The 110,516-nt window shown below is 63.7% G+C and carries 115 protein-coding genes and 2 pseudogenes (2 of these 117 running past the window's edge); 55 read left to right on the top strand and 62 right to left on the bottom strand.

The features are described from left to right. On the bottom strand, positions 1–32 hold the start of the coding sequence (locus EJ068_RS06165) for a cupin domain-containing protein (RefSeq protein ID WP_127251101.1). Its footprint begins 313 nt before the window's first position; only the first 32 of its 345 coding nucleotides appear in the window; its start codon is at positions 30–32; its stop codon lies beyond the left edge, outside the window. A 312-nt stretch (positions 33–344) separates the two neighbouring features. On the opposite strand from EJ068_RS06165, the gene petA reads away from it, so the two are divergent. The 4 genes from petA (at position 345) to EJ068_RS06145 (ending at position 3,745) form a co-directional block, all read left to right on the top strand. Continuing rightward, positions 345–905 (top strand): ubiquinol-cytochrome c reductase iron-sulfur subunit, encoded by a 561-nt coding sequence (petA, locus tag EJ068_RS06160; RefSeq protein ID WP_042647595.1) that lies wholly within the window; start codon positions 345–347, stop codon positions 903–905. Between the two features lie 16 nt (positions 906–921). Next, positions 922–2,223, top strand: coding sequence for a cytochrome b N-terminal domain-containing protein (locus tag EJ068_RS06155; protein WP_127386255.1), 1,302 nt, complete (start codon positions 922–924; stop codon positions 2,221–2,223). Positions 2,224–2,244: 21 nt separating this feature from the next. Continuing rightward, positions 2,245–3,102 (top strand): cytochrome c1, encoded by an 858-nt coding sequence (locus EJ068_RS06150; RefSeq protein ID WP_127251087.1) that lies wholly within the window; start codon positions 2,245–2,247, stop codon positions 3,100–3,102. 97 nt (positions 3,103–3,199) lie between these two features. Next, positions 3,200–3,745 carry an adenine phosphoribosyltransferase gene (locus EJ068_RS06145; RefSeq protein ID WP_127251086.1) on the top strand — a complete coding sequence of 182 codons (546 nt, stop codon included), beginning with the start codon at positions 3,200–3,202 and terminating at the stop codon, positions 3,743–3,745. Positions 3,746–3,907: 162 nt separating this feature from the next. Here the strand turns inward: EJ068_RS06145 and EJ068_RS06140 are convergent, their stop codons facing one another. From EJ068_RS06140 to EJ068_RS06110, 7 genes and pseudogenes are all read right to left on the bottom strand, one after another. Further along, positions 3,908–4,378: a MaoC family dehydratase gene (locus EJ068_RS06140; RefSeq protein ID WP_127251085.1), complete on the bottom strand. Its 471-nt coding sequence runs from the start codon at positions 4,376–4,378 to the stop codon at positions 3,908–3,910. After that, entirely contained in the window at positions 4,375–4,845 is a 471-nt protein-coding gene (locus EJ068_RS06135) for a MaoC family dehydratase (protein WP_126081652.1), read from the bottom strand. The genes EJ068_RS06140 and EJ068_RS06135 overlap by 4 nt, the downstream gene beginning before the upstream one ends. A 113-nt stretch (positions 4,846–4,958) precedes the next feature. Continuing rightward, a complete protein-coding gene (corA, locus tag EJ068_RS06130; RefSeq protein WP_126081653.1) occupies positions 4,959–5,933 on the bottom strand; it encodes a magnesium/cobalt transporter CorA in 975 nt (324 codons plus the stop codon). A 19-nt stretch (positions 5,934–5,952) separates the two neighbouring features. Next, positions 5,953–7,056 carry a redox-regulated ATPase YchF gene (gene ychF / locus EJ068_RS06125; RefSeq protein ID WP_126081654.1) on the bottom strand — a complete coding sequence of 368 codons (1,104 nt, stop codon included), beginning with the start codon at positions 7,054–7,056 and terminating at the stop codon, positions 5,953–5,955. A gap of 93 nt (positions 7,057–7,149) precedes the next feature. Then, a complete protein-coding gene (gene pth, locus EJ068_RS06120; protein ID WP_127251083.1) occupies positions 7,150–7,872 on the bottom strand; it encodes an aminoacyl-tRNA hydrolase in 723 nt (240 codons plus the stop codon). A 25-nt stretch (positions 7,873–7,897) separates the two neighbouring features. Beyond that, the gene (locus EJ068_RS06115) at positions 7,898–8,542 is read right to left on the bottom strand and encodes a 50S ribosomal protein L25/general stress protein Ctc (RefSeq protein WP_127251082.1); all 645 of its coding nucleotides are present in this window, start codon (positions 8,540–8,542) and stop codon (positions 7,898–7,900) included. A gap of 376 nt (positions 8,543–8,918) precedes the next feature. Next, positions 8,919–9,832: pseudogene (locus tag EJ068_RS06110) on the bottom strand (alpha/beta hydrolase). Between the two features lie 204 nt (positions 9,833–10,036). Here EJ068_RS06110 and EJ068_RS06105 point away from each other — a divergent pair. Further along, entirely contained in the window at positions 10,037–10,681 is a 645-nt protein-coding gene (locus EJ068_RS06105) for a glutathione S-transferase family protein (protein WP_126081657.1), read from the top strand. A gap of 25 nt (positions 10,682–10,706) precedes the next feature. Here EJ068_RS06105 and EJ068_RS06100 read toward each other — a convergent pair whose 3' ends face one another. After that, a complete protein-coding gene (locus tag EJ068_RS06100; protein ID WP_126081658.1) occupies positions 10,707–11,147 on the bottom strand; it encodes a MarR family transcriptional regulator in 441 nt (146 codons plus the stop codon). Between the two features lie 148 nt (positions 11,148–11,295). Here EJ068_RS06100 and EJ068_RS06095 point away from each other — a divergent pair, with 148 nt between their 5' ends. Continuing rightward, positions 11,296–12,153: an alpha/beta hydrolase gene (locus tag EJ068_RS06095; protein WP_126081659.1), complete on the top strand. Its 858-nt coding sequence runs from the start codon at positions 11,296–11,298 to the stop codon at positions 12,151–12,153. Between the two features lie 78 nt (positions 12,154–12,231). Here the strand turns inward: EJ068_RS06095 and EJ068_RS06090 are convergent, their stop codons facing one another. Then, positions 12,232–13,461: an MFS transporter gene (locus EJ068_RS06090; protein ID WP_189342590.1), complete on the bottom strand. Its 1,230-nt coding sequence runs from the start codon at positions 13,459–13,461 to the stop codon at positions 12,232–12,234. Between the two features lie 132 nt (positions 13,462–13,593). On the opposite strand from EJ068_RS06090, the gene EJ068_RS06085 reads away from it, so the two are divergent. Next, a complete protein-coding gene (locus EJ068_RS06085) occupies positions 13,594–14,463 on the top strand; it encodes a helix-turn-helix transcriptional regulator (RefSeq protein WP_128298067.1) in 870 nt (289 codons plus the stop codon). A 115-nt stretch (positions 14,464–14,578) separates the two neighbouring features. Further along, complete coding sequence (locus EJ068_RS06080; RefSeq protein WP_127251746.1) at positions 14,579–15,142, top strand: dihydrofolate reductase family protein; 564 nt, start codon at positions 14,579–14,581, stop codon at positions 15,140–15,142. 97 nt (positions 15,143–15,239) lie between these two features. Here EJ068_RS06080 and EJ068_RS06075 read toward each other — a convergent pair whose 3' ends face one another. From EJ068_RS06075 to EJ068_RS06045, 7 genes are all read right to left on the bottom strand, one after another. Then, positions 15,240–16,175, bottom strand: coding sequence for a ribose-phosphate pyrophosphokinase (locus EJ068_RS06075; RefSeq protein WP_126081663.1), 936 nt, complete (start codon positions 16,173–16,175; stop codon positions 15,240–15,242). Positions 16,176–16,365: 190 nt separating this feature from the next. Continuing rightward, positions 16,366–16,983, bottom strand: a complete 618-nt coding sequence (locus EJ068_RS06070) for a hypothetical protein (protein ID WP_127251745.1) — start codon at positions 16,981–16,983, stop codon at positions 16,366–16,368. 55 nt (positions 16,984–17,038) lie between these two features. After that, a complete protein-coding gene (locus EJ068_RS06065) occupies positions 17,039–18,190 on the bottom strand; it encodes a Xaa-Pro peptidase family protein (RefSeq protein ID WP_042647462.1) in 1,152 nt (383 codons plus the stop codon). After that, positions 18,190–18,978 (bottom strand): peptidoglycan editing factor PgeF, encoded by a 789-nt coding sequence (gene pgeF / locus EJ068_RS06060; protein ID WP_127251744.1) that lies wholly within the window; start codon positions 18,976–18,978, stop codon positions 18,190–18,192. Before pgeF ends, EJ068_RS06065 begins: the two co-directional genes overlap by 1 nt. Before the next feature lie 86 nt (positions 18,979–19,064). After that, complete coding sequence (locus EJ068_RS06055; protein WP_127251743.1) at positions 19,065–20,132, bottom strand: class I SAM-dependent methyltransferase; 1,068 nt, start codon at positions 20,130–20,132, stop codon at positions 19,065–19,067. Then, a complete protein-coding gene (lgt, locus tag EJ068_RS06050) occupies positions 20,129–20,983 on the bottom strand; it encodes a prolipoprotein diacylglyceryl transferase (protein WP_127251742.1) in 855 nt (284 codons plus the stop codon). The genes EJ068_RS06055 and lgt overlap by 4 nt, the downstream gene beginning before the upstream one ends. Before the next feature lie 102 nt (positions 20,984–21,085). Next, on the bottom strand, positions 21,086–21,268 hold the full coding sequence (locus EJ068_RS06045; protein ID WP_127251741.1) for a hypothetical protein: 183 nt from the start codon (positions 21,266–21,268) through the stop codon (positions 21,086–21,088). A 148-nt stretch (positions 21,269–21,416) separates the two neighbouring features. On the opposite strand from EJ068_RS06045, the gene EJ068_RS06040 reads away from it, so the two are divergent. From EJ068_RS06040 to EJ068_RS06030, 3 genes are all read left to right on the top strand, one after another. Further along, positions 21,417–21,719, top strand: a complete 303-nt coding sequence (locus EJ068_RS06040; RefSeq protein ID WP_127251740.1) for an accessory factor UbiK family protein — start codon at positions 21,417–21,419, stop codon at positions 21,717–21,719. A gap of 313 nt (positions 21,720–22,032) precedes the next feature. Then, complete coding sequence (locus EJ068_RS06035; RefSeq protein ID WP_040989643.1) at positions 22,033–22,533, top strand: YbjN domain-containing protein; 501 nt, start codon at positions 22,033–22,035, stop codon at positions 22,531–22,533. Between the two features lie 18 nt (positions 22,534–22,551). After that, entirely contained in the window at positions 22,552–22,911 is a 360-nt protein-coding gene (locus EJ068_RS06030; RefSeq protein ID WP_127251739.1) for a tRNA-binding protein, read from the top strand. Here the strand turns inward: EJ068_RS06030 and EJ068_RS06025 are convergent. The 4 genes from EJ068_RS06025 to EJ068_RS06010 form a co-directional block, all read right to left on the bottom strand. Further along, entirely contained in the window at positions 22,903–23,967 is a 1,065-nt protein-coding gene (locus tag EJ068_RS06025; RefSeq protein WP_127386217.1) for a glycosyltransferase family 1 protein, read from the bottom strand. The two genes, EJ068_RS06030 and EJ068_RS06025, sit on opposite strands and share 9 nt — an antisense overlap. Positions 23,968–24,237: 270 nt before the next feature. Continuing rightward, the gene (locus EJ068_RS06020) at positions 24,238–25,653 is read right to left on the bottom strand and encodes an ATP-binding protein (RefSeq protein ID WP_127251737.1); all 1,416 of its coding nucleotides are present in this window, start codon (positions 25,651–25,653) and stop codon (positions 24,238–24,240) included. Positions 25,654–25,704: 51 nt separating this feature from the next. After that, positions 25,705–26,424 (bottom strand): response regulator transcription factor, encoded by a 720-nt coding sequence (locus EJ068_RS06015; RefSeq protein WP_126081672.1) that lies wholly within the window; start codon positions 26,422–26,424, stop codon positions 25,705–25,707. After that, positions 26,411–26,938, bottom strand: a complete 528-nt coding sequence (locus EJ068_RS06010; RefSeq protein ID WP_042647466.1) for a MarR family transcriptional regulator — start codon at positions 26,936–26,938, stop codon at positions 26,411–26,413. The genes EJ068_RS06015 and EJ068_RS06010 overlap by 14 nt, the downstream gene beginning before the upstream one ends. Positions 26,939–27,213: 275 nt before the next feature. Here EJ068_RS06010 and EJ068_RS06005 point away from each other — a divergent pair, with 275 nt between their 5' ends. The 3 genes from EJ068_RS06005 (at position 27,214) to EJ068_RS05995 (ending at position 29,376) form a co-directional block, all read left to right on the top strand. Beyond that, positions 27,214–28,107 (top strand): branched-chain amino acid aminotransferase, encoded by an 894-nt coding sequence (locus tag EJ068_RS06005; RefSeq protein ID WP_127251736.1) that lies wholly within the window; start codon positions 27,214–27,216, stop codon positions 28,105–28,107. Between the two features lie 145 nt (positions 28,108–28,252). Further along, on the top strand, positions 28,253–28,570 hold the full coding sequence (locus EJ068_RS06000; RefSeq protein ID WP_127251735.1) for a hypothetical protein: 318 nt from the start codon (positions 28,253–28,255) through the stop codon (positions 28,568–28,570). A 164-nt stretch (positions 28,571–28,734) separates the two neighbouring features. Next, positions 28,735–29,376, top strand: a complete 642-nt coding sequence (locus EJ068_RS05995) for an MBL fold metallo-hydrolase (RefSeq protein WP_127251734.1) — start codon at positions 28,735–28,737, stop codon at positions 29,374–29,376. 78 nt (positions 29,377–29,454) lie between these two features. On the opposite strand, the gene EJ068_RS05990 is transcribed toward EJ068_RS05995, so the two are convergent. The 3 genes from EJ068_RS05990 to EJ068_RS05980 form a co-directional block, all read right to left on the bottom strand. Beyond that, the gene (locus EJ068_RS05990) at positions 29,455–29,868 is read right to left on the bottom strand and encodes a BA14K family protein (protein ID WP_127251733.1); all 414 of its coding nucleotides are present in this window, start codon (positions 29,866–29,868) and stop codon (positions 29,455–29,457) included. Positions 29,869–30,084: 216 nt separating this feature from the next. Further along, complete coding sequence (locus EJ068_RS05985; RefSeq protein ID WP_006202521.1) at positions 30,085–30,297, bottom strand: cold-shock protein; 213 nt, start codon at positions 30,295–30,297, stop codon at positions 30,085–30,087. Between the two features lie 237 nt (positions 30,298–30,534). After that, positions 30,535–30,747 (bottom strand): cold-shock protein, encoded by a 213-nt coding sequence (locus EJ068_RS05980; protein WP_006202520.1) that lies wholly within the window; start codon positions 30,745–30,747, stop codon positions 30,535–30,537. A 452-nt stretch (positions 30,748–31,199) separates the two neighbouring features. Here EJ068_RS05980 and EJ068_RS05975 point away from each other — a divergent pair, with 452 nt between their 5' ends. Both EJ068_RS05975 and EJ068_RS05970 read left to right on the top strand, forming a co-directional pair. Continuing rightward, complete coding sequence (locus EJ068_RS05975; protein WP_126081677.1) at positions 31,200–31,589, top strand: Kazal-type serine protease inhibitor domain-containing protein; 390 nt, start codon at positions 31,200–31,202, stop codon at positions 31,587–31,589. A gap of 198 nt (positions 31,590–31,787) precedes the next feature. After that, the gene (locus tag EJ068_RS05970; RefSeq protein ID WP_126081678.1) at positions 31,788–33,428 is read left to right on the top strand and encodes a tetratricopeptide repeat-containing sulfotransferase family protein; all 1,641 of its coding nucleotides are present in this window, start codon (positions 31,788–31,790) and stop codon (positions 33,426–33,428) included. Between the two features lie 269 nt (positions 33,429–33,697). Here EJ068_RS05970 and EJ068_RS05965 read toward each other — a convergent pair whose 3' ends face one another. The 7 genes from EJ068_RS05965 to EJ068_RS05930 form a co-directional block, all read right to left on the bottom strand. Further along, entirely contained in the window at positions 33,698–34,051 is a 354-nt protein-coding gene (locus EJ068_RS05965) for a DUF1428 family protein (protein ID WP_042640215.1), read from the bottom strand. A gap of 196 nt (positions 34,052–34,247) precedes the next feature. Next, positions 34,248–34,664: a glyoxalase/bleomycin resistance/extradiol dioxygenase family protein gene (locus tag EJ068_RS05960; protein ID WP_126081680.1), complete on the bottom strand. Its 417-nt coding sequence runs from the start codon at positions 34,662–34,664 to the stop codon at positions 34,248–34,250. Between the two features lie 147 nt (positions 34,665–34,811). Beyond that, on the bottom strand, positions 34,812–34,994 hold the full coding sequence (locus tag EJ068_RS05955) for a hypothetical protein (protein ID WP_042645761.1): 183 nt from the start codon (positions 34,992–34,994) through the stop codon (positions 34,812–34,814). Between the two features lie 93 nt (positions 34,995–35,087). Then, the gene (locus tag EJ068_RS05950) at positions 35,088–35,477 is read right to left on the bottom strand and encodes a nuclear transport factor 2 family protein (RefSeq protein WP_126081681.1); all 390 of its coding nucleotides are present in this window, start codon (positions 35,475–35,477) and stop codon (positions 35,088–35,090) included. 102 nt (positions 35,478–35,579) lie between these two features. Then, a complete protein-coding gene (locus tag EJ068_RS05945) occupies positions 35,580–37,106 on the bottom strand; it encodes an ABC-F family ATP-binding cassette domain-containing protein (protein ID WP_127251732.1) in 1,527 nt (508 codons plus the stop codon). Positions 37,107–37,610: 504 nt separating this feature from the next. Continuing rightward, positions 37,611–40,745, bottom strand: coding sequence for an excinuclease ABC subunit UvrB (gene uvrB / locus EJ068_RS05935; RefSeq protein WP_127253732.1), 3,135 nt, complete (start codon positions 40,743–40,745; stop codon positions 37,611–37,613). Between the two features lie 321 nt (positions 40,746–41,066). Further along, entirely contained in the window at positions 41,067–42,323 is a 1,257-nt protein-coding gene (locus EJ068_RS05930; RefSeq protein ID WP_127386100.1) for a hypothetical protein, read from the bottom strand. A 148-nt stretch (positions 42,324–42,471) separates the two neighbouring features. Between EJ068_RS05930 and EJ068_RS05925 the strand changes: the two genes are divergently transcribed. Together EJ068_RS05925 and EJ068_RS05920 are read left to right on the top strand one after the other, a co-directional pair. Further along, positions 42,472–43,515: a CapA family protein gene (locus EJ068_RS05925; RefSeq protein ID WP_127253717.1), complete on the top strand. Its 1,044-nt coding sequence runs from the start codon at positions 42,472–42,474 to the stop codon at positions 43,513–43,515. An 81-nt stretch (positions 43,516–43,596) separates the two neighbouring features. After that, positions 43,597–44,568 (top strand): DUF3137 domain-containing protein, encoded by a 972-nt coding sequence (locus EJ068_RS05920; protein WP_127253716.1) that lies wholly within the window; start codon positions 43,597–43,599, stop codon positions 44,566–44,568. Between the two features lie 2 nt (positions 44,569–44,570). Here the strand turns inward: EJ068_RS05920 and EJ068_RS05915 are convergent, their stop codons facing one another. Beyond that, the gene (locus EJ068_RS05915) at positions 44,571–45,065 is read right to left on the bottom strand and encodes a DUF2314 domain-containing protein (protein ID WP_127253715.1); all 495 of its coding nucleotides are present in this window, start codon (positions 45,063–45,065) and stop codon (positions 44,571–44,573) included. 142 nt (positions 45,066–45,207) lie between these two features. On the opposite strand from EJ068_RS05915, the gene EJ068_RS05910 reads away from it, so the two are divergent. Beyond that, on the top strand, positions 45,208–45,834 hold the full coding sequence (locus EJ068_RS05910; protein WP_127253714.1) for a hypothetical protein: 627 nt from the start codon (positions 45,208–45,210) through the stop codon (positions 45,832–45,834). Between the two features lie 59 nt (positions 45,835–45,893). On the opposite strand, the gene EJ068_RS05905 is transcribed toward EJ068_RS05910, so the two are convergent. After that, positions 45,894–46,409: a hypothetical protein gene (locus EJ068_RS05905; protein WP_129554498.1), complete on the bottom strand. Its 516-nt coding sequence runs from the start codon at positions 46,407–46,409 to the stop codon at positions 45,894–45,896. An 807-nt stretch (positions 46,410–47,216) separates the two neighbouring features. Here EJ068_RS05905 and EJ068_RS05900 point away from each other — a divergent pair. Then, complete coding sequence (locus tag EJ068_RS05900) at positions 47,217–48,155, top strand: diacylglycerol kinase family protein (protein WP_127386101.1); 939 nt, start codon at positions 47,217–47,219, stop codon at positions 48,153–48,155. Positions 48,156–48,227: 72 nt separating this feature from the next. On the opposite strand, the gene EJ068_RS05895 is transcribed toward EJ068_RS05900, so the two are convergent. Genes EJ068_RS05895 through EJ068_RS05885 form a run of 3 tightly spaced genes read right to left on the bottom strand, consistent with a single transcriptional unit; the run spans position 48,228 to position 51,966 of the window. Next, positions 48,228–49,145: an NAD(P)-dependent oxidoreductase gene (locus tag EJ068_RS05895; protein ID WP_127253548.1), complete on the bottom strand. Its 918-nt coding sequence runs from the start codon at positions 49,143–49,145 to the stop codon at positions 48,228–48,230. Further along, on the bottom strand, positions 49,142–50,353 hold the full coding sequence (locus tag EJ068_RS05890; RefSeq protein ID WP_128315059.1) for a mandelate racemase/muconate lactonizing enzyme family protein: 1,212 nt from the start codon (positions 50,351–50,353) through the stop codon (positions 49,142–49,144). The genes EJ068_RS05895 and EJ068_RS05890 overlap by 4 nt, the downstream gene beginning before the upstream one ends. Beyond that, complete coding sequence (locus tag EJ068_RS05885; protein ID WP_127253550.1) at positions 50,350–51,966, bottom strand: GMC family oxidoreductase N-terminal domain-containing protein; 1,617 nt, start codon at positions 51,964–51,966, stop codon at positions 50,350–50,352. Before EJ068_RS05885 ends, EJ068_RS05890 begins: the two co-directional genes overlap by 4 nt. 188 nt (positions 51,967–52,154) lie before the next feature. Here EJ068_RS05885 and EJ068_RS05880 point away from each other — a divergent pair, with 188 nt between their 5' ends. Then, complete coding sequence (locus EJ068_RS05880) at positions 52,155–52,550, top strand: acyl-CoA thioesterase (RefSeq protein ID WP_042646168.1); 396 nt, start codon at positions 52,155–52,157, stop codon at positions 52,548–52,550. A 117-nt stretch (positions 52,551–52,667) separates the two neighbouring features. Beyond that, positions 52,668–52,871 carry a hypothetical protein gene (locus EJ068_RS05875; RefSeq protein WP_126081691.1) on the top strand — a complete coding sequence of 68 codons (204 nt, stop codon included), beginning with the start codon at positions 52,668–52,670 and terminating at the stop codon, positions 52,869–52,871. 170 nt (positions 52,872–53,041) lie between these two features. Here the strand turns inward: EJ068_RS05875 and EJ068_RS05870 are convergent, their stop codons facing one another. After that, positions 53,042–53,410 carry a helix-turn-helix domain-containing protein gene (locus EJ068_RS05870; protein WP_040989613.1) on the bottom strand — a complete coding sequence of 123 codons (369 nt, stop codon included), beginning with the start codon at positions 53,408–53,410 and terminating at the stop codon, positions 53,042–53,044. Between the two features lie 90 nt (positions 53,411–53,500). Here EJ068_RS05870 and EJ068_RS05865 point away from each other — a divergent pair, with 90 nt between their 5' ends. The 4 genes from EJ068_RS05865 to EJ068_RS05850 all read left to right on the top strand — a co-directional run bounded on the left by EJ068_RS05865 (position 53,501) and on the right by EJ068_RS05850 (position 57,497). Continuing rightward, positions 53,501–54,106: an NADPH-dependent FMN reductase gene (locus tag EJ068_RS05865; protein ID WP_040989612.1), complete on the top strand. Its 606-nt coding sequence runs from the start codon at positions 53,501–53,503 to the stop codon at positions 54,104–54,106. Positions 54,107–54,293: 187 nt separating this feature from the next. After that, on the top strand, positions 54,294–54,836 hold the full coding sequence (locus tag EJ068_RS05860) for a helix-turn-helix domain-containing protein (protein ID WP_127251538.1): 543 nt from the start codon (positions 54,294–54,296) through the stop codon (positions 54,834–54,836). After that, positions 54,833–55,927, top strand: a complete 1,095-nt coding sequence (locus tag EJ068_RS05855) for an HlyD family secretion protein (RefSeq protein ID WP_127251537.1) — start codon at positions 54,833–54,835, stop codon at positions 55,925–55,927. Before EJ068_RS05860 ends, EJ068_RS05855 begins: the two co-directional genes overlap by 4 nt. Positions 55,928–55,934: 7 nt before the next feature. After that, the gene (locus EJ068_RS05850) at positions 55,935–57,497 is read left to right on the top strand and encodes a DHA2 family efflux MFS transporter permease subunit (RefSeq protein WP_127251536.1); all 1,563 of its coding nucleotides are present in this window, start codon (positions 55,935–55,937) and stop codon (positions 57,495–57,497) included. Between the two features lie 27 nt (positions 57,498–57,524). Here EJ068_RS05850 and EJ068_RS05845 read toward each other — a convergent pair whose 3' ends face one another. The 3 genes from EJ068_RS05845 to EJ068_RS33620 all read right to left on the bottom strand — a co-directional run bounded on the left by EJ068_RS05845 (position 57,525) and on the right by EJ068_RS33620 (position 62,402). Next, positions 57,525–57,749 (bottom strand): hypothetical protein, encoded by a 225-nt coding sequence (locus EJ068_RS05845; RefSeq protein ID WP_126081695.1) that lies wholly within the window; start codon positions 57,747–57,749, stop codon positions 57,525–57,527. A gap of 103 nt (positions 57,750–57,852) precedes the next feature. Next, on the bottom strand, positions 57,853–60,078 hold the full coding sequence (locus EJ068_RS05840; protein WP_129554497.1) for an autotransporter outer membrane beta-barrel domain-containing protein: 2,226 nt from the start codon (positions 60,076–60,078) through the stop codon (positions 57,853–57,855). Next, positions 60,075–62,402, bottom strand: coding sequence for an autotransporter-associated beta strand repeat-containing protein (locus EJ068_RS33620; RefSeq protein WP_128298266.1), 2,328 nt, complete (start codon positions 62,400–62,402; stop codon positions 60,075–60,077). The genes EJ068_RS05840 and EJ068_RS33620 overlap by 4 nt, the downstream gene beginning before the upstream one ends. Positions 62,403–63,031: 629 nt before the next feature. On the opposite strand from EJ068_RS33620, the gene EJ068_RS05830 reads away from it, so the two are divergent. Beyond that, positions 63,032–63,247, top strand: coding sequence for a hypothetical protein (locus EJ068_RS05830; RefSeq protein WP_245463347.1), 216 nt, complete (start codon positions 63,032–63,034; stop codon positions 63,245–63,247). A 212-nt stretch (positions 63,248–63,459) separates the two neighbouring features. Further along, positions 63,460–63,651 carry a hypothetical protein gene (locus EJ068_RS05825; RefSeq protein WP_127251533.1) on the top strand — a complete coding sequence of 64 codons (192 nt, stop codon included), beginning with the start codon at positions 63,460–63,462 and terminating at the stop codon, positions 63,649–63,651. Positions 63,652–63,860: 209 nt separating this feature from the next. Here EJ068_RS05825 and EJ068_RS05820 read toward each other — a convergent pair whose 3' ends face one another. The 3 genes from EJ068_RS05820 to EJ068_RS05810 all read right to left on the bottom strand — a co-directional run bounded on the left by EJ068_RS05820 (position 63,861) and on the right by EJ068_RS05810 (position 66,389). Continuing rightward, positions 63,861–64,040 carry a hypothetical protein gene (locus EJ068_RS05820; RefSeq protein ID WP_129554496.1) on the bottom strand — a complete coding sequence of 60 codons (180 nt, stop codon included), beginning with the start codon at positions 64,038–64,040 and terminating at the stop codon, positions 63,861–63,863. Positions 64,041–64,088: 48 nt separating this feature from the next. Continuing rightward, a complete protein-coding gene (locus EJ068_RS05815; protein WP_126081699.1) occupies positions 64,089–65,399 on the bottom strand; it encodes a hemolysin family protein in 1,311 nt (436 codons plus the stop codon). Between the two features lie 75 nt (positions 65,400–65,474). Next, complete coding sequence (locus tag EJ068_RS05810) at positions 65,475–66,389, bottom strand: LysR family transcriptional regulator (protein WP_127251532.1); 915 nt, start codon at positions 66,387–66,389, stop codon at positions 65,475–65,477. Positions 66,390–66,510: 121 nt separating this feature from the next. On the opposite strand from EJ068_RS05810, the gene EJ068_RS05805 reads away from it, so the two are divergent. Beyond that, positions 66,511–67,533, top strand: coding sequence for an NAD(P)-dependent alcohol dehydrogenase (locus EJ068_RS05805; protein ID WP_127251531.1), 1,023 nt, complete (start codon positions 66,511–66,513; stop codon positions 67,531–67,533). A gap of 15 nt (positions 67,534–67,548) precedes the next feature. Here the strand turns inward: EJ068_RS05805 and EJ068_RS05800 are convergent, their stop codons facing one another. The 4 genes from EJ068_RS05800 to EJ068_RS05785 form a co-directional block, all read right to left on the bottom strand. Continuing rightward, positions 67,549–68,256: an LssY C-terminal domain-containing protein gene (locus tag EJ068_RS05800; protein WP_127251530.1), complete on the bottom strand. Its 708-nt coding sequence runs from the start codon at positions 68,254–68,256 to the stop codon at positions 67,549–67,551. A gap of 68 nt (positions 68,257–68,324) precedes the next feature. Continuing rightward, positions 68,325–69,152 (bottom strand): extensin family protein, encoded by an 828-nt coding sequence (locus tag EJ068_RS05795; RefSeq protein WP_127251529.1) that lies wholly within the window; start codon positions 69,150–69,152, stop codon positions 68,325–68,327. A 137-nt stretch (positions 69,153–69,289) separates the two neighbouring features. Next, positions 69,290–70,300, bottom strand: coding sequence for an extensin family protein (locus EJ068_RS05790; protein ID WP_245463439.1), 1,011 nt, complete (start codon positions 70,298–70,300; stop codon positions 69,290–69,292). A gap of 114 nt (positions 70,301–70,414) precedes the next feature. Continuing rightward, a complete protein-coding gene (locus EJ068_RS05785; RefSeq protein WP_112126832.1) occupies positions 70,415–70,840 on the bottom strand; it encodes a DUF3775 domain-containing protein in 426 nt (141 codons plus the stop codon). 177 nt (positions 70,841–71,017) lie between these two features. Here EJ068_RS05785 and EJ068_RS05780 point away from each other — a divergent pair, with 177 nt between their 5' ends. After that, positions 71,018–71,551: a tetratricopeptide repeat protein gene (locus tag EJ068_RS05780; protein ID WP_126081704.1), complete on the top strand. Its 534-nt coding sequence runs from the start codon at positions 71,018–71,020 to the stop codon at positions 71,549–71,551. A 263-nt stretch (positions 71,552–71,814) separates the two neighbouring features. Further along, positions 71,815–72,288 carry a transcription elongation factor GreA gene (greA, locus tag EJ068_RS05775; RefSeq protein WP_027168132.1) on the top strand — a complete coding sequence of 158 codons (474 nt, stop codon included), beginning with the start codon at positions 71,815–71,817 and terminating at the stop codon, positions 72,286–72,288. 251 nt (positions 72,289–72,539) lie between these two features. Here the strand turns inward: greA and waaC are convergent, their stop codons facing one another. The 3 genes from waaC to rfaD are packed head-to-tail and all read right to left on the bottom strand — an operon-like array spanning position 72,540 to position 75,438. Beyond that, complete coding sequence (gene waaC, locus EJ068_RS05770; protein WP_127251527.1) at positions 72,540–73,514, bottom strand: lipopolysaccharide heptosyltransferase I; 975 nt, start codon at positions 73,512–73,514, stop codon at positions 72,540–72,542. Then, the gene (waaF, locus tag EJ068_RS05765; protein ID WP_127251526.1) at positions 73,511–74,518 is read right to left on the bottom strand and encodes a lipopolysaccharide heptosyltransferase II; all 1,008 of its coding nucleotides are present in this window, start codon (positions 74,516–74,518) and stop codon (positions 73,511–73,513) included. The genes waaC and waaF overlap by 4 nt, the downstream gene beginning before the upstream one ends. Next, positions 74,491–75,438, bottom strand: a complete 948-nt coding sequence (rfaD, locus tag EJ068_RS05760) for an ADP-glyceromanno-heptose 6-epimerase (protein WP_127251525.1) — start codon at positions 75,436–75,438, stop codon at positions 74,491–74,493. Before rfaD ends, waaF begins: the two co-directional genes overlap by 28 nt. A 144-nt stretch (positions 75,439–75,582) precedes the next feature. Between rfaD and EJ068_RS05755 the strand changes: the two genes are divergently transcribed. From EJ068_RS05755 to EJ068_RS05730, 5 genes and pseudogenes are all read left to right on the top strand, one after another. Continuing rightward, a complete protein-coding gene (locus EJ068_RS05755; protein WP_127251524.1) occupies positions 75,583–75,819 on the top strand; it encodes a type II toxin-antitoxin system Phd/YefM family antitoxin in 237 nt (78 codons plus the stop codon). Positions 75,820–76,176: 357 nt separating this feature from the next. Continuing rightward, positions 76,177–76,808: pseudogene (locus EJ068_RS05745) on the top strand (LysE family translocator). 151 nt (positions 76,809–76,959) lie between these two features. Beyond that, a complete protein-coding gene (rfaE1, locus tag EJ068_RS05740; protein WP_127251522.1) occupies positions 76,960–78,444 on the top strand; it encodes a D-glycero-beta-D-manno-heptose-7-phosphate kinase in 1,485 nt (494 codons plus the stop codon). 7 nt (positions 78,445–78,451) lie between these two features. Further along, positions 78,452–79,024, top strand: a complete 573-nt coding sequence (locus tag EJ068_RS05735; RefSeq protein ID WP_042646200.1) for an SIS domain-containing protein — start codon at positions 78,452–78,454, stop codon at positions 79,022–79,024. Continuing rightward, entirely contained in the window at positions 79,017–79,667 is a 651-nt protein-coding gene (locus EJ068_RS05730) for an HAD-IIIA family hydrolase (protein WP_127251521.1), read from the top strand. The genes EJ068_RS05735 and EJ068_RS05730 overlap by 8 nt, the downstream gene beginning before the upstream one ends. Here the strand turns inward: EJ068_RS05730 and EJ068_RS05725 are convergent. Next, positions 79,664–80,146: an Lrp/AsnC family transcriptional regulator gene (locus tag EJ068_RS05725; RefSeq protein WP_127251520.1), complete on the bottom strand. Its 483-nt coding sequence runs from the start codon at positions 80,144–80,146 to the stop codon at positions 79,664–79,666. The genes EJ068_RS05730 and EJ068_RS05725 overlap by 4 nt on opposite strands. A gap of 233 nt (positions 80,147–80,379) precedes the next feature. On the opposite strand from EJ068_RS05725, the gene trxB reads away from it, so the two are divergent. Both trxB and EJ068_RS05715 read left to right on the top strand, forming a co-directional pair. Further along, the gene (gene trxB / locus EJ068_RS05720; protein WP_126059818.1) at positions 80,380–81,354 is read left to right on the top strand and encodes a thioredoxin-disulfide reductase; all 975 of its coding nucleotides are present in this window, start codon (positions 80,380–80,382) and stop codon (positions 81,352–81,354) included. 72 nt (positions 81,355–81,426) lie between these two features. After that, positions 81,427–82,323 (top strand): LysR family transcriptional regulator, encoded by an 897-nt coding sequence (locus EJ068_RS05715; RefSeq protein ID WP_042646207.1) that lies wholly within the window; start codon positions 81,427–81,429, stop codon positions 82,321–82,323. 15 nt (positions 82,324–82,338) lie between these two features. On the opposite strand, the gene EJ068_RS05710 is transcribed toward EJ068_RS05715, so the two are convergent. From EJ068_RS05710 to EJ068_RS05700, 3 genes are all read right to left on the bottom strand, one after another. Continuing rightward, on the bottom strand, positions 82,339–82,839 hold the full coding sequence (locus EJ068_RS05710) for an isoprenylcysteine carboxylmethyltransferase family protein (protein WP_127251264.1): 501 nt from the start codon (positions 82,837–82,839) through the stop codon (positions 82,339–82,341). Between the two features lie 709 nt (positions 82,840–83,548). After that, on the bottom strand, positions 83,549–85,597 hold the full coding sequence (locus EJ068_RS05705; RefSeq protein ID WP_127251263.1) for an elongation factor G: 2,049 nt from the start codon (positions 85,595–85,597) through the stop codon (positions 83,549–83,551). A 203-nt stretch (positions 85,598–85,800) separates the two neighbouring features. After that, on the bottom strand, positions 85,801–87,330 hold the full coding sequence (locus EJ068_RS05700) for an EAL domain-containing protein (protein ID WP_129554495.1): 1,530 nt from the start codon (positions 87,328–87,330) through the stop codon (positions 85,801–85,803). A gap of 307 nt (positions 87,331–87,637) precedes the next feature. Here EJ068_RS05700 and EJ068_RS05695 point away from each other — a divergent pair, with 307 nt between their 5' ends. Next, positions 87,638–88,033 carry a cupin domain-containing protein gene (locus tag EJ068_RS05695; protein ID WP_127251261.1) on the top strand — a complete coding sequence of 132 codons (396 nt, stop codon included), beginning with the start codon at positions 87,638–87,640 and terminating at the stop codon, positions 88,031–88,033. Positions 88,034–88,096: 63 nt separating this feature from the next. On the opposite strand, the gene EJ068_RS05690 is transcribed toward EJ068_RS05695, so the two are convergent. Next, a complete protein-coding gene (locus EJ068_RS05690; protein WP_127251260.1) occupies positions 88,097–89,299 on the bottom strand; it encodes a pyridoxal phosphate-dependent aminotransferase in 1,203 nt (400 codons plus the stop codon). Between the two features lie 218 nt (positions 89,300–89,517). Between EJ068_RS05690 and EJ068_RS05685 the strand changes: the two genes are divergently transcribed. The 4 genes from EJ068_RS05685 (at position 89,518) to EJ068_RS32520 (ending at position 92,269) form a co-directional block, all read left to right on the top strand. Further along, positions 89,518–90,408 (top strand): EAL domain-containing protein, encoded by an 891-nt coding sequence (locus tag EJ068_RS05685; protein WP_127251259.1) that lies wholly within the window; start codon positions 89,518–89,520, stop codon positions 90,406–90,408. Then, positions 90,405–91,265: an EAL domain-containing protein gene (locus EJ068_RS05680; protein ID WP_127251258.1), complete on the top strand. Its 861-nt coding sequence runs from the start codon at positions 90,405–90,407 to the stop codon at positions 91,263–91,265. Before EJ068_RS05685 ends, EJ068_RS05680 begins: the two co-directional genes overlap by 4 nt. Before the next feature lie 142 nt (positions 91,266–91,407). Continuing rightward, positions 91,408–92,019 carry a glutathione S-transferase family protein gene (locus tag EJ068_RS05675; RefSeq protein WP_126081720.1) on the top strand — a complete coding sequence of 204 codons (612 nt, stop codon included), beginning with the start codon at positions 91,408–91,410 and terminating at the stop codon, positions 92,017–92,019. Between the two features lie 73 nt (positions 92,020–92,092). Next, entirely contained in the window at positions 92,093–92,269 is a 177-nt protein-coding gene (locus EJ068_RS32520) for a hypothetical protein (RefSeq protein WP_189342122.1), read from the top strand. A 198-nt stretch (positions 92,270–92,467) separates the two neighbouring features. On the opposite strand, the gene EJ068_RS05670 is transcribed toward EJ068_RS32520, so the two are convergent. Then, on the bottom strand, positions 92,468–92,680 hold the full coding sequence (locus tag EJ068_RS05670; RefSeq protein ID WP_027168154.1) for a cold-shock protein: 213 nt from the start codon (positions 92,678–92,680) through the stop codon (positions 92,468–92,470). Between the two features lie 279 nt (positions 92,681–92,959). Between EJ068_RS05670 and EJ068_RS05665 the strand changes: the two genes are divergently transcribed. Next, positions 92,960–93,289, top strand: coding sequence for a hypothetical protein (locus EJ068_RS05665; RefSeq protein WP_126081721.1), 330 nt, complete (start codon positions 92,960–92,962; stop codon positions 93,287–93,289). Positions 93,290–93,317: 28 nt separating this feature from the next. On the opposite strand, the gene EJ068_RS05660 is transcribed toward EJ068_RS05665, so the two are convergent. Next, the gene (locus EJ068_RS05660) at positions 93,318–93,887 is read right to left on the bottom strand and encodes a methylated-DNA--[protein]-cysteine S-methyltransferase (RefSeq protein ID WP_128298328.1); all 570 of its coding nucleotides are present in this window, start codon (positions 93,885–93,887) and stop codon (positions 93,318–93,320) included. Positions 93,888–94,051: 164 nt separating this feature from the next. Here EJ068_RS05660 and EJ068_RS05655 point away from each other — a divergent pair, with 164 nt between their 5' ends. The 10 genes from EJ068_RS05655 to EJ068_RS33615 all read left to right on the top strand — a co-directional run bounded on the left by EJ068_RS05655 (position 94,052) and on the right by EJ068_RS33615 (position 103,264). Beyond that, entirely contained in the window at positions 94,052–95,086 is a 1,035-nt protein-coding gene (locus EJ068_RS05655; RefSeq protein WP_127251257.1) for a lytic transglycosylase domain-containing protein, read from the top strand. A 34-nt stretch (positions 95,087–95,120) separates the two neighbouring features. Beyond that, positions 95,121–95,618, top strand: coding sequence for an N-acetyltransferase (locus tag EJ068_RS05650; RefSeq protein ID WP_127251268.1), 498 nt, complete (start codon positions 95,121–95,123; stop codon positions 95,616–95,618). A 374-nt stretch (positions 95,619–95,992) separates the two neighbouring features. After that, complete coding sequence (locus EJ068_RS05645; protein ID WP_127251256.1) at positions 95,993–97,255, top strand: ABC transporter substrate-binding protein; 1,263 nt, start codon at positions 95,993–95,995, stop codon at positions 97,253–97,255. 65 nt (positions 97,256–97,320) lie between these two features. Beyond that, complete coding sequence (locus EJ068_RS05640; protein WP_127251267.1) at positions 97,321–98,193, top strand: sugar ABC transporter permease; 873 nt, start codon at positions 97,321–97,323, stop codon at positions 98,191–98,193. 7 nt (positions 98,194–98,200) lie between these two features. After that, positions 98,201–99,019 carry a carbohydrate ABC transporter permease gene (locus EJ068_RS05635; RefSeq protein WP_189342156.1) on the top strand — a complete coding sequence of 273 codons (819 nt, stop codon included), beginning with the start codon at positions 98,201–98,203 and terminating at the stop codon, positions 99,017–99,019. A 107-nt stretch (positions 99,020–99,126) separates the two neighbouring features. Continuing rightward, entirely contained in the window at positions 99,127–99,882 is a 756-nt protein-coding gene (locus tag EJ068_RS05630; RefSeq protein WP_127251266.1) for a DUF899 family protein, read from the top strand. A gap of 100 nt (positions 99,883–99,982) precedes the next feature. Next, entirely contained in the window at positions 99,983–100,543 is a 561-nt protein-coding gene (locus tag EJ068_RS05625; protein ID WP_127251254.1) for a DUF4142 domain-containing protein, read from the top strand. Between the two features lie 408 nt (positions 100,544–100,951). Continuing rightward, positions 100,952–101,344, top strand: coding sequence for a RidA family protein (locus tag EJ068_RS05620; RefSeq protein WP_127251253.1), 393 nt, complete (start codon positions 100,952–100,954; stop codon positions 101,342–101,344). 134 nt (positions 101,345–101,478) lie between these two features. Beyond that, positions 101,479–102,603: a DUF262 domain-containing protein gene (locus EJ068_RS05615; RefSeq protein ID WP_128315396.1), complete on the top strand. Its 1,125-nt coding sequence runs from the start codon at positions 101,479–101,481 to the stop codon at positions 102,601–102,603. A 235-nt stretch (positions 102,604–102,838) separates the two neighbouring features. Next, a complete protein-coding gene (locus EJ068_RS33615; RefSeq protein ID WP_348527551.1) occupies positions 102,839–103,264 on the top strand; it encodes an MAE_28990/MAE_18760 family HEPN-like nuclease in 426 nt (141 codons plus the stop codon). A gap of 17 nt (positions 103,265–103,281) precedes the next feature. Here EJ068_RS33615 and carB read toward each other — a convergent pair whose 3' ends face one another. The 4 genes from carB to EJ068_RS05590 form a co-directional block, all read right to left on the bottom strand. After that, positions 103,282–106,785 (bottom strand): carbamoyl-phosphate synthase large subunit, encoded by a 3,504-nt coding sequence (carB, locus tag EJ068_RS05605; RefSeq protein WP_127251250.1) that lies wholly within the window; start codon positions 106,783–106,785, stop codon positions 103,282–103,284. Between the two features lie 158 nt (positions 106,786–106,943). Beyond that, on the bottom strand, positions 106,944–107,744 hold the full coding sequence (locus tag EJ068_RS05600; RefSeq protein ID WP_127251249.1) for an SH3 domain-containing protein: 801 nt from the start codon (positions 107,742–107,744) through the stop codon (positions 106,944–106,946). A 79-nt stretch (positions 107,745–107,823) separates the two neighbouring features. Continuing rightward, positions 107,824–108,582, bottom strand: a complete 759-nt coding sequence (locus tag EJ068_RS05595; protein ID WP_127251248.1) for a metallophosphoesterase family protein — start codon at positions 108,580–108,582, stop codon at positions 107,824–107,826. Between the two features lie 5 nt (positions 108,583–108,587). Beyond that, the gene (locus tag EJ068_RS05590; RefSeq protein ID WP_126081735.1) at positions 108,588–108,944 is read right to left on the bottom strand and encodes a helix-turn-helix transcriptional regulator; all 357 of its coding nucleotides are present in this window, start codon (positions 108,942–108,944) and stop codon (positions 108,588–108,590) included. A 192-nt stretch (positions 108,945–109,136) separates the two neighbouring features. Between EJ068_RS05590 and EJ068_RS05585 the strand changes: the two genes are divergently transcribed. After that, a complete protein-coding gene (locus tag EJ068_RS05585) occupies positions 109,137–110,315 on the top strand; it encodes an MFS transporter (RefSeq protein ID WP_126081736.1) in 1,179 nt (392 codons plus the stop codon). Positions 110,316–110,347: 32 nt separating this feature from the next. On the opposite strand, the gene EJ068_RS05580 is transcribed toward EJ068_RS05585, so the two are convergent. Continuing rightward, on the bottom strand, positions 110,348–110,516 hold the end of the coding sequence (locus EJ068_RS05580; protein WP_128315462.1) for a MarR family winged helix-turn-helix transcriptional regulator. The gene runs 296 nt beyond the window's last position; the window shows 169 of its 465 coding nt (coding positions 297–465); its start codon lies beyond the right edge, outside the window; it ends in the stop codon at positions 110,348–110,350.

Genomic DNA, 110,516 nt, shown 5'->3' with positions numbered 1-110,516 from the left:
GCCCAGCTGTCGCGTTCAATGACATGCGCCATGGCGACAGAATAGACCGGGCCAGGAGCTGATGTCGAGGCGAACACCGCCCCGATTTCATCCCAGATTTCCCGCTGTTTGAAGCCGTCCGGCGGCCTGGCGGGAACGTGCCGGTCACGGCTGCCGCGCATCCCCGCGACAATCTGCCCTTGTGGCCTCACCCCGCTGGACAAAAACGGGCCGCACGCATAAACCGAAAATCCAAATGCCGGAGGAATTCGCTAGCCTGTTCGCCATGCGCTGTCGGGCAGGTGCGATTGAGCGGGGACAAGGCTCGGCCTCCGGTTAGGAAGAGGCGAAAGGATCAGGCACCCGTGAGCGCAACCGACATCCACGATCCCAACCGTCGCGATTTTCTCTACGTAGCCACCGGCATGGCCGCCGTTGTCGGCGCGGGAGCCGTCGCGTGGCCGTTCATCGACCAGATGCGCCCGGACGCCTCGACACTGGCTCTCGCTTCGGTCGAGGTCGACGTCTCCTCGCTGCAGCCTGGCAGCTCGCTGATCGTCAAATGGCGCGGCAAGCCGGTGGTGGTGCGCAACCGCACCGAAAAGGAAATGAAGGACGGCGAGGCCGTCAACCTCGCCGATCTCAAGGACCCGATCGCGCGCAACGCCAACCTGCCGTCCGACGCGCCGGCGACCGACGCCAACCGCACCACGCCCGGCAAGGAAGCCTGGATGGTGATGGTGCAGGTCTGCACCCATCTCGGCTGCATTCCGCTCGGCCAGGAAGGCGATTTCGGCGGCTGGTTCTGCCCGTGCCATGGTTCGCAATACGACACCGCCGGCCGCATCCGCAAAGGCCCGGCGCCGGAGAACATGGCGATCCCGGTATTCAAGTTCATTTCCGATACCAAGATCCTTATCGGTTGAGGCAGGGGATATTTCGATGAGCGAGGGACACTCGACCTATACGCCCAAGACCGGTATCGAGCGCTGGTTCGATGCGCGCATGCCGCTGCCGCGGCTGATCTATGACAGCTTCGTCGCCTATCCGGTGCCGCGCAACCTCAACTACATGTGGACGTTCGGCGGCATCCTGTCGATCATGCTGGTCTCGCAGATCCTGACCGGCATCGTGCTGGCGATGCACTACACGTCCGACACCAATCTCGCCTTCGATTCGGTCGAGAAGATCATGCGCGACGTGAATTCGGGGTGGCTCCTGCGCTATCTCCATTCCAACGGCGCCTCGTTCTTCTTCGTCGCCGTCTACATCCACATCTTCCGCGGCCTGTTCTACGGCTCCTACAAGGCGCCGCGCGAGCTGCTGTGGATTCTCGGCTGCATCATCTACCTTCTGATGATGGCCACCGGCTTCATGGGCTATGTGCTGCCCTGGGGGCAGATGAGCTTCTGGGGCGCCACCGTCATCACCGGCTTCTTCAGCGCCATTCCGCTGGTCGGCAACTGGATCCAGCAGTTGCTGCTCGGCGGCTTCGCGGTCGACGATCCGACGCTGAACCGCTTCTTCGCGCTGCATTACCTGTTGCCGTTCATGATCGCCGGCGTCGTCGTGCTGCATATCTGGGCGCTGCATGTCGTTGGCCAGTCGAACCCGACCGGCATCGAGGTCAAGTCGAAGACCGACACCGTCGCCTTCACGCCCTACGCGACCATCAAGGACGCGTTCGGCATGATCGTGTTCCTGTTCTTCTTCGCCTATTTCGTCTTCTACCTGCCGAATTTTCTCGGCCACCCGGACAACTACACGGTCGCCAATCCGCTGAAGACGCCGGCCCATATCGTTCCGGAATGGTACTTCCTGCCGTTCTACGCGATCCTGCGCGCCATCACCTTCAACATCGGCCCGATCAACTCCAAGCTCGGCGGCGTGCTGTGCATGTTCGGCGCCATCGCCATGCTGTTCCTGGTTCCATGGCTCGACACCTCCAAGGTGCGCTCGGCGGTCTACCGTCCGTGGTACAAGCTGTTCTTCTGGCTGTTCGTCGCCGACGCCATCCTGCTTGGATGGCTGGGCTCGCAGCCGGCGGAAGGCGCTTACGTGTTCATGGCGCAGATGGCGACGCTGTTCTATTTCGCCTTCTTCCTGATCGTCATGCCGGTGCTTGGCCTGATCGAGACGCCGCGCAGGCTGCCGAACTCGATCACCGAAGCGGTGCTGGAAAAGAACAAGGGCGGCAGCGGACATCCGGCAGGCGCGACCGCCGCGCCGGAAACCAAAGGCTGAGGATCTGAGGGGATTTTGGGTATGAAGAAGATTCTCACCTCGCTGGCGCTGCTCGGCCTGGTGGTCGCGGGCACCGCGGCCATCGCCGCAGAAGAGGAACACAACGCGGCGGCCCCGACGCATTTCCCGATCAACGAGCCGAAGGAAATGAGCTGGAGCTTCGCCGGCCCGTTCGGCACCTACGACAAGGCGCAGCTGCAGCGCGGCCTCAAGGTCTATAAGGAAGTCTGCTCGGCCTGCCATTCGATGAACCTGGTGGCCTTCCGCACGCTGGAGGGGCTCGGCTATTCGGAAGCGCAGATCAAGACGCTGGCCGCCGGATACACCATCCATGACGGCCCGAACGATGCCGGCGACATGTTCGACCGTCCCGGCAAGCCGTCGGACCACTTCCCGGCGCCGTTCCCGAACGAGCAGGCTGCGGCTTCCGCCAATGGCGGCGCCGCCCCGCCGGACATGTCGCTGCTCGCCAAGGCGCGCGGCGTCGAGCGCGGCTTCCCGCGCTTCATCTTCGACATCTTCACCCAGTATGCGCAGGGCGGCCCGGATTACATCCACTCGCTGCTCACAGGCTACGACCAGACGCCTCCGGCCGGCATGGTGATCCCGGAAGGCACGCATTACAACCCGTACTTCCTGTCCGGCGTGTCCCTGAAGATGCCGAAGCCGCTCTCGGACGGCCAGGTGACCTATGACGACGGCTCGCCGCAGACTGTCGACCAGTATGCCCGTGACGTCTCGGCGTTCCTGATGTTTGCCGCCGAGCCGCATCTCGAGGACCGCAAGAAGACCGGCTTCCGCGTCATGGTCTTCCTGCTGCTCTTCGGCGCGCTGGTCTACATGACCAAGCGCAGGGTGTGGGCAGACGTCGCGCACTGAGCCGGCCGGCTTCCAGAAAAATGCTCGGGCGCCGAAAGGCGCCCTTTTCTTTTCGGCCGCTTGCCGGCAAAACTGTGCGGCAACGGATCAACCGCTTATGAAATCCTCCCTCGAAGACACGCTGCTTGCGGCCATCCGCACCATTCCGGATTACCCCAAGCCTGGCATCTTGTTTCGCGACATCGCCACGCTGCTTGGCGATGCCCGCGCCTTCCGCCGCGCCATCGACGAACTGGTGCATCCCTATGCCGGGCTGAAGATCGACAAGATCGCCGGCATCGAGGCGCGCGGCTTTATCCTGGGCGGCGCCGTGGCGCACCAGCTTTCCGCCGGCTTCGTGCCGATCCGGAAGAAGGGCAAGCTGCCTTACGAGACGGTGCGCGTCGCCTACAGCCTCGAATACGGCCTGGACGAGATGGAGATGCATAAGGACGGCGTGTCGCCCGGCGAGAAGGTGATCGTGGTCGACGACCTGATCGCCACCGGGGGCACCGCGGAAGCAGCGGTCAGGCTGCTCAGGCAGATCGGCGCCGACATCGTCGCGGCCTGTTTCGTCATCGACCTGCCGGACCTCGGCGGCCGCAAGAAGCTGGAAGCGCTCGGCGTGCCGGTCAGGACGCTGATCGGGTTCGAGGGGCATTGAGGCGCCTCTTCCTTCTCCCCTTGCGGGAGAAGGTGGATCGGCGCGTAGCGCCGAGACGGATGAGGGGTGTTCCAGCGGAGTGAGACGTTGGCTTTCCCTGGAGCACCCCTCATCCGTCGCCTTCGGCGACACCTTCTCCCACAAGGGGAGAAGGAAGAGGCGCTACTCCACCTTCACCAGCACGGCGCTGTCGAATTCGATGACCTTGTCGCCGGTCGAATCGAACCCTTCCGAGCGCAACGTGAGCAGGTTCCAGCCGGGGCGTCGGGCGAGCGGGCGGTGCGCCAGCGCGGTGCGCGTGAAGGTCACGGTCTCGCCCGCATAGACCGGCTTCAGCCATTTCAGATTACGGAAGCCGGGCGAGGGGCCGAATTCGGGCTGCGGGCCGGGGCCGGTCCAGCGCACGCCCTCGGTCTCCATGCGCTTTTCGAGATTGTATTTCATCCAGGTGGCGGCGGTGTGCCAGCCTGAGGCGCAGAGCCCGCCGAGCACGCTCTTCTTCGCCGCCTCTTCATCGACATGGAAGATCTGCGGATCGTATTTCCTGGCGAATGCCTTGATCTCGTCGGCCTCGAATTTGTGCGAGCCGAGCGTGACGGTCTGGCCGATCAGGAAGTATTCGTCCAAAGTCATGATAGGCCTCGTGCGGCATCACGCGCGAGGAACATGCCGGTGTTCTCCAGCTCGAAGACACTCTCGCCGCGCTGGTTGACCAGTTCGCTGCGCATGGTGATCAAGCCGAGTTGGGGCCGCGATTTGGACTGGCGCTTGGACAGGATCGTGACCGTGCCGCGCAAGGTATCGCCGGCCAGAACCGGCTTCTTCCATTTCACATGCTCGATGCCGGGCGACCCTTGAGAGGTCGAATCGAGCAGGAAGGCGTCGCACAGCATGCGCATGAACATCGCGCAGGTGTGCCAGCCCGAAGCCGAAAGGCCGCCGAGGATGCTCGCCTTGCCGGCTTCCTCGGCGAGATGCATCGGCTGGGCATCGAATTCCGAGGCGAATTCGATGATCTCGGCAGCGCTTACAGTCTTGCTGCCGAGGTCGAGCGAGGAGCCCTCGACGAAATCCTCATAGGCCCAGGTCTTTCCGGTCATGCTGGCAATCCGGTTGACGAATGCGTGATCCCCAAATCGGCATTCCCGGATGAAGGTCCAAGGCAATTTGGTCAAGTGATTTCTGGTAAGCCAGCCGTCGCTGGCCGACACTGTCAGAGCCAGCCGCGGCGGCGGAAGTACCAGAAGGGCAGGATGGCCGAGACCACCATCAGGCCGATGGCGAAGGGATAGCCGAACTCCCATTTGAGCTCGGGGATGATGTCGAAATTCATGCCGTAGATCGAGGCGACCAGCGTCGGCGGCAGGAAGATGACCGCGGCGACCGAGAAGATCTTGATGATGGCGTTCTGCTCGATCGAGATCATGCCGAGCGTGGCGTCGAGCAGGAAGGAGATCTTCTGCGACAGGAAGGTGGCATGGTCGGCGAGCGACAGCACGTCGCGCGACAGCGTCTTGATACGGGCGCGCACATCCTTGCTCATCTTGGTCTGGCCCGCGACATGGGCAAGAAAGCCGGCGAGGCGCTGCAGCGAGATCAGGCTGTCGCGGACCGAGGAGGCGAGGTCCTCCTTGCGGCCGATGCCTTTCAGGAGCTCCTGGAAATCGCGGTTGCGCTTCGAAGCCTTGGTCGAGCGCGCCTGGAAAATGTCGCGCGAAATCGCCTCGACCTCCCGGCCGGCGCGCTCGAGGATGTCGGCCAGGCGATCGACGATCGCCTCGAGAAGGCCGATCAGGATGGTGTCGCCGCTGGTGCAGCCGGTCGCCACCTTTTCGGCGCGCAGCGGGAAGGTCTTGAAGGCCTTGGGTTCGTGGTAGCGGATGGTGATCAGCCGATTGCCGGCAAGCGCGAAGGTCACCGGCGACATCAAAGGATCGTCGGCCTCGGTCTGTGCCGGCAGCACGGCGGTCATGAAGTAGCCGCCGTCCTCGACATAGAGGCGGCTCGATATCTCGATCTCCTCCATCTCCTCACGGGTCGGGATGGCTATGCCCAGCCAGCTCTCGATGCGCGCCTCTTCCTCCTTGGTCGGGTTGAAGAGGTCAGCCCAGACGACCCTGTCGCCATCCGCCGCGAGATCCTCGGTGAGACGCAGGCGGTCATTGTCCACGACGAAGGCCTTTATCATCGCCGGGTCTCCGGAAGGATCAGGTGTTGAACTTGAACAGCATGATGTCGCCGTCCTGGACGACATACTCCTTGCCTTCGTCGCGCGCCTTGCCGGCTTCCTTGGCGGCCACTTCACCGCCCAGCGTGACGAAGTCGTTGTAGGAGATGGTCTGGGCGCGGATGAAGCCGCGCTCGAAGTCGGTATGGATGACGCCGGCCGCCTGCGGCGCCTTATCGCCCTTGTGGATCGTCCAGGCGCGCGTCTCCTTCGGCCCGACGGTGAAGTAGGTGATCAGATGCAAGAGCTCGTAGCCGGCGCGGATCACCTTGTTGAGGCCCGGCTCGTCGAGGCCGATCGAGGCTAGGAACTCCATTTCCTCCTCGTCGGAAAGCTGGGCGACCTCCGCCTCGATCGCCGCCGAGATCACCACCGTGCCGGCACCCTGGGCTGCCGCCATCTTCTCCACCGCCCTGGTGTGCTCGTTGCCGGTGGCGGCGTCCGCCTCGGCGACGTTGCAGACATAGAGAACGGGATGCGAGGTGAGCAGGTTCAGCCCCTGCAGGATGCGCAGATCCTCCGCCGCGATGCCGTTGAGCAGGAAGCGCGTCGGCTTGCCGGCCTGCAGCAGTTCGAGCGACGCCTCCATCATCGGCAGGACGGCCATGGCTTCCTTGTCCTTGCCGGCGGCGCGCTTGCGGACCTGGGCGATGCGGCGCTCGAGGCTTTCGAGGTCGGCAAGCATCAGCTCGGTCTCGACCGTCTCGGCGTCGGCGACCGGATCGATGCGACCCTCGACATGGGTGATGTCGTCATCCTCGAAGCAGCGCAGCACATGCACGATCGCGTCGACCTCGCGGATATTGGCAAGGAACTGGTTGCCCAGCCCTTCGCCCTTGGAGGCGCCGCGCACCAGACCAGCGATGTCGACGAAGGAGATGCGGGTCGGGATGATCTCCTTCGACTTGCCGATCGCCGCGATCTTCTGCAGGCGGGGATCCGGCACCGCCACCTCGCCGGTGTTCGGCTCGATGGTGCAGAAAGGATAGTTGGCGGCCTGCGCGGCGGCCGTCCTGGTCAACGCATTGAACAGCGTCGACTTGCCGACGTTGGGCAAGCCAACGATGCCACATTTGAAACCCATGTTCGTCCAGTCCTGTCGGAATTCGATTTTGCTGAGGGCTATGGGCGATAGCGGTGACGAACGTCAAGCCCCAGGCGCCCGTTCGTTCGGCGCTCACTCCTTGCCGAACAGCTTCTTCAGCATGGCGGCCATCGGGCCGCTCTCGGGAAGCTTTGCCGCCGGCTGCTGCGGGCGCGCCTGGCGAACATGGCTTTGCTGCTTCGGCGGTTTGGGCGGCGGGCGGTCGTCATCGCCGGTCGGCACGAGTTTTTCACGCAAGGCGAGCGTGACGCGGTTCATGAAGGAATTGTCGTCGCCCTTGGCGAGCAGAGCCGCATCGTCGGCGATTGCGTCCAGCAGGACATCCAGCCATTCGCGATCGGCCTTGGCGAAATCGCCGAGCACATGGCCGTGCACCATCTCCTTGACGCCGGGGTGGCCGACGCCGATGCGCACCCGGCGATAGGCATTGCCGACATGCTGATCGAGCGAGCGGATGCCGTTATGGCCGCCGGAGCCGCCGCCCACCTTGACCCTGAGCTTGCCGGCGGCAAGGTCGATCTCGTCGTAGAAGACGGTGAGCGCGGACGGCTCGAGCTTGTAGAAGCGCAGCGCTTCGCCCACCGACTGTCCGGAAAGGTTCATGAAGGTCTGCGGCTTGATCAGCAGCACCTTCTCGCCGCCGAGCGTGCCTTCCGAAATCAGGCCCTGGAATTTTCGCGACCAGGGCGAAAAGGAATGGCGGCGGGCAATCGCGTCCGCCGCCATGAAGCCGACATTGTGCCGGTTGTTTTCGTATTTCGCGCCCGGATTGCCGAGGCCTGCAAAGACAAGCATCGCCGCCTCCGGATGCAGAAATAGGTTACTTCTCTTCGGCCGCCGGGGCCGCCGTCTCGGTCGCCGCCACTTCGGTGGTGGCTTCCGTCTCCGGCTTCATGGCCGACGAGCCGGCAATGGTCGCGATGGTGAAGTCGCGATCGGAGATGACCGGCTTGACGCCGGCCGGCAGCTTGACCGCCGAGATGTGGATCGAGTCGCCGATGTCGGTGCCGGTGAGATCGACGGTGATGAATTCCGGGATCGCGTTGGCCGGGCAGTGGAACTCGACTTCGTGGCGAACGATGTTGAGCACGCCGCCGCGCTTGATGCCGGGCGACTTGTCCTCATTGATGAAGTGGACGGGCACGTCGACATTGACCTCGGTGTCCTTGCCGATGCGCAGGAAGTCGACATGGACAGGGAAATCCTTGACCGGGTCGAGCTGGAAATCCTTCGGCAGGACCTGAATCTTCTTGCCGTCGACATCGATTGTGGCGACCGTGGTCAGGAACCCGCCGCCATGGATCTTGTAGAAGATGTCCTTATAGTTCAGCGCAATCGCCAGGGGAGGCTGCTTGTCGCCGTAGATAACTGCAGGCACTTTACCGTTGCGGCGAACTGCACGGGCGGACCCCTTACCGACCTGTTCGCGCGCTTCGGCCTTGAGCTCGTAAGCATCGTGGCTCATGGCATTTCCTTTCGCGTGTTATGGAGCGCTTGCGGCAAGCACGAGGCCAACCGTAAACGTCGAAAGCCGTCGCGGCCTTGCACGATCCGTCCGATGCGTTTGGCGATCCAAATGCGTTGGAATCATGCGAGGCCTGGCCGGCCTTCCTCCGCGTTGCCTCCAAGGGTGTCTACGCGGGTGGCGGCTCTATAGCGGAAGGCGGACGATGGCGCAAGATCAACGGCGGTAGGCCTCGGCGCTGCTCGCCAGGGCTTCAAACGATGCTCGTGCCGGCATCGGCCGGCTTTACCGAGGCTGAAGGACATTCGTAGAATTGGAGAAGGACGCCGTATTGGCGATTTCCCCAGCCGTGCCCAAAGGCCTGTCGGCATCAGCGCTATTTGGCGAGGAAGTCCAGGATCAGCTTGACGGTCGCGTCGGGATTTTCCTCCATGATCCAGTGGCCGGAGCCGGGCACGATGCCGGCCGCCACATTGCTGGCGACGAAACGCAGATCGTCGGCCTGCGCCGCGCCGAAAGACTTCTCCGCACCGACGGCCAGAACCGGCATGGCGACCTTGCCGCCCTTGGCGAGGAATTCCCTGTTGTCCGTGGCGTCCTGGCTGAAGGCGGCGAACTGCTCGAACGCATCGTGCATGGCGTGGGGACGCGCATAAAGCGCGGCATAATGCGCGCGGGTGGCCTCGTCGATCTTCTTGGGATCGCCGGACAACTCGTTCCAGAAGCGGTCGAGATAGATGCGTTCGCGCCCGGCGACCAGACGCTCCATGTCGGGACCGCGGAAATTGAAGTGCCACAACAGCGGCAGGCGGATGATGTTGTCCCAGTCGCCGATGCCGGGCAGCGGCGCGTCGATGACGACCCAGCGGGTGATGCGGTCGCGATACTGTGCGACGAGGGCGTAACCCACCATGTTACCGATGTCGTGTGTACGAGATCCGCCTTGTCGATCTTCAGATGGTCGAGGATGCCGGCGATATCGAGGGCCTGGTTCTTCTTGGTGTAACCGGTGTCGGGATGCGCCGACAGCCCCATGCCGCGCAGATCGGGCACGATCACGGTGTGATCTTTCATCAGCTTCGCCGCGACAGGCGCCCACATGTCGCCGCTGTCGCCAAAGCCGTGCAGCATGATGACGGCCGGGCCTTGTCCGCCGACGCGGACATGAAGGCTGGTGCCGTTGGTCTCGATCGTCTGTGTCTTGAAGCCGTGAGGGAACGGGACAATCTTCGCCGAAACCGGCAAAGCGGAAAGGAGCAGGCCCAACGCGGCCACGACCATCCTGTACATGCCAATCTCCCGGAACTGGCCGAATTGCTAAAATCTGACGTCGATTGAACGAAGCAGACCTTTTGTCGTGCCGCAAGCGCCCGCGACGGGAATTTTTTCATCCAGCGGGCGAGATCGGTCTCGGCGACATGAGATGTGTGAATGTAGGATCGGGCGGGTTTCAATCGTCCTGGGGCAGACACCCGAAAACGCGTGGGGACGCAAATGAAACTCCTGTTCAGCCGCAATCCAAATCCTCGCCTCGCTGTCGCCACGGCGCGCCATCTCAAGGCAGAGATCGCGTTCGAATACGCATCGCCCACGGCGCCGGGGCAGGCCGAGCACTACCGGGCGCTCAACCCTAATCTGACCTTGCCGATCCTGGTCGGTCCGGGCTGGAGCCTTTGGGAGGCCGATGCCATCGCCTGCCGGCTGTCCCGCGACGTTCGCTCCGATTTCTGGCGTAGCGGGAACGACGAGCCGGACATGATCCGCTGGCTAAGCTGGGGCAAGGAACGGTTCGCCTTCGCGTGCGACATGGTGCATTTCGAGCGCGGGACCAAGCAGCGCTATGGGATCGGTCCCATCGATCAGGCGCTGGTCGAGGAGGGGTTGAGGCAATTCCATAGCGCCGCGGCGATCCTGGAGCCCGAGCTTTCCGGACGCGACTGGCTGGTCGGCAATTCCATCTCCTATGCCGATTTCCGCATGGCGACATTCCTGCCCTTCAACGACGCCGCCCGATTGCCGCTCGACGACTATCCGGCGACACGCCGCTGGTACGGCCGGCTGGAGGCGATCGACGCCTGGCGCGACCCGTTCCAGGGGTTGGAGGCACCGCCGCTGGCGCCGGTGAAGATCGAGGCGTGACCCAGCTTTTGCGCGATTCCGGACGCTAGGCGTCGTCTGCCTGGCCGCCATTCAGCGCGTCGCGCAGCGCCTGGATTTGCCGGTTCAAGGCATCGAGCTCGGCCAACGTCATGCCCGAGCGCTCGATCAGGGTCTCGTTCAGGCAATTGCACTGGACGAGCAGGGCTCGTCCGCTAGGCGTCAGGTCGACCTGCACCTGGCGCTCGTCGGCCTGGCTGCGCTGGCGAGTGACGAGGCCGGCCTGTTCCATTCGCTTCACCAGAGGCGTGATGGTGCTCGATTCCAAAGCGAGCCGGTGTGCGATGCCGCCCACCGACATGCCGTCAGCCTCGCCCAGCGCATTGAGCACGAGATATTGCGGATAGGTGATGCCCATTTCGTCCAGCATCGGTTTGTAGGTACGATTGATTGTCATGCTGGTCGCGTAAAGCGTGAAACAGAGCTGATTGTCCAAGGGAAGAGGCACGGCACGATCCTTTTGCCGACTGAGCAACGATTATGTACCACGGAAAATGTTATCGTGATACATATTTCTATGGACAAGCCGGCTCGATGGCGGTACGCATATCGTTATCGTGATATTATTTATTGCGGTAATTACAAAGGAGATGGAGATGACTGAAGCTTCGCAGACCAAGATCGGCAGTGGCACGATCACCACCAAGGACGGCACGCAGATCTTCTACAAGGACTGGGGGACCGGCCAACCGATCGTCTTCCACCATGGCTGGCCACTGAGCAGCGATGACTGGGACGCCCAAATGCTGTTCTTCCTGTCGAAGGGCTACCGCGTCATCGCGCATGACCGGCGTGGACACGGCCGTTCGACCCAGACGGACACCGGCAACGAGATGGACACCTATGCCGCCGATGTAGCGGCGCTCGTGGCGCATCTCGATCTTAAGAACGCGATTCATGTCGGTCATTCGACCGGCGGCGGCGAGGTGGCGCGCTACGTCGCCCAATATGGCGGCGGTGGTCGTGTCGCCAAGGCCGTGCTGATTGGGGCGGTGCCGCCGATCATGCTGAAGAGCGACGCCAATCCAGGCGGCCTGCCGATCGAGGTGTTCGATGGCTTCCGTTCCGCCCAGGCAGCCAACCGCGCCCAGTTCTTCCGCGATGTGCCGGCCGGGCCGTTCTATGGCTTCAACCGTCCGGGCGCGGTGGTCTCGCAAGGCGTTGTCGACAATTGGTGGCGCCAGGGCATGATGGGCGGTACCAAGGCGCATTACGATTGCATCAAGGCCTTCTCGGAAACCGACTTCACCGAGGATTTGAAGAAGATCGACGTGCCAGTGCTGGTCATGCATGGCGACGACGATCAGATCGTCCCGATCGCGGACTCCGCTCTGCTTTCGGTCAAGCTGCTCAAGAAGGGCGAGCTCAAGGTCTACAAGGGCTTCCCGCACGGCATGGCGACGACCCATGCGGATGTCATCAACGCCGACCTGCTGGCCTTCTTCAAGGCTTGAAGCAGGTTGCCAAACACGAAGCACCCGCCAGGCGGCGGGTGCTTCGATCTTCGGAGGCCGTTCGGAGTACCCGGGCAATCAGGCCCTTCGCGCTTCCTTCATATTGGGCAGGAACACCGTCAGCAGACCGAGGAAGGGCAGATACGAGCAGACCTGGAAGACGAAATCGATGCCCTTCACGTCGGCGATGACGCCGAGCACCGCGGCGGCGATGCCGCCTATGCCGAAGGCGAAGCCGAAGAAGATGCCGGCGATCGTGCCGACGCGGCCCGGAACCAGCTCCTGCGCGAACACCACGATGTTGGAGAAGGCCGACGACAGGATCAGGCCGATCAGCACGGTGAGCACCATCGTCCATTCCAGATTGGCGTAGGGCAGCGCCAGCGTGAAGGGCAGCACGCCGACGATCGAGAACCAGATCATCGCCTTCTGGCCATAACGGTCGCCGAACGGACCGCCAAGCAGGATGCCCAGCGCCGATGCGCCGAGGAACAGGAAAAGCATGACCTGGCTCGTCTGCACCGAGACGCCGAACTTGTGGATGGAATAGAAGGTGTAGTAGCTGGACAGCGAGGCGATATAGGCGTTCTTGGTCAGCACCAGCAGCGTCAATACGGCGAGCGCGCCCATTACCTTCTTGCGCGGAAAGGGCGACACATGGGCGACCTGCTTGCGGGTGGCCTGCGAGGCGCGCATGCGGCTGTACCAGCCGCCGACCTGCCACAGCACGAAGATGCCGATCAGCGAGCCGATGGCGAACCAGGAGATGCTGGTCTGGCCGAAGGGCACGACGATGAAGGCGGCAAGCAGCGGACCCATCGACTGGCCGAAATTGCCGCCGACCTGGAACAGCGACTGCGCAAGGCCGAAGCGGCCGCCCGAGGCGAAGCGCGCGATGCGCGAGGATTCCGGATGGAAGATCGCCGAGCCGATGCCTATCAGTGAGGCGCCGACCAGAAGCAGCACATAGTGACCGGCATAGGCCAGCACGATCAGGCCGACCAGCGACGAAGCCATGCCCCAAGGCAAGGAATAAGGCATTGGCCGCTTGTCGGTGATCATGCCGATCACCGGTTGCAGCAGCGAGGCCGTGACCTGGAAGGTGAAGGTCAGAAGGCCGATCTGCCAGAAATCGAGACCGTAGTTCTCTTTGAGGAGCGGATAGATCGCCGGCAGCAGTGACTGCATGATGTCATTGATGCCGTGGCAGAAGCTCACCGAAAGGATGACGGCAAAGACCGTCGCTTGCGCCGAGGCGCTGCTTGCCGTCGCCGGCGTGGCGACGGATGTGGCGGTCGTATCAGTCAAGGCAATGCTCCGTAGTCTTTTTGGCGGTGAACCGCAGCAGTCTCATGGGATAGGACGCTTGCCTTATAATCGGCTTGAATGGCGACTTCTTTCGTGGTTTGGTCCAATAGTTTCGCAAGTGGGCCACATCCAATGCCGCATGGCCGGGAAATCTTCAGGGGCGACGCCGCCGAGCTGGGCCGGCTGCATGAAAGCCGCTGGCAGTGGCTGGAGGAGGCCGTCGGGCCGGCGGTGGCGCTGCCGACCGAATATCCGGACGGCTATCACGTGCCGCAACACCGCCACAGCCGCAGCCAGCTTTTGCATGCTCTGGTGGGGGTGGTGTTGGTGACGACGAAGCACGGGCGCTGGATGGTGCCGCCCGACCATGCGATGTGGATACCGGCCGGCACCGAGCATTCGGTCGAGATGCTGGGCGACGTCTCGATGCGCTCGGTCTATGTGATGCCTGATGCCATTGCCGGTCTGCCGGAGGGATTGCGCGTCGTCGGCATCACCGAGTTGATGCACAGCCTGATCGTTGAATCGGAGAAACTGCCGCAAGGCGGCGAGCTCGAAGGGCGGGCAGCGCTGGTCATGGGACTGCTGCTGCACGAAATCCCGAACCTGCCGGAACGCCCGCTTGGGTTGCCTTTCCCGTCCGATCCGAAGCTCGCGGCGCTTTGCAGGCGCTTCGTGGCGGCTCCTTCGCCGCACGCCACGATCGACGAGTGGGCGGATGCCGCAGGCATGAGCCGGCGCACTTTCACCCGCGCTTTCCAGCGCCAGACCGGGCTGTCGCTTTCGACCTGGCGCCAGCAGGCCTGCCTGTTCGCCGCGCTGCCAAGGCTCGCCGATGGCGAGCCGATCACCAGGGTGGCGCTCGATCTCGGCTATGACAGCGTGCCGGCCTTCACCACCATGTTCAAGCGCATGCTCGGCGCTTCGCCGCGCGGCTATATGCGCGGCGCGCGCGATGCCGGTGAAAACCCGCGCCGCACAGGCGGCCCGCTTGCTGCGTGAAACCGAGCCGCGGCATCGGGTCGAGGCATCGCATCTCCGGGTTCCATCCGGACTTCCGGTTGCAAGTTGCAATCAGATATGGTTCTTTGCGGGGGCGCGAAATCGGAGGAACGCTATGGCGACGATCGTCTATGCCATGCTGACATCGCTCGATGGCTATATCGCCGGCCCGAGCGGAGACATCGAACTGCCGGTCCCCGAAGAGGAACTTCATCAGCATTTCAACGACGAGATGCGGCGGACGTCGATCGCGCTCTGCGGACGCCGGATGTATGAGACAATGCGCTTCTGGGACAGCCCGGAGCGTGAGATCGCCGCCGAGGAGGTGGAGCGGGATTTTGCCCACGCCTGGCGTGAAACGCCGAAGATCGTGTTTTCGACCACGCTTCAGGAAGTCGGGCCAAATGCCCGTCTGGTGAAGGAGCATGCCGAGGCGGTGGCAAGGTCGCTCAAGGCGGACACGGACGGCGAGATTTCCGTTTCCGGCGCCGAGCTTGCTGGGCACCTTGCACGCGCGGGCCTGATCGACGAATACCGGCTCTATATGCATCCAATCGTGCTCGGCGGCGGCAAGCCGTATTTCCAGTCCGGCCTGTCGCTGGCGTTGAAGCCGCTCGGCACGGAGCGCCTTGCACAAGGCGTGACGCTGCTGCGTTACGCGCCCATCGAAATCGACTAGAGCGATTCCAGGAAAAGTGTGAGCGGTTTTCCGTCCGGAATTGCGCAAAAACAAAGAGATAGAGCGGTTCGCCGTTTCCGTGAAACGGTGAAACGCTCTAGTCGAACAGGCTCGAGACCGACTCTTCCGTCGCCGTGCGTGAGATCGCCTCGCCCATCAGGTCAGCGATCGAGATGACGCGGATGTTCGGTGCGTCGAGCACGCCCTGCGTCGGCTGGATGGAATCGGTGATCACCAGCTCCTGCAGCTTCGAGCCGGCGATACGGGCGACGGCGCCGCCCGACAGCACGCCATGGGTGATGTAGGCGGTGACGGACGTCGCGCCGTTGGCGAGCAGCGCGTCGGCCGCGTTGCAAAGCGTGCCGCCGGAATCGACGATATCGTCGATCAGCAGGCAATCCTTGCCGGCGACCGCGCCGATGATGTTCATGACTTCCGATTCACCGGGGCGCTCGCGGCGCTTGTCGACGATGGCCAGCTGCGCGTCGAAACGCTTGGCCAGCGCGCGCGCCCGCACCACGCCGCCGATGTCGGGCGACACGACCACGACATTGCCGAGCTGCTTGTACTTGGCCTTCACGTCGCGGGCCATCACCGGCACCGAGAACAGATTGTCGGTCGGAATGTCGAAGAAGCCCTGGATCTGGCCGGCATGCAGGTCGAGCGTCAGCACGCGGTCGGCGCCGGCGCGGGTGATCATGTTGGCGACCAGCTTGGCCGAGATCGGCGTGCGGCCGGAGGCGCGGCGGTCCTGCCTTGCATAGCCGAAATAGGGGATGACCGCCGTGATGCGTCGCGCCGAGGAGCGCATGAAAGCGTCCATCATGATGAGCAGTTCCATCAGATGGTCGTTGGTCGGATAAGAGGTGGACTGCAGGATGAAGACATCCTCGCCGCGCACGTTTTCCTGGATCTCGACGAAGATTTCCTGGTCGGCGAAGCGCCTGACGCTGGCCTTCCCTAGCGGGACGTTGAGATAGCGAGCGACCGCTTCGGCCAGCACCCGGTTGGAATTGCCCGCGAAAAGCTTCATGCACCGTTCCTGGTGAAGGATGGAGAGACCCGAGAGACTCTCAACGAGCCTTTTAAGCGGGCTTTTAGCGGCCCGCGCCGGTATTGCAAGCCTCGTTATCGGGAATCCCTTCGGCGACTGCAACAAACAAGCAAAACATCGCAAGCCGGCAACAGTTTGGCCGGCAACAGTTCGGCCGGCTACCGTACGGTCAACCGGCGCCGCCGCTGCCGAGCCACGCGGCGAACTGGTCGATCGTCTGGTCGGCGATGGCCTGCATGGTCGCGGGTGCCACCGCGGGCCAGCCCTCGCCGCTGCCGACCGTGGGCGCTTTCTGCTGGCCGTTGATGCGATGCAGGCGGTTCCCCGAGGGGTCGTAAATGTCCCAGACATAGATGACGGTGGTGTCCTTGCCCTCGGACATCGTCGAGAAATAGCCTTTCAGCACATGCGTCGCCGTCTGGTCGGTGCTGCCGACAAGCGTCAAGCCGCGTTGCTTGGCGCGGGTCTGCAGTTCCGCCGTCAACGGTGCCGCCACGTCCACCGATGCGCCGACGATCGGCGCCACCTGCAACCGTGTCTTGGCCAGGGCAGCGGTCTGGGCCGATGTCCTGGGTGACGCTGTGATGGAAGGCGCGGGAGAAGGGGCAGGCGCGGTCGTGGTCGGGGTTGTGGCCGTCGTCGATGTGCCCTGCGGGGCGGCCGAGGACTGGGCCGAGCTCGCCGGCGGAGTGATGGCCGAAGGTTCGAGCACGTCCTTGGCGTTGGTGCAGGCGCCGAGCGCCAGCGCTGCAAGCAATGACACGGTCGTCATCCGCGATCGTCTCATTTGCTTGAAAACTCCCTAGTGGCGAACGCCCCCGCGTGAACCAACCATTATGGATTCACTGCACGATCAAGTCGAGATCATGGCGCGACAGCGGCTTCGGCGCCGATTCCGTGGTGAGGTAGGTGCGGCCGAGCGTCATGGCCGTCTCGGTCTCGGAGTCCATGATGATCATATGCGCGAATAGCGTCATATTGGGCGCGATCGGCTCCGGATTGCCTTGGTAGAACATCGGCATGTCCATCCAGGATGGCGTGAAGCGGGCGCCGACCGAGTAGCCGCAGGCGTTCAGCCGGTGCTTGGTCAGATTGTGCGCTTCGAGCGTGCGGGCATGCGCGTCGAAGACATCGCCGAAGGTGTTGCCCGGCGTCATCGCCTTTTCGACCGCGAGCAGCGCGGCTCGGGAAGCGTCGAACAATTCCTGATGGCGCTTCGACACCTTGCCCGTCAAAATGGTGCGCATCATTGGGGCATGATAGTGGTGGAACACGCCGGCCCATTCAAGCGTCAGCTGGTCGTTCTTGGTAAGCTTGCGGCGGCCGGCCTTGTAGCGGCAGAGCAGGGCATCGGCGCCTGAGCCGATGATGTATTCGTTGGCCGGATAGTCGCCGCCGCCGGCAAAGACAGCGCCCTGCATGGCGGCGAGGATCAGCCCTTCGTCACCACCCTGCTTGATCAGCGGCAGGGCGGCATCGAGCGCGTCGTCGGAAAGATTGGCGGCCTTTTCCGCCTTGGCGATCTCGGCCGGGCTCTTGAACAGGCGCAGCCGGCCGACGATGCCGGAGGCATCGGCGATCTGGCCGAAGGTCTGCAACTGCTCGTCTAGGCGGCGGCCGTTATAGGCGGTCAGGCCATGGGTGTCGTATTCGACGCCGATGCGGGCGCCGAGCAGATCGAGGTCGTTGAGCAGGTTGCGCAGGTCGATTGCCGGGTTGGCGCCCTGACGATCGGTCCAAAGCACGATGTTCTCGATGGTCGAGGTATGGCGCGCTTGCCTCAGATCAGCCGAGCGGGTGAGCAGCACCATCGAGCCGTCGGCCTTCACCACCAGGCACTGGAAGAAGCAGAAGCCGAACGTGTCGTAGCCGGTCAGCCAGTACATGCTCTCCTGCGCGAACAGGAGCACGGCGTCGAGCTTCTTTTCGGCCATCTCGATCAGCAGCCGGTCACGCCGCGCGTCGAATTCCGAACGTTCGAAATGCAGCGCCATTACTCTTTCTCCAGAACGATTGCCGAAACCTGGCGCCCGTAATCCGCTTCCTTGCGGTGTGTGGTGCGCCGGTAGGAATAGAAAAGGTCTTCTTCCGCGTAGGTGCAGCGGCCAAGCCCCTCGGCGGTCACGCCGGCCTTGCGCAGCCGGTCGACCGTATATTGGTTGAGGTCGAACATCGAGTGGCCGACAGTCCTGGATGGGCTGAAATAGCGTTCATTGCCGGCGTCGGCCTCGACGAAGCGGGCGACAAATTCCGGCCCGACCTCGTAATTGTCGGGCCCGATCGAGGGGCCAAGCACGGCGACGATGCGGTCGCGGCGGGCGCCGAGGCCTTCCATCGCCGCGACGGTGTTCTCGAGCACGCCGGTGAAGGCGCCCTTCCAGCCGGCATGGGCGGCGCCGATGACGCGCGCCTCGTCATCGGCAAACAACACCGGCCCGCAATCGGCGGTCGATGCGCCGATGGCGATGCCCGGACGATCGGTGACGATGGCGTCGGCTTTCGGGCGAGGGCCGGCGAAGGGTTCCCTGGCGACAACGACATCCGGCGAGTGGATCTGGTGCGCGGTCAGCAGATGGTCCGCGGGCACACCCATCCAATCGGCGACGCGCCGCCGGTTCTCGGCGACCAATGTCTGGTCGTCGCTGGAGCCCGTGCCGATGTTGAGGCCCCGATAGATGCCGTCGGAGACGCCGCCGATGCGGGTGAAGTAGCCGTGGCGCATGCCTTGCGCCTTTTCAAGCAGCGGCGAGCGTACTGGATCGGGTCTGGTCTGATTCAGCATGGTTGGGTTTGTCGTCCGTGCAAGGCGGGTTCGTCAAGGCGAAGTTCGGAGACGAGCGGGCCAGCCACCGAGGCCGCGCGCCGATCTCAGCCGCCTTTCGCCTTCGGCAGGACCTTCATCACCTTGAACAACTCGCCCATGGCGTCGGGGCCGGCCAGGCGTTCGACCGCGTCCGATATGACCTGACGTGTTTCGGCATCGGCATCGGCGCCGAGCGTTCCGGCACGTTCGAGCAGGCCCATGCCGAGCAGGAATTCGCCCTGGGTCGACAATTGAACATCGTGACCGTGCGCCCGCGCGATGTCGGCAAGTGCGGCGAAATCGACATGGGCGGTGAGGTCGGCTTCGCCTGGATCGGCCAGAACGTCCTCGCGCTTGTGACGGCGCAGCGCCTGGAAAGTGTCGCCGATCCCCTGCTGCAGATGGCCGTAGTCGATGAAGAGGCCGGCGCCGCCCTGGCTGGCTATGCGTTCGGCGATCTGCGCCATCAGCGCCGAACGGGCAGGCGCCACTTCGACGATGGCGCCTTGCGGCGCATTGGCGGCGCCAGGGGGCAGCAGCGCCGGGTCGACGGATCCCGCGCCGGCGAAGAAGTGCAGCTCATCGGCGCCATCGAGGCCGACCACGCGCTCGCGCCAGCCCGTGCCGACATAGACGAACTGCCGGATCGGCACCGCGTCGAACAATTCGTTGCCGACGATGAAGAGCGGCTGCGGCGGCAGCGTGTCGATGGTCTGGTACCAGGCAAGCGCCGCGTTTTGACCGGCAAGAGTCTGCCTCTGTATCTCAGCCAGGCGCGGGCTGGTCTCGACCATGGCAAAGGAGGCTCTGGCCACCAGCGCCGGGTCGAGACGCGACCAAGTGCGCAGCATGTCCTTCATCAGCGTGCCGCGGCCGGGGCCGATCTCGGCAAAGGTCGCGGGCAGGGGCCGGCCGGCGCCCTGCCAGGCCTGGTAGAGCCAGACGGCGACGAGCTCGCCGAACATCTGGCTGATCTCAGGCGCAGTGATGAAGTCGCCGACGGCGCCGAAGGGCTCGCGCGTCGTGTAATATCCCTCCTCGGGATCGAACAGGCAGAGCGCCATATATTCGCTGACCGGGATCGGCCCCGCCGCGCCGATCAGGCCTTTGATGCGTTCCTTCAGCCGGGTCATGCCGCCCGCGGCTGTGGCGTCGGCTTTGCCGTGACCATGGCCCAGATGCCGGCGAGAACCATCGGCGTGGACAGGATCATGCCCATGGTCAGCCAGCTGGTGCCGAGCAGATAGCCGAGCTGCTGGTCGGGCTCGCGGAAGAACTCGACGAAGATGCGCGACAGGCCGTAGCCGCAGATGAAGGCGCCGCCAACGAAGCGCGGCGTCTTCAGTTTCAGGCGCGAATGGGTAAGGAAGCGCAGCACCAGGAACAGCACCAGGCCCTCGAGCAAGGCCTCGTAGAGCTGGCTTGGGTGGCGGGTGAACGGGCCGCCATTGGGGAATTCGATCGCCCAGGGCACGTTTGACGGCCGGCCCCAAAGCTCCGAATTGATGAAGTTGGCGACACGCACAAGACCGAGCCCGACAGGCACGCCTGCCGACACCACATCGAACAATGTCCAGGTCGGAATGCGGCGCTTGAGCGAAAACAGCGTCATGGCGAGGATGACGCCGAGCAGGCCGCCATGGAAGGACATGCCGCCCTGCCAGACGGCGAAGATGTCGAGCGGATGCGCGATATAGCGCGGCAGGTCGTAGAACAGTACATAGCCGGTGCGCCCGCCGAGCACGACGCCGATCGCCGCCCAGACGATGAAATCGTCAAGGTCCTCGGGCTTCATCGGCAGGTGGCCGTCCGGCCAGAGGTGGGCGTTGGTGACCAGCCGTTTGGCATACCACCAGGCAAAGAGGATGCCGACGATGTAGCCGACGCCATACCAGTGCACAGCCAGCGGCCCGATTTTGACGATGACCGGGTCGATGTCGGGGAAGGGCAGGGAGGCCAGCGGCAGCAGGAAATATTCGCTCAACAGGGTCTCCAGGGCGCGGTCATGTTCGGGCGCGGACCATGCGGCAGGGTTTTGGCGGGGTCAAGGCAACGGCAGCGCGGCAAATCTGACTTTGGGACGCAGCTAATCGCCGTTACGTGGCGGCTTTGGCTTTTGGCCTTGGGCCAATTCCCTGTATTTGGCTTCCAAGCGGTCAAACACCTCTTCGGCAGGCATTGTCCGCTTTGCTTCGACGTCGCTGATGCCCTTGGCGAGCGCTGCGTCTAGTGCGGCAATGCGCTTTTCCGAACCCCCAGTGTTGGGCATCTCACGCTCCCGTTCGACACATCCTATCAGATAATAACGACAACGACGGACACGGTGAGATCAAATCGTAACCAGGTGAGCACGCCGCAATGCGCTTGCATTCCACGCCGCGCGCCACTACGTCAAAACGACAAAGCGAGGATCTGCCATGGCGACCGGACCGAACCGCATTCTCGACGAATTCGCAAAGATCATGACCGACGCCGCGGGTGCCGCGCAGGGCGTTCGGCGCGAAGTGGAGACGGCGTTCCGGGCGCAGGCCGAGCGCATGCTGAATTCCATGGATGTGGTGCAGCGCGAAGAATTCGAGGCGGTGCGCGAGATGGCGGTCAAGGCGCGGGAAGACAACATCCAACTGGCGACGCGCCTCGAGGCGCTCGAGGCCAGGCTCGCCGATCTGACCGGACAGGCCGCACCTGCGGGTGCCGCGAAGCCCCGCGCAAAAAAATAATCGTTAAACTTTTCCACATAGCGCGATCCGAAAAATCGCTTTGCCGTGAATCGCTTACCGGCATTGCATGAATCTTTGTGACAGCCACCTTTCCACATGCGGATGACCCGGTGCGAAAAATTGGGCTGTTCACGCGACTCCCGATCAATAGACTGAATTTGTTGCATGATTCGAAGCAGGGTCATGCGCCGGGCGGTGGGGTCCGGTTGGGTCTTTGCGTTGGAAAGTCCTGACCGTCCGAGTTCTAGACAAGATTGTTCGTCGTGTGTGCCCCGCGGAGCGTGTGGCGCTCCCCTGAACACAGGAAGCATTCATGGAACTCCTCGAACTCGAATTCTCCCGCGAAATCCACCCGGTGGACGTCATCGAGCAGGTGGCCCACAACAATGACTGGTCCTTCGAGCGCGCCGGCGACGACGAGATTTCGATTTCGGTGGCCGGCAGTTGGACCGACTATCATGTCTCCTTTTCCTGGATGGAGGATTTCGAGGCGCTGCACCTGGCCTGCGCTTTCGACATCAAGGTGCCGGAGACGCGCGCGCTGGAAGTGATGCGGCTGTTGTCGCTGATCAACGAGCAGATGCTGTTCGGGCATTTCGACCTCTGGGAGCAGGAAGGTGCGATCATGTTCAGGCAGTCGCTGCTGCTTGCCGGCGGGGTCGAGCCGTCGAGCCAGCAGGTCGAGGTGCTTCTATCGTCGGCGCTCGAAGCTTGCGAATGCTATTTCCAGGCCTTCCAGTTCGTCGTCTGGTCGGGTACATCGGCCAAGGACGCGCTCTCCAGCGTGCTCTTCGAGACCCATGGAAACGCCTGAACCAAGCCGATATCGCCGATGAGTTCCAGCAGCGAGCGCAAGCCCGAGATCAGCTTTGCCGATTTCGACCGTGTCGATATCCGTGCCGGCACGATCGTCGAGGCCGAGCCGTTTCCGGAAGCGCGCAAGCCGGCAATCAAGCTGAAGATCGATTTCGGCCCGGCGATCGGGGTGAAGAAGTCGTCGGCGCAGATCACCAAATACTACGCGCCGGAGACGCTTATAGGCCGGCAGGTCTTCGCGGTGGTCAATTTCCCGCCGCGCCAGATCGGTCCGTTCATGTCGGAGGTCCTCACGCTCGGCTTTCCCGATGAAGAGGGCGCGGTGGTGCTCGGCGCCATCGAGCGCAAGGTGCCGGACGGCGGGCGCCTATTCTAGGACGAGCCTAGGGCGACCCGGAGCCACCCTGTCCTGATCGGCGCGCTTGCTTGACATGCCCAGTGCTTCCTCGACTACGTCCAGGAACATCTCGGCGCAGGCCTTCCAGCTGTAGCGCATGGCGCGCTGGCGTGCTTCGGCGCGATCGACGTCAAGCGCCTTCATCGCCGCCTCGCCCAGGTCGTTCGACACGGCTCCGCCGACGCCATCGCCGACAATGTCGATCGGTCCGGTCACCGGATAGGCGGCCACCGGCGTTCCGCTGGCCAGCGCCTCGATGATGACGTTGCCGAAAGTGTCGGTGCGGCTCGGAAACACGAGCACATCGGCCGAGGCGTAGATCTCGGCCAGCTCGTCGTTCGGGCGATGGCCGAGGAAATGCGCGTCGGGATAGCGCGCCTTGAGTTTTGCCAGTTCCGGCCCTTCGCCGACGATCACCTTGCTGCCGGGCAGGTCGAGATCGAGGAAGGCGGTCAGGTTCTTTTCGATCGCGACGCGGCCGACGCACAGGAAGACCGGGCGCGGAAATCCGGTTTCCTTGCGCTTGTCGGGCCGGAAATGGTCGGTGTCGACGCCGCGCGTCCAGGGCCTCAGCTTGTTGAAGCCGCGCGCCGCGAGATCGTCGGCCAGCGATTGCGTGGCGACAAGCGTGCCCTGTCCGGAATTGTGGAAGTCGCGCAGCCAGTTGTAAGCCCAGCTTTCCGGCACCGGCAGGCGGGCGCTGAGATATTCGGGAAAGCGCGTGTGGTAGCTGGTGGTGAAGGGGCGGCCGGCCTTGCGGCAATAGCGGCGCGCCATGATGCCGAGCGGACCCTCGGTGACGATGTGGATGTGGTCGGCCTTGGCGGCCTCGATCCGGCGCGCCACATGACCCGGCGTCGTCAACGCGAGCCGGATGTCGGGATAGGTCGGCATCGGCAAGGTGCGAAAGAGGTTCGGCGTCAGGAAGTCGAGCTCGACGTCGAAGGGCTTCAGCGCCTCGGTGAGGCGTTCGAGCGTGTGCACCACGCCATTGACCTGCGGCCGCCAGGCGTCGGTGACCATCAGGATGCGCATGGCGATCCCGCTACGTATGACGGTCCATCGCCGCGATAACTCCTGGACGCGCCGGCGCGGTGCCGGAACGGCAGCCAGGCGGCAGCTCGCGCCTCGCTCCAGCGCACCCGGGCAGGGGCGGGATCGAAGCGGGGCGGCAGAGCCGAATCAACAAGAGTCGCGCGCTTCATGCGCGCTCTTCACCATGATTTCATGACGGGCGGATGAAGCTGCTTTTTGATTGAGCATGATCTTGTCCGAAACGAAGGTCGGTTCGGGATCATGCTCTGGCTAGGCGGGCACCTTGATGACGGCGCGCAGGCCGCCGAGCGGACTGTCCTCGAGGCTGATGTCTCCGCCATGGCTGCGGGCGATGTCGCGGGCGATCGACAGGCCAAGTCCGGTGCCGCTGGCATCCAGGTTGCGCGCCTCGTCCAATCGCAGGAATGGCTTGAACACCTCTTCACGCTTGTCGGGCGCGATACCCGGCCCATTGTCGTCGATGGTGACGGTGAGCGAGCCGCGAGCGTGATCGGCGTGGACCTCGACGGTTTTGGCATAGCGGAAAGCGTTTCCGATGACGTTCGAAAGCAAACGGGCAAAGGCGTTCGGCCGCACATGCACGGCCGGATCGCCGGCCAGCGTCGTCGTGAGCTGGCAGCGACGCAATTGCGCTTCCTCGCCGAGCTTCTGGAAATAGGCGTTGAGGTCGAAGCGTCCGGTGTCCTCCGCGGACTCGCCACGGGCAAAGGCGAGATAGCCTTCCAGCATCGACTGCATGTCGTCGATGTCCTGGTTCAGCGCGGCCTTGGTCTCCGCTTTGCCGCCGGCCAGGGCCAGCTGCAGCTTGAAGCGGGTGAGGATGGTCCTGAGGTCGTGGCTGACGCCGGTCAGCATGGCGGTGCGCTGCTCGATCTGGCGCTCGATACGCTCACGCATCTGGATGAAGGCGAAGCCGGCGCGGCGAACCTCCTCGGCGCCGCGCGGGCGGAAATCGCGCGGCATCGGCCGGCCCTTGCCGAAACTCTCGGCGGCCTCGGCGAGCGTCAGGATCGGCCTGATCTGATTGCGCAGGAAGGGAATGGCAATCATCAGCAGAACCAGCGAGGTGCCGACCATCCAGATCAGGAAGATATGCGTATTCGAGGCATAAGCCTGGCTGCGCCGCACGAAGACGCGCAGCACTTTGCCTTCGAGCTGGACGCGGACCTCGACGACGTTCGAGTTGCCGACCGTGTCGATCCAGAACGGACGGTTGATCTGTCTCGTGATCTCCGACGACAGCGCCTCGTCGAGGATCGAGAAGAACGGCTTCGGGCCGGGCGGCGGCAACGGATCTGGCGGCAGCAGATCCACTTTCAACTGCATGCGGTCCTGGGCGATGCGGATGATGTTGGCGTAGTCAGCGTCGTGCGGATAGGTCTCCATCATGTCGATGACGGCAGCAATGTCCGAGATCGTCGCCTGCGACAGGCGCTGGGTGACCGTCTGCCAATGGCGTTCCATGAAGACGAAGGCGATCACCGACTGCAGCAGGATCATCGGCGCGATGACGATGATCAGCGAGCGGGCGTAGAGCCGCTTCGGCATGTAGAGCGCGATCAAGCGCCAGAACCGGTTCCAGGCGCGCGGCATCGCCCTCAGCGTCCGCAGCGCGAGGTCGCCGGGGCCGCTCCCTTTCGGCTGTTCCAGTTGCGTGGTCGCCATTCGCCTTCCGCTCGTCGATGGCCTGTTCAGCAAAGGGCCTTCGACGGTAGTCTATTCGACGCTGAGCCGATACCCAATACCGCGCACCGTCTGCAGCCACACCGGATTGGACGGATCGCGCTCGATCTTGCGGCGCAGCCGGTTGATCTGCACGTCGATGGTGCGCTCGCCGACATCCGATTCATCGCCGACCAGCTCATGGCGCGGTATGGTCTCGCCCGCCCGCGCGGCGAAGATCGCGAGGATCTCCTGCTCGCGGTCGGTCAGCTTAAGCGCCTCGCCGCCGCGCTTCAATTCGCGCTTGGCGATCTGGAACGTGTAGGGCCCGAACACCAGCTGTTCCACCTTCGGCGTTGCGGCCGGGCCGCCACGGCGCAGGATGTTGTTGATGCGCAGGATCAGCTCGCGCGGATCGAACGGTTTCGGCAGGTAGTCATCGGCGCCGGCTTCCAGCCCGCTGATGCGGCTGTCGGTCTCGGACAGCGCCGTCAGCATCAGGATCGGCACGTTCTTCTCGGCCCGCAGCGCCTTGGTGAGATCGACGCCGGTTTCGCCCGGCATCATGACATCGAGCACCAGAAGGTCGAAGTCGAGGCCGGCGAGCTTGCGCCTGGCTTCGCCGGAATTGCCAGCGACAGTGACGCGAAAGCCATTCTCGGACAGATACTGCTTGAGCAGGTTGCGGATACGCGTGTCGTCGTCAACGACCAGAAGATGCGGCGCGTCATCGTCGGGCGCGGCCGGATGATCGACCTTCTCAATGGTCTCCATGGTTCTTCCCCGATGTTTGCGCAGGCACAATGTCGATCTGCGCTCTTAGTTCCGGATTGACCATCGCTTCCAGGAATCGCTCGATCGTGGCGCGTTCGGTGGCTCCGGAATCCTCCAATGCCGCACGGATGCGGCGCGACTGTGGCCGCGCCAATGCCAAGGCCAGCGCGCGGCCCTTGGCGGTCGGGTAGAGCTCGCGCTGCCGGCGGTCGCGCGGGCCCTGCACCTGGACGATATGATCGGTGTCGATCAGCTGCTTCAAAACCCGCGCAAGGCTCTGCTTGGTGATCTTCAGCACATCGAGCAGCTCGGCGACGGTGAGGCCCGGCCTGCGGTTGACGAAGTGCAGCACACGGTGATGGGCGCGGCCGAAGCCATAGTCCGCGAGGATCTGGTCCGGGTCGGAGGTGAAATCGCGATAGGCGAAAAAGAACAGTTCGATGATGGCGAAGTCGATGCCGTCCTCATCGGCGATCGCCGTCCTGATCGGTTTTCCGGCTGCGGGGCTCGTCATCAATTTCTCCATGCGAGGCGGGAATTATGTCAGTACTATTGACGTAATTCCCGGGCAAATGATAATTTTTGACAAGCTTTTCGGCGGATTGCGAACGAAAAGGCAAGCGGAAGCCGTTTTTCCGGAACTTCCTGAGTTTGCCACGAATTGAATATCCGCCTACGCTTCCAAGCACTGGCCAGCGTTTCGGATCCTGTTCGGATCCTGTGATGGGGCCGGCACGAAGGCTATAAAAAACATAACGATTTGCGGGCACCCGCCCGCGGGAGGTTTCCATGGCATCCGTTCCCTTCGATCAACTGGACGGCTTCATCTGGATGAACGGCGAGTTCGTCAAATGGGCCGACGCCAAGATCCATGTGCTGACCCACGGCCTGCACTATGCCAGCGCCGTCTTCGAGGGCGAGCGCGCCTACGGCGGCCAGATCTTCAAGCTGACCGAGCACAATGAGCGTCTGCATGAATCGGCACGCCTCTTGGGCTTCAAGATTCCCTATCCGGTCGCCGAGATCGACGAGGCCTGCCGGACGCTTTTGAAGAAGCAGGGTTTTCAGGACGCCTATGTGCGTCCGATCGCCTGGCGCGGCAGCGAGCAGATGGGCGTCTCGGCGCAGAACAACCGCATCAATTGCGCCATCGCCATCTGGCAATGGCCGAGCTATTTCGATCCCGCGCAGAAGCTCAAGGGCATCCGTCTCGATGTCGCCGAATGGCGACGGCCCGATCCGCGCACCGCGCCGTCCAAGTCCAAGGCCGCCGGCCTCTACATGATCTGCACGCTGTCCAAACATGCTGCCGAGGCCAAGGGCTATGCCGACGCCATGATGCTCGACTGGCGCGGCCAGGTGGCGGAAGCCACCGGCGCCAATATCTTCTTCGTCAAGGACGGCAAGATCCATACGCCGACGCCCGACTGCTTCCTCGACGGCATCACCCGCCGCACGGTGATCGGCCTGGCCAAGGATCGTGGTTTCGAAGTGATCGAGCGCGCCATCATGCCGGAAGATCTCGAAGGTTTCGAGCAATGCTTCCTGACCGGTACCGCGGCCGAGGTAACACCGGTTTCGGAGATCGGTCCATACCGATTCGAGGTTGGCGAGATCGCCAAGACCTTGATGAACGACTATTCTGCTGCAGTGCAACCAAAGCACGCGATCGCCGCAGAATAGCGATAGTCACAGCTTTTTGTGCAATAGGGGCGGTTTTCGGGCCGCCCTTTTTATTTAAGCTTTCATGCATTTGACTTTCGGACGGTTCGGCGTCTCATGACGGTGTCGGCCCTTGGAGGCAGGCGGCTATGGAGGGACTAGTTACATGGATACGAACACGCTCGTTGCGATCGTTATACAGGTGATTACGGGTGTCATCGGTGGCCAAGCGGTCGGCGCGGCGCTCAAGCAGGCGGCGTTGGGTCAGCTTCCCAAAATCCTCGGCGGTGCCATCGGCGGCGTCGCCGGGGCGGCCATTCTCGGCAGCCTTCTCGGCGGCGGCACGGTCGATCCGGCGGCGGCCGCGGCAGCGGCAGGCGGACTTGGCAGCGCGCTCAACGTGCAGAACATCGTCGGCGGCGCCGGCGGCGGCGCGATCCTGACCGCCATCATCGGCGCGGTCATGGGTGCGATGAAGAAGTAAGGCCTGCCGCTTCAGGCTTTCAAATGGGCGGCTTCGGCCGCCCATTTTCGTTGCCGGGATATTTATGCCGGCCGGCAGTGGACGGCGTTTGCCGGCCTGTCTACATCAGGGCGACAACCGGAGCGGTTCGGACTTTTCCTGGAATTGCTCGAGAAAGGAAAGCCATGGGTCAGCTCAATGCCGGCATCGTGCCGGTCACGCCGTTCCAGCAGAACTGCACCATCCTGTTCGACATGGACGACAAGAACGGCGTCGTCGTCGATCCCGGCGGCGATATTGACCAGGTGCTCAAGGTGCTGAAGGACAATGCCATCAAGGCCGGCGCGATCTGGATCACGCATGGCCATATCGACCATGCCGGCGGCGCGATGGAGTTGAAGGATGCGCTGGGCATCGACATTATCGGCCCGCACGAAGCCGACAAGCCGCTGCTTGCCAATCTCGAGAACCAGGCCAAGCGCTTCGGCCTGACCGATCCGGTGCGTAACTGCGTGCCGGACCGCTTCCTCACCGAAGGCGAGACGGTGTCCTTCGGCGATCACGTGTTCGAAGTGCTGCATTGCCCGGGGCACGCGCCGGGCCATGTCGTCTACTACAACCGCGCGGCCAAGTTCGCGCATGTCGGTGACGTGCTGTTCCGCGGCTCGATCGGCCGCACCGATCTGCCTGGCGGCGACCACGCCGCGCTGATCGCCTCGATCAAGGACAAGCTTCTGCCGCTTGGCGACGATATCGGCTTCATCTGCGGCCATGGACCGGGCAGCCGTTTCGGCGACGAACGGCGGACCAATCCCTTTCTCACCTGACCCGCATGCAAAGAAAAAGCGCCGCTGGAGGCGGCGCTTTTCTGGGCAGGGAACCCAGGCGGTGCTCAAAAGCTCCGCCTAGTTGGCGACGCAGAAATGCTGCTCGCCATCATTGCCGGTGAACGTGCCGGTACGCGAGTTGAAGGTGCGGTAGCGGTCCGAGCAATACTCATACCAGCCGCGGGTCCACGGCTCGGCATAGCGGTCGGCATAGACGACACGCGGCTGCTGCACGTAGTAGCGGCGCACCGGCCGATCGACATAGTAGTCGTCACCATAGGCCGGTTCGTAATAGCGTGGTCCGGGGTTGCTGAGCGCGCTGCCGATCAGGGCGCCGGCCGCGAGGCCGACAACGCCAGCGGCAAGAGCGTCGCCGTTATGATGGCGATGATGGTGCCAGCGCCAGTCGTCAGCATTGGCCGCCGAGAAGGTGGCCAGGGTGGTCGCGGCAATGCCAACGCTCAGGATGGCGGTCTTGAGAAAACGGTTCATCTTCGGTCTCCTTCGCGCCGGCCCGCGCATTTTTTTGGGGATACGGACCGGCTTTAGAAAAGGTTAATAGAAGACCGTGGCTGAACGGAGGCTGAACGGAAATCGGCGTAAACGATTTTTCGTGGCCTGGCGGTTTTTCGAGGCTTGGGCACAGCCCGATACCGGGCGGGAGCGCCCCGCCTGACATAGCCTCCGTCGGATCCGTCGTGAGCCGGCTCAGCCGATCGACAGATTGACGGCCTTCGGACCCTTACCGCGCTTGTCCGGCTCGGTGTCGAATGTCACTTTCTGCCCATCCTCAAGACCGGGAAGGCCCGACGCCTGCACGGCCGAGATGTGGACGAAGACATCCTTTGCGCCATCGTCGGGCGTGATGAAGCCGAAGCCCTTGGCATGGTTGAAGAATTTGACGGTGCCGGTCTGCGGCATGGGAAACTCCTTTGATCCCATCAAGTCAAGTCTCGGGCCGGCAAATTGCCCGAGAGGAAATTTGTCCTTTATTTTAGCGTCATCGGCAAGAGAAAGTTTTCGCCTGCCGATCCAAGCATTTGCGCGCGAAAAAGGCGCGACGGTTCCGTCGCGCCTTCGCAATTTCGAGCCTGTCCAAAAGCCCGTTCAGGATCCTGCCGCATCATTGCATCCGCAAAGGACAGGCGATTGCGCCGATCAGGCGGCGCGCAGGTTGACCGCCTTCGGGCCTTTGCCCATGCGGTCCGGCTCGACGTCGAAGGTGACCTTCTGGCCGTCGACCAGCGTGCGCAGGCCGGATGCCTCGATCGCGGAAATATGGACGAACACGTCCTTGGCGCCGCCATCCGGCGTGATGAAGCCGAAGCCTTTGGTGGCGTTGAAGAACTTTACGGTACCGGTCTGGGCCATTGGGGAAACTCCTTCACCCGTGTCAGTCTTGTGGTTTGCCCGCTGCCTCGCGCCTTGGGCAAATCCCGGTGGTTGCTTCGGCGGTCATGCATTCGCGCATGGTCAAACCCCCCGCCGAAAAACGGGGTTGTCAGAGATTCACACTTATCGGGGAAAGGTCGTCCAAAACGTTCCGCTCTCCGGGTCGCAAATGCCCGAACGGGGAAATTTATTACACGGAAACGTGATGGTTGCAAGACGACGGTCGCGGGCGGCCCGCGGCGCGTCCAACGCTGGGCTTCGAGTAGACCCCGTGCCGGCACGGGTCATCGGCCAGAGAGGGGCCAAGCATGGGCCAGAGCGGGGCTGTCGGCCAAGGGCCTGGGGGCGCCACAAACGGTGGTTGCGTTTGCCGCGGGGAATGCGAGGATGTCGCGAGTTGGCATCACCGGGTCGGGATGAAGGAGGGACAGATGCGGTTTCTTGCGATCTCGCGTCAGGCCGCTGTCATTTTCATCCTGTCCGCGCTGCTGGCGGCCTGTACGGTGGTCGTCGACGATGGGCCCCGGCCGCGCCCGCCCAGGCCGCATCCGCAGCTCTGCACCATGCAATACCAACCGGTCTGCGCCCGGCGCGGCGGCGACCGCCAGACCTTCGCCAATGCCTGCCTGGCCGAACGGGAAGGGTATCGCATCCTGCGCGACGGTCCTTGCCGCGACGGCGGTGGTGGCGGCGAGCCGACATTCTGCACACGCGAATACGCCCCGGTCTGCGCCAGGCGCCATGGGCAAGTGCGCACTTTCCCGAACGCATGCGAGGCCCGCGCGGCGGATTACCGCGTCGTCGGCGACGGGCCGTGCTGAAAAGCAACGCGGTGTCCGGCTCAACAGGCGGGTATGGACACCGCAATGCGCGTGGTGTTGCTTAGCCTTGAATCTCTTGCCCGCATGGCTTAGGTCCGGCGGACCAACAAACACGGCAGGTTTCCCATTAACAGAGATCAAAGAAGAGCGGCGAATGCGGGCGGCAAGCCGGGAACGGCCAGCCCGCTCGATCCCTATGTGCAGCGGGCGCTGCAGCTGCACCAGGCCGGGCGCCGTCAGGAAGCCGAGGCGCTCTATCGGCAGGTTCTGGGGCAGCAGCCGAACCATGCCGCCGCCTTGCAATTCCTCGGACTGCTGCTGCACCAGACCGGCCGCAGCGAGGAGGGGCTCGAGCTCATCGAGCAGTCGGTGACGCTGCAGCCCAGGAATGCCGACTTCCTCAACAATATGGGCACCGTCATGCGCGACCTCGGCCGGGTCGCCGCCGCGGTCGATTTCTTTCGCGGCGCGGTGGATATCAAGCCGGACCAACTGGCCGCGCGCGACAATCTCGGCTCGTCGCTGAAGCAGCTCGGCCAGTTCGACGCCGCCGAGGAGATCTTTCGCGGCACGATCGGCCGCAACCCGTTCCATGTCCGCGCCCGCATCGGGCTTGCGGAAACGCTGCAGGAGGCCGGGCGGCTGGATGAGGCGATCAAGCTGTTCCGCGAGTCCTTGTCGATCCGGCCGAAGGACGCCGAGCTGCTCTACGGCCTGGGCGTGGCCATGATGGAGAAGGGCAAGCTCGACGAAGCCGCCGATCTTGCCCGACAGGCGGTGGCCGTTGTTCCCGGCATGGCCAAGGCCTGGCTGCTTTTGACCCAGGTCAAGCGTCAGACCGAACGCGACAAGGAGCTTGCCGGCATGGAGGCCGAGCATGCCAAGGCGCCACAGGGCAGCCTGGCGCGCATGCAGCTTTCCTTCGGTCTCGGCAAGGTCAATGACGACCTCAAGGACTATGGCCGCGCTTTCGACTATTTCGCCGAGGGCAATGCCATCCGCCGCCAGGGCATCGACTACGATCCGGTCCGCACGCGCGGCGAATTCGAGGCGATGAAAGCGGCCTTCGACAAGACCTTCTTCGAGAAGCACCGGACAAGCGATATTTCAGCCGACACGCCGATCTTCGTTGTCGGCATGCCGCGTTCCGGCACCACGCTGGTCGAGCAGATCATCGCCAGCCATCCGCAGGTCTATGGCGCCGGCGAGTTGAACATCTTGAAGACGGCCGTCGGAAAGCAGTTTCCGATGAGCATGCCGGGTGGATTCCCCGCCGGGATCGCCGACACGCCCGACAAGGCCTTCGCCGAGGCGGGTCAGGCCTATCTCGACATGCTGCATAGCCGCTATCCGGGCTACCGCCATGTCACCGACAAGATGCCGGGGAACTTCATGCTGGTCGGCTTCCTGCACATGATGCTGCCGAAGGCCAAGATCGTCCATTGCGCGCGCGACGCGGCGGCGACGTGCCTGTCGATCTTCAAGGTGCATTTCCGCGGCGACAGCCATCGTTACGGCTACGACCTAGGCGAGCTCGCGGATTTCCATAACCTCTACACCGACATCATGGCGCATTGGCACAAGGTGCTGCCAGGCGTCGTGCACGATGTGCGCTATGAGGATTTCGTCGCCGACCAGGAAGGGCAGACGCGGGCGCTGATGGCGCATCTCGGCCTGCCCTGGGACGACAAGGTTCTGTCCTTCCACGAGACGGACCGGCCGGTGCGCACCGCTTCCGCCGCGCAGGTGCGCCAGCCGATGTATCAGGGCTCGGTCGATCTGTGGAAGCGGTATGGGGATCGACTGAAGCCGCTGCTGGACAAGCTGCAGAACGGATAGAGCAAGCATTGAACCGGCAGGCCGCTTGCTCTGAGTCATCGCAGGGGTCCGCGATTAGCCGCTACCTCGCGACCTCGTCATTCCAGGGCGGAGCAAGGAGCGAAGCGACGCGCGCAGACCCTGGAATCCATGCCGTTACCTCGATCGAAACGTGCAACGGTGCAGAATTCTGGACCGCCGCGGCGCTTCCAAGTCACGGCATGGATCCTCGGGTCTGCGCAGGAGCTCCGCTCCTGCTCCGCCCGTGGATGACGACCGATAGGCTGTGATCAAAGCTCGATGAACGGCTGGAAGCCGCCGAAGATCATGCGCTTGCCATCGAAGGGCATGGCGGACCAGTCCATCTTGAGACGTTCATCGGCCATCACCTTGGCCATGACCGCGTCGCGGCTCTGTCTGGATTCGTAGACGACCCAGGCGAAGATGACGATCTCGTCGTCCTTCGCCTGTACGGCACGCGGAAACGAGGTCAGCTCGCCATAGGGCACGTCGTCACCGATGCATTCGACATAGGAGAGCGCGCCGTGCTCCATCCAAATCGGGCCCGCGGTGTTGGCCAGCTTCTTGTAGTCGTCGAGATTTGCCTTCGGCACGGCAATCACGAAACCGTCGACATAGGACATGGTGAAACTCCTTGGTTGGGCCCGGCTTTCCCTCCTCCCTTTGCGGGAGAAGGTGGATCGGCGCGCAACGCCGACTTGGATGAAGGGTGCCTCAGCCTGGCGCCAAGCTACCCCTCACCCGGATTGCCAGCCGATTTGCGAAGGGCAAATCGGGGCAATCCGACCTCTCCCACAGACAGGAGGAGAGGTGGACGGCTCACTTCACCGGCGCGTTCATCGCCCAGGCGATGCCGAAGGGGTCTTTCACCTGGCCCCAGCGGTCGCCCCAGAACATCACCTGCAGCGGGGTGACGACCTCGCAGCCGGCATCGACCGCCCGCTTCCACCAGGCGTCGATGTCGTCGCTGCCGAGATGGAGCTGCAGCGTATAGCCCTGCGCCGCCTGGTGCGGATGGCCGTGTTCCGGATAGGCGTCGCCCAGCATCAGCGTCGAGCCGTTGACGTAGAGATGGATATGCATGGTGCGGCCCTTGTCGTCCGGCGGATAGGCGAACACTTCCTCCGCGCCAAAAGCCTTCTTGTAGAATTCGGCGGCCTTGATGGCGCCGTCGACCTGCAGGTAGGGGGTCAGTCCGCCAAGGACCTTGGCGCGGGGCGGGGTCTGGTCGTTCATATTCGTGTTCCTCTTCACGGGTTTGACGTGGCTTGCGGCCCAAGGACGGACGAAGCGGCGGCGATCCTACATGCCTCCAGAAATTCTTCTTAAGCGCCTTGCCTTGAAGGCGCGCGGCCGCGGGACAATCGCATTGAAAGCATCATTTTATATGACCTTCGCCGAGAAGGTGCTGGCGCGGCGGCTTTCGCGCGTTTCGAAAATCTCCGGAAAGCCGATGTCCTTGCGCAGCTCTGCGGGCAGCGACAGCAGGATGCGCTCGCTGCGGTGACGGGCACGCGCCTCGGCATACCGGTTGGCGAGGCGGCCGATGGACGACAGTACCGACATGACAATTCTCCCTGGTTGATGCCGGCATCATCGTGTCGGCATCCCAAGGACGAGGCGGCAACAGGCGATCCGACAGATCGCTCCAAATCTTTTTCAGAACACCGATGCCGCCAGCGCGGTGTCGTAATACTCCACCATCTCGATGATCTCGCCGTCGCGGACCGTCCAGAAATTGGCGGTGCGCATGATGAGCTCCTCGCCGGTGGTACGGCGCGTCATATGGATCTCGACCTGCGCGGCAACCTTGTCGCCGCCGTCGATGATCTCGACCGGGACGAAGTGGCGGTATTCGAAGTCATCGTCGAGCGCCAGGAGCCTGGAGAGGAATTCCTGTTTGCCGTGCGCGGTGCCGGCATGACGCGATTGCCGGGGATCGGCAATCCAGCGGAACACGACATCCTCCGCGCACCGCGCCAGGGCACCCTCGATGTCGCGGTCCGCATAGGCTTTGTAGAGATTGCTGACGATTTCCACTGCACGCATGGCCCGTCCCCTCCATGGTTGAGCAATTCAGCATGCGCTTTTTTTAGCAGATGGAAAAGTATCGCCGGGCCGGCGGCGACGGCCCGGCGGGTGTATCGTCTCTCAGTTCGGCGTTTCGGCGACGGAGCGGAAGAACGCTTCCGGGTCGTCGACCTCGGTCAGCCGCCGCTTCTCGATCAGCCAGAAGCGGTTGCCGACGGCGCGGATGAAGGAGCGGTCGTGCGAGGCAAGCAGACAGCTTGCCTGATGCTTCAGCAACTCGTCCTCCAATGCTTCCTGGCCATCGATGTCGAGATGGTTGGTCGGCTCGTCGAGCAGATAGAAATTGGGGTTGGTCAGCCGCAATACCAGCATCATCAGTCTCGACCGCTGCCCGCCCGACAAGGCGCCGATCTTTTTGTCCTGCATCTCGATGACGACGCCGGCGCCGGCAAGGAGCGAACGCGCCCGCTGCTCGCCGATCTCGAACCGGCGCGAGACCATTGCCAGCGGCGTGTCTTCGCCATTGATGCCCGACAGCGCCTGGTCGCTGTAGCCGAGCACGGTCGACGGCGTCACCTTGATGTTCGCAATCGAGCCGGGTTCGGCAATGGCGTTGCGGATCATGGCGATGAAGCGCGTCTTGCCGACGCCGTTGCGGCCGAGCAGCACGATGCGATCGTCCTGGCAGATATGGCGCTTCCCGGTCCTGAATAGCAGTGTGCCATCAGGCGTTTCGACCGCCGCGTCCTCCAGCGTGATCAGCACCTTGGCGTGGGTGCCGCGGTTCGCCAGCCTGATCGCGCCGGCCGAGCGCTCGCGATGCGCTTGTACGGCGGCATCCTCCAGCTTCTCTGCCCGCTCCTTCAACTGCTTGGTCTTCACCGTCAAAAGGTCGCTGCCTGAATTGATGCCGATGTTGTTCAGCTTGGCGGCTTGCTTGCGCAGCTGCTGGGCGATCTTCATGTCGCGCTCGAACTTGCGCGCCATCGAGGCGTCGAGCTCGTCGAGCGCATGCCTGGCGCGTGAATAGGGCAGAGCGAACACCGGCGACTCTTCGGGACGCAGGAACAGCGTGCGGTTGGTGACAGCGTCGAGGAAAGCGCGGTCATGGCTGGCGACGATCACAGGCACGTCGGGCGGCAGCGCGTTCAGCCAGTCCTCCAGCTGGCCGATCCTGGCGAGGTCGAGATGATTGGTCGGCTCGTCGAGCAGAAGCACGTCGGGATCGGTGACCCAGACACGCGCGATCAGCGCCAGCCGCTGCCAGCCGCCGCTCAGCGCGCGCATCGGCCGGCCGCGCATGTCTTCCGGCACGTCGAGCGAGTCGAGAACCACGTCGACGCGCCACAACTCGCTGTCGCGCTGCTCGACCGGCAAGGCGTCGGCGACGACGTCATGGAAGCTGCGGTTGAGCAATGCGCCGGGAACGGATTGCTCGACATGGCCGACGCGCAGGCCGCGTGACCGGGTGATGTCGCCGGAGGTGGGTTCGAATTCACCGGCCAGGCATTTGAGCAAGGTGGACTTCCCACGGCCATTGGCTGCGACGATGCCCAGCCGGTCGCCGGCGCCGATGGTGAGGTCGAGGTTGGAGAAGAGCGGCGCACTCATGGTGACGCCGACGGATTTGAGGCTGATCAGGGCCATTCGATTTCTCTGGTCTTGCCGGAAAGTCCGGCTGATGCACTTTGACGGTGCGCCGGCTGATCAACGGATCAGCTTAGCGGCACCACGAAGGGCAGACCAAAAATCGAAACGGGAAAAACCCGGACCGTCCGGTCAGCCCTGCAAGCAAGCTCGCAGGGCGCAAATCGGGCCACGCTGACGATGGTGATCGATAGACACGCAGCCCTCCTTTCCAGAGTTCGAGTTGGGGTTGGGTACACCGGGGAGGGGGCGAATGGCAAGGGGCGGCGAAGTTCACAGCTGCAACGGAGTCGCCGCGTTCCTTCGCGCCCCCCTCTGGCCTGCCGGCCATCTCCCCCGGGGGGAGATTAGCTGTCATAGGCGCCTCGCCAATCGCCAGCGTTGCAAGATGGAAGCCGGCGCTTCAGCCGCCAATCTCCCCCCTCGTGGGGGAGATGTCCGGCAGGACAGAGAGGGGCGCTGTCCCGCCAGCATCTCAACGTGTCTTGAACCGACCTTCGGAAATCAATGCCCTGGCCGTCCCGTCTTGCCCGGTCGACGCTTCTGGCGACGCTCGTCGGCCGGCTCCTCGTAGGAGCCGATGCCCGAACGCTGGCGGACGATGGGTTTGCTGGAATCGCCGCGTTCCTTCGCGCCCCCCTCCGTCCTGCCGGACATCTCCCCCACAAGGGGGGAGATCGGCTTTGGCTTCGCCGGCACTTTTCCCTCGACGGGCTTTTCCGTACGGCGCACCGTCATCTCGTCGAGCGAGTTCTTGCGGAACAACGGCTTGGTGCGGTCGCCGGGAATGCCGAAGTCGGAGCCGTGCGCTTCTGCCGCCGACTGTTTCTTGAACAGCGAGCGCGACACGGCGCCCGCCGGTGTCGCCATGTCGGTGCCAGGCCCCATGTCGTCGATCGACGGCTTGGCGAAGAGTGGCTTCTTCACCGGCACGGCGCCGTCGGCGCCCATCTCGTCGAGATGCGGCTTGCGGAACAGGTTGGGCCGGGCGGCCTTGGCCGCTTCCTCGGCGGCGCGCGCTTCGTCGAGCCTGCGGAAGCGCTCCTGTTCCTCGGCGGTACGATGCCTGGCCACGCCCTTGTTGTGCTTGCCCTTCTCGCGGCCCGAAGCGGGGCTCTGGCTTTCCACCTCACGCGCCAGCGGGTCGTCGGAGATGGCAAGCTCCATCTCGCGCAGCCGCTTGATCTCGTCGCGGATGCGCGCGGCCTTCTCGAAGTCGAGATTGGCGGCGGCATCGCGCATCTGCTTGTCGAGCGCCTCGAGATGCGTCTTCAGATTGTTGCCAATCATGGCGCCGGCATCGTCGGTGAACTGCGAGATGTCGGCGCGGACGTGGTCCTTCTCGTAGACGGAATCGAGGATGTCGGCGATGCGCGACTTGACCGATTCCGGCGTGATGCCGTTGGCGGCGTTCCACTCCATCTGCTTCTCGCGGCGGCGGTTGGTCTCCGCCATCGCCCGCTCCATCGAGCTGGTGATCTGGTCGGCATAGAGGATGACCTTGCCGTCGACATTGCGGGCGGCGCGGCCGATGGTCTGGATCAGTGAGGTTTCCGAACGCAGGAAACCTTCCTTGTCGGCGTCGAGGATGGCGACGAAGCCGCACTCCGGAATGTCGAGGCCTTCGCGCAGAAGGTTGATGCCGACCAGCACGTCGAAGGCGCCAAGGCGCAGGTCGCGCAGAATCTCGATGCGCTCCAGCGTGTCGATGTCGGAATGCATGTAGCGAACGCGAATGCCGTTCTCATGCAGGTACTCGGTGAGATCCTCGGCCATGCGCTTGGTGAGCACGGTGACCAGCGTGCGGTAGCCGAGCCGCGTCGTGTCGCGGATTTCGCCGACGACGTCGTCGACCTGGCTCTTGGCCGGACGCACCTCGACCGGCGGGTCGATCAGCCCGGTCGGGCGGATGACCTGCTCGGCGAAGACGCCGCCGGACTGCTCCAGCTCCCAGCCGCCCGGTGTCGCCGAAACGGCGACCGAGAGCGGTCGCATGGCGTCCCATTCCTCGAAGCGCAGAGGCCGGTTGTCCATGCAGGAGGGCAGGCGGAATCCGTACTCCGCCAGCGTCGCTTTGCGGCGGAAGTCGCCGCGATACATGCCGCCGATCTGCGGCACGGTGACGTGGCTCTCGTCGATGAAGATCAGCGCATTGTCCGGGACATATTCGAACAGCGTCGGCGGGGGATCGCCCGGCTGGCGGCCAGTGAGATAGCGCGAATAGTTCTCGATGCCGGCGCAGGAGCCGGTCGCCTCCAGCATCTCCAGATCGAAGCGTGTGCGCTGTTCCAGCCGCTGCGCCTCCAAGAGACGCCCAGCCTTTTCAAGCTCTTGCAGGCGGTGCTTGAGCTCTTCCTTGATCGACTTGATGGCTTGATTCAAGGTCGGGCGCGGCGTCACATAGTGCGAATTGGCGTAGATCTTGACGCTCTTCAGCTCGCCGGTCTTCTGGCCGGTCAGCGGATCGAATTCCGTAATCGACTCGATCTCGTCGCCGAACATCGAGATGCGCCAGGCGCGGTCTTCAAGGTGGGCGGGAAAGATTTCGATCGTGTCGCCGCGCACACGGAACGAGCCGCGCACGAAGTTGATGTCCTGGCGCTTGTATTGCTGGGCGACGAGGTCGGCGAGAAGCGAGCGCTGGTCGAGCCGGTCGCCGACCTGCATCTGGAAGGTCATCGCCGTGTAGGTCTCGACCGAGCCGATACCGTAGATGCAGGAGACCGAGGCGACGATAATGACGTCGTCGCGCTCCAGCAGCGAGCGCGTCGCCGAGTGGCGCATGCGGTCGATCTGCTCGTTGATCGAGGATTCCTTCTCGATATAGGTGTCGGTCCGGGGCACATACGCTTCCGGCTGGTAGTAGTCGTAGTAGGAGACGAAATACTCGACCGCGTTCTCGGGGAAGAACTTCTTGAACTCGGCGTAGAGCTGCGCGGCCAGCGTCTTGTTGGGCGCCAGGATCAGGGCCGGGCGTTGCGTTTCCTCGATCACCTTGGCCATGGTGAAGGTCTTGCCCGAGCCGGTGACGCCGAGCAGCACCTGGGTGCGGTCGTGCCGGTCGACGCCTTCGACGAGGTCCTTGATGGCGGTCGGCTGGTCGCCAGCGGGCTCGAAGTCCGACACCATCTTGATGGCGATGCCGCCTTCCGACTTCTCCGGGCGGGCCGGCCGGTGCGGCGTCCAGAGCTGGCCGTCCTTGTGCAGCGGATTGCCGGATTCGATCAGCGCCGACAGCGCCGCGACGGTCGCGGTGACGCCGCTGGACGAAACCTGCTCTGCATCCTCCAGGCTGATGTCGAGACCGGCTACCGGGTTGAGACCGGCGGCGGCGCGCTCCTTGGCCGAGGCCGCGCCGCCCATCGAGGTGCCGCGCGCCGTGCGCCCGGGCGCCGACGAGCGCTCTGGGATCTTCTTCGGGGCTTTGGCCTTCGGCTGCTTTTCCGCCTCGCGCTCGATCTGCCCAGCCCAATCGGAGATCGAGCCGGTCAGCGGCGCCCCGGTGAAATCAGCCTGCGGCGCCTCGGCGAAGCCGCCGGGATTCAACGGCTCGGCGGCGTCGAGGAAGTCGGTCAGCGGGCTGCGCCGCTTCGGCGCGCCGTCTTGCGAAGGCGTCTTCTTGTCAGGATGTCTGGCCATGGCCCGAATATGGGTGGACTCGGCCGAAATGGAAAGGGGCGAGTGAAAGGGCGCCAGCCGGGCGCGGACGCTGCTGACAGAAGGCTGTCAGCAGAGGCGTCATGATCCGATGTGGCTGGCTAACGCCGACCTCAGGTTCCTCGCCCCGCCAGAGGCGCGGAGAGGTGTCCGCGAAGCGGACGGAGAGGGGCTTCGTAAGGTGGAAGCCCCTTCTCTTCGAGGCGCTTTCGCCGCCCGAACCGACGCTCCCCTCTGCGTCCCGGCTTCGCCGAGCCACCTCTCCCCATTCCATGGCGGCGAGGAACCCAAGACTTGCGACCCTCAGTTGAACCACAGCGCGAATGTCAAAAAGCCGGCGCCGCCGAACTCGCGCTGGATCTGGTCGAAATCGTTGCTGGTGAGGATCTTGCCGTTTTCGAGATAGGGCGCGATGCCGGGGCCGGTGATCGACAGAACGAGGTCGAAGGGTTTCGGCTCGTCGAAGAAGCGCTTCATGTTGATGCCCTTGCCGGCGATGCGGAAATGCGGCAGCAGCACGCGGCCTTCGAGAAGGTCCTCGGCCATGGTCAGCGTGGCGAGCCAAGCGGTTACCTGCTCCTGGCCGACGTCGAGGCCGGTGAGGGGATTGGCGCCTTTCTGCTGCGGTCCCGGCAGCCATTCGCGGTCATTGTCGGTCTCGGCCAGGATCGCTTTCCAGTCTTCGCGCGACAGCCGGATCATCTCCAGCAGATGGCGTCGTGCGGCCTGCCGGCGTTCCGGCTCGACCACCGGCCAGTTGACGAGATGCACCAGCGAGATGAAGTCGGCGAAGCGCCATTCCGAGGCGAACATGTTGCCGCTCATGCCGCCGTCCAGCGGCACCAGGACATCCTGCAGCGGCAGTTTGGCGCGCGGGAACAGCATGTGGAAAGAGCCGTCGAACATGGCCTTGAAATCATGCGACAGCCAGAAATCGGCCTGCGCCATCAGGAACTCGGCATAGCCCTGCAGCCAGAAGCCGTCGGCGCGATCAAAGCGGAAGGTGAGCGAAGGCGCGGCAGCGCTCGTGTCGATGCTGCCATGCGCGAGCGAAGCCATGATCGCGGCGAAGCTTTCGTCGGGCGCTATGGCGCCGTCCTCGTTGAGATCGATACCGGCGCGGGTGAGGTCAACGACCATGCCGATGTCGGCGTTGGCCGGGACGGAACCCAGCGTTGCGGCGGATTTTTCCAGGCGGTCGCGGAAGGAGACCAGGATGGCGCGGAATTCCTCATAGGTCAGCGGCTGCGGGTTGGGATTGTCGGGCACGGGCAGCTGCATCAGCGGCAGCATGAAGGATTTCGGGCTGTCGAAGCCGTGGCGATGCAGGCCGCCGGCGAGGAGCTCGAGCGCGGTGAAGAACTCGCCGGCGCCGGCCGCATAGGCCGCTGCCGGGTCCTTCGCCGCTGCCGCCTCCAACGTCGACAGCGCCGCGTTCCGCTCTGCCACGCTCTTCGCCTCGAACATGGACTTGGCTGCGTCCGGCATCTCCGCCCAGGCGAAGGATGCCGGCAGGAATGCAAACAAGGCTGCTGCAAGGATCGCTCTACGCATCGTCATCGCCCTCCACTGCGTCGTGTTGCAAGCATACACGCATTTGGCTCGTGGCGTCGCCTAGCCCACGCCGATTGGCGGGCTGCTTTCGATACGGCGGCCGGCTTCAATCGGCCGGTCAGACAGTCTAGAGAAAGCAAAACTGGACCTGCCCGTGTCGAATTATCCGCTTTCCTACAAACTGTCCTGGTTGCCACGCCTGCTGCGACCGTCTCTCGGTGGCGACCGAAACGGTTTTGTGGCGCCGGCGGCGAGGTTGATCGATCCGCCGCCCATGCGGACAGTGCGGCTGGCGTTTGTCGGCGACATTTCGGCCGTTGCCAATCGCGATGCCCCGGAATGCGATCCGACGATCGCCGCGCTGCTCTCCTCCGCTGACCTCGTGGTCGGCAATTGCGAAAGCCCTATCGTCGAACGTCCATACACGACCATGGGCACGCGGCTCGGCACGCATCATGCGATGAGCGAGCGTTTCCTGGCCGATGCGCTCGCAGCAGCCGGCATTGCGCGTGACAGGCTGGTGCTGTCCCTGGCCAACAACCACGTGCTCGATCAGGGCATAGCCGGTTTCGAGGAAACGCTTGCGGCGCTCAACCGGCTCGGGATCCGGACCATCGGAACGGTTGCAGGCGGACCTGTCCAGAGTCATGCCGCCGGATCACTGACGATCGGCTTCGCGGCCTTCACGCTCTGGCGCAACACCGGCGCCGCGCCGTTTGAGGAACGGATCTCGATGCAGACCGCCGAATGGCCCCACGACGCCATGTCCGGCGTCGACCTTGCCTGCGCCGTGCCGCACTGGGACTGGGAGTTCCGGCATTTTCCGCGCAAGGCGACGCGGGCGCTGGCGAGGCTGCTGGCGGATAAGGGCGCCGGGCTGATCGTCGGCCATCATGCCCATGTCGTGCAGCCGGTCGAGCGCATCGGTCGCGGGGTCACCGCTTATGGGCTCGGCGATTTCCTCGGCACTGCCTTGGCCAGCACGCCATGGCCCGCACGCATCGGCTCGATATTCGTGGTCGACGTCAGCGCCGATCCGGCCACGCACGGTAGGATCGCCGCCTACCGGCAGCATTTCTTCATGCGACTGCGAGCAGGCAACCACGAGCGGCTGGTGCCGGTGGAGGCTCTGGGCGGCGCGCTCAAGCGGCGGGTTGCGGCCCGGCTGCAGGCGATTTTTCCTGCTCCCGGGGACTAGTCGCCGATCACCGCGGGCACAGGCGACTTTCGCGCAAAAGCCGCTATCATAAGCCGATCTTAGCGCCGACCGGGGATGGCCATGGAAGCAGCGGATTTCATGCCGAACGAGGCGGTGATCGCGGGCATCAGGCGCGGCATCGAGGAGTATGAGGCGAAACGGGCGTCGGCCCAGAGACAGGTCCGCTGGCGGGTACCGGTGTTCGTCGGCCTGGTCGCCGTCTTCGTCGCGCTGATAGCCTGGCTGTTCAACGCCGCCGCCGATCCGCACGAGCAATGGCTCTCGACGCCGCATGTCTTTCTCTATCTCGGCGGCATGATCGTCGCGGTGCTGCTCTATTTCCAGGCGCTGAGGCCGGCGACCCGGCTGCAGCAGTCCTTCCGCGATACGCTGCTGCCGATGATCTTCGGCTTCGTGCGTGATGTGCGCTATCAGCATGGCGTGCGGCCGAACTCCTTCGAGAGGATGCCGCGCGAAACCGTCGCCGCTTTCAACCGGCAGAGCTTCGACGACGTCATTTCCGGGCGTTATGAGGATTTTCCCTTCGAGCTCTACGAGGCGAAGCTCTGGGAAGGCTCCGGCAAAAGCGAGACGACCGCCTTCAAGGGCGTCATTGTCGCCTTTGAGACCATCGAGCCGTTCCCGGGAACGCTGGTCGCGGCGCGCAAGGCCGGCAAGGTGGCGCATTTCTTCCGCGGCATGTTCGCCTCCAAGATGCAGGAGCTGTCATCCGGCGTCGAAGACCTCGATGACACCTATGAATTCCGCACCGACAATGTCGAGGCGGCGCGGCCTCTGGTGACCGGCCGGATGGCGCAGGCGCTGACCTGGCTGCGCGAGACATGGCCCTACGACCAGGCACGGGTGGCGCTCAGCGGCAGCGACGGCTTTCTGCTGATGCCGCGATCGAAGAACTTCTTCGAGCTGCCGGATATTGCGCAACCGATCGACTACAACATTCATGTCGCGCCGATGATCACCGATCTCGGCGCGATGCTGGCGACGGCGGCGCTGGTGCGCAAGGTCGGCGCGAAGGACGAGTCGGTTGGCTAGGCTCAGCAGTCGAAGCCGAACCTGGTGCGCATCTCGTCGGCTTCCTCCTTCGACATCCTTTTGAACATCACGCAGGCGGTGAAGCTGCCGACCTGATGGCCATTCCTGGTGTAGCCCCAGTCGGAAATGTCATCCCTGGTGAATTCGATGTTCTGACCGAGCACGACGTTATGCACCTCGGCGGGCTGGTTCGACAGGATTCCGACAAATCCGGCTTCGGTGCGGCGGAAGGGCACAACCCAGAAATGCTCGGTGATGTTGCCGTCCTTAACCTTCACCTTCAGCTTGAAGCGCGACGTGCCGGCCGGAGGGCTATCGGCGAGCGCGAGGAACTCGTCGAGGCTGGAAAGCGCCTGCTTTGTCGCGGCTGCCATTTCCGGATCGCCCGGAGCGAATATAGTCACGCGGTCGTCATTCGGATCGGTAGCCTGCGCGTCGGCCGTCGCCGGCGCCAACAGACAGACAAGACACAACGCGGCGCGAACAACCAAGGTCATCGAAGGGGCCCCCCATTTTCGAAAGGCCGCTATCTTTCCGCATCGCGGGGATGTGATCAACCGGGTGTTGCAAAGTGACCCACGCCAACCGTCAACAAAAAATGATAAGCGCTACGTCGGAACCGCGCGGAGAGGACACGACATGCAACTGAGACTGGCGGCTGCGGCATTCTTCGCGATCATGCTTTGCGCCGGGGTTGTCCGTGCCGAAGACCCGAAGGCCTTCAAGCTGACCATCGATGGCGTGATCGTCGACATCGATCCGGGCGAGGATATCGATCTGAAGCTCCCCAGCGGCAGGACCAGCAAGGTGAGGCTCGATCACAATGACTTCGCCACCTTCTCCGGCGGCACCTTCTCCTTCGTCCATCCAAGCAATTATTCGGTCACCAAGATCGATCTCGGCGACGGCATCGCCCAGTACCTCATGGCTTCGGCGCTCGGCACCCTCGTCGTGGTGCAGAAATATGACAAGATGAATCCCGTTTCCCTCAACCAGCTGATGCTGCAGGAGATGACCAGGGAAACAGTCCAGGCAGGCGGGCAGCTGACACAGCAGCCGATGACCCGCAAGCTCGCCGACGGCAAGGAGCTGACAGGCCTCAAGGCCACTGTCAAAACGCGCACCGACAGGGCGGATTTCGAGATCGTCGGCTTCGGCACAGCCGATCAGGGGCTGCTCTTCATCACGCGCATCGGCGATCAGGACAATGCGACCGAACAGCCGTTGATCGACAAGTTCTGGGAGACTCTCAAGGTCAAGCTGTAGGCGTGCCGATATTCAGGTGAGGCCGGCGAGACCTGAACCTCAACGCGCCTTGGACAGGCTTACAGCCCGGTCAATCCGGCCAGCCAGCTTGCCGAGCGCTTCGCAGCGTCCACCGTTGCGCCGGCGGCGCGGCTGAGGTCGGTCTTGACCACGGCATAGCCGGCCTTGGTGCGGTAAAGCACGGCGCGGCCGCCGTCGACCGATCCATCGAAGGCAACCGGCTTCGCGGCTTCGGTTTCGCTGGCGGTCACCATTCCGCCGACTGGAGCGCTCGGGCGATGGTCCAACTCGGGCGGCAGCGGGGCGAGGGTTTCGACGACGCGGTTCCTGGGCTTCAGATCCGGCCTGGAGGCTTTCGCGGCAAGCTCGGAGGAAGAGGCCGAGCCCTTGACGCGGCAGATGCCTGAAACCAGCGGATAATTGAAATTGCGCTGATGCAGCATCTGGCTCTTCATCGCCGCCTCGCAGTCGGCGATCGTCGCCCATTTGGCCAGCGTCTCGCCGATATATTCGCACAGCTTCGCGTCGCAGTCGCAGCCGACAATGGTCATGGCGACAAGGGCGGTCTTGATCACGGTCTTGTCCCTTCGAAATCGCTACCCATTCCCCACTTGCATCAATCCATGCCGAACAAGGCGGGATTTGGCCGCGATTGTGAAATGTGGATGACGGGGCGTTTCCGAAGGTTGCTCAGGCGGCGACTGTGACCGAAATGCCTCAGGCAGGCCTGGCCGTGCCAAAAAGACAGTCGGCGCTGGGATTTCTCCCAGCGCCTCCCTGTCAGATCAGGAACCAGTCAAGGCAGCAACTTCCGTAAAGTCGTCGCGCCAGGCCGGCCTTGATTTTGACGGTCCTGCCAGTCGCCACCCGAGGGCAGCGCCCGTTCCAGACCACGCCGATCTCCACCCTTGCGGGCTTCGCCCAGCGTGCCATCGAAGGTTTTTCCCGGCCTTCATGGCAGCATCGGTCCGCCGTCGGCGTTGGCACGCTTTCCGCGGCACCCGTAGGTCTCGGCATCCGTCCCTCCAACAGGCGAGCCTGCTCTCGTTCTGGGCCGTACGGGCCTCAGGAAATCCGCCTTGCGCTTTTGCCTTTCGGCTGGGGCGTTCAGTGGCCGCCTGAGATGGGTTGAATGTACGCCGGGTAAGCGGTTTGGGGAATGCCGGCACGCCTGTGGATAGCGGGATTATCGGGGACCAATGGCAAAAGCCTCGGAATTCGGCGGCCGAACCCCTTAGACAGCCTGCCCCGCTTTTTTAGCGACCTTGGATGTTGGAGCCTTGCTCCGCCGACCGGTCCGCGTTTGAATGTCGGCAAAAGAGTTTGGGCGCCAGCATGAACTCTGCCGCGCATTTGCGCGATGTGCCTCGGGGGAGGTCGGATTGAAGGTCGGGGTGGTTCTCAATCCGATTGCCGGAGGCGGCAGCCTCAAGCGGCACTGGGCGGAGGCGGCGGCATCGCTCAAGGCGAATTTCGGCGATTTCGAACTGCGCGAGACGCAAGCCAGCGGCGACGCCGAGCGGCTGGCGATCGACCTCGCGGCCGGCGGATGCGAGCTGGTGATCGCGGCCGGCGGCGACGGCACCGCCAGCGAGGTGGCCGACGGTCTGCTGCAGGCACAATCCGAGATCGGTCATGAAAGCGCGCTTGGACTTCTGCCCTGCGGCACCGGCATCGACTTCGCGCGCGGGCTTGGCCTGCCGCGCGGCATAGGCGCCTCTGTCAAGCAAATGGCGGATGCCAAGGGCCGGAAAATCGACGCCGGCCGCGTCTGCTATATCGACGATCATGGCGCGCTGGCCAGCCGCCACTTCATCAACATCGCCAGCCTTGGCCTGTCCGGCGCCACCGATCGCGCCGTCAATGCCGACAAGCGCAAGGGCAGGGTCTCGGCCAAGGCGCTGTTCTTCTGGCGCACGGTGCTGGAGTTCGTCCGCTATCGCTTCCAGGACGTCCGGATCACCATCGACGACGGCGAGCCGGTCGAGGCACGCATGGCGCTGGTGGCGGTGGCCAATGGCAAATTCTTCGGCGGCGGCATGATGATCGCCCCGGACGCCGAACTTGCCGACGGCCAGTTCGACATCGTCATCCTGCGCGCCGCCGGCAAGCTCGGCCTGATCAGAGACATTCGCCTGCTCTATGGCGGCCGCCACCGCAACCATCCGGCCATCACCATCCTGCGAGGCCGCAAGGTGCTGGTCGAGCCGTTGGGCGATATCGAGAAGAACGGCGCGCTGGTGGATATAGACGGGGAGTCGCCGGGCCGGATTCCGGCGACGTTCGAGATCCTGCCCGGCGCACTGACCTTAAGAGGTTGAATCAACTCTCTGAGGGTTTGATTCAGCTGGTTTGGCCAGATGATTGAAATAGCTGGCTAAATTTTTGCCGGATTACAGTTCGAGCTTGGCCGGGAAGCCCGGCGCGCGAAGCTCCGTGCCGACCTGATCCTCGAGCAGCTTGACGATCTGGGTCGACCAGGCGTCGCCGCCATAGACGCGCTTGCCTTCCTCGAAGATCGTGTTGACGCGTGTTGCCAGATCGAGCGGCGAGCCGAAATCCCTGCCCATGGCGAGCGCGAAGCCGAGATCCTTCAGCGCCAGGTCCATGGTGAAGCCGATGTCGTAGGAGCCGTTCAGGATGAGCTGGCTTTCGGTCTCGTGGACGAAGCTGTTGCCGGAGGAGGCGACGATGGCGTGATAGGCCTGGGCGAGGTCGAGCCCGCCATGCTTGGCCAGCATCAGCGCTTCGCCGGCGGCGACCAGATGGATGAAGGCCAGCATGTTGGTGATGACCTTGATCACCGCCGCCGCACCGACTGGTCCCATCAGGAAGGATTTTGCGCACATCGCTTCGATCGCCGGGCGATGGCGTTCGTAGAGCGCGGCGTCGCCGCCGACGAGGGCGGTGATCCTGCCCGCAGCGGCCAGATGCACGCCGCCTGTCACCGGGCATTCGAGCGTCTCGATGCCCTTTGCCGAAGCGAGTGCGGCGAGCCGTACAATCTCGTCGCGACCATTGGTCGACATTTCGATCCAGGTGCCGCCCTTGGGCAGGCCCTGGAGCAATCCGTCCGGGTCGGCCAGCACCGCTTCGCTGACCTTTGGCGAGGGTAGGCAGGTGATCGCATTGCCGGCGCGGGCGGCGGCTTCGGCCGGGCTCGCCGCCGCCGTGGCGCCGAGCGCGACGAGGCGTTCCACCGCCGCCGGGTCACGGTCGACCACGGTGACGGCGAAGCCGTGGCGCAGCAGGCTGGCGGCAAGATTGCCACCGAGATGGCCGAGGCCGATGAAGGCGTAAGCGGGGGTCACGGCATCAGCGGCGTCTGCATCATCTGCAGATGCAGGTCCTTGCCGCTATAGGGGTGCGCGTCGCAGACCGCCTCGTTGAGCTCGACGCCGAGGCCCGGCTCCTTCGACGGGATGACGTTGCCGTCCTGCCATTCGATCTTCTTCTTGAGCAGGGTGGCGTGAAAACCATCCCACTGCTTGAGCGATTCCAGGATGAGGAAGTTGGGCAGCGTCACCGCGAGCTGGATGTTCGCGGCGCCGACGATCGGGCCGCAATAGCAATGCGGCGCCACCTGGATGTGGTAGGCCTCGGCCATCGCGGCGATCTTCTTGGTCTCGAGGATGCCGCCCGAGCGGCCGAGGTCCGGCTGCAGGATGGTGGCGGCGCGGTTCTCGATGACGCGGGCGAACTCGAATTTCGTGGTCAGCCGCTCGCCGGTGGCGATCGGGATCGAGGTGCCGCGGGCGACCTGCGCCATCACCTCGGGCATATCAGGCGGCACCGGCTCCTCGAACCACAGCGGATCGTAAGGCTCGATGGCGCGCGCCAGGCGCAGCGCGCCGGATGCGGTGAACTGGCCATGCGTGCCAAAAAGGATGTCGGCCCTGGTGCCGACAGCCTCACGGATCGCCTTGATCATGCGCGCCGAAAGGTCGATGTCGATCAAGCGCGGCTGGTGGCCGTCATAGGCGGTGTAGGGGCCGGCCGGGTCGAGCTTCACGGCGTTGAAGCCCTGCTCGACATATTCGAGCGCGCAGGCGGCAGCCATGTCGGGGTCGTTGTAGACGTTCTTGCCGCGGGCATCCTCCGAATGGACGCTGCCGCTATGCGGATAGAGATAGGTGTAGGAGCGCAGCGTCTCGTGCACCTGGCCGCCAAGCAGCTTGTAGACCGGCTTGTCCGCCTCCTTGCCGATGATATCCCAGCAGGCCATTTCGAGCGCCGAGAAGCAGCCCATGCCGGAGACGTCCGGGCGCTGGGTGAAGCCGGACGAATAGACGCGGCGGAACAGGTTTTCGAGATCGTGCGGGTCGCGGCCGACGAGGTAGCGTTCGGCCATGTCCTCGATCATCCTGGCGGTGACATGCGCCGAGAAGGTGGCGTTATAGGCTTCGCCATAACCGACGACGCCGCCATCGGTGGTGAGCTTGACGAAGATGAAATACTTGCCGCCGATGCCGGGCGGCGGGTTGCCGACAACCCAGGTCTTCACGTCGGTGATTTTCATTTCTGATCCTCCAGAACCAGGTCGGCGCCTTTCCATCCGGTCAGAATCGAGGCGGCGTTGGTATTGCCCGTGATGTTGTCGGGGAAAATCGAAGCGTCGATGACGCGCAAGCCGCCCAGCCCGTGCACCTTCAGCCGCGGATCGACGACGGCGCGTGCCGCGTCCGGCCCCATGCGGCAGGTCGAGACCGGGTGATAGACGGTGCCCGAGCGCTTCCTGAAATCCTGGATGAGGTCGGCGTCCGATTGGATCGACGGTCCAGGCAGCACCTCTTCCTCGATGATCTCGGCCATGGCCGGCATCGCGGCGATCCTGCGCACGAACTTTACCGCCGCCAGCATCTCGTCGACATCGGCATTGGTCGAATAGGCGTTGGCCGTGATCCTCGGATAGTCGCGCGGATTGTTCGAGCGGATCATGATCTCGCCGCGGCTGGACGGACGGCAGTTGGACAGGCCGATGGAGAAGCCGGGCCAGGGATCGGGCGTGAGGATCGGACGTTCGCCGCTCTTCGGGATGACGGTCGAGAAGGCCTGGAAATAAAGCTGCATGTTCGGCCGCGCCATCGACGGATCGGTGCGGAAGAAGCCGCCGGCATTGTTCATCGACAGCGACAGCGGACCGGAGCGCAAGAGGATGTATTGCATGCCGACGAGCAGCTTGCCCCACCAGGGCCGCAGGATCTGGTTCAGCGTCGGCAGCTTGCCTTTGAACGTGTAGTTGATGCCGACATGGTCCTGCAGGTTGGCGCCGACATTGTCGTTGGCGTGGACAACCGGGATGCCCAGATTGCCAAGCAGCGCCTCGGGGCCGACGCCGGACAACTGCAGCAACTGCGGCGAATTGATCGAGCCGCCCGAGAGGATCACCTCGCGGCCCGCGCGGACAGTTTTCCGCTCGCCGTTCTGCTCATATTCGACGCCGACGGCGCGCTTGCCCTCGAACAGGATTCTTGTCGCCAGCGCGTTGGTCTCGACGCGGATGTTGGAGCGTTTCATAGCCGGACGCAGGAAGGCGCGGGCGGCAGACATGCGGCGGCCGTTCTTGGTCGTGATCTGGTAGACGCCGACGCCTTCCTGGGAGGCGCCGTTGAAATCCGGGTTGAACGGCAGCCCGGCTTGCTCGGCGGCGGCGAGATAGCGCTTGGTCAGCGGGTGCACCGCGCGCGAACAATCGGTGATGTGCAGCGGGCCGCCGACGCCGCGCCACTGGTCGGCGCCGGCCGCGTTGTCCTCCATCGCCTTGAAGGAGGGGAGCAGATCGTCATAGCCCCAGCCGGGATTGCCGGCGGCGGCCCAGGCGTCGAAATCCTCGCGCGCGCCGCGGATGAAGACCATGGCGTTGATCGAGCTCGAGCCGCCGAGCAGCTTGCCGCGCGGCCAGTGGTCGGCATTTCCGGCGAGACCGGGATCCGGCTCGGCCTTGTAGTTCCAGTTGACGGCCGGGTCGAAGAAGGTCTTGCCGTAGCCGAGCGGCATCTGGACGTAGAACCTTTGATCGGTCCCGCCGGCCTCCAGCACCAGCACCGAGAAGCGGCCCGAAGCCGACAATTTGTCGGCCACGACCGAACCGGCCGAGCCGGAGCCGACGATGATGAAATCATAAGTCTGCATGATAGGCGGGGCGCTCCGAAATTCGCGGCCTAGCCTAGACATTGCCGGTTCACGTCGTCGCCGGACCTTCCGGCATGGCTTGTGAAAAAAGCGACTGCTCCGGCAGCGCAGTTTTCGCTTTCAGCAGAGCTTGCGACATCGCGGTCGCATTGCTACGCAACAGCAACTGACCTCCTAAGGACTTCGCCATGGTGCACTACGCGGACGGAAAACCTCTTGGCGATCTCACGCTGCGCACGCTCGCCATGCCGTCCGACGCCAATGCCGCCGGCGACATCTTCGGCGGCTGGGTGATGGCGCAGATGGACCTTGCCTGCGGCATCCGCGCCGCCGAGCGCGCCAAGGGCCGGGTGGTCACCGCCGCGGTCAAGGAGATGTCCTTCGCCAAGCCGATGAAGATCGGCGACACGCTATGCATCTACACCCATGTCGAGCGCGTCGGCCGCACCTCGATGGTGCTCAAGGTCGAGGCCTGGGCGCAGCGCTACCTTTCCGACCTGATGGAGAAGGTCACCCATGCCGATTTCGTCATGGTGGCGCTCGACGGCGAAGGCAAGCCGAAGCCGGTTCCGGCCGAGAGCTGACGGGTCTCCGATTCTCCCCAGGCTTGCCGTTTTGTAACGACGCCCGCGCGGCAGATGCGCTCCGCGACATCCAATGGTTGCCTTCGCGCCCCAGTTAGTGGTCGCGAGGGGAAAACAATGCGTCAACACATGCTGAACGGCTGGCTCGTGGCCGCCCTTATTGCTCTGGTCTGCCTGCTCGGCGTTACAGCCTATGTGGAGATCAGCAAAGACCTTCCACGCGTTGCCTGCGTGAGGGACCCGAAGGCGATCGACAAGAAGGACGCGCAGCACGAGAACTGCTCGACACCATGCTGCACCACTACCGCTGCAAGCGCCTGATCGGTGGCCGCCTAAAGACAGTCATCCTTGTCGAGACGGTTACGCGGACACAACTGCGAGGCTAGCTGGAGAGCCGCAGCAAATCCGATCAAATCCGGAGGCACGACAGGCCCGGCGCCGAGCGACACGGGTTGTTCAATGGTTCGCAAACCTTTGAACCAAAAAGGGGTTCAGGCTTGCTGGCTGTCGAATTTCGCTCTCGCTTCGCGGACCCGATTTGTGTTCTTGCGCGCCCATTCGCCCAGAGCGCCGACCGGCACGAGCAGCTCATGACCGAGCTCGGTCAGCTCGTAATCGACACGCGGCGGAATGGTCGGAAACACTTTTCGCGTCACGAACCCATCGCGTTCCAGACCGCGCAAGGTGGTGGTCAGCATTTTTTGCGAAATGCCGCCGACGGCGGCGCGCAATTCGTTGAAGCGCATCGCGCCGTCACCCAGCTTGCCGACCACGAGCACGGTCCATTTATCGCCGACCCGCTGCAGGATTTCCGACACGGCACGGCAGTCTTCGGTGATATGCGGGTGCCTCAGTAACATAAACGTGCCCCCTTGCGCGCTGGTTTGTCAGTATCACATATAGCGCCGGTATCCAAACGATACCAGAAATTCCCGCAAGGAGAGCCCCTTATGTCCAAGCCCAAAATCGCCATCGTCGTCGGTTCGACGCGCGCCGCCCGCTTCGCCGACGTGCCGACGCAGTGGATCGCCAAGATCGCCAAGGCTCATGCCGACATCGACGTCGAGATCGTCGATCTGCGCGACTGGCCGCTGCCCTTCTTCGACGAGGTCGCATCCTCCGCCTGGGCGCCGTCGCAGAACGAAGTGGCGCAGCGCTGGCAGAAGAAGGTCGCCGAGTTCGACGGCTTCATCTTCACCGCCGCCGAATACAATCACGCTCCGACCGGTGTCTTGAAGAACGCCATCGACTACGCCGCCAATGAATGGAACAAGAAGCCGGCCGGCTTTGTCGGCTACGGCTCGGTCGGCGGCGCGCGCGCGGTCGAACAGCTCCGCCTGATCGCCGTCGAGCTGCAGATGGCGCCGGTCAAGTCGGCCGTCCATATCGCCTGGGGCGATTTCCTTGCGGTGCGCCAGGGCGAGAAGAAGCTCGAGGACATCGAGCATCTGAACCAGGCCGCCGCCGCGCTGGTCAACGACGTCGCCTGGTGGGCCAAGGTGCTGAAGGCGGCCCGCGCCGCCGATGCGATCGCCGGCGAAGCCCAGGCCGCTTAAAGCGCCTGCGAAAAATCATCCTCCCGAAGGGCGGCGCTTGCGTCGCCCTTTTTGTTTGCAGCAACGGCTCGTGCAAGTTCGTTCGCGCCGGCTCGATATGCAGCGCCGGCGCGTCCGATCATACTGACTTGCATAATGCAATCGACTTGGCTATATCTAACTTTCATTTTGAAAGTGAGTCACGAGAATGGTTGCCAGGACGAGCTTCGAAACGCGCCCATGCCCTATCGCGCGCAGCCTCGACGAGGTCGGCGAGTGGTGGAGCATCCTGTTGCTGCGCGACGCCTTCCAGGGCCTTACCCGCTTCGACCAGTTCCAGAAGAGCCTTGATATCGCGCCCAACATGCTGACGCGGCGGCTGAATAGCCTGGTCGAGCGCGGGCTGTTCGAGAAGCGCGCCTACTGCGAGCGGCCGCTGCGCCATGAGTATGTGCTGACGGCCAAGGGCCGCGATTTCCGGCCGGTGCTGCTTACGCTGCTTGCCTGGGGCAACCGGCACCTGGCGCCCGAGGGCCCGAGCCTTGTCGTGGTCGACACGGCGGACGGGCGCTGGGCCGATCCGGTCCTGGTCGACAAGGAGACCGGCAGGCAACTCGACAGCGGCGGCTTCGCCTTGGCCACCGGGCCGAGGGCCAGTGATCGCATGCGGCGGCGCTATCGCTTCAGCAGCGAAGGGCCGGGCCTCGCGCTGATCGAGAACTGCGGCCAGGAAGAGGCGCGAAGCAGATGAACAAGGCTCTTTCCCCGGCCGAGTTGCAGGCCTCCGTCGTTGAAGCGCCGAAGCCGGCGAGGAAGCGGCGCAAGCCGTTGCTGCTCGGCGCAGCCCTGCTCGCTATCGCTGCCGCCGGTTGGTATGGCGCCGAATGGTGGCAGGCCAACCGCTTCATGGTGACGACCGACGACGCCTATGTCGGTGGCAATGTCACGCCGCTGGCGCCGCGCGTCGCCGGCCATATCGACCAGGTGCTCGTCGAGGACAATCAGCATGTCAGCGCCGGCCAGCCGGTCATCCGCATCGACGACAGGCCGTTCAAGGCGGCGCTGGAACGCGCGCAGGCATCGGTGCAGCAGAAGCAGTCGGCGCTCGACAATCTGCGTGCCCAGATATCGCTGCAGAACTCGTTGATCGAGCAGGCCAGCGCCGATCTCGAGGCGAAGAGTGCCGCCGCTCTCTTCACGGCGCAGGATGCCAAGCGCTACGCGGTGCTTGCCAGCGCCAGGACCGGCTCGCAGCAGGATGCCCAGAAGAGCGCCGCGGCCGACGGCCAGGCGCAGGCCTCCGTCGCCGCCGCGCGGGCGGCGCTTGCGGCGTCGCGACAACAGCTCGACGTCCTCAACACACAGATCTCGGAGGCGACGGCGGAAGTCGCTGCCGCCAAGGCGGATCTCGACACGGCTGAGCTCGATCTCGGCTTCACGGAAATCCGCTCGCCGATCGACGGCATTGTCGGCAACAGGCTGGCGCAGGTCGGCACCTATGTCTCGCCGGGCAGCTATCTGCTGACCATCGTTCCCGCCTCGGGCCTGTGGGTCGACGCCAATTTCAAGGAAGACCAGTTGCGCGCCATGGCCGACGGGCAGGCCGCGACCGTCTATGCCGATATCGCTCCCGACCAGCCGCTCAAGGGCCATGTCACCAGCCTGGGGCCGGCGACGGGAGCGATCTTCAGCGTCATCCCGCCGCAGAACGCGACCGGCAATTTCACCAAGATCGTGCAGCGGGTGCCGGTGAGGATCGCGATCGATGCCGACCAGGCGGGCAAGGTGGCGCTTCGGCCCGGCCTATCCACTGTCGTCACCGTCGATACCGGATCGCGCTGAGGGCGCCATGTCAGCACCGGCCGCCCCGCAATCCTTCATCGCCAGCATCCTGCCGTTCATGGTGATGTGCGTGGGGATGTTCATCGCGCTGCTCGACATTCAGATCGTCGCCTCCTCGCTGCAGGATATCGGCGGCGGCCTGTCGGCCGCACAGGACCAGATCGGCTGGGTGCAGACCTCCTATCTGGTGGCGGAGATCATCGTCATCCCGCTGTCGGGCTGGCTGACGCGGGTGTTTTCAACGCGCTGGCTTTTCACCATCTCAGCGGCCGGCTTCACGCTTGCCAGCATGCTGTGCGGCTTTGCCTGGAACATCGAAAGCATGATCGTGTTCCGGGCGCTGCAGGGGCTGCTCGGCGCCTCGATGATCCCGACGGTGTTCACCTCGTCCTTCCACTATTTCCAGGGCCCGAGGCGCGTCTATGCCGCCGCCGTCGTCGGCAGCATCGCCTCGATCGCGCCGACGCTAGGGCCAGTCATCGGCGGCTGGATCACCGACACGTTGAACTGGCACTGGCTGTTCTACGTCAATGTCATCCCCGGGGCGGTCATCACCGTGCTCGTCGCGCTGCTGGTCAAGATCGACAAGGGTGATCTGTCGTTGCTGAAGGGCGCGGACTATATCGGCATGGCGCTGATGGCGGTCAGCCTTGGCACGGCGGAATATGTGCTGGAGGAAGGCTCGCGCTGGAACTGGTTCGACGACGCCACGATCCGCAACGGCGCCGTCGTCGCCGTGGTCACGCTCATCCTGTTCGTCGTCCGCAGCCTGACCTATTCGCAGCCGGTGGTCGACTTCCGCGCCTTCGGCAACCGCAATTTCGCCATCGGCTGTTTTTTGTCCTTCATCACCGGCATCGGCATCTTCGCCACGATCTATCTGACGCCGCTGTTTCTCGGTTATGTGCGGGGCTACAACGCGTTCGAGACGGGGCTAGCGGTGTTTTCCACCGGCGTCGCTTCGTTGGTCGGCGTTCCGGTCTACATCTTCCTCGCCAAGCGCTTCGACACGCGCTGGCTGATGATGTTCGGCCTGGCCTCCTTCGGCGCCTCGATGTGGAGTTTTTCCGCCATCACCAGCCAGTGGGGCTCGGCCGAACTCCTGCTGCCGCAGATCTTTCGCGGCTTCCCGCAAGTCTTCGCCGTCGCGCCCAGCGTCAATCTCGGGCTGGGCAGCCTGCCGCCGGAGCGGCTGAAATATGCCAGCGGCCTGTTCAACACCATGCGCAATCTCGGCGGCGCGGTCGGCATCGCCATTTGCGGCGCGATCCTCAACAACCGCACCAACTTCCATTTCCTGACGATCGCTTCGCATCTGACGCCGCAGAACGAGGCGGCCATGCGCCTGGTCGACACTGTCGCGCAGCGCTACGGCCAGTTGCCCGGCGCCATCGACGATGGCCACGCCGCCGCGCTGAAGCAGCTCTGGCAGCTCGCCTATCGCGAGGCCTCGACCATGGCCTATGCGGACGCGTTCCTGGTCATCATGGTGGCGTTCGTCATCGCCACGGCGCTGGTCCCGTTCCTGCGCAACGTGACGCCGAAGGCGCCGCCGCCGGATGCGCATTGAGGGATGCGCGGTTCGCGGCGACGCAGTTTACCGCGACCCCGCCCCAAACCAGCGGATAAAGGCAGCATCCTTGCCGGTGATGTCCTTCACCGCTTTCAGCAACGCCTCGTGCAGGGTTTGCATGGAGCGGTAGTGATCGCATTGCGTCGATATCAACGGGGCCACAATACTGCGATGCAGCTCTCCCGCCGCCATCAGGAACCGCTCAAGCTCCGACTCCGATAATTGCTTTGCCTTGTTGCGACGAACCACCGCGACCTCCTGCGAGAATCGCCCCACCAAGGATTAAATTCCTATACGCGTCGGAAAGTTTCCAGCGACCGCTGGTTGCCTTTTTCGGCCTATTGCCGCCAGCCTACCACTTCACGCTGAAGCCTACCGAGCCGCCGAAGGCATGACTGTCGCCGAAATCCTCCAGGCTGGTGCGCGCCAGCAGCTCGCTATGGACGGAATAGTGATCGTCGGCCCAGCTCAGCGAGCCGCCGACGCCGAGGCCGCCCCAAAGCTGCTGCGGCTTGCTGGTCAGCCTGGTGCCCGAGACGTCGACATCGGTGCCGTCGAGGAAGTCATAATAGAGATTGGCGATGCCATAGACATGTGAGCGGCTGGTCTGGCCCGCGCTGCCCTTCCACTCGCTTTCATAGTCGGCGGAGAGGCCGAGGCGGCCGATCAGGCTGTCGCTGCTGCCGTTGGAGACCAGCGCGCCGTAAGGATCGGTGAAACTGTCGAAGTCGACCGAGGCATAGGAGAGCTGGGCCTGCGGCGTCAGCGACCAGTTGCCATGAAGCGCGATCTTCTGCCCGGCCTCGATGCCGAGGCCGTAGCCGAAGCCGTTGTTGCCGTCGGCGAGCTTCCTGCCGAGCGTCGCGGAGGACAGATCGCTGTCGAACCAGGTGAGCTCGGCCTGGGTGTCGACAAAACCGTTCTTGCCGTACCAGGTCAGCGTGCCGCCGAAGCCGTAGCCGGTTGCGTCGATCGAGCCGGTGCCGAAGGACGAGGAGACGTCCGATTTTACCGTGCCGTAGTGGACGGTGAGACCGCCGACCAGCATGCCGGAGGCAGTCTCGGAAAGCAGCATGTCGAGACCAGCCTGCAGCCGCCACAGATCGGCGTCATAATCGGTGCCGGTGGTGCTCGTGCCCGGCTCGAATTCGCTGTGCGAGGCCTCGATGCGCCCCCAGATCGGGTTGCCGCGCTGGGTGCCTGCCGCCGATTGCGCCTCGCCGCCCCACGAGCGGTTGCCGATGCGCTGCTGCAGCGTGCCGAGCTGGGTGAAGCTCTGCAGCACGCCGGCATAGGCCTCGTAGACCGGCACGGCGGGTGAATAGAGCGGCGAGGTCGGGCCGCCCGGATCGACGGGATTGATCAGCGCCGAGCGCAGATACCAGTCGCCGTCGGCCGGCGTGCTGACGCCGTTCTGGTAGAGGCGGTAGGCATAGGCGCCGGACACCACGGCCTGGTCGCCCTGGAAGACATAGTCGCCCTGCAGGTTGAAGGTGCCGGCGGAGACGCCGCCGACATCGACGATCTTGATGCCGTCGACGGTCTGCGCGCCGCCACCGCCAAGGCCGATCACCTTGATGTTGGCGGTGCCCGATGTGTTGCCGGTGATGATGAGCTTGTCGGTGGAAGAGGCGTCGCCGTCGAGGATCGCTTCGATCTCGACCGTCCCGCCGGCGCCAACGAAATTGCCTTGGATGGTCAATTGGCCGATCGAGTTGCCGGGCGCGATGACGCCGCCGGTCTGCAGCGTCGTCGACCCCACCGTGCCGTTGCCGCCGAGCGCGCCGCCATTGAGGATGGTCACCGCGGAGTTGGCGAGCGAGCCGTTGACCGAAAGCTTGCCGGCCCCGATCGTCGTGGCGCCGCTCAGCGTGTTGGCGCCGGTAAGGCTGAGATTGCCGCTCCCCAACTTGGCCAGCGTGCCGGTGCCGGAGATGACGGCGGAGAAGGTGGCATCGGCCGGCTGGTCGAAAACCAAAGCCGCGTTATCAACGATGTCGCCGGTGCCGAAGCTCGCTGCCTGGCCGATCAGCGTGCCGGTCGAGATCGTCGTGCCGCCGCTGTAGGTGTTCGCGCCGGAAAGCACGAGCGTGCCGGTATCGGTCTTCACCAGGCCGCCGCTTCCGGCGATCTGCGCGGCGATCGCCGCCGTCACGCCGGCGTCGGTCCTGATCCTCGTGGCGGCGGTGTTGGTGGTGAGCGTGTCGCCGTCGATCACATAGCCGTCGGTCATGAACTGCATGCCGGTGAAGCCGACCGTGCCGGCGGAATCATCGACCGTGACGGTGCCGGCCTGACCGGCGAACACCGCGAAATCCTGACCCCACTTGCCGTTGATCGCGCCGTCGGCTTCCGTCCAGTTGCGGTTCGTCGCATCCCACACGCCGTCACCGCCGTCGATCACGCCGTTGTCGTGCAGCCCCGTATTGCCGCCATCCCAGAAGCCCAGCGTCACGCCGGCGCTGGAGATCAGGTTCACCTCACCGGCGATGCTGGTCTGGATGAAGAGATCGCTCGCGGAGACGGGCGTGGTCCCGAACTCAAGCCCGTTGTCCGTCAACGCACCGCCGTAATTCATGAGCCGGTAGACGCGCCGAAGCCGCCGACATCGGTGATGTTCAGCGTGCCGTCGAGGGTGAGATCACCGTTGACCACGATCAAGTCGTTGACGCCGCTGCCGACCGTCCCGGGAGTGCCGAGCTCGTAGTCGAGTTTCGCGCTTGCGTTGAGCGTCAGCGAGCCGACCGTGAGCGTGCCGGGGCTGTCGCCCGGCGCGATGGTGCCATCTACCGTCACCGGCCCCGCGATGGTTCCCACGCCCGACAGGGTGCCGGAACTGCCGACGCTGACGGCGGTATTTCCAAGCGAGCCATCGACGCGCAGCCTGCCTGCGTCGACCGTCGTCGCGCCGGTATAGGTGTTCGTACCGGAGAGCGTGAGCGTGCCGGTGCCCAGCTTGGCAAGAGAGCCGCCGGCGCCTGAGATCGAGCCGGAGAACGCGGTGCTGGCGTCGCCCCCGATCGCCAGTTTCCTGTCGCCGAGAGCGACATTGCCGGCGCCCGACAAGGAGCCGATCGTCTCGTCATCGCTGTCAATGCCCGTGATGCCAGAGGAGATGGAGGGCCGCGCGAGCGACAGCGTGGCGCCGGCCGCCACTGTCACGGCCGAGGCGTCGGGAATGGAGTCGATGCCCGTACCGACCGCATAGAGCGTGCCGCCCAGGATTTGTGTCGCGCCCTGGTAGCTGTTGTTGCCGGCCAGAACCTGTCGGTAGGCGCCGTTCTTGACGAAGCCGCCGGTTCCGCTGATGCCGCCGTAGAACAGCGCGATCGTGTTGGCGAAATTCGTGCTGGTGGTGAGGTCGCCGACAAGCTCCACCGTGCCGGCATCGCCAGACAGTGTGCCGATGGTCTCGTCGTCGAGGACGCGGAACACACCGGCTTGCGCAATCACCGCAGACTGGTCGCCGATGGCGTTGCCGCCCTTGGCCTCGAGGGTCCCGCCCAGAATCCGCGTGCCGCCGGTATAGCTGTTGTTGCCCGATAAGGTCAGCGTGCCGGCGCCGGTCTTGGTGAGAAGGCCGCTGCCGCTGATGGTACCCGTCAAGCCAAGGTTGGCATCGGTCTGGACCGTGCCATTGTCGGTCAGGGCGACATTGCGGCTGCTGGTGAAGGCGGACGTCGTCTGCAGCGTGCCGCCATTGAAGGTCAGGCCGCCGGAAGCGGCGCCGAGATTGGTGTCGGCGGAGACCGACAGCGTGCCATCGCTCAGTGTCCACGGCGTGACCGCGGATGTCGTTCCCGTCAAAGTCCAAGTGCCGGTGCCGGTCTTCTGATAGAGTCCGAACCCGTCATATTTGGCGCCGGGGCCGAGTTGAGAAACGTCGAATGAGCCGTCAGCGCTGCCACCGAGGTTGAACGTATCGGCGGCACTGAAAGCTTTCACGTTGCCAGCAATGTTCGAGGTCGACCAGATCTCGAGCGAGTTGACCCCGCCGGTAAACTGAATTGCCTGACCAGCGAGGCCGCCACCTGATCCCCCTGCGCCACCGGTGATGGTGCCGCCATTGATGACCGCGATCCCCGCGCCCTTGATGCCGGCACCTCCGTCGCCCGGCGCCAAGAGCCCCGTGCCCCCGGCACCGCCGGCGATTGTCCCGTCCGCTTCATTGATGACGGTTCCGCCAGAAAGCAATTGCACGCCGGCACCGCCATCGCCGCCGGCGCCTCCGGAAGTACCAAAACTGTTACCGCCGACGCCGCCGGTCAGGGTGCCGCTGTTGGTAACCGTGCCGCCTACGGTCAGCACGATTGCCGCTGCGCCGCCACCGCCACCGCCGATGACGGTGATACCGCCCGCGCCGCCGGTAACATGGCCGCCGACATCCACGGTCACGTCGGCGTTTGAAAATATGCCGACGCCGCCGCCGCCCGCGCCGCCGCTTCTGGAGGGAGTCCCAGTGTTACCGGGACCTCCTCCGGTGCCGCCAGTTACCATTCCGGCGCCCGCGACGGTGACATCGGCTGTGGCCGAGATGCCCACACCGCCGCCGCCGTGCCCACCGGGTGTGGTGGTTGCACCCGCTTGACCTAGTCCGCCTGTCCCACCAGTGACGGTGCCGGATATGGTGGTGATAGTTGTAACAGACTGACCAGTAGCACCGGTGATGCCGGTAGTGCCTCTTGGTCTGCCGGCAACGGTCACACTCGCCCCACCCGGCGCACCGTTGCCGGTGGTAAGATCCACCCCGCCACCGCCGCCGCCGCTGCTGGTAGCGGAAGAATCCGCGTCCTGTCCCGTCGCTCCTGCAAGCGACCCATCGGCGCCGCCAACGCCAAATCCCCCGGTCGTGTTTTTGCCGTTGCCGCCATCAGCCAGGGCAGGCGCCGTGCCGAGTGCCACGGCGATAAGTGCTGCGAGCGAAACACCGGCACGAAGCGCAGCTGCGCCTGCCTTTCCGCCAGACGGAATACCATGAACGCTGCCGCCCGCCCTCATTGAACCGTGCCCCTGAATCCGTTGCCCGCCACGCCGGATCGCCCGCACGGCGCACCGACCAAATCGCCGAGAGGTTAACTTGGCGTTTGATTCCTGTCCCGAAGTTGAATTGTCGATTATCGATATATTGAGCACCGTTACTTAAAGGCAACATTAGGTATTTGGAATGTAAGAAGCATAAATATAAGCTTTTACTTTAATATGACTGGAGCGGAGGGTGGGCGGCGCTTGCGGGCCACGCGCCGAGGCCAATCAAACGGAACCGCGTTCAAGCTCCGCCGACAACAGGACAGGGTCGGAGACGCCGCGGCCGAAAAGCGCCATCACCTTGACCGCAATGCGTTCGCGTTCATCCTCGTCGGCAACGTGCTGCCTTGCGCAGTAGTTGTTCAAGACTTTTATAAGAACGTCGAGCTCCGGCGGAATCCGCCACACCGCATGCTGGGTAGTGTCTCGGTTTGAATTTCGGAAAATTCCGACCGCGTTTGAACGCCACGCCAAAAGTGCCTATGCTTAGCGCTATGGATCCTCAAATGATAAAGCGGCACCTGGCACAAGCGGAGCAGCATGTGGCTGAAGGCGAGAAGCACCTTATCCGCCAGCGCGAACTAATCGCCAAACTCGAACGCGATGGTCATGATACTAAGGAAGCGACTGCGTTTTTGGAGCAGCTTGAGGAGATGCAGGGGATGCACGTCGCCGACAGGGATAGATTGAAGAACGAACTCCGCAATGCCGACAGGACCTAACGGCCAGAAGCGACCCACGATGTGATCGGCAACGCAGTCCGCGTCATGCGCATTGCCGGCAAGACGCGCCTGGAACGCGTTGCCCCGAAGCCCGGCAAGCGTGGACCCGACAAAAAGCGCGCCTCACCAGCTTGAAAATTGGCCTTGAAAAACGAGCCTTCGGAGCCTTATAAAAATTGACGTTTCCCATGGCTTCTCTGGAGAGAGCTGCGATGGATAACGTGCCGTGCAACGAAGCGAAGCAGAACGCCGTGGAAGTGGTCGAGGCCTGTGGCGAATGGTTCGTCCACGTCATCGAAAACGGCAAAGATACAATCACCAATTTCGAACTCGAGGCATATGCGCTCAGCTACGCGGAGGGGCAGCGCATTCGCTTGGGAATTGAGAGGATGGCGCGCATCTAAAGCGCGTCGCGATCCTTCGGATTCGCTCCATGTGCTTAAGGTTTTTGATTTTACGCATGTCCTTATCCCGAAACCGGTTCCCACTTTCGGGAGACATGCTTTAGTTGGCTCTTCGGGGCCAACGGCCCGGCCCGCAAATCCTGTGTCACCTTGATAAGCGGGCCGGGTCGCCTTGTGTTCCGAGCCGGGTCGAATTTCAAACTGAGACATTACCTATTCTTCTTCAGTAGCCGCGCCTCCCGAAGAAGCGAACTGGCGTCGATGCCGATCAAGTCGACGAAGTCGCGGGCCTGGGCCTCGGTGATGCCGGTTTCCTTCATGAGAAAGCGGACCCGGAATTCCTTCTCCGCCTTCAATCGCTCGTCGCGTTCGTGCTTGCTCTCGGCCATGGATTTTTCCCCATGCCCCGAAACCGCAAGTCGACGCTAAGGTTCCGCTCAGCGCGCCACGGGCCGATGCCCGTCGGGCAGGCGGGTGGCGATCAGCTTGTCGATGCGCCGGCCGTCGAGGTCGACCACCTCGAAACGCCAGCCTTGCGCGTCGACGCACTCGCCGGTCGTCGGCAGGTGGTGGAGATGCGACAGCACATAGCCGGCGACGGTCTCGTAGTCGCGGTTCTCCGGCAGGTCGATGCCCAGCACCTCGGCCATCTCGTCGGCCTGCATGTAGCCCGCGAGCAGCCAGGAGCCGTCGTCGCGCTTGACGGCGTTCTCCTCCTCGCCGGCCTCGAGGTCGGAGCGGAACACGCCGGTGATCGCTTCGAGGATGTCGGCCGGCGTGACGATGCCTTCGAAATGGCCGTACTCATCATGCACCAGTGCCATCGGCACATCCGATTCCCGGAGCTTCTGCAGCACGTCGAGCGCGTCGGCCTGGTCATGCACGATGGGTGCGGCGCGCACGTGCTGGCGCGGATCCAGCACCCTGCCGGCGAGAAGGGCGGCCAGCACGTCGCGCGTCTGGATGACGCCTACCGTGGCGTCGACATTGCCGTCGCCGACCGGCAATCGCGAGTGCTGCGTTTCCATCAGAAGCTTTCGGGTCACCGTCTCGTCGGATTGCAGGTTGAGCCAGTCGACCTCCGTGCGCGGCGTCATCACGGCGCGCACGGCGCGGTCGCCGAGCCGCATCACGCCGGCGATCATGCGGCGCTCGTCGGATTCGATGGTGCCATGGTGCTCGGCCTCGGCGACCAGCATCTTGATCTCCTCGTCAGTGACCTTCTCTTCCGCTTCGCCGGCCTGGCCGAGCAGCCACAGCACGGCGCGGCCGGAGAGGTCGAGCAGGAAGACCAGCGGCGCCGAGACGGTGGCGAGGATCGTCATTGCCGGCGCGGCCCTGACCGCGACGCGTTCCGGGTCCTTGAGCGCGATCTGCTTCGGCACCAGCTCGCCGACGATCAGCGAGGCATAGGTGATCAAGGCGACGACGATGCCGACACCGACGGGGTCGGCGATGTTTTCGCGGATGCCGGTCGACGCCAGATATTGCGCCAGCCGCTCACCAAGCGTCGCGCCCGAGAACGCGCCTGAGAGAACGCCCACCAGGGTGATGCCGATCTGCACCGAGGACAGGAACTTGCCGGGGTTCGAGCCCAGCGCCAGCGCGCGGCCGGCACCCTTGATGTTGCGGTCGATCATCGCCTTGAGGCGGGCGGGCCGCGACGAGACGATGGCAAGCTCCGACATCGACAAAAGGCCGTTCACCAAGATGAGGACGGCAACGACGGCGATTTCAACGTAAAGCATGGGCGGTCAATAGCATTGCTGCAGCGCATTCGAAAATAGCCTGCCGGTATTTTTGGAAGATGACAGGCGCAATGTTCAGGCGGCATCCCAAAGCGGCGCCGCGAAATGCCCGACAAGCGCGTCGATGACCACGCGAACCTTCGGCGTCAGCGCGCGCGTGAGGGGCCACACGGCATGGACGACGATGCGCTCCACCAAATGGTCGGGCAGGACCATTTCGAGCGCGCCGCGCCGCAGGCTCTGGCCGGCAAGCCAGGTCGGCAGGAAGGCGATGCCGCAGCCGGCGAGCGCGGCGTCCAGCATCGGCTCGCCGTGGCCGAGCACAAGCCGCGCCTTGGGCACGAAGGCGGCGAGACGGCCGGCGCTGTCGCGGATGGCCAAGGGTCGGACGACGCCTTCGCGTCCATAGCCGATGACGCTGTGCCGGGCGAGGTCTTCGATGGATTGCGGCCGGCCATGCCGCTCGAGATAGGCTGGGGACGCGCAGATCGCCGAGCGCTGGGCATATATGCGGCGCGCCGCAAGCGACGATGAATCGTCGAGGTCGCCCATCCGCACGGCCAGGTCGATGCCTTCCTCGATCAGGTCGACGCGCCGGTCGTTGAAGGAGATCTCGATCATCAGGTCCGGGAACCGATTGGAGATGTCGAACAGCACCGGCGCGACGCAGCGTCGGCCGAAGGCGAGCGGTATATCGACCCGAAGCTTGCCCGACGGGACCTGCCGGCGCGAGGCGAGCAAGGCTTGGCCGGCCTCGATCTCGGCAAGCGCCCGCGCGCAGGATTCGTAGTAGCTCATGCCTTCGCTGGTCGGGCTGAGGCTGCGCGTGGTGCGGTTGAGCAGGCGCACACCCAGCCGCTGCTCCAGTTGCGCGACCGACTTGCCGATCGCCGACTTCGTCACATGCAGCCGCGCGCCGGCGCCGGTGAAGCTGCCGGCTTCGACGGTGTTGACGAATGCGACGACGCCCTGGAGGTCAGCCGGGTCCATATCGAATTCCCTATTGTAGATTTCAGCTCTTCAATTTGTTGCCGAATATCCCGCATCGGAGCACTATTTCCATAGTCGGATCGCATAAATCTCTCGCGCACCATCAACCAAGGCGTGACGCATGAGTACCGACAGCAACAGATCCTGGCAGATGAGCGGGTTCGGCCTTTCGAATCTGCGGCCGGTGGAAGGCAAGATCCCCGATCCAGGCCCGCACGAGCTTCTGGTGCGGACGAAAGCCGTCTCGCTGAATTACAAGGACAAGATGATCGTGGACGGCGTGCTCATCCCCGACCTGTCCTTCCCATTCGTGCCGACCTCGGACGCCGTGGGCGAGGTCGTGGCGGTCGGCGGCGCCGTGAGCCGCTTCAAGGTCGGACAGCGGGTGCTGGGACAGGTGATCGCCGACTGGCCGGATGGCGACGCGCCGGCCGTGCTCCACCAGCACACGCTGGGCTCCTCGCTTCCAGGCATGCTGTCCCAGCATGTCGTCTTCCGCGAGGACGCGGCGGTGCCGGCGCCGGTCTCGCTGAGCGATGTCGAGGCCGCAACGCTGCCGATCGCGGCGCTGACCGCCTGGTTCGCGATGGCGGAGGCGACAAGGCCGGTGCCAGGCCAGACCATCCTTATCCAGGGCACGGGCGGCGTGTCGCTGTTTGCGCTGCAATTCGCCGCCGCCTTCGGCTTGCGCGCGATCGTCACGTCGAGCAGCGACGAGAAGCTGAAGCGCGCCAGGGACCTCGGCGCGTGGCAGACGATCAACCACCGCACCCAGCCGGCATGGGACGAGGCCGCTCGCGCCATGACGGACGGGCTTGGCGTGAACCATGTGCTGGAAATGGTCGGCGGCGACAATGCGCGCCGGTCGCTCAACGCCCTTGCCGCCGATGGCCGGCTATCCGTCATCGGCGTGCTCGGCGCGATGGAGATCAGCTTTCCGATCGTTCCGTTCATGCGCAACCGCATCGTGGTCCAGGGCATTTCCATTGGCCATCGACGCGCGTTCGAGCGCATGAACCAGGCAATAGAGGCGCTCGGCATCAGGCCGGTCATCGACAAGGTCTACGGCTTCGACGAGGTGCCCCAAGCGCTCCAGCATCTAGAAAAGGGACCGTTCGGCAAGATCGTGATCGCCACGAGCTGATGGCGCGTGGCGAGATCACTGCAGCGTCTTCAACACGCCGACCACGGCCATGCCGTCGGTGAAATAGGGATCGCCGCCGCCATTGCGTCCCGTCTTGGTGGCGCCGATACCCGGTATCTCGCTGGTTGAGGTCAGCAGACCGGCGGCCTTCAGGTCGCCGATCAGGAAGTCGCGCTCGGCGTCGATGTCCGGACCGATATGGTGGGTAACGCCGCCCGTGTCGTGGCTGAGGCCGACGCCGCGATCGAAGCTCGCGGCGCCCAGCCAGAGCGGGCGGCCGTCGTCGCCGACCACGTCCGTCAGCCAGAAGCGGACATGGTGGCGCCGGTCGGCGCTGTCGCCGACCGGTTTCTCGAAGGCCAGGTCCTGGGCGCGGCCCTCGAACAACAGGCGGCTCATCGGCGCATCGGGGTAGGGGCGGGAAAACAGCACACTCTCACCGATATCGATCGCGGTCCTGAGCGTCACGGCATCGGCCGTATCCCAGCCCGCGACCGCGAAGGCGTGGACGACTTCCTTCTCGGTGCCGACAAGGCCGACATTGATCGGGTCGCCGGGAATGCCCTGCGGCGTATGCGTCACCATCTCGAAAGGGCGGGTGCGGAAGCCGCGCTCCCGCCAGGTCCAGAATTCCGGCGCAGCGACATAGGCGAGCGCCAGATAGAAGGCGCAGACCGCCGTCAGCCAGATCGCCGCGCGCCGCCTCAGGCTTCGTTCACCCACGACAAACCGCTCCCAAATCCTTGCGCGACCATTTTATGCGTTGTTGGCCGTTTTCGGGTAGAGCCACCTCAGCGGCAGGCGCGGTAGCCGCTTTTGCGGTTCTTGATGTCGAAATGGAAATGGTTACGGTGGTCGTAATTGTAGCCCGGGCCGAGCACCGTGGTGAAATACTCGCAGCCGTCGGAGCGCACGTTGTTGAGGAAGCCGCGGGTGCGGAACGCGAACAGTCCGGGCTTGCGGACGTCGATGTCGTCGCCATTGTTGAGCTCGATGCTCATGACGTCGAGGGCGTTGCCCTTGCCGTGCTCCGACAACACACCTTCGCCGGCGATGTTGCGGCAGGAATAGCTCGAGCCCTGGTGGATCGCCTTGACGCCGGAGAAATAGCGCCAGCGGGCGGCAGGCTGCAGCTCGTTCTTCGTCCAGGCGGCGAAGGTGGCGGCCATGTTGCAGGTCAACGTCGCGGCCGGCTTCATGGCGACGCTGCCGATCGACGAGACTTTTACCGGGAAATCGATGCCGCACTGTCCCTCATGGATCGGCTGGACGTCCTGATAGACGACGCCCATCCGCTTCAGCTCGTTGCGGCAGTCGATCTCGCTGGCCGGCATCTGCTCGAGAGGCGACATCGGCTCGTCCATGCGCGGATAGGCGGCCTGGGTCATATAGGGGTTGGAGGGAACGAGGCGCTGCATGCCGGAATATTGCGGCGCGTCGGGCTGTGGCACGGCCGCCGTCTGGCTGCCGACATCGACGGCGGGCTGCAGCGCAAAGACGTCGCCCGTGGTACAGGCCGATATCGTCGCGATGGCGCCGGCGGCCAGCCCGGCGATCGCGATTCGCGCGCACTTGTTTCGTTGCGCCGCCATCAGCGCAGCGCCAAGTCTTCGAGCCATTGAAAGGCGTCCTTGTCCCCGAATGGCACAAGGTTAACCCTCAACAGTAAAGGAAAGATCAGCGCCGGCATTCATGCCTGGGGCGGAATTGCGGCGCTGTTCTTGCCGGGACGTGACCGAAACTTCAGGAATTGTGGCTATTGGCAGAAGGTGCCGCCGTGACGTCGCGGTTCCAGGTCGAGATGGAAATGCAGCGCGTGGTCGGCGTCGGCGCCCGGCCCAAGCACCGTCTTGAACGGTCCGCAGGCAGCCTTGCGCACCGCGTCGAGGAACTTCGCATCTTTTTCAGGAGGCGCCGGCCCGACCTCGATCCTGCTTCCGTCCGACAAGGTGAAGCTCGCAATATCGACCGCGTTGCCAAAGGCGTGTTCCGACAGTTTGCGGGTGCCGTTGCGCGGGCGGCAGACGAAGGCCGAGGCCTGGTTGACCGCCTTCAAATCGGCGCCGCGTTCGGCCTTTGCCGTGGGCTGGACGACATCGGCCATGAAGCGAGCCGTTGCCTCGGCCATCGGGCAATTGAGCTCGGTGCCGGGACTGACGCTGATGGACTTGCCGAGCGTCTTCAAAACTATCGGATAGGGGATAGAGCAGCCGATTTGCGCGTCGTGCTCGGCCTTGTGCTCCTCGAACTCGACGCCAAGCGTCCTTAGCCGCTCGCGACACGCGGTTTCCTCGGCCGGCATCTCGTCGGCCGGCACATCGGCCGAGCGGGGATCGGGAAGCATCTTTTCCTCGCCGGCATCGGCCGGTTTTTCCGGCGGTTGCGGCGCGGTTTCCGGCGGCTCCGGCTCCAGTTCGGCGGGTTTTTCGGTCGGCGTGGGGACAATCTCCGGCGTTTGCGGATCGGGCTCCGCCCGTGCCCCAGACTGAGCGCCCTTCGAGCGCGGCGGATGGGCGTCCCATTTCGGATGCGACTTCTCCTGGTTCAGGAAGTCGTCGTCGCTGTCGAGGCGGCTTTTGCCTTGCCCGGACTTCTGGGCGCGGTTTTCCATATCCTGAGGACGTGCCCCTGGCGCCGGTGTCGTTTGCGGCGTCTCCGGTACCGGAGCGGCGCTCTCGCTGGCTGGCGGCAGGTGTCTCTTGTGCCGGTGATGATGCTTGGCGGCCGTGGCCGGCGTTATCAGCAGGGCTGCCGCCGCCAAAGGCAACGCCAATCTGCACAATCCGGAAATGCTCAGCGTTGCCATCGCCCCGAAACGGCAATCGCGTCGCGAAGTTGCCTGCACCGCCGGCCTTGCCGATCACAATCGGTTACCGGCGCGTTACGCGCCTATGGCTTCAAGGCCTTCCTCCAGCCAGTCGGCAAGCATCGGCAGGCCGAGCAGGTATTTGGCCGTGCGCTTCCTTGGGCGCTCCCTGGCGGCAGCCACCGCGTCAGCCCATTCGGATGCGTCATAGTCGCCGCGCCCGACCCAGGCGAGCGCGATCAGTTCGGCCGCTTCGTCGATGTTGAGATCGTTGATCAGTTCGCGGAATTCTTCCTCGGTGAGGTCTTCCGAGGCTTCCTCGACAAGGCCGTCATGGTGATGGCTGGCATGCGCGTCGCCGTCGAACTCGACCTCGTGCTCGGCGCCGTCGTCATAGTCCTCGTTGACGGCGGCGCTCAGCGCCTTGGCCTTGAGGATGAACAGGCGCACCGTGTCCGGGTCGATGGAAAGCTCCCATTCTTTCTCGAGGCGCTGCTGCACGGTCCTTCTCCACGTGATGCGCGTGGCCCGATGATAGCGGATTTGCAGCGCGCGTCACGCCCGGAGGCAAGGCTCTCCTTCGGGCCGTCCAAAATAGTTCGGCCGATGACGGCTTTTCGGGATGAAAGCGGATCGGGCCGGCGTTAGTCTGCCATTGTCACGCTCACGGAGGCATCGATGCGCAGACGATTGCTTGTTCAAGTCATGGCTATTGCGGCGCTGCCGCTGTTCGTCGCCCCGGCTTTTGCGGCCGGTGAAGGTGGCGGAAGCGGTCAAACCACTACCCAGTGCAAGAAGGGCGAAGTCTGGGACAAGAAGAAGAACAAATGCGTGAAGCCGCAATATGGCATGCTGGATGACGACAGCATCTACGAGGCCGGCCACGATCTGGCGATGGCCGGGCGCTATGACGAGGCGATCTCGGTGCTGACGCTCGCCGCCAACAAGCAGGATCCGCGCATCCTCAACTATCTCGGCTATTCGCATCGCCATTCTGGCCGCGTCACGGTCGGCCTCGGCTATTACGAGGAAGCGCTGCGCATCGACCCGAACTACACGCTTGTGCGCGAATATCTCGGCGAAGCGCATCTTCAGATTGGCGATCTCGCCGGCGCTCAGGAACAGCTCAAGGAAATCGAAAAGCGGACCGGCACGGGCTCGCGCGAATACGGCATGCTGTCCGAGCAGATCGATCATTTCCTGCGGAGCTGAACAGGGCTTCAAGCTCTTCGGGCCGGCTGCGAGCAATCGTAGCCGGATTTTTGTTGTTCGCCATCAACCGGCATCCGCGAAAGCGGTGATCATTTCGCCGAACTTCATTTTTGCACGTGAAAATCGCGCCAAGATCGCTATATTCAGGGAAATTGTGGTGAAACGGTTCCGTTAGCCCGAGGCTGCCGGACCGTTTTCTTTTTGTACCCATTTGACAAGGCTGCTCCCGACAAGCGGGGGTGGCGGCAGGAAAGGTCAGGCATATGATCAAGGTCCCGATGACAGGCGAGGGGTTCGCGTCATTGAAGGAAGAACTGCGTTGGCGCCAGCAAGAGGAGCGTCCGCGTATCATCGAGGCGATCTCCGAAGCGCGCTCGCATGGCGACCTGTCCGAAAATGCCGAATATCACGCGGCCAAGGAGTCGCAGAGCCACAATGAAGGCCGCATCAACGAGCTCGAGGATCTGATCGCGCGCGCCGAGGTCATCGACGTCTCCAAGCTTTCCGGCGACAAGGTGAAGTTCGGCGCGACCGTCGTGCTTGTCGACGAGGACACCGAGGAAAAGAAGACCTACCAGATCGTCGGCGACCAGGAAGCGGACGTGAAGTCCGGCCGCATCTCGATCTCCTCGCCGATCGCGCGTGCGCTGATCGGCAAGGAAGTCGGCGACGCCATCGAGGTGAACGCTCCCGGCGGCGCCCGGGGATATGAGATCGTTCAGGTGCAATTTATTTAGTGCGCTTCGCCAGATTGGGATGACGTTTCATTGAATTGTCATCCTGATCCAACTCTTTGTTGGAACATGATCTTTCGGTTCTCACTTTTCGAGATCATGTCCTGGCGTCGATTTCTGAGCTACCACGGCTCGCTGCGGATCCATTGCAAACGTTCGGAATTGGCTGAAGCCTCCGTGACGTCGTCATCCTCGGGTCTGCGCCGCGTCGCTTCGCTCCTTGCTCCGCCCGTGGATGACGAAGCAGCCGCGGTCTAAGCTGGCGCGTTTGATCTGAGCGCCAGCAGCCACTCAGCCTCGGCCATCACCTCAGCCGGCGTGATCTTGCCGCCGGGCGGCGCAAGCAAGGTCGATGCAAACTTTCCGCGCGGGCCGGTGAGACCGGGCTCCGTCGCCAGGAAGATGGCGACGGTCGGGAGGCCGAAGGCGCTGGTGAGGTGGGTGAGGCCGGTGTCGGCGCCGATGACGAGCGTCGAGCGGCCGAGGATCGCGGCGACGTCCGCGAGCGGCGATTTCGCAACCAGCAACGTCTTTGGCACGGCACCGGCGATGGCCTCCGCCACCTTCTTTTCCGCCTCATTCGACCATGTGACCACTGGCGTGAATTGCCGGTCGGCCAGCTCGCGCGCGGTTCCGATCCAGTCCTCGGCCGGCCATTTCTTGTCCTCGCGGCTGGTGCCGTGGAGCAGGAAAGCGGTTTTGCCTTCAACGCCGGGTAGCGCGCCCGCTGGCGGCACGATGCCGGACTCGAGCGCCGACAGGTCAGGCTGGTAGCCCAGCGCCAGGCCGAACAGCCGCCTGGTGCGCTCGATGGCATGCAGATCGCGCGGCACGGCGTATTTGCGCTGATAGAACAGCGTCGCCGAAGGCTCACGGGCGCTGGCGCGGTCGAAGCCGGCAATCGGCGCGCCGGCCTGGATGGCGACCAACGCCGATTTCAGCAAGCCTTGCGCGTCGATGACGAGGTCGTAGCGGGAGGCACGGAACGCTCGGCGCAAGCCGGCCATCTCGCGCCATGTGCCGCCGTCGAAAAGCCTCTTGCGCCAGCGCCGGACCGCCACTTTGTGGATCACTCCAATCGCCGGATGCAGCGCCACGATGCCGGCAAACGGCTCCTCCACGCACCAGTCGAAGCTGATATCGGGGCGGTTGCGCACCGCGTCCTCGACGGCCGGAAAGGTGTGAATGACATCGCCCATCGACGATGTCTTGACGATCAGCACTTTCATGCGGCCGCCGGAACCTTGAGCAGGCGGTCGGCCGCGGCAGTGACACGGGCGACATCAAGGGTCTTGAGGCAGTTGAGATGCCCGAGCGGGCACACTTTCTTGTGACAGGGCGAGCAGGACAGATGCAGCCAGATCAGTTCGGAGCGCTCGCTGAGCGGCGGCGTGTTTTCCGGCGACGTCGAACCATAGACGGCCACGATCGGCGTGTTTACGGCGGCCGCGACATGCATCAGCCCGCTGTCGTTCGAGACCGCAAGCTTTGCCGCGGCGATCAGGTCGATGGCGTCCTCCAGCCGCGTCTTGCCGGCAAGGTCGATGGCGCCGGGCGCGAGTGTCGCGATCTCGCCGGTCACGCCGGCATCGTTCTTCGAGCCGAGCAGCACGACGCCCAGACCCTTTGCCATCATGTTCCGGGCAAGCCCGGCATAGTGATCGCTCGGCCAGCGTTTTGCCGGGCCGAACTCGGCGCCGGGCATGAGCGCCACAAATTTCCTTCCCGTCAGCCCGAACCGCGCCAGCAGATCGGCTTGGTTGGCCTTGTCGACGGTAAGCTTCGGCGCGCGAAACGTGCCGCCGCGCGCGAGGCCGAAATAGGCGCGCGCCGTGCGCCGCTTCAGCGCTTCGGGCAGCGGCACGATGTCGGTCAGCAGGCCATAGCGCATTTCGCGCAAATTGCCGACACGATGGGGGATGCGGGCAAAGAACGGGATCAGCGCCGATTTCCAGCTTCCCGGCAGCACATAGGCCATGTCGTAGCGGCCGCGCAGCAGGCGGCCGAAGCGCCTGCGGCTGCGGAATTCGAGCGCGCCCGGCATCAGCGCGAAGTCGATCTGGCTGCGTATCTCGGGCATGCGCTTGACCAAAGGCGCGGCCCAGGCCGGCGCCAGCACATCGATTGCCGCGTTCGGATGTTTTTCCTTCAGCGCCGCAAACAGGCACTGCGCCATGACCATGTCGCCCACCCAGCGTGGGCCGATCACGAGGATCGTTGGGCCTTCAGCCATTCGACATAGTCCCTGACGCCGGTTTCGACTGTGCGGAATTGGCCATTGTAGCCGGCCGCGCGCAAGCGGGACATATCAGCCTGCGTAAAACTCTGGTAGCTGCCCTTGAGATGGTCGGGGAAAGGGATGAATTCAATCTCGCCCTTGCCCAGCGTGTCGATCACCGTTTCGGCGATGGCGCGGAACGGCTGGGCGCGACCGGTGCCGCAGTTGAAGATGCCGCTCTGGCCCTTTTTCCAAAGCCACAGATTGACGTCGGCGACATCGCCGACATGGATGAAGTCGCGGCTCTGCTCGCCCGGGCCGAAGTCGCCATAGGCGCCGAAGAGTTTCGGATTTTCGCCGCGCTCGACCTGGTTGAACAGATGGAAGGCGACGGACGCCATGGCGCCCTTGTGCGCCTCGCGCGGTCCGTAGACGTTGAAATAGCGCAGGCCCGTCACCTGCGAATGGTCGGCGTCGATGTTGCGGCGGACATAGTCGTCGAACAGCTTCTTCGAATAGGCATAGACATTGAGCGGGCGTTCGAACTCGGGCTCCTCGCGGAACTCGCTGCCCCCGCCATAGACGGATGCGGAGGAGGCGTAGAGGAAGGGCACGCGCAGATCGAGGCAGGCATGCAGCAGCCGCTTCGAGTAGGTGTAGTTCACCTCCATCATGAACTTGCCGTTCCACTCGGTGGTGGTTGAGCACGCGCCCTGGTGGAAGACGGCCTCGATGCGGCCGAGCGCGCCATTCTGGAGCTGGGCGAGAAAATCGTCCTTGTCGAGATAGTCGGCAATGCGAAGGTCGGCGAGGTTGGCGATCTTGTGGCCGTCGGTGAGATCGTCGACCACGACGATGTCGTCATGCCCCTCGGCATTGAGAGCGGCGACGATGTTGGAGCCGATCATGCCGGCGCCGCCCGTGACGATGATCATGAAGGCCTCTGTCTGTTTGCGATCCCGGCTCTTATAGGGGAGGCTGGTGTGAGTGTCGATAAAGCCGGTGCCATCCCGTATTGAGGATCGCCAATCTTGTCTATTTCGCCTGTTTTGTCTATTATGTACAAAACGGAGCGTGTCATGAAACAGTACCCGTCGACTGATTTGAAACAGAATCTCGGTGATGTTCTTGCGGCTGCCAGCCAGCAGCCTGTCTCCATCACCCGTCACAACAAGCCGAGATACGTCCTCATGAGCATCGAGGCCTATGAGGCTCGCTTCGTCAACGACAGCCGCCGTGCCTACGCCGCCAAGGACGCCCCGTCAGAGCATGTCGATATGCTCGAGGAGTACGCTGCCCGAGGGAGTCGCGAGTAGGTTTATTGCCGCCGAGAACCGGGTCGCTTCGGGCTGAGTGTCGACAATCACGTCACGTCAGCGCTGCCCCTCATTGCCCTGCCGGGCATTTCTCCCCGTATGGTGACGGGGAGAAAGGGCTGGCCGTAACCTCGGCGCCCTTATTGCGACGCTGGAGATTGGCGAAACCGGCGACGAGGGCCCCTCTCCCCGTCACTATACGGGGAGAGGATGGCCGGCAGGCAGGTGAGGGGCAGCGCCAACGCCTGGAATGATGTTAGAGGAATTCGACGATATCCATATCTGTGGTATCGCCAGTATGGAGATCGGACCAGCAGGGCGTAGCCTGACAGAGACGTGATCATTTGGGGACCAAGAATGCCGTCGACCGAACTGCTGATCGCATTCTTCGCCACAACTGCGATCTTCGCCTACATCCCCGGACCCGCCATGCTTTACGCCGCGGCGCAGACGATGGCGCGGGGCCGCTGGTCGGGCTGACGGCGGCTCTCGGCATTCATCTCGGCGGTTATGTGCATGTCTTCGCGGCCGCCGCGGGACTGTCCGTCCTGTTCCACGCCGTGCCGCCGCTCTATCTGGCGGTCAAGCTCGGCGGCGCGCTCTATCTGATCTGGCTCGGCGTCTCAATGATCCGCAAACGGACAGGCGGCGATACGGCTCTGCCGGCCATCGAGCGGAAATCGGCGCGGCGCGCCTTTTTCGAAAGCATCACCGTCGAGGTGCTCAATCCGAAGACGGCGATCTTCTTCATGGCGTTCCTGCCGCAATTCATCGATGCCTCGGCGGCGTTCCCGGTCTGGCTGCAGTTCGTCGTGCTTGGAACCATCGTCAATCTGATGTTTTCCTCCGCCGATATTGTTTGCGTATTCCTTGCCGGCGCGATGATCGACCGGCTGCGGCTTTCAGGGCGGGCGCAGCGGCTGATGCAGCGTGCAGGCGGCGCCGTGCTTGTGGGCCTCGGCGTCCACGTGGCCCTGCAGAGAAGCTGATTGCACAGCCGACTTCGGCCGCAGTCAATCGGGCCTGCCGTTGCGCTCGCCCCAATTGCGGTATATCCGCATCGCGTTGAGCGAGGTGCGCCACAATTCCGGCGCTGAAACCTAATCAAGTCCTGCCTTTTTCAGGCATATGTCGAGTGAGATGATCAAGCACAATCCGCCCTCTCCGGAACCTTTGCATCGCACCATCGCCCGGTTCGGCGAGGTCACCGTGCTGGTGGTCGGCGATTTCATTCTCGACCGTTTCGTCAGCGGCGTGATCGAACGCATCTCGCCGGAGGCTCCGATCCCCGTGCTGCATGGACGGGGCGAAATGCTGAACATGGGCGGCGCCGGCAATGTCGTCTCCAACATCGTTTCGCTAGGCGGGGCCGCCATACCCGTCTCGGTGATCGGCGCCGACCAGGCCGGCAACAATCTGATGCGCATGCTGAGCGAGATCGGTGTCGACACGGACGGGCTTCTGCAGCGGGCGGACCGCATGACCTCGTCGAAAAGCCGCTTCAGCGCGCTCAACCAGCAGGTGCTGCGCTTCGACGAGGAAGAGATCAAGCCGCTCACTTCCGCCGAGCGGGCGAAGCTCATCGATCATTTCCAGGCCGCGCTTGGCCGCGCCGACATCGTGATCCTTTCCGATTACGGCAAGGGCATTCTGCTCGACGGCGTCGCCGGCGAGCTGATCGCGATCTGCCGCGATGCCGGCAAGCCGGTGCTGGTCGATCCGAAGGGGCGCGATTACGCGCGCTATGCCGGCGCCACGGCAGTGACGCCGAACCGCAAGGAGCTTGGCGAGGCGGTCGGGCGCAAGGTGTTCGGCGATGACGAGATCGTGGCCGCCGCACGCGACCTGATCGCCGCGCATGACTTCGAGTATATCGTCGCCACGCGCAGCGAGAAGGGCATGAGCGTGGTCTCCGCCGAGGATGCCCGCCACATTTCCACCCAGGCCCGCGAAGTGTTCGACGTTTCCGGTGCCGGCGACACGGTCATTGCGAGCTTCGCGCTTTCGCTCGCCGCCGGCGCCGACCGGGTGCATGCCGCGGTCATCGCCAATGCGGCCGGCGGCGTCGTGGTGGGAAAACGCGGCACCGCTCGGCTGAATGTCGAGGAACTGTCCGGCGCGCTGTTCCGCTCGCATGGGCCGACGGCTCATACGGATGCCATTCTTGACGCCAATGCGGCGGCCAGGATGGTCGCCGCCTGGAAGGAAGAGGGCCTCACGGTCGGCTTCACCAATGGCTGTTTCGACATCCTGCACGCCGGCCATGTCAGCCTGCTGCATGCCGCCCGCAGCCAGTGCGACCGGCTGGTGCTCGGCCTCAACAGCGACGACTCGGTGCGCCGGCTGAAAGGGCCGGGGCGCCCGGTCAACAACCAGCATGACCGCGCCTGCGTGCTGGCAGCGCTTGCCTCGGTCGACGCCGTCGTCGTCTTCGAGGAGGATACGCCGCTCAAGCTGATCGAGGCGCTCTTGCCCGACGTCCTGGTCAAGGGCGCGGACTATACGATCGAGACCGTGGTCGGCGCCGATGTGGTGCAGAAGGCGGGCGGGCGCGTGGTGCTGGTCGACCTCGTCGCAGGCAAGAGCACGACGAACACGATCGGCAAGCTGCGTGCCGCAAACTGAGGGTCTCATGTCCGATTTGAACGACTACCTGGTCCGCTCCGCGGCGGCGATCTCGGCGATGGTCGAGCGCGACCTGACCGGTGAGATGGAGCGCGCCGTGAGCACGGTCGTGACCGCGCTTTCGCAAGGCAAGGCGCTGCTGATCTGCGGCAATGGCGGCTCGGCCAGCGATGCCATCCACATCGCCGGCGAGTTGGTCGGCCGCTTCCTGAAGGAGCGCAAGGCCTACAATGTCATCGCGCTGCCGGCCAACGCCGCGGTGCTGACCGCCTGGGGCAACGATTACGGCTTCGACACCGTCTTCTCGCGCCAGGTCGAGGCGCATGGATCGGAAGGCGCGGTGCTGCTTGCCATCTCGACCAGCGGCAATTCGCCAAGCATCCTTGCCGCCGCCGAGCAGGCGCGCATGATGGGCATGACGGTGATCAGCCTTACCGGCGATACCGGCGGCAAGCTCGCGCCGCTGACCGACATCCTGCTCAACGTGCCGTCGACCTCGACGCCGATCATCCAGCAGGGGCATCTCTGCCTCTACCACCATCTGTGCGAGGCGGTCGAAGCGCGTCTCAGCAATGGCTGACGGTGGCGCGGTCGATTCGCTTGTCGAGCCCGGCCTGTGGATCGAGCGGATCGGGACCAGGACCTTCCCAAAAGGCCTGCCGGCGCTCTTCCTCGACCGCGACGGCACGATCAACGTCGATACCAGTTATCCGAGCGATCCTGCGGATATCGTGCTGCGGCCGGAAATGCTGCCCGTCATCAGAGCCGCCAATGTGGTTGGGCTTCCCGCCATCATCGTCTCGAACCAATCGGGCATAGCGCGCGGTTATTTCGGCTGGGCGGATTTCGCGGCGGTCAACGGCAGGCTCCTCCAGCTTCTCGAAGCGGAGGATTGCCGGATCGATCTTGTGCTTGCCTGTGGGTATCATTCGAGCGGCACGGGCGTTCTGGCAGTGGGCGACCATCCGATGCGTAAACCCAATCCCGGCATGCTGCTGCGTGCGCGCGATCTGTTGGACCTGGATATGGGTCGGTCGATCATTATCGGCGACAAGGCAGACGATATGGAAGCCGGCCGCCGCGCCGGGCTCCGTGATGGTTGGCATGTCGGAAGCAGATCCAACCGAAAATCCGGCGACGCCGCCTTCGTCACGCACAAGCTCATAACTGGCAACGACCACCGGAGGCTTTGCGACCTTATCGCAGGGCTTGGCAAAGCCTAGGGCTTCATCTCGAAGGCCACCAGCCCCTCATCCTTGACGCGGCGGATGGTCAAGGCGGTGCGCACCGTGTCGACATTCGGAGCTGAAGCTAGTTCCTCGATGACGAAGGTCTGGAAGGTGCCGAGGTCGCTTGCCACGCAATGCAGCAGGAAGTCGGATTCGCCGGAGACCATCCAGGCGTCGCGCACGATCGGCCAGCCGCGCGTGCGTTCGGCGAAGGTCTTCAGCTCGGCATCGGCCTGGTGGTGTAGGCCTATCAGGCAGAAGGCGACGACATCCATGCCGAGCGCCGGCGCGTTGAGGAGCGCTCGGTAGCCGCGGATGATGCCAGCCTCTTCCAGCCGCCTGACGCGGCGCAGGCAAGGCGGCGCCGAGATGCCGACCCGGCTCGACAACTCGACATTGGTCATGCGCCCATCGCTCTGCAGCTCGCGCAGGATCTTCCAGTCGATGGCATCGAGGTCGGCTTTGAGCGGCATGGCTGTCTCGGCTCTTGCGCAAGAATCTTTCGCGAATTTGTAATTAAACGACTTTTGTGTCCGCGCCAGCCCCTCATCGACCCGATTTTTAGAGGTAACAAAAGCTGCGACTTTGCGAATATCCGGCTGACGGCAGCTTTCCGGGGACGACGGTCCGTTCGTCTTGCTGCCATGGTTGGCAACCCTTACATTAACCTCGACAAAACCACGGCCGCGCGCCGCAGGGGACTTTCATGAACACCAAACATGCGCCCGTTCTCATCATCGGTTCCGGCCCGGCCGGCTACACGGCGGCGATCTATGCCGCCCGCGCCATGCTGAAGCCGATGCTGGTCGCCGGCCTGCAGCAGGGCGGCCAATTGATGATCACCACGGATGTCGAGAATTATCCGGGCTTCGCCGATCCGATCCAGGGCCCCTGGCTGATGAGCCAGATGCTGGCGCAGGCCGAGCATGTCGGCACCGATATCATCAACGACATCATCACCGAGGTCGACCTCAATGTGCGGCCGTTCCGGGCCACCGGCGATTCCGGCACCGTCTACACGGCGGACGCGTTGATCATCGCCACCGGCGCGCAGGCCAAGTGGCTGGGCATCCCATCTGAGCAGACCTTCATGGGCTTTGGCGTTTCGGCCTGCGCCACCTGCGACGGCTTCTTCTACCGCGGCAAGGACGTCGCGGTGGTGGGCGGCGGCAATTCCGCGGTCGAGGAAGCGCTCTATCTGTCGAACCTCGCCAAAAGCGTCACCGTCATCCATCGGCGCAGCGATTTCCGTGCCGAGCGCATCCTGCGCGAGCGGCTGCTTGCGAAGGACAATGTCCGCGTCATCTGGGACACGGTGGTGGACGAGATCACCGGACGTCCAGGCAAGGCGCCGCTGCCGCCTTCCGTCGAAGGACTCACGCTGCGCAATGTCGTGACCGGCCAGGAATCGAAGCTGCCGGTCGACGGCGTGTTCGTCGCGATCGGCCATGCGCCGGCGGTCGAGCTGTTCGTCGGCAAGCTCAAGCAGAAGCCGAACGGCTACCTGTGGACGGCGCCCGATTCGACCCGCACCGACGTGCCCGGCGTGTTCGCCGCCGGCGATGTCACCGACGATGTCTACCGCCAGGCGGTGACGGCCGCGGGGCTTGGTTGCATGGCGGCGCTCGAGGCGGAAAAATATCTGGCCGGCATCGAGGTTCACCGCGAAGCGGCGGAGTGACAAATCGGCTGAAAAAAGCCGTTTAAAAGCCTGATTTTTCATTCAGACGCCAAATGCAACGCGAGGGGAATCATGGCGCTGGACTGGGACAAGCTACGCGTATTTCACGCAGCGGCGGAGGCTGGGTCGTTCACCCATGCCGCCGAGACGCTGCATCTGTCGCAATCGGCCATTTCGCGGCAAGTCAGCGCGCTGGAGCATGATGTCGGCGTAGCACTCTTCCACCGTCATGCGCGTGGCCTGGTGCTGACCGAGCAGGGCGAGATGCTGTTCCGCACGGCGCATGACGTGCTAATGAAGCTGGAAACCATCAAGACGCGGCTGACCGAGACCAAGGACCGGCCGTCGGGCGTGCTCCGCGTGACGACCACGGTGGGCCTGGGCGCCGGCTGGCTGACCGAGCGCGTGCAGGAATTCATCGAGCTCTATCCCGAGATCAGCCTGCAGCTGATCCTGGCCAATGAGGAGCTAGACCTCACCATGCGCCAGGCCGATTGCGCGATCCGGCTGCGGCAGCCGCAGCAGCCCGACCTTATCCAGCGGCGGCTGTTCACGGTGCATTTCCACCTCTACGCGGCGCCGTCCTACATCGCCAAGTTCGGCAGGCCGGCCTCGATCGCTGAGCTCAGGAACCATCGCATCGTCACCTTCGGCGTGCCGGTGCCTTCGCATCTGTCGGAGCTGAACTGGCTGGAGACGGTCGGCGATTTCGAGGGCGCGCAGCGGGTGCCGACGCTGCAGATCAACGACATCCTTTCGATCAAGCGGGCGGTGCAGGGCGGCGCGGGCATCGCCATGCTGCCGGACTATGTGATCAACAAGGACTCGAACCTGGTGCAGTTGCTGCCGGAGACCGAGGTGCCGTCCTTCGACACCTATTTCGCCTATCCCGATGCGATGAAGAACCAGGCGAAGCTGCACGTTTTTCGCGATTTCGTCATCGCGAAGGCGCGCAGCTGGTCTTATTGAAATGGCCGGTCGAGACTACTGCCCGCGCCAGGGTGTAAGGCGGGGCAGCCAGCCGGGCACGGCGCGTCGGTAGACTTTATATTCTTCGCCATAGCGTTGGGCGAGCGTCGGCTCTTCATAGATCTTGACGAACGAGATCATCGCCGCCGCGGCGATGAGGCCGTAGACCAGGACCGCCCAGCTCGAAAAGATCAGTGCCTGGCCGAGGATGATCGCCAGCACGGCCACGTACATGGGGTTGCGGACATGGCGGTAGATGCCGCCCACGACCAGCTTCTCGGTCGGCGCCACCGGCGCCGGCGTGCCCAGGCCCTCGAGGGCAAAACGGGCGAAGGCATGAAGCAGGATCGCAGCTGCTACGATCACGAGAATAGAGCCCGCGGCCACGAAGCCCGGCACAGTCGCCAGAGGTTTGCGATAATGATCGGTCAGCAGCCAGGGCATCAGTCCGGCGACAACGCCCGGCGCGACTACAAGGAACAGCGCACTACCGGCGATTGCTGAAAAACTACGCATCCGGGGGCCTCTGCCGCAAAAATAAACTTGGCCTGCCGAAGTCGGCATCATTTCGCTGTTTTACGCAGTTCCGAGCAAAATTAGCTGCATTTTGCATTTCAGCAGTCGCTTTTGATCTGAAAATACGGCGAGATCGCCCTATTTTCCTGGTCCTATGGCTTCCTGGAATAGGTTGGACCACAGCCTGCGTCTTTTTGCATGCGTGTGTTGCAAAATAGATGCTTGTTTCTTGGGCATGATGAGCACATATATAGTCCCATCTCCGGGGCGCGTTCTCCTCCCATTAGCGCTCTTGAGTGTTCCCCTCTGGAGGTTAGCCCTAATCGGCACTTCCAATCAAACTCAGCCGGATCTTTATTGATCCGGCTTTTTTGTTGCCCGCATGCCTCGAGCCGGCAAAAAACACGGTCGAATCCGACACGTAACAGTGACATGTAACATCGGGTAACATGTCGCAGACGCAGTCTATGGTTTAACTAGAAGATAGGACGCGGTTGGTCGGTTCGGGAGATGGGGGCATCACTCGAAATGGCCGGGCTCAGGCAGCTACCGCGTCCGAACCATTTGTCCGGATGCGGCGGACCAGCCGTTGCCTCCCAGGAAAACGGTCCGCAATAGAAACGGCGTCCGGTTGAACCGGACGCCGTTTTCATTTCATCCCAAGGTCAAACCGCGACGCGCTTTAAAGCGCATCGCGCTGAAACGGCATTCAGGCGGCCTTGCCGTTGGCGTTCATCGCCTCGTCAGCGAGCCGGCCGGTGAGCTCGGCCATGTGGTCGAAGGTTGCCTTGTAGCTGGCGACGCCGGCGGTGGCCGAGCGCAGCTCGATGATCAGGTCACCGATTTCGGCCTGCGGCATAGTCGCCTCGACGACGTCCCAGCCCGGCCAGTCGGGCCGCGCGTCATAGCCGAGAATTTGGCCGCGCCGCTGCGGGATCAGGGCGATGATCTTCGACGTCGCGTCGGAAGGCGTGACGATCTCGACCTTCATCACCGGCTCCAGCAGGACCGGCGAGCAGGCGGCCATGCCTTCCTTCATCGCGAGCTTGGCCGCCATCTGGAAGGCCATGTCCGAAGAGTCGACCGCATGGTAGGAGCCGTCCGACAGGTTGACGGCGACGTCGACGACCGGGAAGCCGAGCGGGCCGGTCTTCAGATAGTCGCGAATGCCGGTCTCGACCGACTGGATGTAAGTCTTCGGCACCACGCCGCCGGTGATGGTGTCGGAGAACTGGAAGCCGGAGCCGCGCGGCAGCGGCTTGATCTCGATCACCACGTCGCCGAACTGGCCGTGGCCGCCGGACTGCTTCTTGTGGCGGCCGCGCTGCTGCGCCGATTTGCGGATCGTCTCGCGGTAGGGCACCGCCGGGGCATGGCCCTCGATCGGAATCTGGTTCTTGCCCTCAAGGCGCTCGCGCACCACGCGCAGATGCATCTCGCCGTGGCCCGACAGCACGGTCTCGGCCGAATCCTGATTGTGACGCAGGCTGAGCGAAGGGTCCTCCTCGGCCAGCCGCTGGATCGCCGCCGACATCTTGACTTCGTCCTTGCGCTCCTTGGGGCGAAGCGCGAAGGCGAAGACGGGCTGTGGCGGCTCGAGCGTGACCAGTGGCCGGATACCGCCCTTGGCCGAACTCAGCGTCTGGCCGGTCTTGACGTTGTCGAGCTTGCCGAGCGCGACGGTGTCGCCCGCCTTGGCGGATGTCTGCTTGATCTGGTCCTTGCCGAGCATCCTGTAGATGCCGGAGACCTTCGTCGTGTCGCCGTTGGAAAGGAAAAGCTCGGCCGCGTCGGCCAACTGGCCTGAAAGCACGCGCGACACCGAAAGCTTGCCGCCATGCGCGGTGTGGATGGTCTTCATCACCTGCACCACCGTCTGGCTTTCCGGCGCGCCGAGGCGCTTCCTCGTCGCCTCGATGTCCGGCGCGTCGTGGCGAATGGCCTTCAACAGGCGCAGCACGCCATTGCCTTTCTCGGCCGTGCCGATCAGCACCGGCGTTACCGCGCCGGCGCGCAGATCGGCCGAGAGGTCGTCGAAGATCGCGTCCTTCGGCGGCTCGATCTCCTCCAGCAATTGCTCCATCAGGTGATCGTCGTGATCGGCTAATGTCTCCAGCATGGAGAAACGCGCTTCCAATTCGCGCGCCTTGTCGTCATTCGGGATCTCGGCGACCTGGCTTTCGGCGTATTCGCGATAGATGTAGGCGCGTTCCAGCGCCAGATCGATCGAGCCGATGACGATGCCGTCCTTGCGCACCGGAATCTGGCGTAAGAGCAGCGGAACCGAACTTGCCGGCTGCAGCATCTTCAGCGTCTCGCGCACGCCCGCAATCGCCTTGTCGACCTTGTTCAGGAACAGGATGCGCGGAATGGCGAGATCGTCGAGCTTGCGCATGATCAGCTGCAGTGCCGGGATCTTCTTCTCGTCGGCCTCGGCGACGACGACCGCAAGGTCGCAAGCGGCAAGCACGGGTTCGGCCTCGAAGGCGAATTCGATGGAGCCGGGGCAATCGACGAAGGTGATCTGCTCGCCCATGAAATCGGTGGTGGCGAAGGTGGCCTCGACGCTCATGGCGTGGGCGCGGGCTTCGGGCGAATGATCGGAGACGGTGTTGCCCGATGAAACGGGTGACTGGCGGGGAATGGCGCCCGTGCGGGCGAGGATTGCTTCGAGAAGTGTCGTCTTACCGCTTGCAAAGGGACCGACTATGGCGATGCATTTCGGTCCCGTGCGTCGTCCTCCGGCGCGAGTACCCATGGCTGACCTCCACTCAGGCGTTTCCCAAGAGAGCGATCAGCAAAAGTGGAAACCGGTTTTTGCGTCCGATCGCACCCTGTGCAGAGCGGCGGCCGGCCTGTTCGGCCGTCGCGGGCGGGGTTTATCCACCCCTTCCCAAGGCCATCGTCACACGGGTTCGCCGGGAGGGCAAGAAAAATAGGATTTTCGCCGGCTTGGGTTTGTCAGGCCGTGAGGGCGAGCGGCTCGCGGCCGGCGACACACAAGGCGCTTGCCTTGTCGCGTGGCGCCGGCTTGCCGAAGAAATAGCCCTGGAAGCGGCTGCAGCCGGCTGTTCGGGCGAGGGTGAATTCCTGCTCGGTCTCGACGCCTTCCGCAACGATTGCGATTTCCTGGATGCGGGCGATCTGGGCAAGCGCCGAGACGAAGATCTGCGCCACCTGGTCATGGGCGAGGCTGCGGATATAGGAGCGGTCGATCTTGACGCTGTCGATGGGCAGCGACTTCAGATAGTTGAAGCCGCAATGTCCAGTGCCGAAGTCGTCGAGCGCGATGTGGAAGCCGAGGCCGCGCAGCGCCTCCAGGCGCCTCAGCACCTCGGGCGTCGCGGCCGTCGCCACCGTCTCGGTGATTTCGATGATGAATTGCGAGGCGGACCGGCCGGTCTCGCCCAGGATCCTGTCGCACATCGTCACGATCTCGTCGCGCTTCAGCTGCTCGCCGGAGACGTTGATCGAGATGCGCCGTCCGGGAAAATGCCCGATATCGGCGCAGGCGCGTTTGAAGACCCATTCGCCGATCATGTCGATCAGCGTCGAGCGCTCGGCGATCGGGATGAATTCCGCCGGCGAGATCAAGCCGCGCACGGGATGGCGCCAGCGGATCAATCCCTCCAGCGCGTCGACCGAGCCGTCGGGATCGACGATCGGCTGATAGTGCAGTTCCAGCTCGCCGAGATAGATCGCGGCGCGCAGCTCGCGTTCCACCAGCCGGCGATAGCGTTTGTCCGACAGCATCTCCTCGTCGAAGACGGTGACGCGGCCGCGGCCGCCTGCCTTGCTTTCGTAGAGCGCAAGGTCGGCCAGCAGCATCAACTCAGCGCCGTTCGAGGCATGCAGCGGCGCAAGCGCGACACCCACCGAGATCGACAGCGGAATGATCTTGCCTTCATGTCTTTTGCCGGCGCGCATCGCATCGAGCAGCCGGCGCACGTCCTTGTTGATGACGGCGACGTCGCCATGCGGAACCATGACGCCGAACTCGTCGCCGCCGAGGCGACCGATGACGCCGTCCTCGAAGATGCGCTGCGCTTCCGCGACCAGATGGGCCAGCGCCAGGTCGCCGAACTGATGGCCGAACGTGTCGTTGAGCTGCTTGAAATGATCGAGGTCGATCAGAAGCAGGCTTGCCTGGCGACGGTTGCGCAAACCGCCCAGCCGGTCGCGCAAGGCTTCGATGAAATAGCGCCGGGTCATGGCGCCGGTCATGGCATCGACGGTGAGAAAGCGGTGCTTCTCGGCTTCGGCATCCTCAGCCGATTGCAGGCGCTGGACGACGCTCGAGCGCATATACATCAAGACCAGAAGCGCCATCAGGGTCGATGCCGCCGACATCATAAGCGCGCCGTCGCGGGAAGCGTTCTCCGTCAGCGCGAAGGCCGCGAGCCCGGTGGCGGCGATGCTCATCACGAGCAGAGCCTGGATGCCGCGATAGATACGGCCGCTATGATCCTTGATTGTCGCCAAGATACTCATGTCCGCGCCCCCACAGCACGCGCCATGGCTAGAACCTCAGCCGTTAACAAACGCTGAGCGCGGCGACCGTCTTGACCTGTTCTCTGGCGGCTGGATCGAGGCGGCAATTTTATGGTTAAAAAGCAATGATTTATGACAATATTCAGACATTCTAAAATAGAAACTGCTGGTGCCTGAGCACGCAACCGGAGCTGCGGTGCCGGCAACATCCTAAAGCCGTTGCAATGGCCTCTCCTCAGGAGGAGACTGCTCCACGAGAGGCCGAGCGCGGCCCCTTGTTCGACCAACGAGTTCGAGGATCTGAACGATGAAGATCATTGCGTGCGGCAGCGTGCCGACGATCATCGCGCCGGAGGCCTATTTCACAGGGCGGGTGCTGCAGACGCCGATCATCCAGAAAGAGGCGCCGGCGCGGCTGAGGGCGACGCTGGTCAGTTTCGAGCCCGGCGCGCGCACTTACTGGCACACGCATCCGCTTGGGCAGACGCTCTATGTCACGGCCGGCGCCGGACTTGCCCAGACTTGGGGCGAGCCGATCCAGACGATCAGGGCAGGTGACGTCGTCTCCTTCGCGCCGGGCGAAAAGCACTGGCATGGCGCCGGACAGAAAACCGCCATGACCCATATCGCCATGCAGGAGGCGCTGGACGGAGTCCACGCCGACTGGCTGGAAGCGGTGACGCCGGAGCAATATGGCGGCTGAGACAAGCCTCTGACAAAAAACCCGGCCGCGGCCGGGTTTTCTCGCATGGCGACTTTAAGCCGTTCAGGTCAACGACGCGGTGAAGCGCTGGATGCGCGTACAGGCTTCCTCCAGCAAGGTTTCCGACGTGGCGTAGGAGATGCGGAAATTCGGACCGAGGCCGAAGGCCGAGCCGAACACCACCGCCACACCTTCGGCGTCGAGCAGTTCCGAGCAGAAGGCTTCGTCGGTGTCGATCACCTTGCCGGCCTTGGTCTTCTTGCCGATCAACTCAGCGCAAGACGGATAGACGTAGAAGGCGCCTTCGGGCGAGGGGCAGGAGATGCCGCGCGCCTGGTTGAGCATCGAGACGACGAGGTCGCGTCGGCCCTGGAAGATCGCCTTGTTCTTCGCGATGAAATCCTGCGGGCCGTTGAGCGCCTCGACGGAAGCCCATTGCGCGATGGTGCAGGCGCCCGAGGTCTGCTGGCCCTGGATCATGTCCATCGCCTTGATCAGCGGCACCGGGCCGGCGGCGTAGCCGATGCGCCAGCCGGTCATGGCATAGGCTTTCGACACGCCGTTCATCGTCAGCGTCCGCTCGTAAAGGTTCGGCTCGACCTCGGCGATGGTCTTGAAAACGAAATCGCCATAGGTCAGATGCTCATACATGTCGTCGGTCAGCGTCCAGACATGCGGATGCTTGAGCAGCACGTCGGCCAGCGCCCTGAGCTCGGCCTCCGTGTAGGCGGCGCCCGACGGGTTCGACGGCGAGTTCATCAGCAGCCATTTGGTCTTCGGCGTGATCGCCTTTTCCAGCACCTCGGCCGTGAGCTTGAAGCCGTTGTCGATCGAGGTGTCGGCGAAGACCGACGTGCCGCCGCAGATCGCCACCATTTCGGGGTAGCTCACCCAGTAGGGACGCGGGATGATGACCTCGTCACCGGGGTTCAGCGTCGCCATGAAGGCGTTGAACAGGATCTGCTTGCCGCCGGTGCCGACGATGGTCTGCTCCGGCCGGTAATCGAGATTGTTCTCGCGCTTGAATTTCTTCGCGATCGCCTCGCGCAGCGGCACGATGCCCGACACCGGCGGGTACTTGGTCTCGCCGCGGCGGATCGCCTCGATCGCCGCGTTCTTGATGTTGTCGGGCGTATCGAAGTCCGGCTCGCCGGCGCCGAGGCCGATCACGTCACGGCCGGCATTTTTCAGCTCGCGCGCTTTCTGCGTCACCGCGATGGTCGCGGAAGGCTTAACGCGGGAAAGGGCGTCGGCGAGAAAGGCCATGACAAAAAGTCTCCTAGGACAGCGGCCAGGAGCGGCCGCGGCGCCTCTCATGTCGCATCATGGCGCGGAGCGCAAGCATTGTGCGATGAGCCAGAGGTCAAGGAGGCGTGACCAAAGTCAGCCTGCGTGCGCGGCAACGCTAAATTCATCAACGGCCGGTAAACCCTTGGCTGGCAGGATCGCAGATCGGATTGCGCCAATTCGCGGAGCGAGAAACCTTGTCGCGCAGCATCGGGCTTACCCACATCATCCGTCATGATGACGGCACCTCGACCGGTGTCTGGGGCATCTATACGCTGCAAAGCGCGTTCCAGCCGATCTTCGCCTTCAAGGAGGGCAAGCTTTCGGTGGCCGCCTTCGAAGGGCTGATCCGGCCGTTCCGCGACGGCGAGCAGCAGTCGCCGGCGGCGTTCTTCGGCACCTGCCCAGCGACCGACCGGCTGCATATCGAGTCGCTGACGCGCACGCTGCATCTTCTGAACGCCGGTGCCTGCCTGCCGCAGGAGGCGGCCATCTTCATCAATTTCGACCCGTCGGTCTTCACCGATCGCGGCATTGCCGACAAGGCATTGCGCGATATGCGGCTGGTGCTGCACGAAGCCGGTATCGATCCGCGCCGCATCGTCTGCGAGGTTACCGAGCAGAAGTCGGCCTCGCAGGAAGCGCTCTACGATTTTGTCGAGGCGCTGAGGGCCAATGGCTTCCGCATCGCGGTGGACGACTATGGCGCCGATGAATCCGACATCCACCGGATCCAGGAACTGAAGCCCGATATCGTCAAGTTCGATGCCCAGTGGATCACGCATCTGATGGAGTCCGGCGCCGGCTTCGCGTTGCTGACCGCGATGGTGCAGGGCTTCGAAACCCAGGGCATCCACACCGTCTTCGAGGGTCTCGAGGAAGGCTGGCAACTGGAGCTTGCCGAGAAAGCCGGCGCTTCCATGGTGCAAGGCTATGTGCTTGCCCGGCCCGAACTTGCGCCCACCAGCTTTCGCGTCTTCGTGCAGTCTTCGGCTGACGAGAGCACGGTGTCGGCTGCCGCAAGCCCTGCGGCTCCGGCAAAGCGGTCGCGGTCGGCAAGGGTATTCGGGCGCAAGGTCGCGCCATGAACGAAAGGCAGGAGAGGCGGCGCAATGTCGCCAAGGCGATCTTCGCTGACGAGATCGGCCTTCAGTTCGGCATTTACGGCGAATTCCGGCTGTGGAGCGCCTATCAGCCAATCTTCGCGCCGGAGGATGGGATGCTCAGGGCGGTCGCCGTCGAGGGGCTGATCGAGCCGCGCCGCATCGCCGAGCCGGTGGCCCCGTCGATCTTCTTCGGCGGCGTTCCCGCATCCGACCGGCTGTTCGTCGAAACGATGTGCCGGATGCTGCATCTCGGCAATTACCGCAACATCGGCCTCGAGGGGCTCACGCTGTTCTTCAACTACAATCCGATGATCAACGATCATCTCGGGCGGGCGCTGGCCGAAATCCGGCTGATGACCAGGCATCTCGGCGATTTCGAGCTGGAGCCGGGCCTGCTGGTCTGCGAGATCACCGGACAGGCGGCGGACGATCACGTTCTTGCCAGCCTGGTTCGTGAAATGCGGCGCGACGGCATCCGTATCGCCATCGACGATTTCGGCACCGGACATTCCACCGAGGCGCGTATCAATCTGCTCGCGCCCGACATCGTCAAGATCGACGGCGCCTGGTTCGGCGCGCTCTGCCGCCACGCCGCCGCCGAGCGCTTCTTCCGGCCCTTGGTGGGCATGTTGCAGGAGCGGGGCGCAAAAGTGCTGGTCGAGGGCATCGAGAATGCCCAGCACCTGCGCGTCGCGCTCGAGGGCGGCGCCGACCTGCTGCAGGGTTTCCATCTCGCCCGCCCGGCGCTCGCAGGCACGATCTTCAAGGAAGAGCCGCTTTCCGTCGATGCCCTGCTCGACGCCGGCAACAAGGTTGTGCCCCTGCATCAGCAACGCTGATGCCAAGAAAACCCACCAGCAACGCTGATGCCAAAGAAAACCTATCAGCGTCGCTGATGGTTCTTCGCAAAAACAAATCACTGGATGCGACCTGGCCGCGCGCGTTAGAGCGTTCCCAGGAGACTCGGAGAGGGCAAGAGGCATGATCCTTTACGACATGGCCGACAGCGGCAATTGCTACAAGCCGCGGCTGTTGATGGCGAAGCTCGGCATCCCCTTCACCCGGGTCGAGGTGAGCTCCCATACCGGCGAGACGCGCAAGCCCGACTACGTCGCCAAGAATCCGAACGCGATGGTGCCGATGCTCGAACTCGACGACGGCAGGCGCATCGCCGAGAGCAACGCCATCCTGCTTTATCTCGCCGAGGGAACGCGCTTCCTGCCGGCGGACAAATACGAACGCGCGCTGGCTTACCAATGGCTGTTCTTCGAACAATACAGCCATGAGCCCTATATCGCGGTGCGCAAGGCGCTTTTGACCTTTCCGGAACGGGCGAAGGACGCCACGCCGGAGCGGCTGGCGCTAACGCTGGAGCGCGGCAACAAGGCGCTGGGCGTCATGAACCAGCATCTTGAGCAGAACGCATTCTTCGCCGGCAATGCCTATAGCGTCGCCGATATCGCGCTCTACGCCTATACCCACACCGCCGAGAAGGGCGGGTTCCAGATCGAGGCCTATCCGGCCGTCGCCGCCTGGCTGAAACGGGTCGAGGCGGACAAGGGGCATGTGCCGATCGAGTGGCTGCCCCACTGAAGCCGGCGATTGGCGAAAGCGTGAGTGACAGCGTCCTTCTCCCCGTTCACGGGGAGAAGATGGCGGCAGCCAGATGAGGGGCGGCGCCATCTTTTCTAAGCTGGTCAAAATGGGCAGTTCTGAAATGTCGGCGCTGCCCCTCATCGCCCTGCCGGGCACTTCTCCCCGTGAACGGGGAGAAGAAAGCTGCTCCAAAATCCAGACAACAAAAAAGGCGGGCATTGCCCGCCTTCCTGTGCCGGTAGCCTGATCGGGAACGTCCGGTCCGGGCTGGCAGCTATCTGCTGTTCCAGCTTGTCGGTCTTTCCGCTCCGGCGCGCTTATCGCGCGACCGTCAGTACATCCGTGACTTGCCGCGCGCCCCGAACCTTCGTCCGGCGCGCGCCTTACTTACTCGCATTTCGCGGCGCTCGGCGGTTAAGCCTCGCGGCAAAATGCTTAAGCCAAATCAGGCTGCCTTGCTCAGAGACCCAGCTGCGGACTTGCCGGTGCGGCGGTCCTGCTCGATCTCGAAGTTGATTTTCTGGCCTTCAGCCAGGCTCGTCATGCCAGCGCGCTCGACAGCGGAGATGTGGACGAAAACGTCCGCGCCGCCATTGTCAGGCTGGATGAAGCCGTAGCCCTTGGTGGCGTTGAACCACTTGACCGTACCAGTTGCCATATAGAAAGTCCTTCACATTTGCTTTTGTTTGACCGGACCAACGTCCGGCCGGCGGTATCGAAACTTTGGAGATAGACGTCAGCAAACGCGAAGATCGCGGCCCGATCGATCGGCCAAATTCAATGCACCGGATATAGGATAGTTTTTGCAAGAAAACAAGACGTTCGCTTGCGCGCTGCCGGCGTGCAGCCTCAGGCGTTTGGAAGCGGCGCACGGAAGTTTTGACACCGGTCACACGTTGTGGAGAGATGAAATGCTCGCCGTTCCTGGAGGAGAACCATGAAAACCATTCTGCTTGCGGCCTGCCTGCTGCTGCTGGCCGCCGAGGCGCAGGCGGTGTCGCGCTATGATCCAACACGCATGAGCTGCGATCGGGTGCAGGCGACGATCGCCAGACAGGGCGCCGTCATTCTGCGCTATCAGTCGACGCGGGTGCCGGGTCTGCCGCTCTATGATCGCTATGTGCGCGACGAGCGCTTCTGCAACGCGGGCGAGGTGAGGTCGCGCGCCTATGTGCCGAGCGCCGACACCAGGTCCTGCATGGTCTATGTCTGCAAGCGACCGGACTTCGATCGGCGTTTCCGTCGCCGGTTCCTGCACAACGACTGACAGCGGGTGAAGGGCCGGGTAGCGCCCCTCAGAACCCGAACGAGGCCTGCGCGGCGGGCGGCGGGCCGACGCGAACGCCTTCCATGGCCAGCATCCTTTCCTTGGTGGCCGAGCCGCCCGGCGCGGAGAAGCCGCCGATCTTGCCGCCGGCCGCCAGGATGCGGTGGCAGGGGATGACCAGCGGCACCGGGTTGGCGCCGAGTGCAGCACCCGTCTCGCGGGCGAGCCCGGCATGGCCGGCGCGCCTGGCCAACTCGCCATAGGTGGTGGTCTCGCCGAAGCCGAGCTTGCGCGCGGCATCGTAGATGGCGAGGCGAAAGTCATCGACGCCGTCGAGATCGACCGGCACGTCGGAGAAATCGACGTCCGCGCCGGCCGCATAGGCCTGGATCGAGGCGATCAGCTCGGCCACCCATTGCGGCTGGTCGGTCGATGTCGAAACACCGGCGTGACGAAACAGCCGGCGCTCGACCGCCCCGCGGCTGCGTTCGGGCAGGCAGAGCCGGATCAGGCCCTTCTCGTTCCAGGCGATGCCCATGAAGCCGATCACTGTTTCTAACACTGCGTGGCCGGCCGTGATCTCAGATGTGGGTTTCATGGCGTTTTCCTTCGGCAAACAGCGAAAAACGAGTACATATCCAGAACAATATGGCATTTCCGCCCTGTTCCCGCCACCCGAAAACCGCCTGGTGGCCCCGATTGCCGGGTGTGAATCGCTGGTGTAAGGACTCCTTAATAACAGACAAACCGGACCCTCACGGCTTGCCAGCTAAAATCATATTCGCCGCGATCGGCGTGCTTGTTGCCGCTGCTGGTCTGAGCGGTTGCACCTCGACCTCGCAAATGAAGGCTGCGCCCGCGCTTGCGGAAGCCTCGACGCCCGTCGTGGCCGACGACACGCCGACGGTCGCGCTGCCCGAAACGGTGGCCGTGCTGCCGGAGCCTTCCGGCCTCGCGCAGGTGCAGACCGCCGTGCTTACCGGCGATGCCGTTGCCATGGCTGCCATGCCCGGCGCGCCGGCGACGCCTGGTTCGCTCGCGACGCAAAGCGCGCTTGCGACGCAAAGCGCGCTGGCGACGCAGGGCGCGCTTTTGCCGCCGCCTGTCCAGCCCGGCGCGGCGCTGGCGCAGCCCGCGGCCTTCGCCGGAGCAACGCCGATGGCCGGCCAGTTTCCGCCGCCGCCTGTGCTGACGGCCGGCGGCTCGCCGACCGGCCCAGGATCCATCAAACAGGCGGGATCCATCAAGCAGGCGGCGGTCTATACGACCGCGGGCGTCGCCATGCCGGTCACCGGCCAGTCGGCGAAAATCGCCCCGATGCCCGGTGTCCAGCAGGTTGCTTACGTGGCGCCGGACAACCCCGCTCTGCTGGAGGCGCCTAGCCAGCCCGAACAGCACGCCAGCGGCCCGCGCGGCGAGATCGAGCGGCTGATCGAGAAATATTCGGCGCTCTATGAAGTGCCGGTCGAGCTGGTGCGCCATGTCGTCAACCGCGAGAGCACCTTCAACCCGAAAGCCTACAATCACGGCCATTGGGGACTGATGCAGATCAAGCACGCGACGGCGCGCGGCATGGGCTATGACGGCCCGGCGACCGGCCTGTTCGACGCCGAGACCAATCTCAAATATGCCGTGAAATATCTGCGTGGCGCCTGGCTGGTCTCGGGCGGCAACGCCAAGCGCGCCGACACGCTCTACCAGAGCGGCTATTACTACGACGCCAAGCGCAAGGGTCTGCTCGAGGCGACGGGACTTGGCGTCGACCGCAGGCGGCATCGCCTGCCGCCCGACGCCTGAGCGGACGGTCCGCGCGGCGTCTCGAGACAGCGCCATGCATGAGAACACGACGCCTCGTCCACCGGCGCCCAACGACATCCGCCTGCGCAAAGTCCTCGATGACACGCTCGCCGCGCCGCATTGGCCGGAGGGCTTCGTTATGCGCGCGTTCGAGCACCGGGACGCGCACGCGCTCCACGCGCTGCTGGAAGAAGTGTTCGACGACGGCGCCGACGGGCCGTTCGACGACTGGTGGCCGCGCATTGCCGGCGACGCCGAGTTCGATCCCGCTCTCTGTTTCCTGGTCATCGACGGCAAGGGCCTGCTTGCGGGCGCGGCGCTGTGCTGGACATCCGGTTTCGTCAAGGACCTCGCCGTCCATCCGGAGTCCAGAAGGCAGGGCATCGGCGAGGCGCTGATGCGGCACGTGTTCCTGATTTTTCGCGAGCGCGGGGCGACGCATGTCGATCTCAAGACCAACACGGTGAAGAACACCGCGGCCTTCAGGCTCTACGAGCGGCTCGGCATGATCCCGGTCGACTGGAAAGGTTAATGACGTCCCGGCATTGTGAACTCCTTCACATAGGCTGACGTTAGGGCATGCTAATGCGTCGTCGTGCCGGGCGGCCGATCGGCGGATCGACGCGGGCAAGGCGTCGGAGGGGGCTGTGCCGGCATGCGTCAGCCACTCCCAGACGGGCTCCGGGGCGGGGGTTTCGGAGCCCGTCCGCTTTCGTGAAAGCGGGTGAAGGAAGGCGGACACCGACGCGGTCGAGCCGGCCCAGACGGCTTAATCGACCTGCCGGCCGGGACCGGCGAGCACGGGCGCATGGAACCCTAAGCGGCATGATGCATTCATCGCAGGGGCCTTGATGAGCCGCGACGCCGAGATGGCGCCGCCGGCGGCTGAGGGAGGCCCGCAATCCCGTGAAATTTGTTTGCGCGTTCCTGGCGTTGGCCGCCGGCATCCTGCTGGGCGCTGTCCAGGCGCGAGCCGTGGAGCTGTCGATCGTGTCGGGCGACACCGGCAACGGCATCAAGGTGCTGCGCGAGATCCTCGACCTCTACGAGAAGAAGAGCGGCAACAAGGTCGATATCGTCGTCATCCCGCCTTCGACCACCGACCAGTTCGGCCAATACCGGCTGTGGCTTGCCGCCGGCAGCAGCGATATCGACGTCTACCAGACCGACGTCATCTGGGCGCCGCAGCTGGCCAGCCAACTGGTCGACCTGACGGAGGCGACCAAAGATGTGGCGGGCGAGCATTTCCCGTCGATCATCCAGTCGCAGACGGTCAATGGCAGGCTGGTAGCGCTGCCGATCTTCACCGACGCGCCGGCGCTCTATTACCGCAAGGATCTCCTCGACAAATATGGCGCCAAGGTGCCGACCACCTGGCTGGAATTGCAGGACACCGCGAAGCTCGTCATGGACAGGGAGCGGGCGGCCGGCAACAAGGACATCTGGGGCTATGTCTTCCAGGGCAATGCCTATGAGGGGCTGACCTGCAACGCGCTCGAATGGGTGATGTCGAGTGGCGGCGGCGGGATCATCGAGCCGGACGGCCGCATCTCCATCAACAATCCAAAGTCGGCGGCTGCGCTCGACAGGGTCAAGGGCTGGATCGGCACGATCGCGCCGCCGGGCGCGCTCGCCTATCAGGAAGAAGAGGCGCGCGGCGTCTGGCAGACCGGCAATGCGGTGTTCATGCGCAACTGGCCCTATGCCTATGCGCTCGGCAACAGCGAGAATTCGCCGATCAGGGGCAGGTTCGACGTGGCGCCGCTGCCGGCCGGCGATGGCGGGCATCCGGTCGCGACGCTGGGTGGCTGGAATCTTGCCGTCTCCAAATATTCGAAACATCCGGATGTCGCGATCGACCTGGTCAAGTTCATCGCCTCGCCCGAGATGCAGAAATACCGGACGCTGAAGACGGCCAACCTGCCGACCATCGCGGCGCTCTATGACGACCCCGACATTGCCAGGCAGCAGCCGATCGTGCCGCGCTGGAAAGAGATCTTCCTCGACGCGCAGCCACGTCCGTCGGCAACCGCCAGGATCAAATACAACGAGGCGTCGAGCCAGTTCTGGACCGCGGTGCACAACACGATCTCCGGTAACGGCACCGCCGCCGACAATCTGGCCGATCTCGAGGCGCGGCTGACCAGGTTGAAAGGCAAGGGCTGGTGACCGCGGCAGGGCGATCGCCGCTGGCGCGCCGGCGCGTGCGCACGGCCTGGCTGTTCCTCGCGCCGATGCTCTTCGTACTCGCCGTCGTCGCGGGCTGGCCGTTCCTGCGCACGCTCTATTACAGCTTCACCGACGCCTCGCTCGCCGATCTCGACGCGCGGCAATGGGTGGGCTTCGACAATTATTTCTCGGTGCTCACCCTGCCGAGCGGGCGGCTGCTCTATGACGGGCTGCTGGTCGATCCGGTCTGGTGGCGCGCGGTGTGGAACACGGTGCGCTTCGCAATTATCTCGGTGGCCTGCGAGACGGTGCTGGGCATGATCGTGGCGCTGGCGCTCAACGCCGAATTCCGCGGGCGCGGGATCGTGCGGGCGGCGATCCTTATCCCCTGGGCGATCCCGACCATCGTCTCGGCCAAGATGTGGCAGTGGATGCTCAACGACCAGTTCGGCATCATCAATGTCGTGCTGCTCAATCTCGGCCTGATCGATAGCAAGATCGCCTGGACCGCCAGCGCCGACACCGCGATGGTCGCCGTGCTGATCGTCGATATCTGGAAGTCGACGCCGTTCATGGCGCTGCTCATCCTGGCGGCCCTGCAGATGCTGCCGCGCGAGATCCTCGAAGTGGCGAAGCTCGACGGCGCCAATCCCTGGCAGATCTTCTGGCGCGTGACGCTGCCGCTCATCCGGCCGGCGGTGATGGTGGCGGTGATTTTTCGCGCGCTCGACGCGCTGCGCATCTTCGACCTGATCTATGTGCTGACGCCGAACAACGTCCAGACCAAGTCGATGTCGATCTTCGCGCGCGAGAACCTGTTCGAGTTCGACAAGTTCGCCTATGGCTCGGCCGCCTCGACGCTGCTTTTCCTCATCATCGGCCTGCTCACCATCGCCTATATCCGGATTGGGCGGCTGAGTTTCGACGGAGGGCGCTGAGGTGAAAATGCTGAAGCGCGCCGTCTTCTATCTGCTGCTTCTTGCGATCGTCTTCGTCGCGGTGTTTCCGTTCTACTACGCCATCGTCACCAGCCTGAAATCGGAAACCGAATTGTTCCAGGCGGGCCTTTGGCCGCGATCGTTCAGCCTTGCCAATTACCGCAACGTGCTGACCGAAGGGCCCTTCCTGCGCAACCTCGTCAATTCGCTCGTCGTCTCCGGCGCGGTCGTCGCGATCTCGCTGCTGCTCGGCGTCACGGCGGCTTACGCTCTGGCGCGCATCCGCTTCCGCGGGCGCTCGGCGCTGATGCTCGCCATCCTGTCCGTCTCGATGTTTCCGCAAGTCGCCGCGCTTGCCGGGCTGTTCGAGATCATCCGGGCGCTGCATCTCTACAATTCGCTCCTGGCGCTCATCCTGTCCTATATGATCTTCACCTTGCCGTTCACGGTCTGGGTGCTCACCACTTTCGTGCGCGACCTGCCCGTCGAGATCGAGGAAGCGGCGATCCTCGACGGCGCGGGGCCCTGGATCATCCTCACGCGCATCTTCCTGCCGCTGATGTGGCCGGCGCTCGCCACCACCGGGCTGCTCGCCTTCATCAGCGCCTGGAACGAATTCCTCTTCGCGCTCACCTTCACCTCCACCAACACGCAGCGCACCGTGCCGGTGGCGATCGCGCTTCTGTCCGGCAACTCGCAATTCGAGATCCCCTGGGGCAACATCATGGCCGCCTCGGTGATCGTCACCGTCCCGCTAGTGGTGCTGGTGCTGATCTTCCAGCGCCGCATCGTCTCCGGCCTCACCGCCGGCGGGGTGAAGGGCTGAGGCAGTTCAGGAGCTTGCGCCGGAATGTCGGAACCGATGCAGGCGACACGTCCTTGGGTCGTAGAACAACCCGCGCCGGGACGCCGGCGACGGCCAAGGAGACGATCATGATCACCTTTCCCAATGAATCCGCCAAATACCGCACGGCCCGCGAAAAGCTGCTGCGCAAGGAAATCGAGCTGCGCCGCGCCATGGAGGCGGTGGCCGAGGCGAGACGCGCTCTGCCGCAGGGCGGGCTGGTGCCGCAGCACTATGTGTTCGACGCCCTCGACGGCCAGGGCCGGCCGGCGAAGGTGAAGCTTCCGGACCTCTTTGCGCCGGGCAAGGATTCGCTGATCCTCTACCAGATGATGTTCCCGCGCCATCCGCAGGAGACGCGCGATGTGGCCGCGAGCGGCGCGACGGCGAAACTGGCCCGGCAGGACCAGCCATGCCCGTCCTGCACCGCGCTGCTCGACCAGTTCGACGGCGCGGTCAGCCATCTCGAGGCAGCGGGCTTCAACTTCGCCGTGGTGGCGAAGACCGGGCTCGACAATCTGACGGCGCTCGGCCGCGACCGCGGCTGGAAAAACATGCGGCTCGTCTCGTCGGCCGGCAACGCTTTCAAGCGCGACTACAATTCCGAGACTGCCGAGGGCGCGCAGATACCGCTGCTTTCAGTGTTCCACCGCGATGCCGACGGCGTCCGCCATTTCTGGTCGTCGGAGCTTGGCTTCGCGCCGTCCGAGCCTGGACAAGACCCCCGCGCCATCGGCACCTGCGAGATCCTGTGGAACCTGATGGATTTCACGCCGGAAGGCCGGCCGGACTGGGATGAGCAGCTGCAATATGCCGGGCAGGCGGCTGCTACGCACTGCCACTGATGGCGAGGGCGGGCGTTCTGCCAGTCGGCCTTTTCAGGCAACCCCAACGCGGATGCCGCGTTGGGGAAGGCGGAGGGGCTGTTCGGATCGGAGTTTTGAGATGAAAACGCTGCTGCCCCTGGTCGCCGTCGCGCTTCTTGCCGGCACGCCCGCTGCGTTCACCCAATCGAACGACACCAATACGGATGCCGTGGGACCGATGGTGACCCAGAATAAGGTCGACACCCAGACTTTCGTCACGACCGTGCCCAACGCCAACGCATTCGAGATCCAGTCGAGCAAGCTGGCTGAGGAGAAGTCGGCGTCGGCCGACGTCAAGGCTTTCGCCGCCGATATGATCAAGGATCACACAAAGGCCGGCGAGGATTTCAAGGCCGCGCTCAGTCAGGGCCAGACCACCGCGTCGATCAAGCCCGCCGGCCCGGGGCTGCAGCCGAAGGAGCAGCAGATGCTCGATGAGCTGAAGGCCGCCAGCGGCAAGGATTTCGACGCCAAATACATCAAGATGCAGACCGATGCGCATAAGGATGCGGTTGCGCTGTTTTCCACCTACGCCAATTCCGGCGACGACCCGGCGCTGAAGGAATTCGCCAAGAAGACCCTGCCGGTGCTCAAGATGCACGAAAAGCATGCGAAGGAACTGGCGGTCGCGCATCAGTGAGGGGTTTGGGCGAAGCTAATCGGCCAGTGCCGGTGCGAGGCCCCCCTCTCTGTCCTGCCGGACTGTCCGGCCCTTCGCTGTCGCTCAGGGCTTTCGTCGCTCGGAAAGCCAAGCAATTGGCTTTCCGTCCGCTGCGCGGACCGCTCCTCAACCCCCTCAAGGGGGGAGATCAGCTGTCACGCCGGCTTTCGCCAATCTCCAACGTTGCAGGAAGGGCGAGGCGCCGAAGCTGCCAATCTCCCCCCTTGAGGGGGAGATGTCCGGCAGGACAGAGAGGGGGGCGAAGGAACGCTACGCTGGGCACTTTCCACCGGCAAATGCCGAACCGCCCGCCCACAAGGGGGGAAGGGGGGGCTGGCGTTCCCTCGCTGCCGCGATAAGCTCCCTCGCAAATCAGGGAGGACCACCATGGACAAGGAAGTCATCGAAGTGCCGGTGATGTCGGCAAAGGTGCGCGCGCTCGGGCTGCCGTGCTCGACGGCGGTGCGGGCCAACGGCTTCGTATTCATCTCGGCGACGCCGCCGGCCGACATGGTGACCGGCGAGATGGTGCGCGGCGACATCGAAACCCAGACCGAGGCTTCGCTGAAGGCGCTCAAACACTGCCTGGAAGCGGCCGGCACCTCGCTGGACAAGGTGGTGATGGTGCGCATCTACGCCGTCAATTCCGGCTTCTACAATGCCATCAACCGGGTCTATGCGAAGTACTTTGCGACCAACCCGCCAGCGCGCAGTTTCGTGCCGGTGGCGTCTTGGCCGATGGAGTTCGATATTGAGATTGAGTGTGTGGCGGTGGCGTGAGCTCGTAGTCCTCGCGGCTAGCGATAAGCAATATTGAACATCCTTGGTTTGATGTATTGTCGCATCTGATTTGACGTCTTGCGGTGGCATCTGACTGTCATCGGAATTGCAACCCTTCGGAAAAGAGTAGAAATATGTCTCTTGAAATTCAGTTGGAGAGAGCTCAGCGCCAAGTTAGAACTGACTCGCTCAGTATGTCTATTGGTGAGCTTGCCAGTATGTATGAAAATAAAGAATTGACCATAAATCCGGTATTTCAAAGGTTGTTCAGGTGGGAGCAGCATCAAAAATCAAAACTTGTCGAATCGATACTTCTCGGTATTCCGATACCTCCGATATTTCTTTTTGAGACAAAGATAGGAAGCTGGGAGCTTATAGACGGCCTTCAGAGGATATCTACGATATTTGAGTTCATGGGCGTCCTCAGAGACGCCAAGACATGGAAATTGCAACCTCCCTCGCATATGACGTCTACCATATATCTTCCTTCTTTTGACAACGTCGTTTGGACGGAATCCGACCGAATTCGCGATGTTGCCGTTGGGGACCAACAGGAATTGCCGAGACCTATGCAATTTGAATTTAAGAGAGCTCGTCTCAATCTCCAAATTTTAAAACGGCCGAGCGACGCGCACACTAAGTACGATCTGTTCCAAAGGCTTAACAGCGGTGGATCGATAGCAACCCCGCAAGAGATTAGAAATTGCGCTGTCATTATGGCAAGCGAGGAATTTTTTCACGTTCTTGAGGATATGTCTCAACTGGATAGCTTCCGACGGGTAAGCCGAATAACAGGAGCGGGCAGAAAGATTCAAAAGCCTATGGAGTTTGTTACGAGATTTGTTGGATTTTTGAGAGATAATTTTGACCCGTCTTTCGACGTGGAAGAATATATTGATAAGAAGATTATTTATATCGCCGATAGTGATGACTCTATTGGAGAAGTGACGTCGACTTTTAATAACACTTTCGACTTACTATTCGAGGCTGCGGGCAATGACGCGTTGCGTCGGTACGATCCTGTCAAACAAACGTTCACAGGTCAGGTAGGCCAAGTTGCGCTTGAGTCTGTTGCAATAGGTGTGGCCCGCAACCTTGATTCGATACTAAAAAGGCCCAATCCAGTCGCGTTTGTACTCGACCGAATTAAAGGCTTCTGGGCGCAACCTGAAGTATCTGAGTTTTCGAAAGCCGGAGTTTCGGGTAGTCGTAGACTTCAATCGACATTGCCATTTGGTGCACTGTTTTTCCGGCCATAGTTGGTTTTTAGATCATGAGCAAATTCGTATCAGAAGATACATTTAGCTCCTATGTTACTGAGGATTTCAATTGGCGCCTTAAGGAGATAAGTGATCTTAGAAAGGTAACGTCTACCGTTGGCGGTGGTTACGACGTTGCACTTAGGAAAGCTGGTATTGCCTTGCTCTATGCGCATTGGGAAGGCTACGTTAAATTTGTGGGGGAAGCTTACGTAAGTACGTCGCCGTCAGGAAAATGAAGATGTCTTTGCTGGTTGACGAATTCCTGGCGGCAGAAATCGGCGGAATCCTTCGCAAATACGCTACCGCCTCTGGGGATCTGAGTAGTCGGTTGGCGTTGATTTCTGACTGGAAAGCGCTGGAGAATGGCCAGTTTCGCAATTTCAAGGATAGAGGGATCGCAACCGGCGGCAACCTCAACTATGAGAGACTTTCTGAAATTTGTAAGCTAATCAAAATTGATCCAAAGAAAGTTGTACCGGATCCGGACTATTTAGATAAGAACGTTTTGGGCGTCAGAAATAAGATTGCTCATGGCGAGTCTATCACGGTGACAAAAGACGAGTTCATATTGTCGTCAGACTTCATCATTGAGGCAATGAGAGGATTTAGGTCTGAGACGGAGTATTGCGTGATAAACAAATCCTATTTGAGGTTATAATTCTCCAGGTTCAACATTTAACTAAAATACTCCTGCAGCGGCCGTACCTCCAGGTTCCCCGCCCGCAGTGCCGCAATCGCTTCCGCCACCGCAGCCGCGCCCGACAGCGTCGTGTAATACGGCACTTTCTGCATCAGCGTCGCGCGCCTTAGCGACTTCGAGTCCGACACCGCCTTCTGGCCGTCGGTGGTGTTGAAGACGATCTGGACCTGGCGGTTGCGGATGGCGTCCTCGATGTGGGGGCGGCCTTCCAGCACCTTGTTGATCTTCTCGGCCGTCACGCCGTTCTCGGCGAGGAAGCGGGCGGTGCCGGAGGTGGCGAGCACCTTGAAACCCTGTTCCGCCAAACGCTTGACCGCCGGCAGGATGCCCTTCTTGTCCTCGTCGCGGACCGAGACGAACAGCGTGCCGGAGCGGGGCAGGTCGACATTGGCGCCGAGTTGGCTCTTGGCGAAGGCCAGCGCAAAGTCGCGGTCGAGGCCCATGACTTCGCCGGTCGAGCGCATCTCCGGGCCGAGCAATATGTCGACGCCGGGGAAGCGGGCGAAGGGGAAGACGGCTTCCTTGACCGCGATGTGGCCGGGATTGCGCGGGTCGGGCATGGCGCCGTAATGGGCGAAGGCGTTCTCCAGCGTCTCGCCGGCCATGATGCGTGCGGCGATCTTCGCAATGGGACGGCCTATGGTCTTGGCGACGAAGGGCACGGTGCGCGAGGCGCGCGGGTTGACCTCCAGCACATAGACCGTGCCGTCCTGGATGGCGTATTGCACGTTCATCAGGCCGCCGACATTGAGCGCGCGGGCGAGCGCCGCGGTCTGGCGTTCCAGCTCGTCGACCAAGTCCGGGTGCAGCGAATGCGTCGGCAGCGAGCAGGCGCTATCGCCCGAATGGATACCGGCCTCCTCGATATGCTCCAGAATGCCGGAGACAAAGGTCTCCTTGCCGTCGCAGAGGCAGTCGACGTCGACCTCAATGGCGCCCGAAAGATAGGTGTCGAACAGCAGCGGGTTCTTGCCGAGCAGCGTGTTGATCTGGCCGGTCTTGTCGTTGGGGTATTTCTGCTTGATGTCCTCCGGCACAAGGCCGGGCACGGTGTCGAGCAGGTAGGTCTGCAGCATGCTTTCATCATGGATGATCTGCATGGCGCGGCCGCCGAGCACATAGGACGGGCGCACCACCAGCGGGAAGCCGAGCTCGCCGGCGACGAGGCGCGCCTGCTCGACCGAATAGGCGATGCCGTTCTTCGGCTGGGTGAGGTTGAGCTTGTGCAGCAGCTTCTGGAAGCGGTCGCGGTCCTCGGCGAGGTCGATCATGTCGGGCGAGGTGCCGAGGATCGGGATGCCGGCCTTCTCCAGCGCGTCGGCCAGCTTCAGCGGCGTCTGGCCGCCGAACTGGACGATGACGCCGACCAGCTCGCCCGAGGCCTGCTCGGCGCGCAGGATCTCCAGCACGTCCTCCGCCGTCAGCGGATCGAAATAGAGGCGGTCGGAGGTGTCGTAGTCGGTCGAGACCGTCTCCGGGTTGCAGTTGACCATGATCGCTTCATAGCCGGCGTCGCGCAGCGCGAAGGCGGCATGGCAGCAGCAATAGTCGAACTCGATGCCCTGGCCGATGCGGTTCGGGCCGCCGCCGAGGATGACGACCTTCTTGCGCGCCGACACGCGCGCTTCGTTGGCGGGTTCGCCGACGAAGGGCACTTCATAGGTCGAGTACATGTAGGCGGTAGGCGAGGCGAACTCGGCGGCGCAGGTGTCGATGCGCTTGTAGACCGGGTGAACGTCGAGCTTTTCGCGAGCCTTTTGGACGACTTCGGCATCGGTCTTGGTCAGCGAGGCGAGGCGGGCGTCGGAAAAGCCCATCGCCTTCAGCATGCGCAGATTGACGGCATCCTGCGGCAGGCCGTGCTCGCGGATGCGCTCCTCCATGGCGATGATGCCGGCGATCTGCTCGAGGAACCACGGGTCGATCTTGCACATGGCGTGCACGTCTTCGAGCGACGTGCCCATGCGGATCGCCTGCGCTACCATGCGCAGCCGGTCCGGCGTCGGCGTGCCGAGCGCGGCGCGGATCGCGTTGCGGTCGTCGGCATGGCTGGCGGCGGCGCTGCCATGGCCGAGGCCGGGGATTTCGATCTCATCCAGGCCGGTCAGGCCGGTCTCCAGTCCGCGCAAGGCCTTCTGCAGGGATTCCTGGAAGGTGCGGCCGATGGCCATCACCTCGCCCACCGACTTCATGGCGGTGGTCAGCACCGGCTCGGCGCCGGGGAACTTCTCGAAGGCGAAGCGTGGAATCTTCGTCACCACGTAGTCGATGGTCGGCTCGAAGGAGGCCGGCGTCGCCCCGCCGGTGATGTCGTTCTCCAGCTCGTCCAGCGTGTAGCCGACGGCGAGCTTGGCCGCGACCTTGGCGATCGGGAAGCCGGTAGCCTTCGAGGCAAGGGCGGAAGAGCGCGAGACGCGCGGGTTCATCTCGATGACGACGAGCCGGCCGTCGGCCGGGTTGACGGCGAACTGCACGTTGGAGCCACCGGTCTCAACGCCGATCTCGCGCAGCACCGCGATCGAGGCGTTGCGCATCATCTGATACTCTTTGTCGGTGAGCGTCAGGGCTGGGGCGACGGTGATTGAATCGCCCGTGTGCACGCCCATCGGGTCGAGGTTCTCGATCGAGCAGATGATGATGCAATTGTCCGCCTTGTCGCGGACGACTTCCATCTCATACTCCTTCCAGCCGAGCACGCTTTCCTCGATCAGCACCTCGGTGGTGGGCGAGGCGTCGAGGCCGGACTGGACGATGTCGTAGAATTCGGCGCGATTGTAGGCGATGCCGCCGCCGGTGCCGCCCATGGTGAAGGAGGGGCGGATGATCGCCGGCAGGCCGACATGGTCGAGCGCCTGGGCGGCGATCGCCATGGCATGGCTGATATAGCGCTGCTTGCGGTCGCCTTCGCCGAGGTTCCAGCGGGTCTCCAGCGCGTCGAGCGCGGCATCGAGGTTTTCCGGGTTCTCCGCCTTCAGCGCCGCGCGCTCGGCCTCATGCGTCTTGCGGTCGGCGTTCTTGACCTCGGTGGCGTTGGCCAGCATCGAGCGCGGCGTCTCCAGCCCGATCTTGCTCATTGCCTGGCGAAACAGCGCGCGGTCCTCGGCCTTGTCGATGGCATGGGCGTCGGCGCCGATCATCTCTACTTGATAGCGCTCCAGCACGCCCATGCGCCGCAGCGAGAGCGCCGTGTTGAGCGCCGTCTGGCCGCCCATGGTCGGCAGCAGCGCGTCCGGGCGCTCCTTGGCGATGATCTTGGCCACCACCTCGGGCGTGATCGGCTCGATATAGGTGGCGTCGGCCAGCTCCGGATCGGTCATGATGGTGGCCGGATTGGAGTTGACCAGGATGACGCGGAAGCCCTCTTCCTTCAGCGCCTTGCAGGCCTGGGTGCCGGAATAGTCGAACTCGCAGGCCTGGCCGATGACGATGGGGCCGGCCCCGATGATCAGGATCGACTTGATGTCGGTGCGTCTTGGCATAGTCGAAAAATCCGTTCGGCGAGCGGCTTGCACGAAAAACCGGGCGGGGGAGGACCCGGCCGGTTGTGCTTGCGATTCTGGTATCAGGCTAGGAGGGCCTTATAGGGAAGAGTTTTGCGGGATGTAACCCCGAAAATGCGGGTTTTTGGGTTGGCCCGCTATTCCCCCAGCGCCAGCTGATCCGTGATCTCGAAGCGCTCTGAAACGCCGATCCGGATCATGTTGAGCGTGCCTTCGCGGGTGAAGCGGAATTCGTCGGCCGAGTCCGAGCTGCTCGGCTGGCCGCCATGGAAGGTGATGATGCGCGCACCGCCATCCGGCCAAGTCACCGTGACATCACTGTCGCCATCCTTGCGCGCGACGGTCACCGCGCAGCGGGTCATCGGCTGGCCGATGTGGCGCGCGCAGGGAATGCCGCCGGCCGCGTCCGGGGGAGGGGCATCGGATTCGGTGCTCGCCGAGGTCACGAAAGCGAGACCGTAGGCGTCCAGCATGGCGGTCCTGACGATCTCGGTCGCGGAAGGCGGATCGGCCGGCTCGCCGCCGCCCAGGCGCGCCGCTATATCAGCCGGCGGCTCTTCGGGAGGTGGCTGAGGCGCGGCAGCCGCGGCCGAAGCGGTGCTGTCTTCAGGGGGCGACGCCGGGTTATTGGGGCTGAGATAGCGCGCCGGCGCCCAGCCGGTTATGCGGGCGTCCTGCGTGTCCTCGACCTTGCACCATGGATTGTTGTTGACGGCCTTGCAGCCGTAATTCTTTACCGCCGCGCCGTTGGGCAGGCGCGCTTCGATCTTTCCGCCCGCTGAAGCGGTAGCGCGAATGTTGAGCAAATCATCCGGCGCGAGACCACCGATGATCGAAATGATTGTGCCTGGCGCATCCTGAGCCAGGGCCGGGAGGGCGACCAGGCACAAAGGGGCGGCGATCAGCAGCGTCGATCGGAGCGTGACTTTGCGCTTCATCCCTCGGCCATAAGCAATGCACTTCAAACGTGGCGCTCAATCCTGGATATGAGCTCCCTCAATCCTGGATGAGCTGCGCTCAATCCTTTATAAAACCGGTCCGCAGCGCTCGCGCCCATTCCGGTCTTCCCGCTTGTTCCGCCTGCTTTGCGGCGGCTTCATGGTCGTAGTCGACGGCGATGCTCTCGAAGCGGCTGGGACTGCCGTCCTTGCCCAGCTCGACGATGCCGTAGCGGGCGTGCGGCGAGCCTTGCTCCGAGACATGCGCCGGCGGCGTGTCGTCGTCATAGGCCGGGCAGCCGACGCTACCGGGATTGAAGATGACCGGACCGCCGGGGATGCGGATGAGCTCGTTACGGTGGCTGTGGCCGCACAGCACCAGGCGGCAGGCCGGATCGAGCGGCTTCAGCCGGCGCCTGATCGCGGCCAGCGGCGCGCGCACCAGCTGGCCGTCGACAATGGCGTCGGTGAGATATTTCTCGTCATGGTCCGGCCGGGCGTGGAAGGCGGTGACACCGGGTGCGATCTCCAATGTCAGCGGCAGGGCGAGCAACGCCTGGCGCTGCGACGCGGTCAGCCGTTCCTGGGCGTAGCGATCGGACGGCCACATGGTTTCGTCGGCCGTGTCCTGCGCGACGCGGCGGTCGTGGTTGCCGCGCACCGTCGGCAGCTTCAGCGCCTGCAACCGTTCCATCGTCTCGCGTGGCCAGAGCGGGCCGGAGACGCAGTCGCCGAGATCGACGGTGACGTCGGCACCGCCGCGCCGGTTCAGATCGTCGAGCACGGCATCCAATGCCAGGAGGTTGCCATGAATGTCAGCGAGAACGGCGATGCGCATGCGGTTCAGGCCGAAACCTCGACTTCGGCGGTGCCGACCGCCGGCAGATCCTTGTCGCCGTCAGCCGCGGCGATCACGCTGTCGAGCAGGCCGGGGAAACGCTTGTCGAGGTCGTCGCGGCGCAGCGTGATCAGCCGGCTGGTGCCGACCGCTTCGCTGCGCGTGACACCCGCCTCGCGCAGCTTGGCGAGGTGGTAGCTGAGATTGGTCTTGGAGGCGAGGTCGAGAAACTTGCTGCAGTTCATCGGCACGCCTTCCTTGCGAGCCAGATAGCGCACGATGGAAAGCCGGGTCGGGTCGCCGAGCACGGCAAGCACGATCGGCAGGCTGATCTGGTCGGCGGTTGGATGGGGCAGGCTCATGACCAAGAATTAAGCACAAACGGCACGAACTTCAACGCGGCTCCTCTTTCTGCCGACCGACATAGGCTCTTCTTTCGGCCGCGTCCTGTCACAGGGCTGTCAGCAGGGTTCAGCTATTTTCTCCCGGCTCGGTTGACATCATGCCCTGTTATGTCCAATTGTTCAATAACTTTTGAACTAAGGACAAATCCCATGGACAAGCGGATCTTCTGGCTGGCGCTCGGATCGTTTGCGATCTCGACCGAAGGCTTCGTCATCTCAAGCCTTCTTCCCGACATTGCATCCGATGCCGGCATATCCGTGCCGCTCGCCGGCTCGCTGATCACCGCCTTCGCGCTCGCCTACGCCATCGGCGCGCCCGTGCTGGCGACGCTGACCGGCGAATGGGACCGGCGGCGCGTCATCCTGTGGACGCTGGTATTCTTCGTCATCGGCAACATCGTCGCCGCGCTGAGCTCGTCCTTCGAACTGCTTTTGATCGCCCGCATCGTCATGGCGCTTTCGTCCGGCCTGTTCGCCGCGACTGCGCAGGGGACGGCCGTGGCTCTGGTCGATGACCATCACCGGGCCCGCGCCATTGCCGTTGTCGTCGGTGGCACCACGGTGGCCGTCGCCGTCGGCGCGCCGCTCGGCGCCCTGGTCGCAGCTGTCGCCGGCTGGCGCGGCACGTTCTTCGCCATCGCCGCGCTCGGCGCGCTGTCCGGCGCGATCCTGTGGTGGCGGCTGCCGCGCGGCATCATCGGCACCAGGCTGCCACTGAAGCGCAGGCTGGCGGCGGCTGTTCGCCCCGGCGTAATGCCGATCCTGCTGACGACGACGCTTGCGCTGGTCGGCGCCTTCACCGTCTTCGCCTTCATCGCGCCCTTGGCCCTTCAGGGTGGCGGGCTCTCGCCGATCGCGCTGCCCGGCATGCTGCTCGCCTTCGGCGTCGGCGCCGTCATCGGCAATATCGCCGGCGGCCAGGCCGCCGACCGCTTCGGCGCGACCCGCACCGTCGCCTGGTCGCTGACGCTGTCGGCCGCGACGCTCGCCACCTTCTCGCTGATCCCGGCCTTCCTGCCGCATTCGATCGCCGGACCGGCGCTGATGGGTATGATGGTGCCTTGGGGCATTGTCGGCTGGGCCTTCCCGCCGGCGCAGGCGAGCCGCATCCTCAAGATCGCGCCCGACGCCGCGCCCATTGTCTTGTCGCTCAATGCCTCGGCGCTCTATTTCGGCGTCGCTTTGGGCGCTGTGGTCGGCGCCGCCGTGCTGCGCTTCGGCGCGCCGGCCGATCTCGGCCTGATCGCCGCGGTGTTTCCGATCGTGGGCCTGGGTATCGTGCTGGCGGGCCGTGTTTTTGCGCGCCCGGTCGCGATGCCGGCGGAATAAGCTGCTTGAAAGCGTGACGGACGGCCGCTTCTTCAATTCGAAGGAGCGGCCGCCGGCATTTCCAGATCGAGATCGGCCACAGCATCCAGCGCCGCACGCAGCTTCGCCGCCTGCTCCGTGCCGACCTTGTCCTCGAATTGCCGCTGGGCGATGCTCCAGAGCTTGAGCGCCTCGTCGAGCTTGGCTTGGCCTCGTGGCGTC

Origin of the sequence: Mesorhizobium sp. M2A.F.Ca.ET.043.02.1.1, assembly GCF_003952405.1 — a bacterium.
In the GTDB taxonomy this organism is placed as follows: domain Bacteria; phylum Pseudomonadota; class Alphaproteobacteria; order Rhizobiales; family Rhizobiaceae; genus Mesorhizobium.
Note: the sequence above shows the minus strand (reverse complement) of the source record. Positions and strands in the feature narration are given on the sequence as shown.

Excerpts from the sequence above, each read along its gene's own strand:
- EJ068_RS05780 (WP_126081704.1), top strand. The coding sequence starts at position 71,018 with ATGCGCAGACGATTGCTTGTTCAAGTCATGGCTATTGCGGCGCTGCCG.
- EJ068_RS05635 (WP_189342156.1), top strand. The coding sequence starts at position 98,201 with ATGCTGAAGCGCGCCGTCTTCTATCTGCTGCTTCTTGCGATCGTCTTC.
- EJ068_RS05670 (WP_027168154.1), bottom strand. The coding sequence starts at position 92,680 with ATGGCAACTGGTACGGTCAAGTGGTTCAACGCCACCAAGGGCTACGGC.
- EJ068_RS05840 (WP_129554497.1), bottom strand. The coding sequence starts at position 60,078 with ATGAATTACGGCGGTGCGTTGACGGACAACGGGCTTGAGTTCGGGACC.
- EJ068_RS05705 (WP_127251263.1), bottom strand. The coding sequence starts at position 85,597 with ATGGGTACTCGCGCCGGAGGACGACGCACGGGACCGAAATGCATCGCC.
- EJ068_RS05595 (WP_127251248.1), bottom strand. The coding sequence starts at position 108,582 with ATGCGCATCGCCGTTCTCGCTGACATTCATGGCAACCTCCTGGCATTG.
- EJ068_RS05965 (WP_042640215.1), bottom strand. The coding sequence starts at position 34,051 with ATGTCCTATGTCGACGGTTTCGTGATTGCCGTGCCGAAGGCAAATCTC.
- greA (WP_027168132.1), top strand. The coding sequence starts at position 71,815 with ATGATCAAGGTCCCGATGACAGGCGAGGGGTTCGCGTCATTGAAGGAA.
- rfaD (WP_127251525.1), bottom strand. The coding sequence starts at position 75,438 with ATGATCATCGTCACGGGCGGCGCCGGCATGATCGGCTCCAACATCGTC.
- EJ068_RS06070 (WP_127251745.1), bottom strand. The coding sequence starts at position 16,983 with ATGAGACGATCGCGGATGACGACCGTGTCATTGCTTGCAGCGCTGGCG.
- pgeF (WP_127251744.1), bottom strand. The coding sequence starts at position 18,978 with ATGCTGAATCAGACCAGACCCGATCCAGTACGCTCGCCGCTGCTTGAA.
- EJ068_RS05985 (WP_006202521.1), bottom strand. The coding sequence starts at position 30,297 with ATGCCGCAGACCGGCACCGTCAAATTCTTCAACCATGCCAAGGGCTTC.
- EJ068_RS05890 (WP_128315059.1), bottom strand. The coding sequence starts at position 50,353 with ATGAAAATCACCGACGTGAAGACCTGGGTTGTCGGCAACCCGCCGCCC.
- EJ068_RS05615 (WP_128315396.1), top strand. The coding sequence starts at position 101,479 with ATGTCTCTTGAAATTCAGTTGGAGAGAGCTCAGCGCCAAGTTAGAACT.
- waaF (WP_127251526.1), bottom strand. The coding sequence starts at position 74,518 with ATGGCTGAAGGCCCAACGATCCTCGTGATCGGCCCACGCTGGGTGGGC.
- EJ068_RS05625 (WP_127251254.1), top strand. The coding sequence starts at position 99,983 with ATGAAAACGCTGCTGCCCCTGGTCGCCGTCGCGCTTCTTGCCGGCACG.
- EJ068_RS05850 (WP_127251536.1), top strand. The coding sequence starts at position 55,935 with ATGTCAGCACCGGCCGCCCCGCAATCCTTCATCGCCAGCATCCTGCCG.
- EJ068_RS05725 (WP_127251520.1), bottom strand. The coding sequence starts at position 80,146 with ATGCCGCTCAAAGCCGACCTCGATGCCATCGACTGGAAGATCCTGCGC.
- EJ068_RS05640 (WP_127251267.1), top strand. The coding sequence starts at position 97,321 with ATGCTCTTCGTACTCGCCGTCGTCGCGGGCTGGCCGTTCCTGCGCACG.
- EJ068_RS05715 (WP_042646207.1), top strand. The coding sequence starts at position 81,427 with ATGGCGCTGGACTGGGACAAGCTACGCGTATTTCACGCAGCGGCGGAG.
- EJ068_RS05690 (WP_127251260.1), bottom strand. The coding sequence starts at position 89,299 with ATGGCCTTTCTCGCCGACGCCCTTTCCCGCGTTAAGCCTTCCGCGACC.
- EJ068_RS05585 (WP_126081736.1), top strand. The coding sequence starts at position 109,137 with ATGGACAAGCGGATCTTCTGGCTGGCGCTCGGATCGTTTGCGATCTCG.
- EJ068_RS05590 (WP_126081735.1), bottom strand. The coding sequence starts at position 108,944 with ATGAGCCTGCCCCATCCAACCGCCGACCAGATCAGCCTGCCGATCGTG.
- EJ068_RS06045 (WP_127251741.1), bottom strand. The coding sequence starts at position 21,268 with ATGCCCAACACTGGGGGTTCGGAAAAGCGCATTGCCGCACTAGACGCA.
- EJ068_RS06150 (WP_127251087.1), top strand. The coding sequence starts at position 2,245 with ATGAAGAAGATTCTCACCTCGCTGGCGCTGCTCGGCCTGGTGGTCGCG.
- corA (WP_126081653.1), bottom strand. The coding sequence starts at position 5,933 with ATGATAAAGGCCTTCGTCGTGGACAATGACCGCCTGCGTCTCACCGAG.
- EJ068_RS05910 (WP_127253714.1), top strand. The coding sequence starts at position 45,208 with ATGCAACTGAGACTGGCGGCTGCGGCATTCTTCGCGATCATGCTTTGC.
- EJ068_RS05885 (WP_127253550.1), bottom strand. The coding sequence starts at position 51,966 with ATGCAGACTTATGATTTCATCATCGTCGGCTCCGGCTCGGCCGGTTCG.
- EJ068_RS05730 (WP_127251521.1), top strand. The coding sequence starts at position 79,017 with ATGGCTGACGGTGGCGCGGTCGATTCGCTTGTCGAGCCCGGCCTGTGG.
- EJ068_RS06095 (WP_126081659.1), top strand. The coding sequence starts at position 11,296 with ATGACTGAAGCTTCGCAGACCAAGATCGGCAGTGGCACGATCACCACC.
- EJ068_RS06115 (WP_127251082.1), bottom strand. The coding sequence starts at position 8,542 with ATGAGCCACGATGCTTACGAGCTCAAGGCCGAAGCGCGCGAACAGGTC.
- EJ068_RS05915 (WP_127253715.1), bottom strand. The coding sequence starts at position 45,065 with ATGACCTTGGTTGTTCGCGCCGCGTTGTGTCTTGTCTGTCTGTTGGCG.
- EJ068_RS06140 (WP_127251085.1), bottom strand. The coding sequence starts at position 4,378 with ATGACTTTGGACGAATACTTCCTGATCGGCCAGACCGTCACGCTCGGC.
- EJ068_RS05820 (WP_129554496.1), bottom strand. The coding sequence starts at position 64,040 with ATGGCCGAGAGCAAGCACGAACGCGACGAGCGATTGAAGGCGGAGAAG.
- EJ068_RS06085 (WP_128298067.1), top strand. The coding sequence starts at position 13,594 with ATGCCGCATGGCCGGGAAATCTTCAGGGGCGACGCCGCCGAGCTGGGC.
- EJ068_RS06020 (WP_127251737.1), bottom strand. The coding sequence starts at position 25,653 with ATGGCGACCACGCAACTGGAACAGCCGAAAGGGAGCGGCCCCGGCGAC.
- EJ068_RS06035 (WP_040989643.1), top strand. The coding sequence starts at position 22,033 with ATGGAACTCCTCGAACTCGAATTCTCCCGCGAAATCCACCCGGTGGAC.
- EJ068_RS33615 (WP_348527551.1), top strand. The coding sequence starts at position 102,839 with ATGAAGATGTCTTTGCTGGTTGACGAATTCCTGGCGGCAGAAATCGGC.
- EJ068_RS06005 (WP_127251736.1), top strand. The coding sequence starts at position 27,214 with ATGGCATCCGTTCCCTTCGATCAACTGGACGGCTTCATCTGGATGAAC.
- EJ068_RS05990 (WP_127251733.1), bottom strand. The coding sequence starts at position 29,868 with ATGAACCGTTTTCTCAAGACCGCCATCCTGAGCGTTGGCATTGCCGCG.
- EJ068_RS05695 (WP_127251261.1), top strand. The coding sequence starts at position 87,638 with ATGAAGATCATTGCGTGCGGCAGCGTGCCGACGATCATCGCGCCGGAG.
- EJ068_RS05700 (WP_129554495.1), bottom strand. The coding sequence starts at position 87,330 with ATGAGTATCTTGGCGACAATCAAGGATCATAGCGGCCGTATCTATCGC.
- EJ068_RS06135 (WP_126081652.1), bottom strand. The coding sequence starts at position 4,845 with ATGACCGGAAAGACCTGGGCCTATGAGGATTTCGTCGAGGGCTCCTCG.
- EJ068_RS05950 (WP_126081681.1), bottom strand. The coding sequence starts at position 35,477 with ATGCGTGCAGTGGAAATCGTCAGCAATCTCTACAAAGCCTATGCGGAC.
- EJ068_RS05630 (WP_127251266.1), top strand. The coding sequence starts at position 99,127 with ATGATCACCTTTCCCAATGAATCCGCCAAATACCGCACGGCCCGCGAA.
- EJ068_RS05735 (WP_042646200.1), top strand. The coding sequence starts at position 78,452 with ATGTCCGATTTGAACGACTACCTGGTCCGCTCCGCGGCGGCGATCTCG.
- EJ068_RS05665 (WP_126081721.1), top strand. The coding sequence starts at position 92,960 with ATGAAAACCATTCTGCTTGCGGCCTGCCTGCTGCTGCTGGCCGCCGAG.
- EJ068_RS06080 (WP_127251746.1), top strand. The coding sequence starts at position 14,579 with ATGGCGACGATCGTCTATGCCATGCTGACATCGCTCGATGGCTATATC.
- EJ068_RS05675 (WP_126081720.1), top strand. The coding sequence starts at position 91,408 with ATGATCCTTTACGACATGGCCGACAGCGGCAATTGCTACAAGCCGCGG.
- EJ068_RS05920 (WP_127253716.1), top strand. The coding sequence starts at position 43,597 with ATGGAAGCAGCGGATTTCATGCCGAACGAGGCGGTGATCGCGGGCATC.
- EJ068_RS05810 (WP_127251532.1), bottom strand. The coding sequence starts at position 66,389 with ATGGACCCGGCTGACCTCCAGGGCGTCGTCGCATTCGTCAACACCGTC.
- rfaE1 (WP_127251522.1), top strand. The coding sequence starts at position 76,960 with ATGATCAAGCACAATCCGCCCTCTCCGGAACCTTTGCATCGCACCATC.
- EJ068_RS05930 (WP_127386100.1), bottom strand. The coding sequence starts at position 42,323 with ATGACGATGCGTAGAGCGATCCTTGCAGCAGCCTTGTTTGCATTCCTG.
- EJ068_RS06030 (WP_127251739.1), top strand. The coding sequence starts at position 22,552 with ATGAGTTCCAGCAGCGAGCGCAAGCCCGAGATCAGCTTTGCCGATTTC.
- EJ068_RS06155 (WP_127386255.1), top strand. The coding sequence starts at position 922 with ATGAGCGAGGGACACTCGACCTATACGCCCAAGACCGGTATCGAGCGC.
- EJ068_RS06000 (WP_127251735.1), top strand. The coding sequence starts at position 28,253 with ATGGATACGAACACGCTCGTTGCGATCGTTATACAGGTGATTACGGGT.
- EJ068_RS05875 (WP_126081691.1), top strand. The coding sequence starts at position 52,668 with ATGCGTCAACACATGCTGAACGGCTGGCTCGTGGCCGCCCTTATTGCT.
- EJ068_RS06040 (WP_127251740.1), top strand. The coding sequence starts at position 21,417 with ATGGCGACCGGACCGAACCGCATTCTCGACGAATTCGCAAAGATCATG.
- uvrB (WP_127253732.1), bottom strand. The coding sequence starts at position 40,745 with ATGGCCAGACATCCTGACAAGAAGACGCCTTCGCAAGACGGCGCGCCG.
- EJ068_RS05860 (WP_127251538.1), top strand. The coding sequence starts at position 54,294 with ATGGTTGCCAGGACGAGCTTCGAAACGCGCCCATGCCCTATCGCGCGC.
- EJ068_RS05755 (WP_127251524.1), top strand. The coding sequence starts at position 75,583 with ATGAAACAGTACCCGTCGACTGATTTGAAACAGAATCTCGGTGATGTT.
- EJ068_RS05805 (WP_127251531.1), top strand. The coding sequence starts at position 66,511 with ATGAGTACCGACAGCAACAGATCCTGGCAGATGAGCGGGTTCGGCCTT.
- EJ068_RS05830 (WP_245463347.1), top strand. The coding sequence starts at position 63,032 with ATGATAAAGCGGCACCTGGCACAAGCGGAGCAGCATGTGGCTGAAGGC.
- EJ068_RS05650 (WP_127251268.1), top strand. The coding sequence starts at position 95,121 with ATGCATGAGAACACGACGCCTCGTCCACCGGCGCCCAACGACATCCGC.
- EJ068_RS05955 (WP_042645761.1), bottom strand. The coding sequence starts at position 34,994 with ATGTCGGTACTGTCGTCCATCGGCCGCCTCGCCAACCGGTATGCCGAG.
- EJ068_RS06105 (WP_126081657.1), top strand. The coding sequence starts at position 10,037 with ATGAAACTCCTGTTCAGCCGCAATCCAAATCCTCGCCTCGCTGTCGCC.
- EJ068_RS05795 (WP_127251529.1), bottom strand. The coding sequence starts at position 69,152 with ATGGCTCGAAGACTTGGCGCTGCGCTGATGGCGGCGCAACGAAACAAG.
- EJ068_RS06075 (WP_126081663.1), bottom strand. The coding sequence starts at position 16,175 with ATGAAGCTTTTCGCGGGCAATTCCAACCGGGTGCTGGCCGAAGCGGTC.
- EJ068_RS06010 (WP_042647466.1), bottom strand. The coding sequence starts at position 26,938 with ATGACGAGCCCCGCAGCCGGAAAACCGATCAGGACGGCGATCGCCGAT.
- EJ068_RS05995 (WP_127251734.1), top strand. The coding sequence starts at position 28,735 with ATGGGTCAGCTCAATGCCGGCATCGTGCCGGTCACGCCGTTCCAGCAG.
- EJ068_RS06015 (WP_126081672.1), bottom strand. The coding sequence starts at position 26,424 with ATGGAGACCATTGAGAAGGTCGATCATCCGGCCGCGCCCGACGATGAC.
- EJ068_RS05825 (WP_127251533.1), top strand. The coding sequence starts at position 63,460 with ATGGATAACGTGCCGTGCAACGAAGCGAAGCAGAACGCCGTGGAAGTG.
- EJ068_RS05620 (WP_127251253.1), top strand. The coding sequence starts at position 100,952 with ATGGACAAGGAAGTCATCGAAGTGCCGGTGATGTCGGCAAAGGTGCGC.
- EJ068_RS32520 (WP_189342122.1), top strand. The coding sequence starts at position 92,093 with ATGAGGGGCGGCGCCATCTTTTCTAAGCTGGTCAAAATGGGCAGTTCT.
- EJ068_RS06025 (WP_127386217.1), bottom strand. The coding sequence starts at position 23,967 with ATGCGCATCCTGATGGTCACCGACGCCTGGCGGCCGCAGGTCAATGGC.
- EJ068_RS05600 (WP_127251249.1), bottom strand. The coding sequence starts at position 107,744 with ATGAAGCGCAAAGTCACGCTCCGATCGACGCTGCTGATCGCCGCCCCT.
- EJ068_RS05975 (WP_126081677.1), top strand. The coding sequence starts at position 31,200 with ATGCGGTTTCTTGCGATCTCGCGTCAGGCCGCTGTCATTTTCATCCTG.
- ychF (WP_126081654.1), bottom strand. The coding sequence starts at position 7,056 with ATGGGTTTCAAATGTGGCATCGTTGGCTTGCCCAACGTCGGCAAGTCG.
- EJ068_RS06145 (WP_127251086.1), top strand. The coding sequence starts at position 3,200 with ATGAAATCCTCCCTCGAAGACACGCTGCTTGCGGCCATCCGCACCATT.
- EJ068_RS05980 (WP_006202520.1), bottom strand. The coding sequence starts at position 30,747 with ATGGCCCAGACCGGTACCGTAAAGTTCTTCAACGCCACCAAAGGCTTC.
- EJ068_RS05660 (WP_128298328.1), bottom strand. The coding sequence starts at position 93,887 with ATGAAACCCACATCTGAGATCACGGCCGGCCACGCAGTGTTAGAAACA.
- trxB (WP_126059818.1), top strand. The coding sequence starts at position 80,380 with ATGAACACCAAACATGCGCCCGTTCTCATCATCGGTTCCGGCCCGGCC.
- EJ068_RS05680 (WP_127251258.1), top strand. The coding sequence starts at position 90,405 with ATGAACGAAAGGCAGGAGAGGCGGCGCAATGTCGCCAAGGCGATCTTC.
- pth (WP_127251083.1), bottom strand. The coding sequence starts at position 7,872 with ATGCTTGTCTTTGCAGGCCTCGGCAATCCGGGCGCGAAATACGAAAAC.
- EJ068_RS05960 (WP_126081680.1), bottom strand. The coding sequence starts at position 34,664 with ATGAACGACCAGACCCCGCCCCGCGCCAAGGTCCTTGGCGGACTGACC.
- EJ068_RS05710 (WP_127251264.1), bottom strand. The coding sequence starts at position 82,839 with ATGCGTAGTTTTTCAGCAATCGCCGGTAGTGCGCTGTTCCTTGTAGTC.
- EJ068_RS05855 (WP_127251537.1), top strand. The coding sequence starts at position 54,833 with ATGAACAAGGCTCTTTCCCCGGCCGAGTTGCAGGCCTCCGTCGTTGAA.
- waaC (WP_127251527.1), bottom strand. The coding sequence starts at position 73,514 with ATGAAAGTGCTGATCGTCAAGACATCGTCGATGGGCGATGTCATTCAC.
- EJ068_RS05945 (WP_127251732.1), bottom strand. The coding sequence starts at position 37,106 with ATGGCCCTGATCAGCCTCAAATCCGTCGGCGTCACCATGAGTGCGCCG.
- EJ068_RS06055 (WP_127251743.1), bottom strand. The coding sequence starts at position 20,132 with ATGACCCGGCTGAAGGAACGCATCAAAGGCCTGATCGGCGCGGCGGGG.
- EJ068_RS05865 (WP_040989612.1), top strand. The coding sequence starts at position 53,501 with ATGTCCAAGCCCAAAATCGCCATCGTCGTCGGTTCGACGCGCGCCGCC.
- EJ068_RS05880 (WP_042646168.1), top strand. The coding sequence starts at position 52,155 with ATGGTGCACTACGCGGACGGAAAACCTCTTGGCGATCTCACGCTGCGC.
- EJ068_RS06065 (WP_042647462.1), bottom strand. The coding sequence starts at position 18,190 with ATGGCGCTGCATTTCGAACGTTCGGAATTCGACGCGCGGCGTGACCGG.
- carB (WP_127251250.1), bottom strand. The coding sequence starts at position 106,785 with ATGCCAAGACGCACCGACATCAAGTCGATCCTGATCATCGGGGCCGGC.
- EJ068_RS05870 (WP_040989613.1), bottom strand. The coding sequence starts at position 53,410 with ATGTTACTGAGGCACCCGCATATCACCGAAGACTGCCGTGCCGTGTCG.
- EJ068_RS05815 (WP_126081699.1), bottom strand. The coding sequence starts at position 65,399 with ATGCTTTACGTTGAAATCGCCGTCGTTGCCGTCCTCATCTTGGTGAAC.